Genomic DNA, 112,956 nt, shown 5'->3' on the forward strand with positions numbered 1-112,956 from the left:
GCCGCTGTGGCCAAGCTGCGCGCCAGCGTCGTCACGATCGAGAATGGCCGCACCGTCACCTATCCGTTCGACGTCACGCTGGCACGGGGTCTGTACAAGGCGCTGTTCGATCCGTTTGCGGCGGAAATGACGGGCGTGACCGGCCTGATCTTCGAACCCGACGGCGCGATGCTGCAACTGCCGCCTAACCTGCTCGTCACCGAGCAGAAGGGCGTGGACGATTATGAGCGGCGGGCGGCCAGGCCCGATAGCGATCCGTTCGATTATCGGGGCATTGCGTGGCTGGGCAAAGGGATCGACATCACCACCGCCGTCTCGCCACGCTCCTTCGCGGATGTGCGGAATGCCGCCCCGGCCAAGGCGACGAGAACCTATCTCGGATTCGGCCAGAATGCGCCGCCCTCCGCCCAGCAAAGCTATGCGCGGCTGGCGGGCACCCAGCCCGGCGCCGATTGCCTGTGGCCGCTTTCGGCCTGGACCCACCCCATCTCCGCCGCCGAACTGCGCATCGCCGATCGTGCGATCGGCGCCGGCCGGGGCGAAGTCGTCACCGGGGCGGCCTTCACCGATACCGGGCTGGAGGCACGCACCGATCTGGCCGATTATCGCGTGATCCATTTCGCCACGCACGGGCTGGTGACGGCGCCCAATGCGCGCTGTCCGGCGCGGCCGGCCCTGCTGACCTCCTTCGGTGGAGAAGGATCGGACGGCCTGCTGAGCTTCCGCGAGATATTCGATCTGCGGCTCGATGCCGATCTGATCGTGCTTTCCGCCTGCGACACGGCCGGCGCCGCGACAGAGGAAGCCACGCGCGATGCCGGCGTTGCCACCGGCGGCAATTTCGCCCTCGACGGCCTCGTCCGCGCATTCGTGGGGGCGGGCGCGCGCTCCGTCGTCGCCAGCCACTGGCCGATCCCCGACGATTACGGCGCCACCACGAACCTCATCACCGCGCTGTTCACGGCGAGGCCCGGCACCTCGATCGCAGCGGCGATCCGCGCGGGGCAGAACAGGCTGATGGCATCGGCCGAGACATCGCACCCCTTCTACTGGGCGGCCTTCGCCATCGTGGGTGATGGGGAAAAGCCGCTGACCCCGGCCCCCTCCCCCACGCGCCCGTGACGTCTTACGCGATCGGCCTGCCCCGCGCGGGAAATTCATCAACGAGGAAATCGAGCATTGCGCGCACCCTTGCCGGCATCCGCACGCCGGCGAAGCGATGCGAGACGGAGAGCGACAGGGGCTCGATCGGCACGTCCGGCAGCACGACCCTGAGCGCGCCGGCCACTATATCGCGGCGCACCTGGATGGTGGGCATCAGGCCGATGCCGAGCCCGCCCGCCACCGCACGATAGACAGCCTCGCTGCTGTTGGCGCGGAACGGGCCGTCGACGCGCAACTGCTCCCCGCCGACACCCCACCGGCTGCGGCTCGGCCCATAGCCATAGGCGATGCAGTCATGCGCATGGAGATCGGCGACGCAGGCGGGCGTGCCGCGAACGGCGAGGTAGGCCGGCGCCGCGACGAGGATGCGTTCCATCACTCCCAGCGGCCGGACATGATCCGCCTCCGGCGCCGGCTCCCCCACGCGCAGCGCGAGATCCAGCCCGGCGGCGGCAATATCTTCCTGCCAGTCCGCCACCGCGAATTCCACGCGCAGATCGGGATGCCGCGCGCGCAACGAGGTCAGCCGATCGGCATAGTGGAAGCCGAGCGCGGTGGTCACGCCCACCCGCACGACACCGCGCACCATCACTTCGCCGCCGAGATCCGCCTCCGCATGATCGATCTCCTCGATCACGGTGCGGGCATGTTCCAGCAGCCTTTCCCCTTCGCGGGTGAGCGCCAGCCGCCGCGTCGAACGATGGAGCAGGCGTGTGCCGAAATGCGCCTCCAGTTGATCGATGCGCCGCGCTATCGTCGTATGGCTGGCATGGCTTTCCACCGCGACGGTCGAGAAATTGAGCCGTTCACCCACGCGCACGAAACTGCGCAGATTGAGAAGCAGATCGCTCACTTGCACACTTTACGCACAACTGATCCCCACACAATCTCTATTGTCTGATTAATCGCACTGATGAATCGGGTGTCGCAGCCGGCCCGAGAGACCGACCCCAAGGAGACGAGCATGTCTGACCGTATCGCTCACCCCGGCCTGCGCAGCCGGATCACCTCCGCCGAAGAGGCCGCGAGCCTGATCCAGAATGGCATGACGGTGGGCATGAGCGGCTTCACCGGCGCGGGCTATCCAAAGGCCGTGCCCACCGCGCTCGCCGCCCGGATCCAGGCCGAACATGCCGAGGGCCGGCCGATGCGCGTGAAGATCTGGACGGGTGCCTCCACCGGCCCCGAGCTGGACGGCGCGCTCGCCAGCGCGGACGGCATCGAACTGCGCCTGCCCTACAATAGCGATCCCATCGCCCGCGAACGCATCAACCGCGGCGAGATGGATTATCTGGACATGCACCTGAGCCAGGTCGCGCCGATGGCGTGGCAGGGCTTCCTCGGCAAGCTCGACATCGCCGTGATCGAGGTGACCGCCATCCTGCCCGACGGGTCGCTCGTCCCCTCCTCGTCCGTGGGCAACAACAAGACCTGGCTGGATCGCGCCGACGCGGTGATCCTCGAGGTGAACAGCTGGCAGAATCCCGCGCTCGAAGGGATGCACGACATCTATTACGGTACGGCGCTGCCGCCGCATCGCGTGCCGATCCCCCTCATCCGCCCCGACGACCGGATCGGCCAGCCGACATTGCTGTGTGATCCGGACAAGATCGTCGCCATCGTCGAGACGGATTCGCCGGATCGCAACGCCCCGTTCACGCCGCCCGATGCGAGCGCCCAGGCCATTGCGGGGCATCTGCTGGAATTTCTCGGACATGAAGTGAAGATGCGCCGCCTTCCAGCGAAGCTGTTGCCGCTCCAGTCGGGCGTCGGCAATATCGCGAATGCCGTGCTCACCGGCCTGATCGACGGGCCGTTCCACGATCTGACCGCCTATACCGAAGTGATCCAGGACGGCATGCTGGATCTTCTCGACAGCGGCCGCCTGCGCATGGCCTCCGCCACCGCCTTCTCGCTCAGCCCCGATGCGGCGCACCGCCTGAATGCGGATATGGCGCGCTATCGCGATCGGCTGATCCTGCGCCCCCAGGAAATCAGCAACCATCCCGAACTGATCCGGCGCCTGGGCTGCATCGCCATGAACGGGCTGATCGAGGCGGACATTTACGGCAACGTCAATTCCACCTGCGTGATGGGATCGCGCATCCAGAACGGGATCGGCGGATCGGGCGATTTTGCGCGCAACGCCTACGTCTCCATCTTCATGACACCTTCCACCGCGAAGGGCGGGAAGATTTCCGCGATCGTGCCGCAGGCGTCCCACGTCGATCACATCATGCAGGACGTTGCCGTTCTGGTGACCGAACAGGGCCTGGCTGATCTGCGCGGGCTGAGCCCCCGCCATCGCGCCCGTCTCGTCATCGATCGCTGTGCCCATCCCGATTATCGAGATGCGCTGGACGATTATTACGATCGCGCGCTGAAGGGCTCGTTCGGCAAGCACGCGCCATCGCTCCCCGGCGAGTCCCTGTCGTGGCACCAGCGGTTCATCGAAACCGGATCGATGCGCCCATAGCCCCGCAGGAACCGCGCGACGGAGCGCGCATTCCGAAATCGGATCGCTTGCCCGCGTGGAAATTCGGGATCGGGGCCGGCGCTCCGCAGCGCCTTTGGCGTCCGCAGAGCGCACATTGACCGCAATGCATCCTCTCGGCGGCCGGAGCGCTCTGATACATCGTCCCGCGGCCAAAAAAAAGGCCGACCACGATGGGCCGGCCTGAAGTCTAGGAGAGGATGCCTGAAAGGCACGTTCCTGTTAGCAGCAATGCCGACGGTGGCCAATTCGTTTTTTGCATCGCAACAACAGATTTTCACAATCGCATAGGTCGAAAGTATCAGCCGGGGCGATGGCAGGCCATGCCCTACGCCGCAGCGCAGCAATGATCGGCGGTGCGCCGAGGCACGCTTATCATGGCAAATCCGGGAGCCGGCGGAAGCGATCGTGAGGACCGATCCGTGTTTCGCATCGCCGCCCCATGGCCCTGACATCCCCCCGCAGAATCGCGAATCGCGCGCCCGAATCGATCCGGATCGAACGGATGCGAATGCGGCCGGCAAAGGCGTTCATGGCAGCCAGCCCGCCGGAAGATGATCTGCATCCAATGATTGCTGGGGATATTCATGTGGTTGCATGCCTCCCCCCGCGCGTTACGACACGCACCTCGCCGACCTGCAGGAGCCGTGATTTTGGAAGCCGTTTCGATCGTCCTCGTCCTCCTGCTCGCCGTCGTCGTCAGCGGCGCGATTTCGAGGGTGTTGCCGATCTCCCTGCCCACACCGCTCGTCCAGATCGTGCTGGGGGCGATGATCGGCCTTTCGACATCCTATCGCGTGGAGCTGGATCCCGAGCTTTTCCTGCTCCTGTTCCTGCCTCCGCTCCTGTTTCTGGACGGCTGGAGGATCCCCAAGGACGAGATGCTGAAGGACGTGCCGACCGTCGTCGAGCTGGCGCTGGGGCTGGTGCTGATGACGGTGATCGGCATGGGCTTCTTCATCCACTGGATGATCCCGGCCATGCCGCTGACCGTGGCCTTCGCGCTCGCCGCGGTCGTATCGCCGACCGATCCGATCGCCGTATCGGCCATCGCCGCGCGCGTACCGATCCCGAAGCGGATGATGCACATCCTCGAAGGGGAATCGCTGCTCAACGATGCCTCGGGTCTCGTCTGCCTGCGCTTCGCCGTCGCGGCTTCTCTCACTGGCACCTTTTCGGCCGGCGCGGCGGCGCTCAACTTCCTCTGGGTGGCGGGGGCCGGCCTGCTGCTGGGCGTCGGCGTCACGCTTGCCGTCACGGGCGCGAAGGCCCGGTTCAACCGGCGCTGGGGCGAGGATCCCGGCTCGCAGATCCTGGTCAGCCTGCTGATCCCGTTCGGCGCCTATCTGCTGGCCGAACATCTCCACGCCTCCGGTATTCTCGCCGCCGTGGGCGCCGGCGTGACCATGACCTTCGCCGAAATATCGCGGCAGACCCTCGCCGCCACGCGGATGCGCCGCAATTCGGTGTGGGATACGATCCAGTTCGCGCTGAACGGCATCATCTTCGTGCTGCTGGGCGAGCAATTGCCCGCCATCCTCGCCGGCGCCAAGCGCACGGTGATGATCGCGGGCCATGCGACGCCGTGGTGGCTCGCGGTCTATATCCTCGCGATCGTGGCCGGCCTCGCCTTTCTCAGGTTTGCGTGGGTGTGGGCTTCCCTGCGCCTGACCATCCTGCGCAAGAAGAATCGCGGCGATTCCCCGCAGACGCCCGACTGGCGCCTGGTCGCCGCCATGTCCTTCGCAGGCGTGCGCGGGGCGATCACCCTCGCCGGCGTGCTCACCCTGCCGCTGGCGCTGGCGGACGGCACCCCCTACCCCGCCCGCGATCTCGCCATTTTCCTGGCGGCGGGCGTCATCATCGTATCGCTGATCCTCGCGAGCGTTGCCCTGCCGATCCTGCTCAAGGGCCTTACCATGCCGCCCGAACCTTCCAGGCAGGCCGAGGAGGATGCCGCGCGTGTCGCGGCGGCCGAGGCCGCGATCCGCGCGATCGAGCGCCGCCAGCACGCGCTGGCCGAGGATCAGGGCGAGGCGGACCGCTATGCGACGGCCGGCGCGCACGTGATGGATCTTTATCGCGAGCGGATCGAAAGCCGCAGCCAGGGCCTTTCCGATCTCAAGCGGGAAGAGGAAAAGCTGGTCCGCGATTTCCGCCTGGCCGGCGTGAAGGCGGAGCAGGCCGCGATCCTCGAACTCGCCCGCGCAAGGCGGATCGGCAGCGAAACCGTGCGCAAGCTGACGCGCGAACTCGATCTTTCCGAAGCGCGGCTCCGGGGCTGAGGGGCTCCGGGGCTCGTCGGGAGCAGCGGGCCGCCCACCGGATCTCCGCCCCACCCGCAGGCTGGCGGCGCCGTCATGCCTCCCCGGAATGGGCTGGCGTAAGCGAACGGATCCGTTCTACCCCCGGCACGCCCATGTTCCGCCGCCCATGATGGATCCGCATCCGATATGAACCGCAAGATCCCCGCCCCGTCCGATTTCGTCGTCGACGCGGACGATATCAGGAGCGCGGCCGATATCCTGCGGGGCCACGCTATCCTTACCCCGCTGCTCGAATATCCCGTCCTCAACGAACGGATGGGCGGCCGCGTCCTCATCAAGTTCGAAGGCGCGCAGATCACGGGGTCGTTCAAGTTTCGCGGCGCCTATAATCGTCTCGCCCGGATACCAGCCGAGGCGAAGGCGGCCGGCGTCGTCGCCTGGTCTTCGGGCAATCATGCGCAGGGTGTGGCGGCGGCGGCACGCCTGCTCGGCCTCGCGGCGACCATCGTGATGCCGTCCGACGCGCCGGCCATCAAAATGGCGAACACGCGGGCGCTGGGCGCCGAGATCATCGCCTATGATCGGTTTACGGAATCGCGCGAAAAGATTGCGACCGCGCTGGCCATCGCGCGCGGCGCCACCCTCGTCCCGTCATTCGACGATCCCTTCATCATCGCTGGCCAAGGGACGGCCGGCCTCGAGATACTCGATCAGGCGCGCGCCCTCGGCACCGGCGTCGATCGGATCGCGGTGTGCTGCGGCGGTGGCGGGCTTGTTGCCGGCATCGCGACAGCGGTGAAGTCGGCTTCGCCCGAGACCGAAATCTATTCGGTGGAGCCCGCCGCCTTCGACGATACCGCCCGATCGCTCGCCAGCGGCCACCGCGAGACGGTTTCCCCCGATGCGCGATCGATCTGCGATGCGCTGCTGACGCCCACTCCCGGCGAACTGACCTTTCCGATCAACCGGGCACTCCTGTCCGGCGGCCTCAGCGTGACGGACGATGAAGTGCGCGCGACGATGCGCTTCGCGTTCGAGGATCTGAAGCTGGTGATGGAGCCGGGCGGCGCGGTCGCGCTGGCCGCCCTGCTGCACAAAAAGCTGCCGCGGACGGACGGCGTGACGGCCGTCATTGTCTCCGGCGCCAATGTCGATCCCGGTTTCTATGCGAGCATACTGACGGAGGTCGGTTAGACCGAAGCGCGCACCATCCGAGCACCGAAGCCGCCTGCCCGAAGAATCGATCCTGTCCCAGCGGGATCGAAATCCGTCTGGCGAAGCTGAACGCAAAAACAGCCAGCATCCCGATGGCTCGGGGCGGCCAATCATGCCAATTATGAGGGGGGCAGTGGAGCCGTGGCCAACGTGCCAATCCTTCACCGCCAGCTTCTCATTGGCTGGACGAGCGGTGTAGACGAAGACAGGATCGCCGTTCGCTTCGTCCCCAACCATCCCAGACATGCCTCCGGCCAAAAGCCGCTCTGTCTCAATCAGCTTGGCAGGAATGCGCCGCTTAGCCTCGCCACGATCCTTCGTCCGCAACGATATCATGAACTCCGCGCGGCTATCGAAAGAAGCCCGCAGACCCGCAGGGATCGTCCGACGAAAATAGTAAACCGAGCCGCGCTTGGCGAGGTAGGTGCACATAAGGCGATCCCTGCTACGGCTGTAGCAGACGCTCGTTTAAGCACCGATTCTCTGGAATTTTCCCTTCTAACTCAACACGTTAGAAAGGTGGTGGAGCCGTGGGGGATCGAACCCCAGACCTTCGCAATGCCATCGCGACGCTCTCCCAGCTGAGCTACGGCCCCGTGCCCTTGGCCCTTCAGGAGGACCGTGACGAACCCGCCGGATGGGTGCCGGCGGCGGTGTGGAGCGCTCCCTAGGGGGAAGCGCCGCGTGCCGCAAGACTGATTTTTCATCGATCCTGCGGCACACCAAAAAATTACTGGTCCTCGTCCTCGGAGCCCGTGTCGACGCCGATATCGTCGTCTCCGCCCAGATCGACATCGTCGTCCGCGTTCGGCTCCTCTTCCTCGTCGACGTCCAGGCTTTCGACCAGATCGTCCGAATTCTCCGACTTGGCCTGGCTCGGCTTCGGCGCGTCGAACGGCAGCGGCTGCTTCGACTTGAGAATCAGATCAGGCTCGAAATTGGTGCCGCACTCGACGCACACGACGGGATCGTCCTTGCCGAGATCGTAGAAGCGGGTGCCGCACTTCGGACAGGTGCGCTTGGCGCCCCACTCAGGTTTGACCACGTTCTTCATGCTCCGGTTTTCTGTGGAACGGTCGGCGGCGACGAAAGCCCGGCCGACCGGATCGGCGGGCGCCTTGCCATGACGGAAGGCCGCTGTCAAAGCGCGGCCCTCATGTCCACCCTCACATCCCAGGCGAACGCCCGGCCGGCAAGGTTCGGGGCATCGGGTCCGTTGCGCGGGCGCGTCCGCGTGCCGGGTGACAAATCGATCAGCCACCGATCGTTGATCCTGTCCGCGCTGGCGGTGGGGGAAAGCCGTGTCGAAGGCCTGCTGGAGGGCGAGGACGTGCTCGCCACCGCCGCCGCCCTCCGCGCGATGGGGGCCGGCATCACGCGCGGGGCGGATCATGCCTGGCATATCCGGGGCGTGGGCGTCGGCGGCCTCCTCCAGCCGCGCTCCGCGCTCGACATGGGCAATTCGGGCACATCCGCCCGCCTGCTCATGGGCCTCGTCGCCAGCCACTCCATCACCTGCGCCTTCACAGGCGATCTTTCGCTTTCGACGCGTCCGATGGAACGCGTGATCCTGCCCCTCTCCCTCATGGGTGCGGAATTCACCGCGTCTCCCGGTGGCCGGCTGCCCCTGATGATACGCGGCCTCTGCCCGGCCGTACCGATCGACTATCGCCTGCCAGTGGCATCGGCGCAGGTGAAATCGGCGATCCTGCTCGCCGGCCTCAACACACCCGGCATCACCCGCGTGATCGAACCCGTCGCGACGCGCGACCATAGCGAGCGCATGCTGCGCGGCTTCGGCGCGGATCTGACCGTCGAGGAAACGGGCGGTGAGCGTATCATCGCGATCCGGGGCGAGGCCGAACTGACGCCACAACATATCGTGGTGCCCGGAGATCCCTCGTCCGCCGCCTTCCCGATCGTCGCGGCGCTGCTCGTGCCGGGATCGGACATCATCGTCGAGAATGTCGGCCTCAATCCCACGCGCGCGGGCCTGATCGAAATATTGCGGGCGATGGGCGGCGACATCACGCTGATCGATCCACGCGAGGTGGGCGGAGAGCCGGTGGCGGATATCCGCGTGCGGAGCTCCGCCCTGAATGGCATCGATGTGCCCCTCGAAATCGCGCCCGCCATGATCGATGAATTCCCGATCCTGTTCGTGGCGGCCGCTCTGGCGCGGGGACGCACCGTGACGCGCGGACTGGAGGAGCTTCGCTTGAAGGAGAGCGATCGGATTTCGACGATGGCCGAGGGGCTTCGCGCGATCGGCGCCCGCATCGAGGAAACGGCGGACGGCCTGATCGTCGAGGGCACCGGTGGCGAAAGGCTGGCCGGCGGCGCGACCGTCGCCACCCGCCTCGATCATCGGATCGCGATGAGCTTCGCCGTGGCGGGCCTGGTGACCGAGGCGGACGTGACGATCGACGACATGGCGCCTGTCGATACGAGCTTTCCGGGCTTCGTTGATGTGATGCGCATGCTGGGAGTGGACGCATGAATCCCGTTCTTGCCGATGTGATCGGCCTTGCCGGCAGCGCGCTGATGGTGGTGGCCTACGCTTATAGCAACATGGCCAGAAAGGTGGATTTCCTGCTCTTCAACCTGCTCAATCTCGTGGGCTCGCTGCTGCTCATCGTTTCGCTCCTGGTCCATTTCAATCTCGCCTCGATGCTGCTTGAAATCGTGTGGAGCATCATCGCGGCGCTGGGGCTGGCAAAGGTGTGGGTCCAGAGGAGCAAGGCGGGAGCAAAGTCATGATCATCGCCGTCGATGGGCCGGCCGCTTCCGGCAAGGGCACGATCGCCAAGGCGCTCGCCCGCCATTTCGGCCTGCCCCATCTCGATACGGGCCTGCTCTATCGGGCGGTCGGCATCGGGGTGCTGCGCGCGGGCGGCGATCCTGCCTCCGCCGACGACGCGCTGGCGGCGTGCGCCTTCACCGATGATCGGCTGGACGATCCGAACCTGAAATCGGAGGCAGCGGCCAAGGCCGCCAGCCAGGTTTCGGCCTATCCCGCCGTTCGAGCCGCCCTGCTCGAACGGCAGAGAGCATTCGCCGCCCAGCCCGGAGGAGCCGTGCTCGACGGCCGGGACATCGGCACGGTGATCGCGCCGCACGCCGACGCCAAACTGTTCGTGACAGCCAGCGCCGAAGTCCGGGCCGAACGGCGCCATCGCGAGCTTTCGGGCCTCGGCCTGAACGTTCATCTGGATGCCGTGCTGCACGACATACGCGCCCGCGACGAACGCGATTCGGCGCGATCGGCCGCACCGCTGCGGATGGCGGACGACGCTGCCTTGCTCGACACCTCCGATTTGGGTATAGAACAAGCCGTCCAGCGGGCGCTCGCGCTCGTGGAGGCCCGGATCAGGTCAGCGGCGAACGACTGATGCCCTGATGGCGCGCGGCGCGGGATCCCTGACAAAGGGGGCCGGCCGACGCGCCTTTTCGCTATTGGCGCCATGCTGCCGGCGAAGGACCGAATGGTCGACGCGAACCGGATGCACGAAGGATGTCGCTGCGGGCATGAGGCCCCGGCGGCGGATCGGCTGAAGACCTCCGGAGACAACCGGACGGCCGGAACGAATAAACCGAGGAATAGAACTGCTTATGGCCACTGTGGCATTTCCCACCCGCGACGATTTCGCGGCGCTCCTGAACGACACGCTCGGCGGCGAATCCACTGGATTCGAAGGCCGCGTCGTGAAGGGCACCGTCACCGCCATCGAGAATGACGTTGCCGTCATCGATGTCGGCCTCAAGTCCGAAGGCCGCGTGCCGCTGCGCGAATTCGCGCCCGCGCCCGGCGTGAAGGCCGAGCTGAAGGTGGGCGACGAGGTCGAGGTCTATGTCGACCGCGTGGAGAACAGCCATGGCGAAGCGATGCTCAGCCGCGACCGCGCCCGCCGCGAAGCCGCCTGGGACAAGCTGGAAGGCGAATTCGCCGCCGGCAACCGCGTCGACGGCGTGATCTTCGGCCGCGTGAAGGGTGGCTTCACCGTCGATCTCAACGGCGCCGTGGCCTTCCTGCCCGGCTCGCAGGTCGATATCCGCCCGGTCCGCGACGTGACCCCGCTGATGGACATCCCGCAGCCCTTCCAGGTGCTGAAGATGGATCGCCGCCGCGGCAACATCGTCGTCTCGCGCCGCGCCGTCCTCGAAGAGACCCGCGCCGAGCAGCGCACCGGCCTCATCCAGAGTCTGGCCGAGGGCCAGGTGGTCGATGGCGTCGTCAAGAACATCACCGATTACGGTGCGTTCGTGGATCTGGGTGGCATCGACGGCCTGCTGCATGTCACCGACATCAGCTACAAGCGCGTCAATCATCCGTCCGAAGTCATCAACATCGGTGACACGGTCCGCGTCCAGATCGTCCGCATCAACCGCGATACGCAGCGCATCAGCCTCGGCATGAAGCAGCTCGAGAGCGATCCGTGGGAAGGCGCCGGCGCCAAGTATCCGGTCGGCGCGAAGTTCTCGGGCCGCGTCACGAACATCACCGAATATGGTGCGTTCGTCGAGCTGGAGAGCGGCATCGAGGGCCTCGTCCACGTCTCCGAAATGAGCTGGACGAAGAAGAACGTCCATCCGGGCAAGATCGTCTCCACCTCGCAGGAGGTTGAGGTCGTGATCCTCGAGGTCGATGAAGAGAAGCGTCGCATCTCGCTCGGCCTGAAGCAGGCCCAGAACAATCCGTGGGATTCGTTCGCGGAGCGTCACCCGATCGGCTCGACCGTCGAGGGCGAAGTCAAGAACGCGACCGAGTTCGGCCTGTTCATCGGCCTCGATGGCGACATCGACGGCATGGTCCACATGTCGGACATCGCCTGGGGCGTCACCGGCGAGGAAGCCCTCGCGATGCACCACAAGGGCGAGACGATCCAGGCGCAGGTTCTGGACATCGATCCCGAGAAGGAGCGCATCTCGCTCGGCATCAAGCAGCTGGAGCGCGGTGGCGTTTCGGGTGGCGCGTCGGCCGGCGGCTCGGGCGTCAACAAGAACCAGATCGTCACCGTCACGGTGCTCGCGGTCAATGACGGCGGCCTCGACGTGCAGGTGGGCGACGATGGGGCGCACGGCTTCATCAAGCGCAGCGACCTGGGCCGCGATCGCGACGAGCAGCGTCCGGAGCGTTACCAGCCCGGCCAGAAGTTCGATGCGATGGTGACCGGCTTCGATCGTTCGAAGAAGCCGACCTTCTCGATCAAGGCGATGCAGCTTGCGGAAGAGAAGCAGGCCGTGCAGCAATATGGCTCGTCCGACTCGGGTGCGTCGCTCGGCGACATTCTGGGCGCTGCCCTGAAGGCCCGCGACGAGGCGTGATCAACGTGCGTGGAGGGCGGTTCATGCCGCCCTCCACTCATGGCTGTTGATCTATTACAGGAAGTCTGCGTAAGTCCGTTACGGACGTGGATCGATCCGTGGGGGGTCGCAATCCCAGCGCCCCGCGAACGAGAAAGGGGACGCTCGCGTGATCAGGTCTGAGCTTGTTGCGGCTCTCAGTCGGGATCATCCCGATCTCGCCGCGAGCGAGGTCGAACGGATAGTCACCTGCATTTTCGACGCCATCACGTCTCGCCTCGCGGCGGGCGGGCGCGTCGAACTGCGAGGCTTCGGCACCTTCACCACCCGTGCCCGCGATGCCCGCACGGGTCGCAATCCCCGCACCGGTGAGCCGGTCGCCGTCGATGCGAAGCGTGTTCCCTATTTCAAGCCGGGCAAGGAAATGCGCGCCCGCCTGAACATCAAGGACGATTGACGCAGGCATCGCTTGCGGCCTTTGCGTCCGCATGACGTGGACGTGGCGGAATCGGTAGACGCTGCCGACTTAAAATCGGTTTCCTTCGGGAGTGCGGGTTCAAGTCCCGCCGTCCGCACCAATATTGCCGGGAAGCGGCGCTCACCCGGATGGCACCGCAGCCTGTCTGTCGGGTTCCGTTGCGGCCCTGCATTGCGGATCGTACGCCTCGCCCGTCCTGTGAATCGGCTCTTCCGGATCGGATGCGAAGGGCGCCACGCGCCCGCTTCACGCCCGTGTGACGACATCGCTGGCAGAGCCCGCGGCACCGCGAGGCGCGATACCGGCCTCCGATCCGCCAGACGCAACCCGCTTCTAGCGATCGACCGGCCGCTTCCGGCGCGGCGGCGGAGTCCGGCGTTTTCGTGCCTCGATCTCGCGCAGACGGGCACGTTCCGCGCTCGTCGGCTCGGGCGGCTTCATCATCATCTGCCAGTCGCCGCCCTTGAGCTTGAGCATGGGCTCCCCGCAGCCGCGGCAGACACTCTTCCAGCCTGCCTCGGTCTTCTTCGCCTTGCTCTTCGAGCGGATGTGATAGCCGAACCGGCACAATATCGTCTGTAGGAAGGACATCGCCCCCGACTTCCTCTCATCGTCCGATTTGGCAAGCCCGTTTCATACCGGCCTGCGCCTCCCCATATAAACGGTGCGGGAACATGCGTCAGGCCCACGCGCTGATACCGCAGGAGGAGATGACGAGTGCCCGGAACGACGACCCGCCGTTACCATCCGATCGCCGATGGCCTCCCCGGCCTGGGCCGCGACCCCGCATCCGTGCGCAAGCGGATCGAAACGATGGAGGCGCTGCTGGAGCGGATGTTCGTGATCCCCGGCCTCAACCGTCAGGTCGGGCTGGATGTGGTGCTGGACATCATTCCCGTCGCGGGCAGCGCCATCGCGGCATTGCTGGGCGGCTGGATGGTGTGGGAGGCGCGCAACCTTGGCATGTCGCGCTGGCAGATCGCCCGGATGATGGGCAATGTCGGCTTCGATTTCCTGCTGGGCGCCATCCCCTGGATCGGCGCAGTCCCCGATCTCTTCTTCCGCTCCAACAGCCGCAACCTGAAGATCATCCGCAAGCATCTCGATCGCCACCACCCCTCCACGGTGACGATCGATCACTGAACGGATTGCTCCCGGGATCCCGTTCGGGAACGCGCCGGCCCGGCATAGCTCCGGGCGCGGCTCTCACTCGTCGAAATAATAGCCGCCGGGCACGCCCTTCTTGCTGAGCACGAACTGCCACACCTGGATGAAGCGCCCGCGGAAGCCCGCCGCGCAGGACAAGAGGTAGAAGGTCCACATCCGATAGAAGCGCTCGTCATATTCGTGCGCGATCTCGGGCCAGCTGCGGACGAAATTCTCGTGCCACGCCATCAGCGTGGGATCGTAATTGACTCCGATATTCTGGAGATGCTCGATCGTGAGCAGATCCTCCATCGGCTTCGTCATCTGCGCCACCGACGGCACGTAACAGCCCGGGAAGATATATTTGTCGAGCCACGGATTGAAATAGTTCGAATTGTTGAAGCCGATCGTGTGGAGCAGCATCAGCCCGTCATCCTTCAGCGAACGGGCCATCGTCTTCATGAAGACGTCGAAATATTTCTGGCCGACATGCTCGAACATGCCGATCGAGACGATCCGGTCATACTGCTCGTCCAGATCGCGATAATCCTGATATTTCAGCTCGATCGGCAGCCCGGCGCAGCGTTCGCGGCCCAGCTCGATCTGGTCCTTCGACACGCTGATGCCGGTGACGTGCACGCCATATTTCTCGGCCGCATATTTGGCGAAGCTGCCCCAGCCGCAGCCCACGTCCAGCACGCGCATGCCCGGTTCCAGCTTCATCTTCCGGCAGACGAGATCCAGCTTGGCTTCCTGCGCCTCATCCAGATTGCTCGCATTCTTCCAATAGGCACAGGTATAGACCATGCGCTTGTCGAGCATCCGCTGATACAGCGAAAGGCCGATGTCATAATGCTTCTCGCCAATCTCGTAGGCGCGCTTGGCCGATCCTTCGGGTATGATCTTCGCCTGGATGGCGGTCGTCAGGAAACGCAGGCTCTTCGTCTGCTGGGTAATGGCGTGGCGCGACTGGAAGAAGCGGAGGAACATCTCGTCGAGCGCGTCGCACTCCCACCAGCCATCCATGTAGGATTCGCCGATGCCCATCCGGCCATCCTTCAGGAAGCGCTGGTAGAAGGCATCATTCTTCACCCGGATGTCATGCGGGCGATCACCGTCGATCCTGATATCGGCAGCGGCTAATATGTCGGCCACGGCGTCTCGATAGCGGCTCATCCATCATCTCCCATTCGCGATCCGGGCGTCTCCGCGACGCCGCCGGAAGCCTCGTCCATCGGTTGGTGACCGGAACGTTAGCGAAACCTTCCTTACGGAACGTAAATGGTTGATGGATTACTTGCCATATCTTCCGGCGCACGCCGCCCCGTCAGGGCGGTGCAACGGCGGGAAAGGGCTATTCATTGCCCCCAATGAAGTGACCGAGCCCGCCCAGAAGCGAGCTTTCGCCCCGATTCTGCCCGCCCGTGCCGCCTGCCGCCGCCAGCATCCGCCCGGCCAGCCGCGAGAAGGGCAGCGACTGGATCCAGACCTTGCCCGGCCCCCTGAGCCTCGCGAAAAACGCCCCCTCCCCGCCGAAGAACATCGAGCGCACGCCGCGCACCATCTCCAGATCGAAATCGACGCCCGCCGTGTAGGCGGCGAGACAACCCGTATCGACATGCACCACTTCGCCCGCGCGCAGTTCGCGCTCGACGAGCGTGCCGCCCATCTGGACGAACACCCAGCCATCCCCCTCCAGCTTCTGCATGATGAAGCCTTCGCCGCCGAACAGCCCGGTCATGATCCGGCGCTGGAACTGGACGCCGATGGAAACACCGCGCGCCGCCGCCAGGAAGCTGTCCTTCTGGCAGATCAATGTGCCGCCGACATCGGAAAGCTTGATCGGCAGGATCGCGCCCGGCGTGGGCGAGGCGAAGGCGACGCGCGCCTTGCCCCGGCCATGATGGGTGAAGACGGTGGTGAACAGGCTCTCCCCCGTCACCAGACGCTTTCCGGCGCCCAGCAGCTTGTCCATGAAGCCGCCGCCCTGCCCGCCGCTGCCATCGCCGAACACCGTCGTCATCTCGATATCGGCATCCTTCCACACGAAGGCGCCGGCCTCGGCCACCGCGCTTTCGCCCGGATCCAGTTCGATCTCCACGAACTGGAGTTCCTGCCCCTTGATCTCGAAATCGATATCGTCGGACACGCTGGCGCTGCGATGGTGGGACCAGGGGCTGGGACCGGGCATGCGACGTCTCCTCTTACCAAAGCCGGCCGAATCTACCCAAGGTGTATGATATCGGCAATACAGGTAGTTTCCGCCCGGACCGGATCGGGCGAAAGAAGCCGCTTCACGCGGCTTTCTTCGCCGCGATCCAGTCGTCGATCTTCTTTTCCAGCACCGTCAGCGGGAGCGCACCCGTCATCAGCACCTGGGCATGGAATTCGCGCGGATCGAATTTCGCGCCCAGCTCGGCCATCGCCCTGGCCTTGAGTCGGGAAATGGTGAGCTGGCCCATCTTGTAGGCCAGCGCCTGCCCCGGAATGGCGATGTAGCGCTCCACTTCGGCGGTGGCGTCGGTCACCGCCTCCGGCGAATTGTCGAGCATATATTTGATCGAACGATCGCGATCCCAGCCATAGGCATGGATGCCGCTGTCGACGACGAGGCGCATGGCGCGCAGCATCTCGTCATTCAGGCCGCCCAGCCGCTGCCACGGATCGCTTTCCATGCCCAGTTGCTTCCAGAGCGTCTCGGCATAGAGCGCCCAGCCCTCCACGAAGGCGGTATTGCCGCCATAGCGCATGAAATTGGGGAGCGCGGCATTCTCCTGCGCCAGGCTGATCTGGAAATGATGGCCCGGCTCCGCCTCGTGCAGGAACAATGTTTCCATCTCCCACATGTAGCGGGAGGGCAGATCATAGCCGTTATAGAAGAACACGCCGGGGCGCGTGCCATCGGCCGTGCCGCGCATATATTCGCCGCCGGCCGCATTCTTCTCCTTGAAGGCCGGTGTCGGCCGGATATCGAGCGGCGCCCTGGGCAGGATGGAGAATTGCTCGCCGATCCGGGATTCCACGCGCGTGCGGATCGCGAAGAAGCCCTGCCGCAACTGATCCACGCTGGATGGCTGGAAGCGCTTGTCCGTGCGCATATAGGTGAACAGTTCGGCCAGATCGCCCTGAAAACCAGCCGACTTCGCCGCCACCGCCATCTCGCCCCGGATGCGCGCCACTTCGGCAAGGCCGATGCGATGCACCTCCGCCGCCGTGAGCGGCAGGGTCGTGCTGCGCTGGATCAGGTAGGAATAGACCTTCTCGCCGCCCTTCATCGCGGAAAGGCCCACGCCTTCGCGTGCCGCGGGCAGATAGGCATCGCGCAGGAAATCGCGCAGACGAACGAGCGCCGGCAGCATGGAATCGCGGATCAGCGCGATCTGCTGCGCCTTCAGTCGCGCCTGATCCGCGGCCGGGATCGTTTCCGGCATATCGGCATAGGGCTCGGCATAGATGGAGCCTTCCACGCCCTTGCCGATCTGGAGATCGAGTTGCTCGATCATGTTGCGCGTCGTGAGCTTCGACTGGACGATGCCCAGCTTCATGCCCTGCCGGAAGCGGCCGATGATCCGATCGATCGCGCCCGCAAACTCGCGATTGCGCCTCAGATTATTCTCGTAATCCGCCAGCGTCCGGAATGGCGCCGCCCCCTGCCCCGAGGCCAGCTCGGCATAGCTCAGGTGAAAGCCCTGAAAATGGTTGATCGGGCGAACCGCGAAGGAAAGCTGCAGATCACGATCATGGCAGAGGCGCAGATCCAGCACCGTATCCGCCTCGAACACATCATAGGCGATGCGATTGATCGCGCTCAGCGCCTTGCGATCGATCGCGTGGAGATCCTTCGCATCCTTCTCGCTGGCCGCGCATTCGGCCGCCTGGTGCGCATCGGTGAACAGATCGCCGATGCTGCCCGCATAGCGCACATCGCCACGATAGAGGGCGGACAGGGGATTGCGGCGCAGGCTCGCCTCGTCGCTGTCCGCGAACAGGGCCGTGAGCTTGGCATCCTCGGCGCCATCGGCGGGCTTCTGGGCAAGGGTGGGCGTGGCGGCGAGCAACGCCGTGGAAAGCAGAACAGCCAGTGCGCGCAAAATCGTCTCCGGTCGGCAAATCATGGCGACCGATCGGGCCGCGATGACAGACCCTCGCATCTTAGCGCGGCGAGAGAAAGGGGCGCCGGCGCGCCGAAAGCCACACGAAAGTCGCGCCCCCTACGGGCGGGCGCGCGGCGCGCGGGCTTGCTCCCGCAGATGCGCGCGACGGCAACAGTTTCCGGACGGGGCGATGGGCGGCATAGCACCCGACTCCATTGGGAGGGGCGGACAGGCCAAGGCCACATCAAATCCTACATTGCAAAGGACGAGCCGCACGGCCGCTCTCGCCCCAATCGCGGTCATCCTCTTGGATCACCCCGGCATCAGGCCGGGCCGGCGCTGCCCGAACAGACGATCCGCCCTCTTCCCGGCCAAAGCCCGCTTGCCCCCCGCCGTTCCGCGCGCCATAGGCCGCGCGACACGAGCGGCCCTTTGGCCGAACAGAGGCGAGCCCATGAAGACGCGCATCTATGTGACCCTGAAGAACGGCGTGCTCGATCCGCAGGGCAAAGCCATCCATCACGCGCTCGACGGGCTCGGCTTTTCGGGCGTCGAAGAGGTGCGGCAGGGCAAGCTGATCGAGCTGGATCACGATGCCAATGTCAGCGATGCGGATCTCGATGCGATGTGCCGCAAGCTGCTCGCCAATACCGTGATCGAGAATTATCGCATCGAGCGGGGTTAAGCCCATGAAATCCGCCGTTCTCGTCTTTCCGGGCTCCAATTGCGATCGCGATCTCGCGGTGGCGATCCGCGAGGTGACCGGCTCCGATCCCGTCATGCTCTGGCATCGCGAAACCGGGCTGCCCGATGGCGTGGACCTCATCGCCGTGCCGGGAGGCTTCTCCTATGGCGATTATCTGCGCTCCGGCGCGATGGCGGCGCGATCGCCGGTGATGCGCGCCGTGGCCGAGGCGGCGGCGCGCGGCGTGCCCGTGCTGGGCGTGTGCAACGGCTTTCAGGTGCTGACCGAGGCGGGGCTGCTGCCCGGCGCGCTGATGCGCAATGCGGGCCTCGCCTTCGTCTGCCGCACGGTTTCGCTGGAAGTGGGCAACAGCCAGTCGCTCTTCACCAGCCGTTATGATGCGGGCGAGGAAATCGGCCTGCCGGTGGCGCATCATGACGGCAATTATGCCGCCGACGAGGAGACGCTGGACCGGCTGGAAGGCGAAGGCCGCGTCGCCTTCCGCTATGGCGAGCCGGTCAACGGTTCGGCGCGGAGCATCGCGGGGATCGTCAATGCCGGCGGCAACGTGCTGGGCCTGATGCCGCACCCGGAGCGCGCGATCGAGGCCGCGCATGGCAATACAGACGGCCGGCGGCTGTTCGAGGGGCTGCTCGAGGCGGTCGCTTGAGCGGCACGCTCGAAAGGCTGGAAGCGACGATCGCCGCCCGGCGCGGCGCGGACCCGGCCTCGTCCTATGTGGCGAACCTGTTCGCCAAGGGCCGGCCGAAGATCGCCCGCAAGCTGGGCGAGGAGGCGGTGGAGACGATCGTGGCCGCGCTGGCCGAGGATCGTGGCGAGCTGATCGGCGAGGCGGCTGACACCCTTTTTCACCTGATGGTGCTGCTGGCGGATGCCGGCGTGCCGCTGTCCGAGGTGCTGGCCGAACTGGACCGGCGCGAGGGCGTTTCGGGCATAGCGGAAAAGGCCGCGCGCGGCTGATCCGGGGGGCCGGCCGTCTCGCTTGCGCAACGCCATATCGGAGAGACTGACATGCCCATCGATCCCTCGCTCCCCTATGACGATGCCAACGTCTTCGCGCGGATCCTGCGCGGAGAGATTCCGGCAAAGGCCGTCTATGAGGACGGCTATGCCTTCGCCTTCCACGACATCAATCCGCAGGCCCCCCTTCATCTGCTGGTGATTCCCAAGGGACGCTATGTTTCGTGGGACGATTTCTCGACGAAGGCCTCGGATGCGGAAATCGCCGGCTTCGTGCGCGCGGTCGGGCATGTCGCGCGTGCGGCGGGGCTGGCCGAAAGCGGCTACCGGCTGCTCGCCAACATGGGACAGCACGGGCATCAGGAGGTGCCGCACCTGCACGTCCACATCTTCGGCGGCCGCCAGTTTCACGAAATGGTGCCGGCCGCACACTGATCGCCGCCGAAACGGATTTCCCTACGCCAGCGACGCTTCTTGCCGGAAAGCGAGGCGGATCGGCCGAATCACCGAAACATCGCTAAACGGTTGCGCGTTTCGGTTTTGCGGCTAGTCTCGGCTCAGGCGCCCGCCAACGATCGCGGGCTTAAGGGGAAATTTGCATGATCTTCGGACGCGTCAAACCGCTGGATGCCATTTTGGCGACAGCCCAGAAAAAGTCCCTGACGCGTTCGCTCGGCCCCTTCCAGTTGACCATGCTCGGCATCGGCGCGGTGATCGGCACCGGCATTTTCGTGCTGACGGCCGAGGCCGCGCAGAAGGCCGGACCGGGCATGATGCTGTCCTTCGTCATCGCGGGCTTCGTCTGCGCGGTGGCGGCGCTCTGCTATGCCGAAATGGCGGCGATGGTGCCCGTATCGGGCTCCGCCTACACCTATAGCTATGCCGTGATGGGCGAGCTGGTGGCGTGGATGGTCGGCTGGGCGCTGATCCTCGAATATGCGATCGCGGCCGGCGCCGTTTCCGTGGGCTGGTCGGGCTATTTCATCGGCTGGCTCAATACGAGCTTCAACATCACGATACCGCATGCCCTGGTGCGCGGCCCCTTCGACGGGGGCAGCATCAACCTGCCGGCGATGCTGATCGCGTCGGTCATCACCGCGCTGCTCGTGAAGGGCACCAAGGAGAGCGCCACCGTCAATGCCGTGCTGGTGGCGGTGAAGATCCTTGCCCTCTCCTTCTTCGTGATCCTGACCATCCCGGTCATCAAGACCGGCCAGTTCACGCCCTTCGCGCCGCTCGGCTTCGCAGGCATTTCCGGCGCCGCCGCCTCGATCTTCTTCGCCTATGTGGGCTTCGATGCCGTTTCCACGGCGGCCGAGGAGACCAAGAATCCGCAGCGCAACATGCCGATCGGCCTGATCGGCAGCCTCGGCATCTGCACCATCTTCTACATGCTGGTGGCATCGGGCGTGATCGGCACGGTGGGCGCGCAGCCCGTTTTTGGCCCCAATCACGAAGTGCTTTCGCCCGGCACGCCGGCGCTTTCGGCCGCCTGCGGCGCGATTCAAGAACAGGCGGTGGTCTGTTCCAAGGAGGCTTTGGCCTGGACGCTCAAGCAGGTGGGCTGGCCGTTCGTGGGCTGGCTGGTGGGCGCCGCCGCGATCATCGCGCTGCCCTCCGTCATCCTGATGATGATGTTCGGCCAGACCCGCATCTTCTTCGTGATGAGCCGCGATGGCCTGCTGCCGGAATTCTTCTCGAAGATTCATCCGCGCTTCCACACGCCGCACGTCATCACGATGCTGACCGGGGTGTTCGTCACGCTGTTCGCCGCCTTCTTTCCGGTCGGCCTGCTGGCGGACGTGTCCAATTCCGGCACGCTCTTCGCCTTCGCGGCGGTATCGATCGCGGTGATGGTGCTGCGCAAGACCGATCCGACGCGCCACCGCCCCTTCCGCACGCCCGCCATCATGGTGACGGCGCCCGTTTCCATCATCGGCTGCATCTATCTGTTCTTCAGCCTCTCCAAGGAAACGATCCTGCTCTTCTTCGGCTGGGCCGCGGTCGGCCTGGTCGTCTATTTCCTCTACAGCCGCAGCCGTTCCAATCTCGGCCGGGGCATCATCGATGTGGCCGAGGACGAGGCCTATGAGGGCCTGAACCCGCCGGTGCCCGGCACGCACTGAGGCCTGCCCGACACGCCATCAGGGGGCGGTCCCGCAAGGGGCCGCCCCTTTCTTTTTCGTCCCCTCTGGCGTGGCGACGGGCCGCGAAGGACGATTCCGGACGCGCGCCGAGACGTGCGTGGAGGCAAGCAAAATCATCGTCTTGCCGCAGGACTCACTCCTATCATCGGCTGATTCCATGGTCTCGCCCGGCGCATTCATGTGGCGGACAGGTCATTCTGAACACCCATGGTCGGCCGGGGCAGATGAGAGGAGTCGCTTCCATGCGAGTTATTTCCAAAAAGCCAGGTGTTCGATTGCTTGTGACCGCGCTGACCTTGTCGGCATCGGCAAGCCTGGCTGCACAACAGCAGGAGAACGCGCCCGATCCCAACATCATCGTGAAAGCGAAGACGGCGGGACCGGAGATCAAGGGCGTGATCGTCGCCCGCAACGGCGACAGACTGAAGGTGCAGGCGCCGGACGGCACCACCACCATCATCGCCGTGAATGACGAGACGCGCATCAAGGCCGGTGGCGGCCTGTTCAGCGGCAGCACCAAGCTGGCATCGGAGCAACTGCTCAACGGCCTGCCGATCACGGTGAAAACGTTGCAGCCCAATGAGGGCGAGACGGACGGCGCGCTCGTCGCCAGCCAGATCAACCTGCGCAACAGCGATTTCCGTACCGCGACGATGATCCGCAACGGCACGGATCAGCGCTTCGCCGAGCAGACGGCGGCGACCGAGGCGCTGCGCGGCCACATGGGCGATATCGACAAATATAATGTGAAGAGCACGACGAACGTGCACTTCGCCACCGGCCGATCGGAACTGTCTTCCGAGGACAAGACCAATCTCTGCGCCACCGCCACATCCGCCCAGGCGACGGAGAATGCGCTGATGCTCGTCGTGGGTTATACGGATTCGACCGGCAGCGACGATCTCAATCAGGAGTTGAGCGAGAAGCGCGCCGCGCGGGTCATCAACTATCTGCAGCAGAATTGCGGATGGAAGCCCTATCGCATGCTGACGCCGACGGGGATGGCCAAGGCAGATCCGGCCGCCAGCAATGAAACGGACGAGGGCAAGGCCCAGAATCGCCGCGTGGCGGTGAACATCCTGGTCAGCAAGAGCCTGGACGGTCTGTAAGCTTCACGGGACGGCGCCCATCCGGGGCGCGCCGCACCCCTTCGCATCGGTCACTCCGCGCCCCCTGCAAAGGCGGAGGCGCGGGGTGGCCCGCCTCGGGCTCAGCCGAGTTTTTCGGCGATGAGCTTGTCGAGCGCCACTTCGGGGCGCGCGCCCCAGTGGGAAATGACTTCGGCGGCCGCGATCGCGCCCATGCGAAGGCTCTCCTCCAGCCCCTTGCCATTCACGTAACCGACGAGGAAACCCGCCGAGAAGAGATCGCCCGCGCCGGTCGTGTCGACGATCTTCGCGATCGGCTCGGCCGGCACGCTGGCCCGCTCGCCCCCCGAAAGCGCGATCGCGCCATCCGGGCCGCGCGTCGTGACCAGCAGTTCCACCTTGGCGGCGGTGAAGGCGACGGCCTCCTCGAAATCCTCCGTGCCGGCCAGCGCCAGCACTTCCTCTTCATTGGCAAAGAGGATGTCGATGTCGCCCGCATCCAGCAAGGCGAGGAAATCGGCCCGGTGATTGTGGATGCAGAACACGGCCGACACGCCCAGCGCCACCTTGCGCCCGGCCGTGCGGGCCATGCGGATCGCGCGCTTCATCGCCTCGCGCGGCTCGGCCGGATCCCACAGATAGCCTTCGAGCAGCAGCACCTTGGCGCTGGCGATCTCCGCCTCCACGATCGCATCCTGCGGCAGATACTGGGCGGCGCCCAGATAGGTGTTCATCGTGCGCTGGCCATCCTCGGACACGAGGATCAGGCAGCGCGCCGTCGGCGCTTCCAGCGTGCGGGCGGGCGTGACGAAATCCACGCCCTGCGCGCGGATATCGTGGGTGAAGACCTCGCCCAACTGATCGGTGGCGACCTGGCCGATGAAGGCGCATCTGGCGCCCAGCGAGGCCGCGCCCGCCAGCGTGTTCGCCGCAGAGCCGCCACTGATCTCGCGTCCGGCCCCCATCGCATCGTAGAGAGTCTTCGCCTGATCGGCGTTCAGCAACTGCATCGCACCCTTGCTCATGCCATGGCGGGCGAGGAAGGCGTCATCGGCCGAGGCCAGAACGTCGACGATGGCATTGCCGATGGCCACGATATCGATGGTGGGTTCGCTCACTGAGATCTCCGTAAACACATCGATCCGGCCTAGAGCCTGATCGTGCGAAGGGGAAGCGCACACTCGGGACGGCGCCCCTACGGCGCGCTCCGGCGGCAACGACTTGCCCCGAAGCCGCCGCGCGGCGAGAGAGAGGAGATGCAGCGCCCGTTTCTCGCACCGCCCCTCCTGCTCGCCTTGGCGCTCGCCGCCTGCGGGCCGACGACCCCGCCCGTCTCGACACCGGCGCCCCCGCCCTCCCCTTCGGCCGCGCCCGCCGCGGGCCTGACCCGTGTGATGGGGCAGAATGCGCCGACGCTGATCGCGCTGCTGGGGCCGCCCGCACTCGATCTGCGCGAGGGCAGCGCGCGCAAGCTGCAATTCCGCTCGCCCGCCTGCGTACTGGATACCTATCTCTATCCGCCCGCCGCCGGCGGGGATCCCAAGGTGACGTGGATCGACACGCGCACGCCCGGCGGCGCGGATTTCGACCGCGCCTCCTGCATCGCCTCGCTCGCCCGGCCGAGCGAGCCTCTCAAGCCTGCTCGTACAGCTCCAGCGGCAGGCCGTCCGGGTCGGAAAAGAAGGTGAAGCGCCGATCCGTATAGGGATCGATCCGGATCGGCTCCAGCGCGATGCCATGGCCTTCCAGCCGGGCGACCTCCGCATCGATATCCGCCACGACGAACGCCAGATGGCGCAGGCCGCATGCTTCCGGCCGGCTCACGCGGGGCGGCGGCGACGGGAAGGAGAAAAGCTCAATCTGGGCATTGCCCGCATCGAGATCGCATTTCCAAGAATCCCGCTCCTTGCGATAAGCCTCCGCCAGCACGGGAAAGCCGAGTATCCCGGAGTAGAAATGCTTCGAGCGATCATAATCGGAACAGATGATCGCGATGTGATGAATGGCACGCATGCGCCCTTCCTAGAGCGGGCCACGCCCCGGTTGAAGCGCCAGCATGGTTCTGCAGGCGCGGAACACTAGGCCAGCGCCCGCCATTCGCCGATCACGTCGGCATCCTCTTCCCGATCCATCCGCCAGATCGCGGCGCATGCGCGCGGCCGATCCAGCCTGGCCAGCGCCCAGATCGCCGCGCCGCGCACCACCGGCGCCTCATCGTCCAGCAGGCGCTCCACGATCGAAGACAAAGCGGGATCGCCGCTATTGCCCGCCGCGATCAGCGCGTTGCGCACCATGCGCGCACGCCCGATCCGCTTGATCGGGGAGCCCGCAAACACCTGCCGGAAGGCGGCGTCGTCCAGCGCGAGCAGATCAGCGAGGTCCGGCGCCTGCAATTCGGCGCGGCCGCGAAAGGCGAGATGGGCATGCGCCGTCGCGGCGAACTTGTTCCACGGACAGACGGCAAGGCAATCATCGCAGCCATAGACATGATTGCCGATCGAATCCCGAAATTCTTTTGGAATCGGCCCCTTATGCTCGATCGTTAAGTAAGAGATGCAACGTCGCGCATCCAGCCTGTAGGGTGCGGGAAAGGCCTGGGTCGGGCATATGCTCTGGCAGGCATCGCAGGATCCGCAGCGATCCTCGGCCGGGGGATCGGGCGCCAGCTCCAGATCGGTGAGGATCGCGCCCAGCAGCAGCCAGCTGCCATGCTCGCGGCTCACCACATTGGTGTGCTTGCCCTGCCAGCCGAGCCCCGCGAGCATGGCGAGCGGCTTTTCCATCACCGGCGCCGTATCCACGAACACCTTGAGTTGGAGCGCCTCGCCCTGCGCCACCAGCCAGCGGGCGAGCGCCTTCAGCGCCTTCTTGACGATGTCATGATAATCCTGGCCCTGCGCATAGACCGAGATGCGGCCCATGCCGCGCTCTTCCGCCAGCAGCATCGGATCGGCGGGCGGCGCATAGCTCATGCCCAGCATGATCGCGGATCTGGCCTCGGGCCACAGTGCCGCCGGATGCGCGCGCTGATCGGCCCGATCCGCCATCCAGCCCATCTCGCCATGCGCCCCCTCGCCCAACCAGACATGGAGCCGCCCACCCGCGAGCCATTCCGCCGGCACGCGCGCAATGCCGCACTGGACGAAACCCAGGCGGGCGGCCTCCTCCTTCAGGCGGCTTTCGAGGCTGTCGACATGGGACATGGGGCCGCCTTTAGCATTTTCGCAGGCCCGTCATCCCGATCTTTCCCGGCATGATCGGCAGGAGCGTGCCGGATCAGGCGGGGAAAGGAACGGGACGGGCGGGATACGGCGCTGGCGCGACGGGGCGAAGTGGAGCTATGAGCCGCCGCCCATGCCCGATCCCGCCATCAGCGCCATCGCCCTCGCCAAAACATTTGGCGGCGTGGCGGCCGTACGCGGCGTGAACCTGTCTGTGCCGGCCGGCAGCATCTACGGCATTCTCGGCCCCAATGGCGCCGGCAAGACGACGACGCTGCGCATGCTGCTGGGCATCATCGATCCGGATGGCGGCGAGCGGCGCATTCTGGGTGCGAAGGATCCGCTCTCGGTGGCGCCGCAGGTGGGCTATCTGCCCGAGGAACGCGGCCTCTATCCGGGGATGACGGCGCGCGAGGCGATCGCCTTCATGGGCGCGCTCAGGGGCTTGCCTCTGGCCGAGGGGCGGCGACGCGCGATCGCGCTGCTGGCAGAGCATGGCCTGCCCGCCGATCGCCCGATCCGCACGCTCTCCAAGGGCATGGCGCAGCTGGTGCAGCTGCTGGGCACGATCGTCCATCATCCGCGCCTGATCGTGCTGGACGAGCCCTTTTCCGGGCTCGACGCGATCAACCAGCAAAGGCTGGAGGGGCTGATACGAGCGCAGGCGGCGGGCGGCGCGACCATCCTTTTTTCCACCCACGTCATCGCCCATGCCGAGCGGCTGTGCGAGCGGATCGCGATCATCGCCGGCGGCGAGGTGCGCTTCGAGGGCGAGATCGCCGCGGCGCGGGCGCGGCTGCCGTCGCGGGTCCGCCTCGCCACGAAGATGATGGACGGGCCGTGGCGCGCGGCGCTTCCGGCCGATGCCGCCTTTCGGGACGGGGCGTGGTCGTTCCAGCTTCCCCAGGACGGGATCGAGCCGCTGCTGGCCGCGCTGATCGACGCCAAAGCGGGCATAGAGACACTCGCCATCGAACCGCCGAGCCTGCACGACGCCTTCGTGGCGATCGTCGGCGCGGAGCCCGAGCCGGAGCCGGCCGCATGAGCCGCCTACTGCGCTCCGCCTGGGTGATTGCGCGCCGGGATTATGTGGCAACAGTCTGGTCCAAAACATTCATATTGTTTCTGATCGGGCCGCTTCTGCCCCTGCTTCTCGGTGGTGGCTATGGCGCGATCATGGCCAGCCAGTCGCGGCCGCCGGCCGGCCGGTCCGTCCAGCTCATCATGGCACGCGCCGATGCCGAGGCACTGATCGCGGCACGCGCGGCGCTGGCGGATCGCCTGGGCGACGGCGCCCTGCCCCGGCTCCAGCGCGCGGGCGAGCGGGGCGATCAGCCGGTACTGACCGGCACGCTGGACACCCCTACCCTTTCCGCGCCGGCAAGCGCCCTGCCCCGCCTGTCCGGGCGGATCGGCCTGATCGTGGATCAGGCGCGCGCGGCGCGGGCGCTGGGCAAGGCGCTGCCCCCGCCAGTGCGGATCGTCACGCGCGCGGACGAGGGGCGCGAGGATGGCCATGGCGGCAGCCGCCGCGACGATGGCCGCATCGATCTCGCGCGCGGATCGCAGTTCGTGCTCTTCTTCCTCACGATGCTGCTCGCGGGCATGATGATCTCCAATCTGGTCGAGGAGAAATCCTCCAAGGTGATCGAGCTGCTGGCCGCCGCCGTGCCGATCGACGCCATCTTCCTCGGCAAGTTGATCGGCATGCTCGGCGTCTCCCTCACCGGCGTCGCGATCTGGACGAGCGCGGGCGTGATCGCGGCGGGCTTCCTGCCGCCACAATGGGCGCTCGCTCCGCCCGCCGTCGGCTGGCCGGCCTTCCTGCTGCTGGGCATTCTCTATTTCGCGACCGTCTATCTGCTGATCGGCGCGCTCTATCTGGGCGTCGGCGCGCAGGCAGGCAGCGTGCGCGAGGTGCAGACCCTCTCCATGCCGCTCACGATGGGGCAGTTGCTCGTCTTCGGCCTCGCCTCGGCCGCCGTGCCCGAGCCTTTCGGCGCCGTGGGATGGCTCGCCGCGATCATCCCCTGGACGTCTCCCTTCGCGATGATGTCGCGCGCGGCGCAGTTTCCCGCGCTCTGGCCCCACGCTCTGGCGCTGCTGTGGCAGCTCGCCGCGCTGGCGCTGATGATTCGGATCGGCGCGCGGATGTTTCGCCGCAACGTCCTTAAATCCGGCCGGGGCGCGATCGCGAAACCTTGAGCCCGCTTCCAACGTAATTACCTGAAGGAGCGAGGAGAGAAGGAATGCGGGTGACGCGGCGAGAGGCGATCGGAGCGATGGGCATGGCTTCTGCCGTGGCCCTGCTGTGGACGTCGCGCGGCGGCGCCGTGGAGACGAAATATGCCGTCACCCTCTCCGATGCCGAATGGCGGAAGAAATTGTCGCCGCCCGCTTATGCCGTGCTGCGCCAAGCCAGCACAGAGCGCCCTTTTTCCTCGCCGCTGAACGAGGAGCATCGCGCGGGCATCTTCGCCTGCGGAGGCTGCGCGCTGCCGCTTTTCTCGTCGCGCACCAAATATGACAGCCATACCGGCTGGCCCAGTTTCTATGCGCCGCTGCCCGGCGCGGTTCGGACGAAGACCGATTTCGAGATCGGCGTGCCGCGCACCGAGGTGCATTGCCGGCGCTGCGGCGGCCATCTCGGCCACGTTTTCGACGACGGGCCACAGCCGACGGGCAAGCGCTATTGCATGAACGGCGTGGCGATGACCTTCACGGCCGGACGGGCTTGAGGGCTGTTTCGGTCATCCGGGCTCCATCCGGGATGGCGCTGCCGGCGCGCGCGGCGGTGGGTGTGTCGCGCATCCCACAGTGGGACGTTCCGGAGCGCCCGGGCCAGATCATGCTGGCAATCGTCACACATACGGCCCACATTCCATTCCGACTCGTGCCTTAAAGGACCAGATGAGCCGCAAGCCAGTCCCCGCCCGCGCAGGCGACAGTGCCCGCCTGGAAATCACCTTCGAACGCCCACAATTGCTGGGCCGCCTTTTCGGCGAATATGACAAGAATCTCATAGCGATAGAGCACAGGCTGGGTGTCTATATCTCGGCGCGCGGCAACAAGCTGCAGATCGAGGGAGAGGCCGAACAGGCGGGCCGCGCGCGGGATGTTTTGTCCGGCCTCTACAATCGCATCGTGCGCGGCGAGGATGTCGATGCCGGCATGGTGGATGCGGTGATCCAGATGTCTTCCGAACCCACGTTGGACGGCATCATCCGCAACGACGTATCGGCCCCGCCGCAGGTGATGATCCGCACGCGCAAGAAGACGATCGTGCCGCGATCGCCCACCCAGGCGCGCTACATGGAGGCGCTGGGATCGGCCGATCTGATCTTCGCGCTCGGCCCGGCGGGAACCGGCAAGACCTATGTCGCCGTCGCGCAGGCGGTGCAGCAGCTGATCCAGGGATCGGTGCAGCGCATCATCCTGTCGCGCCCGGCGGTGGAAGCCGGCGAGCGGCTTGGCTTCCTGCCCGGCGACATGAAGGAGAAGGTGGATCCCTATCTCCGCCCGCTTTACGACGCGCTTTACGATATGCTGCCCGCCGAACAGGTGGAGCGCCGCATCGCGAGCGGAGAGATCGAGATCGCGCCGATCGCCTTTATGCGCGGCCGCACGCTTTCCGACGCGTTCGTGATCCTCGACGAGGCGCAGAACACCACGCCCGCGCAGATGAAGATGTTCCTCACCCGCTTCGGCCAGAACAGCCGGATGGTGGTGTGCGGCGATCCCCGCCAGATCGATCTGCCCGATATCGGCAAATCCGGCCTCGCGGACGCGGTGAACCGGTTGGAGGGCATAGGCGAGATCGCGACGATCCGCTTCGGCGCGGCGGACGTGGTGCGCCACCCGATCGTGGGCAAGATCGTGCAGGCCTATGAGGGGCCGGACGACGCCTGATCGGACTGGCATCACAACTCCGGCTCAGGTGCGGGAAGGTCGTTCGTCGCGCGATCCGGGCTTTTGCGAAACGGGCGGCCGGCCATGGCGGCGGCCCATCGCGCGGTCTCGCCCGCCGGTTATCGTTTGGATGATCCTTCCTCAGCCGTTACGAGGCGACGCATGATCCATGTAGAAACCGCCGTAGAGGAACCGTGGCCCGAAGCGGACTGGGAGGCGCTGGCCTCACGCGCCGTCGCCGCGGCGCTCGCGACGAGCCCCTATGCCGGCATCGCCCGGGCGCGGTACACCGCCGAGGTTTCGGTGCTCTTCACCTCCGATGAGGAGGTGCGCACGCTCAATCGCGAATATCGCCAGAAAGACAAGCCGACCAACGTCCTCTCCTTCCCGATGGTGCAGGCCGACATGATCGAGGGTCTGACCAACAGCGACGATGGCGAGGTGCTGCTGGGCGATATCGTGCTGGCTTATGGCGTGACGGCGGCTGAGGCGGCGGAGAAGCATGCCTCGATCGCGGATCATGCGACCCATCTGATTGTCCACGGGCTGCTCCATTTGCTAGGCTATGACCATGAGCAGGGAGAGGCCGAGGCCGATCACATGGAGGAACTGGAGCGCGCGGCGCTCGCCACGCTCGGGATCGCGGATCCCTATGTGGTGCGGGAGGCCTGAGAGCGACCATGGCTGAGGCGAATGACGGCGGCCGATTGTGGGCGGGCCTGCGCGGCCTGCTCTTCGGCAACGAGGCCGAGCCGACGCTTCGCGACCAGATTGCGGAAGCGATCGAGGAGCATGAGGAACAGGATCATGGCGCGCCGGCCAAGGGAGACCTTTCGGTCGCGGAGCGCCAGATGCTGCGCAACCTGCTGGATTTCGGGGATCGCACCGCCGGGGACGTAGGCGTCACGCGCGGCGACATCATAGCGGTTCCGGATACCACGCCCTTCGCCGAACTGGTGCAGGTGTTCGCTGAAGCCGGGCACAGCCGCCTCCCCATTTTCCAAGACGATCTGGATCATGTGATCGGCATGATCCACGTCAAGGACGTGTTCGCCATCCTCGCCAACGGGCAGGAGCCGCCCGAAACGCTGGCGGGCCTGATCCGCCAGCCGCGCTACGTGCCCGAATCGATGGGCGTGCTGGATCTGCTGGCCGAAATGCGGGCGACGCGCACCCATCTCGCGATCGTGCTGGATGAATATTCGGGCACGGAAGGGCTCGTCACGATCGAGGATATCGTCGAGGAAATCGTCGGCCAGATCGAGGACGAGCATGACGAGACGCCGATGGCGATGCTCGTGCCGCTCGACGATGGCGCATGGGATGCGGACGCCCGTACCGAACTGGAAGAGGTGGCCGAAGCCGTGGATCCGCGCCTCGCCGATATCGAGGAGGATGTGGATACGCTCGGCGGCCTCGCCTCGGTGCTCGCCGGCCATGTGCCGCAGCAGGGCGAGACAGTGACGCATCCCAGCGGGTGGAAGCTGGAGGTGATCGCCGCCGATCCCCGCCGGGTGGAGCGATTGCGCCTGCACCCGCCGGTGGAGCCGGCCTGAGCCGCCCGCCCCTTTTCGCCATCCGGCCACCTTTCGCTTTCTGGAACGTTACGCCGCCATGCTGAAGCGCATCCTCATCCTCGTCGGCCTGCTGATCGTCGCATCGGCGGCGGGCCTCTATTTCACCGTGCGCAACCAGCGCGCCCGGCTCGACATCACGGCGGGACAGGGCACGAAACCCAAGCTGGATTCGATCCATACCGGGCTGGTGCCGCTCGTCCATGTCGCGAAGGCCGTGGGCTGGAAGCCGGGCGAGATGCCGACGCCCGCGCCGGGCCTGAAGGTGCAGCCCTTCGCGACCGGGCTGGATCATCCGCGCTGGCTGCTCGCTTTGCCCAATGGCGATGTTCTGGTGGCCGAAACCAACGCGCCACCCAAGCCCGAGGACAATAAGGGCATCAAGGCCAAGGTGCAGGGCCTCGTCATGGCGCGCGCGGGCGCGGGCACGAAGAGCGCCAACCGCATCACCCTGCTGCGCGACAAGGATGGCGACGGGATCGCGGAGAGCCGCTCGGTGCTGCTCTCCGGGCTCAATTCGCCCTTCGGCATGGCGCTGGTCGGCCCCATGCTCTACATCGCCAATGCCGATGCGATCGTGAGCGTGCCCTTCACGCCCGGCCAGACCAGGATCGATGCGAAGCCCGTGAAGCTGATTGATCTGCCGGGCGGCCCGATCAACCATCACTGGACCAAGAACATCATCGCCAGCCCCGACGGCAAATTGCTGTACGTGACGGTGGGATCGAATTCCAACGTGGGCGAACGCGGCATGGCCGTGGAGAAGGAGCGCGCCGCGATCCTGGAGGTGGATCTCCAGACGAAAGAACATCGCATCTACGCCTATGGCCTGCGCAACCCCAATGGCATGGCCTGGGAGCCCACCCGCAAGGTGCTGTGGACGGTCGTTAACGAGCGAGACGAACTGGGCTCCGATATCGTCCCCGATTATCTCACCGAGGTGCAGTTCGGCGGCTTCTACGGCTGGCCCTGGTATTATTGGGGCGGCCTGCCCGATACCCGGCCCAAGGAAGAGGACGATCAGGACCTCCAGCAATATGTGATCCGGCCGGATTATGCGCTGGGGCCGCACACAGCCTCCCTGGGGCTCGCTTTCTCCGAAGGCGCCAGGCTCGGCCCCCATTTCGCGAGCGGCGCCTTCATCGGCCAGCACGGATCGTGGAACCGCAAGCCTTTCTCCGGCTACAAGGTGATCTTCGTGCGTTTCCGGAACGGACGCCCCGTGGGCCTGCCGATCGACGTGCTGTCGGGCTTTCTCGACAAGAACGAGCAGGCGCGCGGGCGACCGGTGGGCGTGGTCGTCGATCGCACCGGCGGGCTGCTGGTTGCCGACGATGTCGGCAACGCCGTGTGGCGGGTGAGCGCGAAATGACGCCGCTCACGATCGACGTGCCGCACCGGCTGGGCCGCGCCGGCGCGCGCGATCGGATGAAGGCGCGCGTGGGCGATCTGGCCGGCCACATTCCCGGCGGCTTCGCGGAGGTGCAGTCCGCCTGGCCGGGCGAGAATGAGATGATCCTGAACATCAAGGCGATGGGCCAGGAAATCGCCGCCAGCCTGGAGGTGGAGGAGGCCTATGTGCGCGTCCATCTGATGCTGCCGGCGATGCTGGGCTTCTTTTCGGGCGCGATCGAGGCGGCCGTGAAGGAAGGCGGCACACGGATGCTGGAGGACAAGAGCGGATCGGCCTGAGCCGGCTCCGCCCTCTCGTATCATTTCCCTCCCCTTGCCGCTGACGACGATCAGAATTCCCGGTCGTCATCCTCGCCGGGCGTCAGGCTGGCGACATAATCGCGGCATCCGCCCGCGGCCGGCCCTTCCAGCCTGCGACATTCCCGCGCATCCTCGACATCCCTGTCCGAAGCCCAGGCATAGCCTTCGCCATAGGCGCGATCAGCCTCCGCAATGGCTATCTCGCGCTCCGTGGCCTCGTCGGTGACGGCATCGTCCCAGCGATCCGGGCGGGCATAGGTGGCGGGCTCGGCCGGCGGCGCATCCATCAAGGACCGGACGGGAGCGACCGGCGCCGCCGCCGACATCTCCAGAGCGGGCCGATCGCGGACGCCCGCCGGCGGCGTATAGGCAGCGCTCGTCCAGTTCGCCTTGGTGTGTGTGGGTGGCAGCAGCAGGATCACGCTGCCGGCAAACAATGCCGCGCCGATCGCGCCCTGCAAGGCCCAGCTTCTCTCCATGCCGGATAAAACGCGCGAAGCAGGCGCTGGTGCCCTCGTCTTATCCGAAGCGACCGGTCAGATAATCGCGGGTCTGGGTCGAGCGGGGCTTGGAGAAGAGCGCGTCGGTGGGGCCGAATTCCACCATCCGGCCGAGATACATGAAGCCGGTATGATCGGAGATGCGGCTGGCCTGCTGTAGATTGTGCGTCACCATCACGATCGTGAGATCGCGCTTCAGCTCGAACAGGGTCTGTTCCAGCTTGGCGGTGGAGATGGGATCGAGCGCCGAAGCCGGCTCGTCGAGCAGCAGGACCTGCGGGCTCACGGCGAGGCCCCGGGCGACGCACAGGCGCTGCTGCTGCCCCCCAGAAAGGCCAAGGCCGGAGCCGGCAAGCTGATCCTTCACCTCATCCCACAGCGCCGCCCGCCGCAGGGCATGCTCGACGATCACATCCATGTCCGCCTTGCTCTTGCGCTCATGGAGGCGGACCCCGAAGGCCACATTGTCGTAGATCGACATCGGGAAGGGCGTGGGCTTCTGGAACACCATGCCGATCCGCGCGCGCAGCGCCGCGAGATCGGTGGAGGCCAGCACATCCACGCCATCCAGCCGGATCGAGCCCTCAGCACGCTGGCCCGGATAGAGGGCATAGATCCGGTTGAGCGCGCGCAGCAGCGTGGATTTGCCGCAGCCGGAAGGGCCGATCAGCGCGGTGATCCGGTTGCGTTCGACAGCAAGATCGACGCCGAACAGCACCTGCGTCTGCCCGTAATAGAAATCCAGGCCGCGCGCCTCCAGCACCACGGTGGCGGGATCCGGCTCCGTAACGGGCCGGTCGGCGGGCTTCATCTGATCGGGCATCGGCGTCATCGTCACGACAGGTGGCTCTCCCGGGCCAGGATACGGCCCACGATATTCACCGCGAGCACCGCCACCGCGATCAGCAGCGCGCCAGCCCAGGCCAGCGATTGCCACTCGTCATAGGCGGACAGAGCGAATTGAAAGATGGTGGTCGGCAGGCTCGCCATCGGCTGTGCCGGATCGGCATTGTAGAATTGATTGCCAAGCGAGGTGAACAGCAGCGGCGCCGTCTCCCCGCTGATCCGCGCAAAGCCGAGCAGGCCGCCCGTGAGCAGGCCGGTGCGCGCCGCGCGCCATACGATGCGGCGGATCACGAGCGCCCGGCCCGCGCCCAGCGCCATCCCCGCCTCGCGCAGGGCGGCCGGTTGCAGCAGCAGGATATCCTCGGTCGTCCGCACCACGATCGGCGTCGCCACGAAAGCCAGCGCCACCGCGCCGGCATAGCCCGAAAAGCCCCGAAAGGGCGCCACCAGCAGCTCATAGACGAGCAGGCCGACGAGGATGGAGGGCGCGGAGAGCAGCACGTCGTTCAGGAAGCGGACGATCGCGGCCGTGCGCGTGCCGGCCGCATATTCGGCAAGCCACGTCCCCGCGAGAATGCCGACGACCAGCGCCGCAACCATCCCCATGCCACACATGATGAGCGATCCGACGATCGCGTTGCGCAGCCCGCCGGTGGATCCCGGCGCGGGCTGATCGGCCGTGAACAGCGCCATGCCGATGCCGCCCAGCCCCTTGCTGACGAGCGTCCACAGGATCGCGATCAGCAGGGCCAGCGCGATCGCCGTCGCCAGGCCACACAGCGCCACGAAGATCGCGTTGGCGAGCTTGCGTTCGGCCGCGCGCGTCCGCATCAGCGCTCTCCCGTCCGCAACAGCATCCGCGCCAGCGCGAGCACCCCGAACGTCATCAGGAACAGGATCAGGCCGAGCGCCACGAGCGAGGCTTCGTGCAGCGCGCCGGTCGCCTCGGTGAATTCGTTGGCGATGGTGGAGGCGATCGTCGATCCGCCATCGAACAGCGAACGCGGCATGGCATGCGCATTGCCGATGATGAAGGTGACGGCCATCGTCTCGCCCAGCGCGCGGCCGAGCCCCAGCATGATGACGCCGATCATGCTGCGCCTCACCGAGGGAATGGTGATCGATCGCACCACTTCCAGCGGCGTGCAGCCGAGCCCATAGGCCGCCTCGCGCACCTGCGGGGGCACGGTGAGGAAAAGCTCCCGGAAGACGGCCGCCATATAAGGCAGGATCATCACGGCCAGCACCAGCGAGGCGGTGAAGATGTTCGCGCCATTGGGCGTGCCGGAGAAGAAGGCGTCGGCCCAGCTGCCCGGCTCGGTGGAAAGCGCGATCGGCAGCTGGATATGTTCGGCGAACCAGGGGGCCAGCACGAACAGGCCCCACATGCCATAAACGATCGAGGGGATGCCGGCGAGCAGTTCGATCGCGACGGCGACCGGCGGCGCCAGCGTGGCCGGGCAGAATTCGACCAGGAAGATGGCGACGCCCAGCGCCAGCGGCAGCGCGAAGGCAAGCGCGATCGAGGCGGTCAGCAGCGTGCCCACGATCGGCCCGGCCGCGCCATAAATCTCCGTCACCGGATTCCAGGTGGCGCTGAAGAGGAAGCCGAGGCCGAAGCTGCGGAAGGCCGGCCAGCCGCCGATGACGAGGCTCACCACCATGCCCGCCAGCGCGGACATCAGCAAGGTCGCGGCGGCGGCGCAGGCGAAACGAAACAGCGCCTCGCCCGCCCCCTGCCGCTCGATCGGGCCGCCCGTGGAAAGGCTCGCCATCAGCGCACGCCCCCCGCAGATGCGCCGCCCGTCAGGCCGAGCCATCGCCATTGCCGGATCAGGAGGGTTTCCACCTTCGCGGGAATGGGCACGAAATCCAGCGCGGCGGCCATCGCATCGCCACGGGAAAAGGCCCAGGCGAAGAAGCCCAGCGCCTCGCGCACCTCCTGCCCGTCGGCAGGATGGCGCGGCACCAGGATGAAGGTGGCACCCGCGATCGGCCATGCATCCGGCGCTGGTTCATCCAGCAGCAGCACATGATTGCCGGGGCTGCGCAGCCAGTTGGCGCTGGCGGCGGCGGCAGCGAAGGCCGGCGCGCCCGGCATCACGAAGCGGCCGGCGCGATTGCGCAGCGCCACCACCGTCGATCCGTTCTGCTTGGCATAGGCATATTCGACATAACCGATCGAGCCCTTCGTCTGCTTCACGAAGGCCGAAACGCCGTCATTGCCCTTTCCGCCCAGCCCCGTCGGCCACGCGACTGCATCGCTTGCCCCCACCTGCGCCGCCCAATCGGCACTGCGACGAGCGAGATAGGAGGTGAAGAGAAAGGTCGTGCCCGATCCATCCGACCGGTGAACCACCGTGATCGGCAGATTGGGCAGGCGCATGCCGGGGTTCAGCCCGGCGATCGGGGGGGCATTCCAGCGGCGGACGCGGCCCAGATAGATATCGGCCAGCACTTCCGCGCTCAGCCGTATCTGGCCCGATCGGGCCCCCGGCAGATTCACGATCGGCGCGATCCCGCCCACCAGCGTCGGAAACTGATAGAGGCCCGCCGCCGCCAGATCGCGCGGGCGCAGCGGCTTGTCCGAAGCACCGAAGGCAACGGTGCCGGCCTTAACCTGTTTGATGCCGCCACCCGATCCGATCGCCTGATAATTGACGCTCACCCCCGTCCGCGCGCGATAGGCCTCGGCCCATTTCGCATAGGCCGGCGCGGGAAAGGTCGCGCCGGCGCCCGCCACCGTGATCGCCTGCGCCGCGCCGGACGCCGTTGCGATCAACAGCAGCAGGGCAAGCAAGCACAGGCGCGTCGGCAGCATTGCGTCCCCAGAGTGTCTTCGGCAGCGGCTGCGGCCGGGGCGATGGTGGTATCGGCCCCCGGCGACCGCTCTGGGTCGCTTCTATGACAATTATGTGACAACGCCAGCCTGTCCACCGCATTGTCGCACAAGCAGGCCGCTCCTCAGCGGGGCTGGCGCTCCAGATAGAGATAATCGGACGAGAAGCCGGCGAGGCGGCGCAGCGCCGCGAGATCGCCGATCGAAACCGTCGCCGCGCGGAAATCGACGATGCCATTCTCGCGCAGGTGGCGCAGCGTGCGATTCACATGAACGGGCGTAAGCGCGGTGGCATCGGCAATGTCGATCTGCGTGAGCGGCAGCGCGAAGCCGTGCGCATCCGCGAGGCCGACCACCTCGAGCCGCATCTGCAATTCGCACAGGAGATGCGCGATCCGCCCCACGGCCGTGCGCCCCAGCGATGCGATCCATTCCCGGTGGATCGCGGCATCCACCATCGTGGAAAACCACAGCAGGCGCGCAAGATGGGGATGCTCGCTCGTCATTTCGCGCAGCAGCGGGTGCGGCGCCTCGGCCAGCCTCGCCGGAGACAAAGTGACGACCTCATGATCGAGCGACTTCAGCAGCAGACCATGAAGATCGAGGAAGTCGCCCGGCACATGAATGGCCAAAATCTGCCGCCGGCCATTGGGAAGCTCGGTCTGGCGGGCGACGAATCCCTCCACCAAGAGTTGGCTCTTTTCGAGATGCTCGTGCGGCCGCGCGACCGTGGCGCGATTGGGATAATCGCGGCATTCGGTGATGACGGCGGCCAAAGCGGCGATTTCCGTATCCGAGATCGTATCGGAGCGTCGCAGCCTGTCGATGAGCGGGCCGATGGGCGCGAAACGTGGGTCGCTGGTCACAGCGGAAGGATCGACAAAAGGTGGCCCCCGACGGCGGAATTACCCTGCCCGTCTAGCGCGCGCGGCCCCCTCCAAACAAGCCCCCCGCGCGGAATTCATTCCGTAAAGCCAACGACTTGCTCTATGTTAAGCGCTTTCTAGCGGAGGTTCCTGGCCCGCTCGATCGCCGCCAGCTTCTGCTCCACATCCGATCGCCACGGGGCAGCCGCCGGCGCCCGGGAAAGCAGGCCGCGCCAGCTCTGCTCCGCGCCATCCAGATCGCCCGACTGGGCCAGCGCCAGCCCCAGAAAATAGGCCGGCGCCGGGCTGTCCGGCGCAAGCTGGGAGGCGTGCTGGAAAGCGTAGCGCGCAGGAGGCGTCACCATGCCATCCGCATATTGGGATATGGCATTTCCGAGCCCGATCCAGAGCATCACGCTCTTGGGGCGATGCTCGATCGCGGCGCGCAATATGCCCACCGCATAGGCCGGATCGCCGCTGCGGATCAGGCCATCCGACGCATCCAGCGCCTGCGCGTCGACACCCACCTGCTCCAGCCAGCGGCCGCGTTCCTCGGCGAAGAGATTGGGCGGCGCGGCGCGATTGTCGCGCGGGCCGGTCGGGCGGCCGGGAAGCAACGGACTGCCCTGCCAGGCATAGCCGGCGAGCGCGACGAGCAGCGCCGCCGCGATCAGCTCGCCCACGGTGCGGGCGGGCCGGATCGCGATCCACAGGCCACCGACCAGCAGGAGGGCCAGCGCCGCGAGGATGATCCACCCGTTCATCGCCGCCGCCGCTTCAGGCTGCCCAGCGCGATCACGCCGCCGATGGCGAGCAGGATGAGCGGCGCGACCCACAGGATCGCCGTGTCCGCGCCAAGCTCGGGCTTGTACGATACCCAATTGCCGTAGCGCCGGATCAGCCAGGCGCGCACCTCCTCCGGCTGTTCGCCCGCCTGGATGCGCTGGCGGACGAGGCTGCGCATATCGGCGGCGAGATCGGCATTGCTGTCCGCAATCGACTGGCCCTGGCAGACGAGGCAGCGCAGCGTTTCCATCAGCGCCTTGGCCTTCGCCTCCTGCGCGGGATCGGGAAGCTGCTCGTTGGCGAGCGGCGCCGAAGGCATGGTGCTGGCGGCAAGGACGGGCGCGGGCACGGACGACAGCGGAACGAGCGACAGGGCGGCGAGCGCCACGCCCGGCCACGGAGCGCGCGCACGCGCGATCGAACGGACGCCCCTCACCGTGCCTCCTCCAGCGCCGCCTGCACGTCCGCCATGTCTTGCGGCATGATCGGGCCGATCTTCTGGAGGCGGATCACGCCCTTGCCATCCACCACGAACGTCTCCGGCACGCCGGAGGAGCCGAGCGCGATCTGCACCTTGCTGGTCACATCGCTGCCGATGCGGGCATAGGGATTGCCATAGCGGGCGAGGAAGCCCGCCACGTCATCCGGACGATCGCGGATGGCGATGCCGACGATCGGCACATTGTTTTTCGCGAGCAATTCCAGCTGCGGCGCTTCGGCCGCGCACGGCACGCACCAGCTGGCGAAGATGTTGACGAGATGGGGCGTGCCCGTCGCGAGATCCGCGCTGGAAAGCCCCTGCACGCCCGGCGTGGCGGCCGGCAGCGCGAAGGCGGGCAAGGGCGCGCCGATCATCTTCGAGGTGATCGTGGGATCGTCCGGCTTGCGCAGCCCGATGATGAAGATGGTGGCGAGCAGGATGAAGCCCACCAGCGGCACCCACAGCAGCCAGGGGCGGCGCCTGGCGCCATCGGGCGCGTTCATGCCAGAGCCTCCCGGTTCTTCGCCGAACGCCGCTCGCGCAGCAGGCGGCCGACAAGGGCCAGCGCGCCACCCAGCGCCACGAGGCCGCCGCCCGCCCAGATGAGCGTGACGAAAGGCTTCCACCACAGGCGCAGCTGCCAGCGCCCATCCTCGGCCTGAGCACCCAGCACCGTATAGAGCTGGCCGTTCCAGGCCGTGAGGATCGCGCTCTCGCTCGTCTCGGTCGGCGGCGCCCAATAATAGCGTGCCTGCGGGCGCAGCATCACCTTGCCGCCCCCGCGCGATGCCTCCAGCACCGCTTCCATCGATGTCCAGTTGGCGCCGAAGCCGGGCGTGACACTGGTGAGCGTGACACGCCACGGGCCGACGGCCACCTTGTCCCCCACCGAGGCCGCCACCAGCCGCTCGGCCGTGAAGGCGCTGTCGCAGGCCATGCCCGCCAGCGCCACGCCGATGCCGAGATGCGCGATCACCATGCCCCAGGTGAAAAGCGGGGTGCGGCGCAGATTGCGCCCGATCAGCGGCTCGATCGAGCCCAGCACGATCCCGAACGAGAGGCCGAGCCCCAGCAGCGGCAGGATGCCGATGGCGGGAGCCGCGATCTTCGTGGCGACCAGCGCGACAAGGACGAGCGCGGCGGCCGGGGCGAGCCGGCGCAGCAGCGGCTTCATATCCTCGCGTCGCCACCGCATCAGCGGCCCCGCGACCATCACCACGCCGAGGATCAGCGCCAGCGGCCCCGCCGCGCTGTTGAAATAGGGCGGCCCCACCGAGAGCTTCTCACCCGTCACGCCTTCCAGAATCAGCGGATAGAGCGTGCCGACCAGCACGATGCCCAGGATCACCGACAGGAGCAGATTGTTGAGCACGAGGCTGCCCTCGCGGCTGAGCGCATCGAAGCGCGAGCCTTCCCGCACGGTGCCGACGCGCAGCGCGAACAGGATCAGCGCGCCGCCGATATAAAGCGCGAGCAGGCCCAGCAGGAAGCTCCCCCGGCGCGGATCGACCGCGAAGGCATGCACGCTGGTGAGGATGCCAGACCGGACGAGGAAGGTGCCCACCATGCTCATCGAGAAGGCGACGACTCCCAGCATCACCGTCCAGGCGCGCAGCCCGTCGCGCGTGGCCAGCACCGTCACCGAATGCAGCAGGGCCGTCGCCGCCAGCCACGGCATGAGCGAGGCATTCTCCACCGGATCCCAGAACCACCAGCCGCCCCAGCCCAGCTCATAATAGGCCCAGTAGCTGCCGGCGGTGATGCCGATGGTGAGGAAGATCCACGCGCCGAGCACCCAGGGCCGCATCGCGCGCGCGAAGGCGGGGCCGACATCGCGCGTGACGAGTGCGCCGATCGCGAAGGAGAAGGCCACCGAAAGCCCGACATAGCCGATGTAGAGCGTCGGCGGATGGAAGGCGAGGCCCGGATCCTGCAGCAGCGGATTGAGCCCCTGCCCCTCCACCGCCGGCGGCGAGAGGCGCGCGAAGGGATTCGAGGCGAAAAGCAGGAAGGCATAGAAGCCGAGGCCGATCGCCGCCTGCCCGCCCAGCGTGGCGATCAGGGTGCGCTCGTTCAGCCGCCGCTCCAGCAGCGCAACCGCGCCGCCCGCCACCGACAGGATCGAAACCCACATCAGCATCGAACCTTCGTGATTCCCCCAGGAGGCGGCGAAGCGATAGAGGAAGGGCTTCTCGCTATGATCGTTCTGCGCCACGAGCAGCACCGAAAGATCGACCCGTACGAACAGCAGGATCAGAAGCGCGAAGGCGATGCAGGTGAGCAGCCCCTGCGCCACCGCGACGGGGCGGATGGCGCGGCCGATCTGCCCTGCCTCCGCACCCCCGCCGTCCGCATCCGCGCCGAGCGGCGATCGGAGGAAGAGGATCACCAGCACCAGTTGCAGCGCGCAGAGCGCCGCGCCCAGCCACAGCGCCGCGAGGCCGGCTTCGGCGATCACTGCGCCTTGGCCTTCCCGTCGGCTTCCAGGCTGCCGCTCTTGTGCATCGCGCCCGCCACCTGCGGCGGCATGTAGCGCTCGTCATGCTTGGCGAGGATCTGGTCCGCCACGAACTGGCCGGAGGAATCGAAGCGCCCATCGGCGACCACGCCCGATCCTTCCTTGAACAGGGCCGGCACGATGCCGGAAAAGCGCACCGGCACGGTCGCGGCGCCATCGGTGACGAGGAAGCGGATCGTGACGCCATCGGGCAGCCGGCTGATCGATCCCTTCGTGACCATGCCCCCCAGCCGCACGGCACGGCCGGGTGCCACATGATCGCGCGCCGCATCGCTCGGCGTGTAGAAATAGGCGGCCTGATCCTTGAGCGCGGACATGGCGAGCAGGGCCGCGCCGATCAGCGCCGCCACCGCGAGCAGGGCCAGCGTCAGACGCTGGTGCTTGGCCTTCATCCCGCTTGCCATCACCGATCCCGCAGCCGCTCCGCGCGGGCCTCGGCGCGGCGCAGCGCTGTCCAGGCCCAGCCGACCAGGCCGAGCGTGGCGACGATCGCCACCGCATAGGCGGCGATCACGAAGGGCCAGCCCCCGATCATCGAACCATCCTCATGCCGTCGCGAGCCTCTTCATCCGTGCCTCGACCTTGGCATCCGCCAGCAGCGCCCGCATCCGCATCAGCACGATCGCGCCGAACAGCAGGGTGAAGCCCAGCGCCGAAAGCGGCAGCGGCCACAGCAGGCTACGATCGATCGACGTGCCCGACAGGCCGATGCTCTGCCCCTGATGCAGCGTGCGCCACCACAGGACGGAATAATGGATCACCGGCAGGTTCACCGCGCCGACGATGCCGTAAATCGCGGTGATGCGCTGGCCACCGGGGCTGCGCCCCGCCGCATTGGCGAGCGCGACATAGCCGATATAGAGAAAGAACAGGACGAGCATCGACGTGAGCCGTCCATCCCATTCCCACCATGTGCCCCAGGTGGGCCGCCCCCAGATCGATCCGGTGGCGAGGCAGACGGCGGCATAGACCGCGCCCGGCACGGCCATCGCGCGCGCCGCGACCGAACTTAGCGGATGGCGCCAGACGAGCTGGGCGAAGCTGGCCGCCGCGATGCCGGACCATCCCGCCATGCCGAGCCAGGCGGCGGGAACATGGATGTACATGATCCGCACCGTCTGCCCCTGCAGATAATCGGAAGGCGTGATGACGAGCCCGCCGACGAGCGCGACCGCGATCAGCAGCGCCCCGCTCCAGCCGAACCAGGCGGTCAGCGGGCGGGCGATGGCGAGGAAGCGCGCGGGATTGGCGAAGCGATGCATCAAGCGTCCGAAGAGGGCTGAGTGCCGGATAGTATAAGCGCCGCCCGGAGGAAAGCTGCCTAAAGTCTGGTTCGACAGGGCCGAACCGGCGGCCCTACGGCTATCCGCGCCCCGTAATGTGGCACCGGCCCGTCCCATCGCTTGCGGAAGCGGGCGCCAGCGGCCAAGCGCTCGATCATGTCCGCCGCCGCTCTTCCCCCCGATCGCCCGTTGCTGGGGATGGGATTGCGAATCGTCAGCGCGACCTGCTTCGCCTTCATGGCCGCATTGCTGAAGGGGGCGAGCGGGCGCGGTGCCGATACGGTGGAAATGATGTTCTACAGGAGCATCGGCGCGTTGCCGATCGTCTTCCTCTGGACGCTGGCCGGGCCAGGCCTGGATCATCTGGCCACGCGCCGGCCGATCGCGCATCTCACCCGATCGATCATCGGCACGATTTCGATGTTCTGCACCTTCGGTGCGCTCTCGCTGCTCCCGCTCGGCGAGGCGACCACGATCACCTATACCGCGCCGATCTTCGCCACCCTGTTTTCGGCCGCCCTGCTGCACGAAAGGATCGGCCCGCATCGTTGGGTGGCGGTGGCGATCGGCTTTGCCGGGATGATGCTGGTGGTGCGGCCGGGCGGCGCCGGCTTCGCCCCGCTGGGCGTCGCGCTGGCGATCGCGGCGGCACTCGCCACATCGGCGGTGATGATCACGCTGCGCCAGATCGGCAAGACGGAGCATACGGCGGCGATCGTCTTCTGGTTCACCACGTTCGGCGCCGTCGTGGGCGGCGCGCTGCTGCCGATCTTCGGCCACATCCATGATCCGATCACCTATGCGCTGCTGATCGGCGGTGGCCTGTGCGGCGGGGCGGCCCAGATCAGCATGACGAGTTCGCTGCGCTACGCGCCCGTCTCCAGCGTCGTGCCGTTCGATTATCTCCAGATCCTCTGGGCGACCTTGATCGGATGGATGATCTTCGCATCCCCGCCCACGGGAAGCGCGCTGTGCGGCGCGGCGCTGATCGCTGCCAGCGGAATCTACACCGCCTATCGCGAGCATCGTAAGGGGCAGGAACCGAAGCAGGCGCTGGCGACGGCTGAAGGCTGAAAGGCCCGCATGGCCGATCCCGTCCACGGCTCTTCCCCGCGATGGATCCAGCGCCCGCAGCGCCATGGGGGACGAAGCGATTCCTTGTGGAGATCATGGCCGGCTGGCGGGCTTGCCCCGATCCGCAGCGGCACCCGAAACGCCGATCGGCAACTGGAAATGCTGGGGCGATCGACGGGGATTGAACCCGCAACCTCCGGTACCACAAACCGGCGCTCTAACCAATTGAGCTACGATCGCCGCACATGCCCGTCGGCGGCGACGCCCTTACGGTCGACTGGGGCGCCCGGTCAAGCCGCGCCGATCGCGCGATCTTCCGCTTCCGCCACTTCCGCCTTCCTGTGGCCCTGCGGCACCACTGCCCACGCCCGCCCGGATCGCATGCTTCTTCGGCAGACAATATGGCGGCCAGCACGCTCGCAGGCAGTGCGAATCCGGATGGAGAGAGATCCTCGGCACGCCCGCTTCGCGAGCCGGCACGGGCCGCCGGCCCTGCCTAGAGCGTGGCGGCGATGGCGCGGGCCGCGGCGTCGGGATCCACCGCCTTGGTGATCGGGCGTCCCACCACGATGATCGAGGCACCCGAATCGATCGCGGCGCGCGGCGTGATGACGCGCTTCTGATCGCCCACCTCGCCGCCGGCCGGCCGCACGCCGGGCACGACGAAGAAGCCGTGCTTCCAGCGCGCCCGCGCGGCCGCCACCTCATCGCCGGAGCAGACGATGCCATCCAGCCCCGCCTCCGCCGCCAGATCGGCAAGGCGCGCGACCTGCGAGGATGGTTCCGAGGCAACGCCGATCGAGCCCAGATCGGCGGCATCGAGGCTCGTCAGCACCGTGACGCCCACCACCTTCGTGCCCGGCGGTGCGGCGGCCTTGGCATCCTCCATCATCGCGCGACCGCCCGATGCGTGGATCGTCAGTATGGCCGGCGAAAGATGGTGGAGCGCCTGCACGGCACTGGCGACCGTATTCGGAATGTCGTGCAGCTTCAGATCGAGGAAGATGGGCAGGCCCAGCGCCGCCACCTCGCGCACGCCGGCGGCGCCGTTCGCCACGAAGAATTCCAGCCCGAGCTTGAGCCCGCCGACATGATTGCGCACCCGCCCGGCAATCGCCAGCGCACGGCCGAGATCGGGCGTATCGAGCGCGACATAGATGCGGCTGCCCATCAGAAGGGCTCCGCGGGCGCGGCGATATCCTGCGGCAAAGGCGATGCGGGCGGGGTGGCGGCGAGGCGCGTCTGTTCGGTCATGCGGCGCTGATAGCGCCAGCGCTGCACATGATGCCAGATGTAGAGCGGCACGAAACCGAGCAAAAAGGCGATGAGCAGCAGCACGGGCAATTTGGCGTCGGCCTTCAGCCCGCCGAAGAGATCCAGCGTCACCGACGTCCAGTTGTGAATCGAAAAGACCACGACGACGACAGTGATCGCGATCCAGAAGAGCGTTCTCAGGAAGCCCATGCAGCCACCCTATCGCGCTTCGACGCGGATGGCGACCCCGGAACGATCATAGCGCAGCATAAGGTTGCAAGCCTGCGCTCCGGCCGATATGTTCTTGCTTCGTTCAATGTTCGCCAGGAGCCGGCCTTGGCCAAACCGCATCGCCGTTACGTCTGCCAGGCCTGCGGATCGGCCACGTCGCGCTGGCAGGGGCAATGCGTCGATTGCGGCGAATGGAACAGCCTGGTGGAGGAAGCCGGCGGCGGCGTGGTGACTCCGTTCGCCGCCAAGCATGATCTTCGCTCCGGCGGGCGGACGATCGCGCTTTCGGGGCTGGATGCGGACGTGGCGCTGCCCGCGCGCCTTTCGCTGGGCATGGCGGAGCTGGATCGCGCGCTGGGTGGCGGCCTGGTGGCGGGATCCGCGACGCTGATCGGCGGCGATCCGGGCGTGGGCAAATCCACCCTGCTGCTGCAGGCCGCAGCAAAGCTGGCCGCGGGTGGCGCGCGCGTGGCCTATGTCTCGGGCGAGGAGGCTGCCGATCAGGTGCGCCTGCGCGCCCGACGCATGGGGCTGGGCCACGCCCCCGTGCAGCTGGGATCGGCCACCTCCGTGCGCGATATCCTCACCACGCTGGATGCGGGCGCGCCGCCCGCCCTGCTCGTGATCGATTCGATCCAGACGATGCACTCGGATCTGATCGAGGGCGCGCCGGGCACTGTCGGGCAGGTGCGCGCCTCCGCGCAGGAACTGATCCGCTACGCGAAGGAGCGTGGCACGGCGCTGATCCTGGTGGGGCACGTCACCAAGGATGGCGCGATCGCCGGGCCGCGCGTGCTGGAGCATATGGTGGATACGGTGCTGGCCTTCGAAGGCGAGCGCAGCCACCAATATCGCATCCTGCGCGCCGTGAAGAACCGCTTCGGCGGCACGGACGAGATCGGCGTCTTCGCCATGGCCGAGAAAGGCCTGGAAGAGGTTTCCAATCCATCTGCCCTGTTCCTTACCGAACGGGGGGACGGCATTGCCGGCGCGACCGTCTTTCCCGCGATGGAGGGCACCCGGCCCGTGCTGGTGGAGATACAGGCGCTCGTGGTGCGGCTGGCCAGCGGGGCAACGCCGCGTCGCGCGGTGGTGGGCTGGGATTCGGGCCGGCTGGCGATGATTCTCGCCGTGCTGGAGGCGCGCTGCGGGCTCAGCTTCTCGACGGCGGAAGTCTATCTGAACGTGGCGGGTGGCTATCGCATCCAGGATCCGGCCGCCGATCTGGCAGTGGCGGCGGCGCTCGTCTCGGCCCTGTCGGAACGCCCCATCGCGGCGGACGCGGTGGCATTTGGCGAGATCGCGCTCTCCGGCGAGGTGCGGCCGGTGGGCCATGCCGCGCTGCGCCTGAAGGAGGCCGCCAAGCTGGGATTCGGCCGCGCGCTGGCCCCCGCCTCCACCAAGACGGACGGCAAGGGCATGCGGCTTTCAGGTTTCGCCACACTGGGCGCGCTGGTGGATAACGTGCTGGGGCGGTAGCGCCCTCTGCGCTCCCCGCGCGCGCAGGGAACCGAGGCGATGAACGCGATACGCTAATCCGGGCGCTCCGGCCCCCGCGTGCGCGGGGGCGCGGCCCCCCGCCCTCAGATGCGCACGGGCACCGGCGTTTCGCCCGTATAATCGTAGAAGCCGCGTTTGGTCTTGCGACCGAGCCAGCCGGCCTCCACCAGCTTCATCAGGATCGGCGCGGGGCGATATTTGGGGTCGCCGAAATCGGCCTGAAACACGCGCAATATCTCCAGCACCGTATCCAGCCCGATCAGATCGGCGAGCGTGAGCGGCCCCATCGGATGGCCCGCGCCCAGCTTCATCCCGGCATCGATATCGGGAATGGAGGCGAGCCCCTCCCCCGCCGCGAAGCACGCTTCGTTGATCAGCGGCAGCAGGATACGATTGACGACGAATCCGGGCCGGTCGGCAGCGACGATCGTCGTCTTGCCGACGGCGCGGCCGAACGCCTCGGCCACCTCCACCGCGCGATCACCGGTGCCAAGGCCCCGAATCAGTTCCAGCAGGGCCATGAGCGGCACGGGATTGAAGAAGTGCATGCCGATGAAGCGGGCCGGATCGGGCGCCGCCTGCGCCAGCCGCGTGATCGAAATGGACGAAGTATTGCTGGCGAGGATCGCGTCCTGCCCCAGCACCCTGCCGATATTTTCGAAGATGGCGCGCTTCACGGCCTCCCGCTCGGTTGCCGCCTCGATCACGATATCGGCCTCGGCCATCGCGTCCAGCGCCCCGATCGGCTCGATCAGGCGCGCCGCCTCATCGCGCGCCGCCGCCGTGATCTTGTCCTTTTCCACCAGCCGATCGAGCTGGCGGACGATGCCAGCCTTGCCCCTGGCGGCGACCTCCTCCGAAACGTCGGACAGGAGCACGCGGATGCCGCCCTGCGCCGAAACCTGGGCGATGCCCGCCCCCATCTGCCCCGCACCGACAATGCCGACGATCTTCATGGATACCCGATTCCCTTAGCTTATGTGCGCCGAATCGACGCAATTTAACGACAAAAGCAAAGGAAATCCGGTATTTTTGCAGATTTCAGATGCTTCTAGCATAATGTTAACGGACTCGAACTAGGGTGGAACGCAGGGAGCCGAAGAGCCAGGCATCCCCCGGAGATCCTGCCCATGAAGCCGTTTCGGCCGGTCATCCCGACCGATCTCGGATACGTCCGCCTGGACCGATCGATGACGATCATTCCGAATGCCGGCCGTCCCCGCACCCCGTCCCTGCCGGACACGAACCTCCCGTGGTTCCTGCTGCTCCTCGCAGCCGCTTTCCTGATCCGTATGCCGGTGTTCGGCGATCCTGCCTACAAGCTGGACGAGCAATTCTACCTGCTGGCCGGCGATCGCATGCTGCACGGCATGCTACCCTATGTGGATCTGTGGGACAGAAAGCCTGTCGGCCTCTTCCTGATCTATGCCGGCGCGCGGACCCTCGGCGGGGCGGGGTTCGTCCAGTATCAGATGCTGGCGACCCTGTTTGCGGCGGGCACCGCGATGTGCATCTTCGCGCTCGCCCGTCGCTTCGCAGGGGTGGGCGGCGCCACGATGGGCGGCCTGCTCTATCTGCTGTGGATCGAGATAGCCGACGGCGGCGGCGGCCAATCCCCGATCTTCTACAATCTGCCGATGGCGGGCGCGGCCGCCCTGCTGATCGCGCCCGCCGCGGCGCGGCCGCGCTGGCGCGCCTTCGCCGCCATGCTGCTGGCCGGTATCGCCATCCAGATCAAATATACATGCGTGTTCGAGGGTCTTTTCTTCGGCCTCGTCGCGACATGGCAGGCCTGGCAGCGCAATCGCCGTGCCGCGCTGATCGAGGTGCCCTTGCTGGCGCTCACGGCGCTGGCCCCTACCTTCGCCGCGATCGGCGCCTATGCGGCGCTGGGCCATCTCCAGGATTTCTGGTTCGCCAATTTCACCTCCATCTTCATGCGCGGCAAGACGCCCGCCGGGGATATTTATCGCCGCATCGGCTATCATGCGCTGCGCCTGACGATGCTCACCCTCTGCACCGGCCTGTCCTTCGCATGGCTGCGCCGCACCGAAAATACGGCGGAGGCGCGGCGCTGGATGGGCCTGATGGCCGGCTGGTGCATCGCCGCGCTGATCGGCTTCCTCTCGCTGGGCGTGCTCTTCGCCCATTATGTGCTGCCCGTATTCGTGCCCTTTTCGGCGGCGGCGGCACCGATCTGGCGCCGTCCGCGCGTCGGCCCCACCCTGCTCGCCATCGCGGCACTGCTGCCCGCCGCCACATTGCACTGGCCGAATTTCGCGAAGACCAGCCATTCGCAGCAGCAGATGGCGGCACTGACGGCGCTGGTGCCGGCCGGCGTTTCCACCGGCTGCATGCAGATGTTCGATGGGCCGCCGATCCTCTATCACATCACGCATGCCTGCATGCTCAGCCGCTACGTCTTTCCCGATCATCTGAGCGCCGCCAACGAGGATGGCGCGATCGGCGTGGATACGGTGGCCGAACTGAAGCGCGTGCTGGCGCTGCGGCCACTCGTCATCACCACGGGCGATACGGATTCGCGGCCGCCGAACCTGCGCACCACCGCCGTGCTGCGCGAGGCGCTGGCCCGCGATTATCGCCGGGCGGGCCATGCGCCGATCGGGGATCAATTCATTTCGGTCTGGGTGCGGCGATAGCGGCCAAGCCTTTCACCGGCTTTGCTAGCACCTCATTAACCATCCCCGTCTAGGGCAGGCCGGGGGGTGCCGCGCCGCGCGCATCCCGCCGGAGATATCGTGCATGAAGCCGTTCCGACCGGTGATCCCGTCGGCAGATCTGGCCGGGGCGCCGCGCGAAAGCGCGATGGCGCCCGCGCGCGCGCGGCGATGGCTCGTGGCGATCCTGGGCTTCGGCCTCGCGCTTCGGCTGGCATTGGTGGCCGGCGCCGGCATCTATCATCCGGACGAGCTGTTCCAGTATCTCGAGCAGGCGCATCGCCTCGTCTTCGGGCTTGGCCTCGTGCCGTGGGAATATCGCTATGGCATGCGCGGCTGGCTGCTGCCCGTGCTGCTTTCCGGGCCGATGGCGCTGGGCGGGATGATGGCACCCGCCACCTCGCTCTACATCCTGCTGCCGCGTGCCTGCGCGGCTCTGCTGTCGATGACGATCGTCTGGTCGGCGTGGCGGCTTGGCCGGCGCATCTCGCCCGCCGGGGGGCTCATCGCGGCCGGCATCGCCGCCGGATGGGCCGAATTCGTCTATTTCGCACCGCACATCCTGAGCGAGACGATCAGCATCGCCCTGATCCTTCCCGCCGCCGCGCTGCTGACGGAATCGGAACGATCGACTCGCCTCTCCCTGATCGCCGGATTCCTGCTCGGCATCGCGATCCTGTTGCGGATGCAGCATCTGCCGGCCGCCGCCACGCTGGCGCTGTTCGCGCTGCGGCATCGCCCGCGGGACTGGATGCCGCTGATAGGCGGCGGCGCGATCGCGATCGCGATCGGCGGCGCCGTGGATATCGCCCACGGGCAGGCACCGTTCGGCTGGGCGATCGAATATGTGCGCCAGAATATCCTTCTGGACCGCGCCGCCACCTATGGCACCGAGCCGGCCTGGGCCTATGCGCGGGCGATCGGCGTCGCTTTCTGCTGGTGGCTCGCGCCGCTGCTGATGCTGGCGATCGTCGGCGCGACGCGCGCACCCGCGCTGCTGGCGATGGCGCTCGTCAACCTCGCGGTGCATGCGGCGATCGGCCACAAGGAATATCGGTTCATCCTGTTGACCACCGCGACGCTGACGCTGCTCGCCGCGCTGGGCACGGCGATGCTCGTCGAGCGGGCGATCGCACGACGCGCGGGCCTCGCCCGATCGCTGCCCTGGGCGGCGATCGGCATCTGGGCGATCGCATCCGCCTCGCTCGCCGCGAGCGGGCGGCCCGGCCTCTATGCCATGGATGCGGGGAAGGATGGCCCGAACGCCTTCGCCATGGCGCGCGCGGATCCGCTCTTGTGCGGGCTCGCGACGCAGGGCCTGCATTTCAGCCGGGGCGGCGGCTATGCCTATCTGCACCGCGCGACCCCGTTGTTCATTTATGATTCCGGCGAGGCGGCGGCGCTTGCGCGGGACGCGAGCGGCTTCAACCGCCTGATCGCGCCCGCATCCACGCCCGCCCCCGTCGGCTTCCGGCAGGGCAGCTGCCTGCCCGCGCGGGGAAGCGCGCAACCTCTCTGCCTCTTCCTGCGATCGGGCGGCTGCCGCGCGATCCGGACGGCGAACGAAGCCAATCGCATGCTCGTGCGGACCGACCAGTGAAGCACAGTGCCCTGATGCCGGCCGCCTCCCGCACGACTGCGGACCGAGCGACATTCCTGTGCCTGCTGCTGTTGCTCGCTTTCGCCTTCGTGCTGCGCGCGCCTTCCTTCGGCGATCCCGCCTACAAGATTGACGAGCAATTCTATCTCCTCGTTGGCGATCGCATGCTGCGCGGCGCGATCCCCTATGTGGATATATGGGACAGGAAGCCCATCGGCCTGTTCCTGATCTATGCCGGCGCCCGGCTGCTGGGCGGGTCAGGCTTAGTCCAGTATCAATGGCTGGCCACCTTTTGCGCGGCAGGCACAGCCATGTGCCTCTTCGCGCTGTGCCGCCGGATCACGGGCATCGCCGCCGCCACCACGGCCGGCATCCTCTATCTGCTGTGGATCGGCATCGCAGAGGGCGGCGGCGGGCAATCCCCGGTCTTCTACAATCTGCCCATGGCCGGCGCGGCCGCCCTGCTGATCGCCCCGCCCCCGGCGGCCGGGCGCGCGCGCCTGCGCGGTTTCGCGGCGATGCTGCTCGTGGGCATCGCCATCCAGATCAAATATTCCGCGCTGTTCGAGGGCTTCTTCTTCGGCCTTGTCGCGGCGTGGCAATCCTGGCGGCGCGATCGCCGCGCGGCGCTGATCGAGGTGCCGCTTCTGGCGCTCACGGCGCTTGCGCCCACGATCGCGGCGATCGGCGCCTATGCGGCGATGGGGCATCTCCGGCCATTCTGGTTCGCGAATTTCACCTCGATCTTCCTGCGGGGCGAGACGCCGAGCGACGATCTGCATCATCGCGCGGTAACTGGTCTGCTCCGCCTGGTGCCGCTCGCCGTCTGCGCCGTCGCCTCCGCGTGGCATATGCTGCGCAGCGACGGTGCAGGCGGCGAGCGGCGCGAGGCGCAGGCGTGGCTGGCCTTCATGGGCGCGTGGTGCGCCGTCGCGGTCTTCGGCTTCTTTGCACTCGGCCTGCTCTATTCCCACTATCTGTTGCCGGTATTCGTACCCTTCTCCGCCGCCGCCGTGCCGATCGTGCGCCGCTGGCCGACGGGACCGGTGCTCGTCGGCTTCGCGCTGCTTCTGCCGGCGTGCCTTTCGGGGTGGCCGGAAACGGCGGCAACCGCGCGATCAAAGCGCCAGATCGCGAACCTCGCGGCCTTCGTTCCCGCAAATGTCACCACCGGCTGCATGCACATGTTCGATGGCCCGACCGCGCTCTACTCCGTGACCCGCGCCTGCACCGTCACCCCCTACATCTTCCCCGATCATCTGAGCGCGGAGAATGAGGATGGCGCAATCGGCGTGGACACGGTGGCGGAAACCCGGCGCGTGCTGACCGCGCGGCCGCTGGCGATCACGATCGGGGATACGGATGTGCGGCGGCCCAACAAAAAGACCTTCGCGATCATGCGCGAAGGTCTTGCCCGCTCCTATCGGTGGGCGGGCCATGCCTGGATCGACGAGCGGTTCGTATCGGTTTACGTCCGCCGCTGAAGCGGCTCAGTCCCCGATCTTGTCGAGCTTGGCCTGAAGTGCCGCCATCTGCTCCTTCAGCGCGGCCAGCTCATCCTTGGCCTCGGCGGGCTCGGCCGGTTTGGCGGCGGGGGCCACCTTGCCGCCGGCGCCGCGCACCTTGAACGCCTCGGCAGCCGCTTCCATCATATCCATGTTGCGCTTGGCGAGATCCGCGAACGGGCCGCCGGCGAACGCGCCCTGCATCGCCTGGCGGAACTGGGCCTGATTGCTGCGGAACGCCTCCATCGAGGCTTCCAGATATTGCGGCACCATCGCCTGCATCGAATCGCCGTAGAGCGAGATCAGCTCGCGCAGGAAGCCCACCGGCAGCATCGTCTGCCCGCGATTTTCCTCTTCCATGATGATCTGGGTGAGGATGTTGTGGGTGATATCCTCTTCGGTCTTGGCATCGACCACCTTGAACTCGCGGCCGTCGCGCGTCATCTGCGCGAGGAAGTCGAGCGTGATGTAGCTCGAGCTTTCCGTATTATAGAGCCGGCGATTCGCATATTTCTTGATGACGACCGGACCCGAAGTGTTCGATGATTTCGCCATGGCCCGCCCGTCTCCAATCTTTGCAGCATCCCTAGCACCTTCGCTCGCCGCGCCGCAACACAGGCCGCGCCCTTTGCCTCTGTTTTTACAAATGCTGCGCGACGAAGCCGGCGATGATCCTGCGCGGATTGCTGCGGTGTTGCGGGGGGTGCGGGCCTATCAGCAGGCACCGCGCGGCCGGCCCATGCGGCAGGCGCGAAGAATCGCGCGGCGCGGACGCGCTTCGCTGCGCGATTTCGGGGGCGATGGCACGCCGATCGTCTTCGTGCCTTCGCTGATCAACGGATCCGAAATCCTGGATCTGGATCGCGATCGATCGCTGATGCGCTGGCTGCGCGATCAGGGCATGCGCGTGATGCTGGTGGATTGGGGCATTCCGGGCGCGGCGGAACGCGATCTGGGCCTTGCAGGGCATGTCGAGAAACTGCTGCTCCCCTTGCTTTCGCGACTGCCCGAGCCGCCGATCCTGGCCGGCTATTGCCTGGGCGGCACGCTGGCGGCGGCGGCGGCGCAAGCCATGCCGGCGCGCGGCCTCGCCATGATCGCTGCGCCCTGGCGTTTCTCCGGCTTCCCGCCCGGATCGCGCCTGCGCCTGGCCGAATTGTGGGAGAGCGCGCGCGAACCGGCCGGCCAGACGGGACTGCTGCCGATGGAGATCATGCAAGCGGCCTTCTGGAAGCTCGATCCGGCCCGCACGCTCGCCAAATTCGAATCGATCGGGCGCAGGGCCGCGGATCGCCGGGCACTGACGAGCTTCGCCAGGGTGGAGGACTGGGCCAATGCCGGCCCGCCGATGACCTTCGCCGCCGCGCGGGATCTGATGGAAGGCTTCTTCCTCAAGGATCTGCCCGGCACGGGCGGCTGGCGGGTGGCGGGCCGCCCGATCGATCTTTCCTCCCTTCCCTGCCCGGTGCTGGAGGTCGTCTCCACCACGGATCGTATCGTACCCCACCGATCGGCCGCGGGAATCGGCGATCGGCTGACGCTGAATCTCGGCCATGTCGGCATGATCGTGAGCGGGCGGGCGAAGGCATTGTTATGGCAGCCATTGCGCGAATGGCTTTCGCAGACCCCGCACGTTTGCTAGCGGTTTCGGACCACTCATAATGACGGATCCACACGTGGCAGACATCGTCATCACCGGCGCCAAGAGGACGCCTGTCGGCAGCTTTAACGGCGCTTTCGCCAACATCACCGCCCATGAACTGGGGCAGACCGCGATCAAGGCCGCGCTGGAGCAGGCCGGCGTGGCCCCAGGCGACGTGAACGAGGTCGTGCTCGGCCAGATCCTTGCCGCCGGCGAAGGCCAGGGGCCGGCCCGGCAGGCGGCGATCGGCGCCGGCATTCCGGTGGAGGCGACCGCTTATTCGATCAACCAGATCTGCGGATCGGGCCTGCGCGCCGTGGCGATCGCGGCGCAGGGGATCGCGGCGGGCGATGCCGACATCATCGTTGCCGGCGGACAGGAAAGCATGTCGCTCGCGCCGCATGCGCAGCATCTGCGCGGCGGCGTGAAGCTTGGCCCGGTCAGCTTCGTCGATACGATGATGGTCGATGCGCTGACCGATGCCTTCCACAAATATCCGATGGGCATGACCGCCGAAAATCTGGCGGAGCGCTATCAGATCACGCGCGAGGCGCAGGACGCCTTCGCCGTCTCCAGCCAGAACAAGGCCGAGAAGGCCCGCGCCGCTGGCCGCTTCGCGGACGAGATCGTGCCCGTCACGGTCAAGAGCCGCAAGGGCGAGGTCGTGGTGGCGGACGACGAATATATCCGCGCCGGCGCCACGATCGAATCGATGGCCGGCCTGCGCCCCGCCTTCAAGAAGGATGGCAGCGTGACCGCCGGCAACGCATCCGGCATCAATGACGGCGCGGCCGCCGTGGTGCTGATGACGGCGGAGGAAGCCGCAAAGCGCGGCGCCCCCGTGCTCGGCCGCATCGCATCCTGGGCCACGGCCGGCGTGGATCCGGCTTATATGGGCATCGGCCCCGTGCCGGCTTCCAGAAAGGCGCTGGAGAAGGCGGGCTGGACGCTGGACGAGGTGGACCTGATCGAGGCCAACGAAGCCTTCGCCGCGCAGGCTCTGGCCGTCGGCCAGGAACTGGGCTGGGATCCCGCCAAGGTGAATGTGAATGGCGGCGCGATCGCGATCGGCCATCCCGTGGGCGCCAGTGGCGCGCGCGTGCTGACCACCCTGCTCTACGAGATGCAGAAGCGCGATGCGAAGAAGGGCCTTGTCACGCTCTGCATCGGCGGCGGCATGGGCATCGCCATGTGCATCGCGCGCGACTGAGACATGAAGAAAACGCCGCGCCATCCCGCGCGGCAGAGCGAATCGGGGCGGGCCTTCGGGTCCGCCCCTTTTCGTTTCTGGCCCGGCCAAACGGGGCGAACGCCGCCGAATCGATACGTGAACGGATATCGCCTTCCCCCTCCTTCCGAACCCCAATACGGCCGGACGAGAGCGGAGACGTGCGCCTCGCTTTCAGGTGGGATCGACGTTGAGGCTCCCGGCAGCCTTTCCGGCACCGGCCACGCCGGCCGGCCCGTTCGGGCGGGGTCGAAACGGCGCCTCGAGAGACATAGCCGTCAGCGCCCGTCTTTCGCCACGGGGCTTCGACGCGCTCAATCGCTTTTCAGGATCGCGACGAGATGCAATGCGCGTGCCTTGCCGACGAACCGCGATCAGGCGGATTGCCGACCGCCATGGGGGCGCCCCCTGCTCTCCTTGTCCGCATGATCGATCGCGGCGCCCGGATCGGGATGCGGGCTCTGCGAGGGCTTGCCGGCGCGCGCGTCGCGATTGACGCCCTCGATATCGGAATGGGGCGGCGTCTTGGGCGGATTCGCCATATCTCGTCTCCTCTCGAAGGAAGAACGAGCCAAGCCCCGCGAGGCTCCATCGGGGCCGATGGTCGGCCGCGAAGTATCTGGAAAGATGGAAAAAGGCGTGGTGGGCGCAGCAGGGATTGAACCTGCGACCCCACCCGTGTGAAGGGTGTGCTCTACCGCTGAGCTATGCGCCCCGAAAAGCCGGAGGGCCACGCCAGGAGGGGGCGATTAGAGGCTCGCCGCGCGCCTGTCCAGCCCGGATTGCAGCGAGAGAAATCCCGCCCCGAACGAGGCCACTCTCGTCCGATGCGACAGGCGCGCCCGCCCGCATCGGCACCCTGACGATCGGGCGGGCCGTCGCCCGCCCGATCCGGGATCAGTTGACGAGCTCCTTGAGAACCTTGCCCGCGCGAAACTTGGGCTGGCTCGTCGATGCGATATCCATTGGCTCGCCCGTGCGCGGATTGCGGCCGGTGGAAGGCTTGCGGTGCGTTACCGAAAACGTCCCGAATCCGACGAGTCGGACTTCGCTTCCGCCTACAAGGGTCTGCCCGATCTTGTGGAGGACTGCCTCCACGACCCTTCCGGTATCACCCCTGTTGAAACCGGTCTCTTCAGCGACAGCAACGATAAGTTCCTGCTTGTTCATCCTCTACCCCCAATGTTTTTTGGTCGGTGGAGGGAATAAACGCCCAGTGGCCCGCGCCTGTCAAAAGAAAAAGACGGGTATCCTTCAAAAAATTGCGTCAATGCCGAGCAAAACTGCTCCCGTGATCCGACGCCGGCACGGCGGCGGGAGGTTCCGTCGCCAGTTCATCCGCCTCGGTCCACTCGATCGGAACAATCGGACGGGCCAGCGCGCGCGCCAGCACCTCATCGACATGACTAACCGGGACGATCTCAAGATTCTCGCGAATATTCGAAGGAATATCCGCAAGATCCTTCTCATTCTCCTGCGGGATCAACACGGTGGCGATCCCACCGCGCAGTGCGGCAAGCAGCTTCTCCTTGAGACCACCGATCGGAAGCACGCGACCACGCAGCGTAACCTCGCCGGTCATCGCCACGTCGCGGCGCACCGGGATGCCCGTGAGCGTCGAAACGAGCGTCGTCACCATGCCGATGCCGGCGGATGGGCCATCCTTCGGCACCGCGCCTTCGGGAAGGTGGATATGCACGTCCTTCCGGGTGAAGATCGAAGGCTTGATGCCATAGATCGGCGCGCGCGCCTTCACGAACGACCATGCGGCCTGGACGCTCTCGTTCATCACCTCGCCCAGCTTGCCGGTCGTCTTGACCAGCCCCTTGCCGGGCACGGTGACGGCCTCGATCGTCAGCAGTTCGCCGCCCACCTCGGTCCAGGCGAGGCCGGTGACAGCGCCGATCTGGTCCTCCTCCTCCGAAACACCGAAGCGATGCTTCCGCACGCCCGAGAAATCACCCAGATTCTCGGCCGTCACGACAACCTTGGTCTCCTTGCCCTCCAGGATACGGCGCAGCGCCTTGCGCGCGACCTTGGCGATCTCGCGCTCCAGCGTGCGGACGCCGGCTTCCCGCGTGTAATAGCGGATCAGATCGCGAAGCCCCTCGTCCGTCAGCTCGAATTCCCCGGCCTTCAGGCCGTGTGCCTCGATCTGCTTGGGCAGGAGATGCGCCTTGGCGATCTCCAGCTTCTCATCCTCGGTATAACCTTCCAGCCGGATGATCTCCATGCGATCCAGCAGCGGCTGGGGCAGGTTCAGCAAATTGGCCGTCGTCACGAACATCACATCCGAAAGATCGATGTCGATCTCCAGGTAATGATCCTGGAACTTGCCGTTCTGCTCCGGATCCAGCACCTCCAGCAGCGCGGACGCGGGATCGCCCCGGAAATCCTGGCCCAGCTTGTCGATTTCATCCAGCAGGAACAGCGGGTTGGAGGTGCCGGCCTTCTTCAGGTTCGACACGATCTTGCCCGGCAGCGAGCCGATATAGGTGCGGCGATGGCCGCGAATCTCGGCCTCGTCGCGCACGCCGCCCAGGGACTGGCGCACGAATTCGCGCCCCGTCGCCTTCGCGATCGAGCGTCCCAGCGATGTCTTGCCCACGCCCGGCGGCCCGACCAGGCACAGGATCGGCCCCTTCAGCTTGTTGGTGCGCGCCTGCACCGCAAGATATTCGACGATTCGGTCCTTGACCTTCTCCAGCCCGTGATGATCGGCATCCAGCACCGCCTGCGCCGCCGGAATATCCTTCTTCACCTTGCTCTTCTTGCCCCAGGGCAGGCCCAGGAGCACATCGAGATAATTGCGGACGACCGTCGCCTCGGCGCTCATCGGCGCCATCGTGCGCAGCTTCTTCAGTTCGGCGGTCGCCTTGGAGCGCGCCTCCTTCGAAAGCTTGGTATTCGCGATCTTCTGGGTGAGTTCGGCGATCTCGTCGCCGCCCTCGTCGCCCTCGCTGGTGCCCAGTTCGCGCTGGATCGCCTTGAGCTGCTCGTTCAGATAATATTCGCGCTGGCTCTTCTCCATCTGCCGCTTCACGCGGCTGCGGATCTTCTTTTCCACCTGGAGCACGCCCAGTTCGCCTTCCATGAAGGCGAAGGCCATTTCCAGGCGCCGCGCGGGGCTCGCTTCCATCAGCATCGCCTGCTTTTCGGCAACCTTGACCGCAATATTGCCGGCCACCGCATCGGCCAGCCGGCCCGGCTCCTCGATATCGGCGAACTGGCCGGGCAGATCGTCGCTGATCTTCTTGTTGAGCTTGGCATAGCGCTCGAACTGCTCGACGACCGAGCGCACGAGGCCCTTCGTCTCGTTATCGTCGCTCTGCTCCGCCTCGGCGACCGGGCCGATATCGGCGATCAGGTGGCCGCCCTCGGTGCGCAGATCGGAAAGGCGGCCGCGCCGCTGCCCTTCCACCAACACGCGCACCGTGCCGTCCGGCAGCTTCAGCAACTGGAGCACCGTGGCGACGACGCCGATCTCGTAGAGCGCGCTCGCATCCGGATCATCGTTGGCCGGATCCAGCTGGGCGACGAGGAAGATGGATTTGTCCGCCGCCATCGCGCTTTCCAGCGCGGCGACCGATTTGTCGCGCCCGACGAAGAGGGGCACGATCATCTGCGGGAAGACGACGATGTCGCGAAGCGGCAGGACGGGGAAGGTTTCGACCATGAAGACTCCGATGCCGCGCGAACACAGGCGGCCTTGAATCGGGATATGGGGCGCGATCGGGTGGGGATCAATCCGGCCTTTTGTTGCTGATGTGACATCTCGGACGAGAAAAAGGCGCTAGCTGCATCGCATGATTCGCACGCTTCGCCTCGCCACGCCGGCCTTCGCCAGCCTGATCGCCCTCTCCAGCGCACTGGCGCAGACGCCGCAACAGGCGCCCGAACGCGCGCCCGCCCCCGGCGCCGGCCCGATGGACGACGAGGAGACGATCCTCGTGACCGGGCAGAAGCCCGAAGGCTCCGTGGTCGGCGACATTCCGGCCGAACAGATCCTGAACCCGGCGGACGTGCGCGCCTATGGCGTCAATTCGATCTCCGACCTGCTGGATCAGCTCAGCCCGCAGACGGGCAGCAACCAGGGGCGCGGCGGCGGCGCGCCGGCCGTGCTGCTGAATGGCAAGCGCATCTCCAGCTTCGCCGAGATACGCGACATTCCGACCGAAGCGATCCTGCGCGTGGAGGTGATGCCCGAAGAGGTCGCGCTCAAATATGGCTTCGCTTCCGACCAGAAGGTCGTGAATTTCGTGCTGCGCCGCCGCTTCGATGCCAAGACGGTGGTGGCGGACGGCAGCACCTCCACCGAGGGTGGCGGCGAAAGCGGCACGCTGGAAGGCGGCAAGATCCGGATACGGGGCGACAATCGCTTCAACCTGAACGTGCGCATGCAGGCGAGCGCGCGCCTGCTGGAGAGCGATCGCGACCTGATCTCCACCGCCGCCGGCACGCCCTATTCACAGGCGGGCAATGTCGTGGCGGCGGGCAGCGGCCAGATCGATCCGGCGCTGAGCGCCTTGGTGGGCACGCCGGTGACGATCGCGGGCGTGCCGGCATCGGCCGCCACCGCCGCCCCCACGCTCAACGCCTTCGCCGCAACGGCGAACGCCCAGACCAGCACCGACGTATCGCCCTATCGCACGCTGCGGCCGGAGACGGAGACGCTCACCGTCAACTCCGTCTATTCGCGTGCCTTCGGCGGCATTTCGGCCACGGCCAACGGCATGCTCACCGTCACGCGCAGCAAGGCGCTGAACGGCCTGCCTTCCACCTCGCTTTCGCTGCCGGCGGGCAATCCCTATTCGCCCTTCGCCTCGACGGTGGTGGTGGATCGCTATCTGGGCACGGATCCGCTCTCGCAACGGACGAACGGCTGGACCGGCCATTTCGGCGCCGGCGCCAATGGCCAGTTCTCGCAGGCCTGGCGCTGGACGGCGACCGGCAATTACGATCATGGCGACAGCAAGACGCGCACGGAGACCGGCCTCGACACCACGGCGATCCAGTCCCGCCTGACGGCCAATGACGCGAGCCTCAATCCCTATGGCGATCTCGATCCCTTCGTGGGCGGCCTGCTGGTCAACCGCGCCCGATCGATCACCAACAGCGGCGATTTCCAGATCATCTCGCGCGGCAACGTCGCCAAGCTGCCGGCAGGCCATATCGGCACCACGATCAAGGCGGGCGGCACCTTCCAGGCGATCGACGCCAGCTCGCTGCGGCTGGGCGTTTCCCAATCCAACTCGCTCTCGCGCACGGGCGGCAACGGATCGGTGAGCATCGATCTGCCGATCGCCAGCCGCAAGGCGGGCGTGCTCACGCCGCTGGGCAACCTGACCGCCAACATGAATCTGGCGGTCAACCAGCTCAGCGATTTCGGCACGCTGCGCACCTGGGGCGCCGGCTTCAACTGGACGCCGCGCACGCCGATCACCTTCATCTTCTCCGTCACCGACGATGAAGGCGCGCCCACCGTATCGCAGCTGGGCAGCCCCGTGGTGGTGACGCCGGCCGCGCGTGTGTTCGATTATCGGCTGGGACAGTCGGTGGATGTGGCCGCGATCACCGGCGGCAATCCCAACCTGCTGGCCGACAATCGCCACGTCACGAAGATCGGCGCGACATGGAAGCCGCTGCCCAAGGCGGACCTTTCCATCACCGCCAATTATGTGAAGAGCCGCATCCGCGATGCGATCAACTCCCTGCCGGAGCCGACCGCCGCGATCGAAGCCGCCTTCCCCGATCGCTTCATCCGCGATGCCGATGGCGATCTTGTTCGCGTCGACACCCGCCCGGTGAATTTCAGCCGCGAGGATACGGAAAGCCTGCGCTGGGGCTTCAATCTCTCGATCGCGCTCAAGCCCTCTCAGGCGCAGATGGCGGCCTTCCGCAAGCTGGCGGCCGAACGCGGCTTTCCCTTCCCGGGCGGCCCCGGCGGGGCGGGCGGGCCGCCTCCCGAAGGAGGCCCACCGCCCGAGGGCGCGCCGCAGGCGCAGAACGATCGCTCCGCCACCACCAATAGCGGGCAAAGCTCCAGCTCGGCCGAGCGCGGCGTGGGGGGCGGCGGAGGCGGTGCCGGCGGCGGGGGGGGCTTCGGCGGCGGGCCGGGCGGACCGGGCGGCGGCCGTGGACCGGGCGGCCCCGGTGGTTTCGGCGGCCCGCGCGGCGGCGGCCAGGCCGGCGGGCGCCTGCAATTCGCGCTCTATCACACCTGGCATTTCCAGGATGAGGTGCTCATCCGTCCGGGCCTGCCCGTGCTCGATCGTCTTGCCGGCGATGCCACCGGATCCGGGGGCGGACAGCCGCGCCACGAACTGGAAGGCCAGTTCGGCTATTCCAATGCGGGGCTCGGCATGCGCCTCTCGGCCAACTGGCAGAGCGCGACCACGGCCAAGGCCGCCGCGAGCAGCGCGATCGGCGACCTTCGCTTCTCCGATCTCACCACCTTCGATCTGCGCGTCTTCGCCGATCTGGGCCAGATGCCGCGATTCCTGGGCAAGGGCTGGGCGCGCAACCTGCGCCTGACCTTCAGCGTGACCAACATCTTCAACGAGCGGCAGACGGTGCGCGATATGAACGGGGATACGCCGGTGCGCTATCAGCCCGCTTATCTCGATCCGCTCGGCCGATCGGTGCGGATCGGCATTCGCAAGCTCTTCGCCCCCACGCCACCGCGCGGCCCCTTCCAGCCGGGCCAGCAACGGCAGCCGCGATAGGTATCGCACAATCCCGTCACCCCGATCGGCCGATCCGGGGGGACGGGACTGGCGAAAAGGTCCGGTATCGGCCTTGTTATCGTGCCGCCGCGCGCCGATGTTGCAGCGCAATGCAAATCCATCAGCCTGATACTGCGCGCGCGGTTCACCCCGCGCTCGTCCACTTCGCGCTCGCGGTCGGCGGATTCGCGATCGGCACGACCGAATTCGCGACGATGAGCCTGCTTCCCTATTTCGCGCGCGATCTGGGCATCGATGCGCCGACGGCGGGCAATGTCATCAGCGCCTATGCGCTGGGCGTGGTGGTCGGCGCGCCAACGATCGCAGTGCTGGCCGCAAAAATGTCGCGCCGCACCCTGCTGATCGTGCTGATGCTGTTCTTCGGCATCGCCAACGGCCTTTCCGGTATCGCGCCAACCTATCACTGGATGCTGCTTTTCCGCTTCCTGAGCGGCCTGCCCCACGGCGCCTATTTCGGCATCGCGGCGCTGCTGGCGGCCTCGCTGGTGCCGGCCAACCGGCGTACGGCGGCGGTGGGCCGGGTGATGCTGGGCCTCACGATCGCGACGATCGTGGGCGTGCCCTTCGCCAACATATTGGGCCAGGTGATCGGCTGGCGCTGGGGCTTCGCGCTCGTCGCGATCCTCGCGCTGACGACCGCCATGCTCGTCGCGCTCTACGCGCCCGCCCACAAGGCCGAAGCCGACGCGAGCCCTCTGCGCGAACTGGGCGCACTGCGCCGGCCGCAGGTGTGGCTGACGCTGGGCACCGGCGCTGTCGGCTTCGGCGGCCTCTTCGCCGTCTATACCTACCTCGCCGATACGATGCTGGCGGTGACGAAGGTATCGCCCGCGATGATCCCGGTCGCGCTCATCCTGTTTGGCGCGGGCATGACGGCGGGCACGATGGTGGTGCCGCGTTTCGCCGATCGCAGCCTGATGCCCACGGCGGCCGCCTTGCTGCTCTGGTCCGCCGTGATGCTGCTCCTGTGGCCGCTCGCGGCACCGCACCTGCCGACATTGCTCGTCTCGGTCTTCGCGATCGGCTTTGGCGGCGCCTATGGCGTGGTGCTGCAGACGCGGCTGATGGATGTGGCGGGCGATGCGCAGGCCCTCGCCGCCTCGCTCCATCATTCGGCCTTCAACACCGCCAACGCGATCGGCCCCATTCTGGGCGGCATGGCGATCCGCGCGGGCTATGGCTGGACCTCCACCGGCTATGTCGGCTGCGCGCTCGCGCTGGGCGGCCTCGCCATCTGGTGTTTCGCCTGGTGGCTTTCGAACCAGCGCGTGGCGGCAACGGCCGGCGCCTGAAACACCGACCTCACCGCGGGCGCGGTCGAGGCATCCGGCGGTGGCGACGCACCGGATCGCGCCGCCATGCTCGCGACGACGCGATCCGGGCTCTCACTCCACCGTGACGCTCTTGGCCAGGTTGCGCGGCTGATCCACGTCCGTGCCCTTGGCGACGGCGACATGATAAGCGAGCAGCTGGATCGGCACCGCATAGACGAGCGGCGCGATCAGCGGATGGACCTTGGGCATCGTGATCGTGGCCACGCATCCCTCGCCCGCCGCCTGCACGCCATCATAATCCGAGATCAGCACCACCTTGCCGCCGCGCGCCTGAACCTCCTGCATGTTGGAGACGGTCTTTTCGAACAGCGGCCCCGAAGGCGCGATCACGATGATCGGCACGCTATCGTCCACCAGCGCGATCGGCCCGTGCTTCATCTCGCCGGCGGCATAGCCTTCGGCGTGGATATAGCTGATTTCCTTGAGCTTCAGCGCGCCTTCCAGCGCCAGCGGATAATCCGGCCCGCGCCCCAGATACAGCACGTCGCGCGCGGCCGCGATCACGCCCGCCATCTCCTGGATCGCCTCGTCATAAGCCAGCGCGCCGTTGAGCGAGGCCGGCGCCTCGGACAGGTGGCGGACGATGCCGCGCTCCTCGGCCGGGGAAAGCCGCCCCTTCGCCTTGGCGAGATTGGCCGCCAGCGCCGCCAGCACCGCGAGCTGGCAGGTGAAGGCCTTGGTGGAAGCGACGCCGATTTCCGGCCCGGCATGGGTTGGCAGCAGCAGATCCGCCTCGCGCGCCATTGTGGAAGTCGGCACGTTCACGACGACCGCGATCTTCTGCCCCTCGGCGCGGGCATGGCGCAGCGCCGCCAGCGTATCCGCCGTCTCGCCCGACTGGCTGATGAAGAGCGCCAGCCCGCCTTCTTCCAGCACGGGTTCGCGATAGCGGAACTCGCTCGCCACATCGATGTCGACGGGCACGCGCGCGAATTGCTCGAACCAGTATTTGGCGACGAGGCCGGCATAATAGCTCGTCCCGCAGGCAACGATCGTCACGCGGCGGATCGCGCCCAGATCGAAATCCTCGACCGGCACCGGCGCCAGCTCGCCATCCAGCCGGCGCAGATAGGTGCGCAGCGTCTGCGCGACGACGATCGGCTGCTCGTAAATCTCCTTCAGCATGAAGTGGCGATGATTGCCCTTGGAGATGGCGATGTCCGTCGCGCCGGAAACGACGATCGGCCGCTCGACCGGCTGGTCGTCCCTGTCGAACACCTGCGCACCATCACGCGTGATGACGACCCAGTCGCCCTCCTCCAGATAGGAGATGCGCTGCGTGAGCGGCGCCAGCGCCAGCGCATCGGAGCCGAGATAGGTCTCGTCCTCGCCATAACCGACGACGAGCGGCGAGCCGAGGCGCGCGCCGATCAGCAGATCGGGATGCTCGCGAAACAGGATCGCCAGCGCGAAGGCGCCGTGCAGTCGCTTGAGCACCTGTGCCACGGCGGAGGCGGGCGCGTCCCCCGCCTCGATCCGTTCGGACACGAGATGGGCGACCACCTCCGTATCGGTCTGCGAAGTGAAGGTGCGGCCGCGCGCCTGCAATTCATCGCGCAGCGCCTTGAAATTCTCGATGATGCCGTTGTGGACGACGGCGACTTCGCCCGTGGCATGGGGGTGCGCATTATCCTCGGTCGGCGCGCCATGCGTGGCCCAGCGCGTATGGGCGATGCCGGTCTTTCCGGGCATGGGCTGCGCGGCGAGCACGCCCGCGAGATTATCGAGCTTGCCGGGGGCGCGGCGGCGATCGATCAGGCCATCATGATCGGTGGCGATGCCGGCCGAGTCATAGCCGCGATATTCGAGCCGCCGCAGCCCTTCGAGCAGGCGCCCGCAGACATCTTCCTTGCCGACGATCCCGATGATTCCGCACATTCGATTCCGAGCCCCAAAAGGTGATGCGACGGCGCAAAGCGCGCGTGCGGTTTACACGAAGCTGAACGGCGCGCGAGCCGTGATCCGAGCGTTAACGCTCCGCGCTTCGCGTTCGGATCATTATGTGGCATAAGGGTTCGTCGCGGGCTGCGGGATGCGCTCGCTCTCCCACGCTTGCAGCGTCTGTTGACGCACCCAATTCAGGACGATCATGCCTTTTTCTTCTCTTCCGGCGCTTCTGGGCGAGGCGCTCGCCGCGCGTGGCTATGAAGCCCCCACCCCCGTTCAGGCCGCTGTTCTAGAGCCTGAGGCGCTCGGCCGCGACCTCATCGTTTCCGCCCAGACCGGTTCCGGCAAGACGGTGGCCTTCGGCCTCGCCTTCGCCGAGCAACTGCTGATCGATGGCCAGCTTCCCCCGCCGCAGACGCCGCTCGCCCTCGTCATCGCGCCGACGCGCGAACTGGCCTTGCAGGTGAGCCGCGAACTGATGTGGCTCTATGGCGCGGCCCGCGCGCGGGTGGCCACCTGCGTCGGCGGCATGGACGCCTCCAAGGAGCGCCGCACGCTGAGCCACGGCGCGCATATCGTGGTCGGCACGCCGGGCCGCCTGCGCGATCATGTGGAGCGCGGCGCGCTCGATCTTTCCGCGCTGCGCGTCGCCGTGCTCGACGAGGCGGACGAGATGCTCGACATGGGCTTCCGCGAGGATCTGGAGGAAATTCTCGACGCGACGCCGCCCGAGCGCCGCACGTTGCTGTTCTCCGCGACGATGGCCAAGCCCATCGTCCAGCTCGCCAAGCGCTATCAGAAGGATGCGCTGCGCATCACCACGGTGGGCGAGGATCGCGGCCATGGCGACATCACCTATCAGGCGGTGACGGTCGCGCCCTCCGATATCGAACATGCCGTGATCAACCTGCTGCGCTTCCATGAGGCGGAGACGGCGATCCTGTTCTGCGCCACGCGTGACAATGTGCGCCATCTTCACGCCACGCTCGTCGAGCGCGGCTTCTCCGCCGTGGCGCTTTCGGGCGAGCATAGCCAGTCCGAGCGCAATCATGCGCTGCAGGCGCTGCGCGATCGCCGCGCCCGCGTCTGCGTCGCAACCGACGTCGCCGCGCGCGGCATCGATCTGCCCTCGCTCAGCCTCGTCATCCATGTCGAGCTTCCCCGCGATGCCGAGACGCTCCAGCATCGCTCGGGCCGCACCGGCCGCGCGGGCAAGAAGGGTACGGCCGTGCTGATCGTGCCCTATCCGCGCCGTCGCCGCGTGGAGCAGGTGCTGAAGGGCGCTCGCATCAATGCGGAGTGGATCTCGGCGCCCACGCCGGAGGATATCCGCAAGAATGATCGCGAACGGCTGATTACGGCGATGCTGGAGCCCGTGGAATTCGACGAGGAGGATCGCGCGCTCGCCGAACGCCTGATGGCCGAGAAATCGCCCGAGGATATCGCCGCGCTCGTCGTGCGCGCGCACCGCGCCGCTATGCCGCAGCCCGAGGAACTGACCGAGAATACGCCGGAGGCGCGCCGCGCGGCGCAGGCGGATCGCCATCGCCCCGGCTTCGACGATACGGTGTGGTTCCGCATGGATGTGGGCCGGCGCCAGAATGCCGATCCGCGCTGGATCCTCCCGCTGCTGTGCCGGCGCGGGCACATCACGAAGAATGAGGTGGGCGCGATCCGGATCCTGCCGGGCGAGACCTGGTTTCAGGTGCCGAGCGCGATTTCCGGCAAGTTCGCCGCCGCGCTCGCCCGCACCGCCGATCCGCGCGGTGAGGATGAAAGCGGCATCCGGATCGAACGCGCGCCGGGCGAGCCGCCGGCGATGGGCCGACGCCCCCATGGTGCCCCCGGCGGTCAGGGCGGCCCCCGCGCCTCTCATGGCCGCCCTCCGCGGCCGGGCCACCGGGGTCAGCGACCGGCCTGATCGCTCCGGCCAGGGGGCACCGGCCGATTCGGTCATGCCCCAGCCGCGCCGGCGATGCCCTCCCGTCCCACTCCAGCCGATAAGCCCCGAAGATTCCCCGAAAATCCGCAGCGCTCGCGACCAGCCTTTGGTCGAACTCCTTTTTTATTAATTTATAAGGGTTTGACTGGAGATACTCACAGGCGGATACGGTGCGCCGCATTGTATTGCGGACGGCTGTGCCGAACCCGGCCGGGGGTGTTTTCCCGGGCGGCCAGCAGAAGGCGGAGTACGGTATCGTGGGTGGGGCCAATGCACGCCGGTTGAAAGGCCCGGACGGCCCATCGTCCGATACGCCATCTTCGGCAGCAAGCTCGCCTCACGAACTCGTCGCGGAGCTCTGCGCGGCGCTGGCCGGCTGGCCACAGGTGCCGATGGACGGCCGCGTCAATCGTGCTCGCCCCGCCCCCTTCCTGAACCTGAACGCCGTGCTCAGTCAGGCGCGGATCGGCATCCTGCACCGCGATCTGGATTTGCGCGTGCTGATGGTGAACGATCATTATTGCGAGCTGGTCGGTCGCTCCGTCGAGGATCTCGACGGGTTGCCGGCGGAAGAATTCACGCACCCGGAGGATCGCGCGCACAGCGCCGCCCTCTTTCGCGAGCGGATCGCCAACGGCGAGCCCTACCGCGTCGAGAAGCGCTATATCCGGCCGGATGGCTCGGCCATCTGGTGCTCCGTCGATGTCTCCTTCCTGCGCGATGAACTGGGCCAGACGGTCTCCACCATCTCCGTCGCGCGCGACATCACCGTCCGCCGCGCGGCAGAACTGGAGTTGCGCGAGAGCGAGGAGCATTATCGCTATACGGTGGAACTCGCCCCGCAGATCACGTGGACCGCGACGCCCACGGGCATGATCGAGGAAGTCAGCCCGCGCTGGGCCACAACGACCGGGGCCGATCCCGCCGATGCGCTCGGCTTCGGCTGGCTCGATCGGGTTCACCCCGATGACGTGCGCCCGACAATCACCCAATGGGAGAGCGCGCTCGTCTCGGGCGATCCGGCGGACGTGGAATATCGCCTGCGGACGGCGGATGGCGATCGCTGGTTTCGGGCCAGGGCGACAGCACGGCGGAACGAAAGTGGCGCCATCATCCGCTGGTATGGCACGCTGGAGGACATTCACGATCGCCGGGTGGCGGAAAACGCGCTGCGCGAAAGCGAGGAACGCTTCCGCCTAGCAGCGGAGGCTTCCGGCCTTGGCGTGTGGGATTATGATGCGGTGCGCGGCCGCCGCGAATGGTCACGCGAGCTGAAGCAGATGCTGGGCCTGCCCGAGGCGGCAGCCGCCGAATTGCGGACGGCGCTGGACCTCATCGTTCCCGAAGACCGCCACATGCTGGTGGATCTGATCCAGGCGGTGGAGGTGGGCGACGGCACCCATCGTTTCGATACGACGATCCGCATCCATCGCGCCGATACGGGAGCCCTTCGGTGGATGCGCACCAACGGCTGGCGCATCCAGGCACCATCCGGCCGGCTCGACCGCATCCTCGTGACGGTGCGTGACGTGACGGAAGAGCGCACGGTGGAGGAGCGCATCCGCTGGACGGCGACGCACGATGCGCTGACCGGCCTGCCCAACCGCGCCTCCTTCACCGATCAGCTTGAGATGGCGATCGGCATCGCCCACGCCACGGATGCGAGCCTCTCCCTGGCGCTGTTCGACGTCGATCATCTCAAGACGACGAACGATACGATCGGCCATGATGCGGGCGATCACCTGCTGTGCACCTTCGCCGATCGCCTGCGCGAAACGCTACCGGAGGGATCGATCCTCGGCCGGCTTGGTGGGGACGAATTCGCGGCGCTCATCCATTCATCGGATGAAGAAACGATTGTAGAAGGCATTGGCAGTGCATTGAAATCACTGCACGAACCCTTCTCATTCGATAGCCACACGCTGGATTGCGCAGCAACAGCCGGCGCATCGATCTTTCCCCAGCATGGCGGCACGGCGACCGATCTGCTCAAATCGGCGGACATGGCGCTGTATGCCGGCAAGGCGGCCTCGCGCGGCGCCCTCTCCGTCTTCCGCTCGGAGATGCGCGCCGATGTCCAGCGACGCTCGTCGATGCTCGGGCTTGCCCGCGTCGTCGCGCGCGAGAACCGGATCATTCCCTTCTATCAGCCCAAGATCTCGCTGACGGACGGACGCATCACCGGATTCGAGGCCCTGCTGCGCTGGCGGCACGATCTGAAGGGCATTCAGCCCCCTTCCACCATCGCCGCCGCCTTCGAGGATTTCGACATCGCGATCCAGATGGGCGAGCGGATGCTGGAAAATATCCTGCGCGACATGCGAAGCTGGCTGGATCGCGGCATCGATTTCGGCCGCATCGCCTTCAATCTCTCGCCGGCCGAGGTGCGTCACGAAAATCTGGTGCCCCGGATCATGGACAAGCTGGCCCATGCCGGCATACCGCCCGAACGCTTCGAGCTGGAGGTGACCGAGACGGTCTTTCTCGGCCGCAGCGCGCATGACGTGGCCAGCACGCTGGAAGCCTTCCACCGCAAGGGGGTCCGCATCGCGCTGGACGATTTCGGCACCGGCTTCGCCTCGCTCACGCATCTCCAGGCCTTCCCCGTCGACGTCATCAAGATCGATCGCAGCTTCATATCGAATCTGAGCGAAGGATCGGGCGATGCCGCGATCGTGGATGCCGTGCTCGGCCTGGGCCGGCGGCTGGGCATGGAGGTGGTGGCCGAAGGCGTGGAGACGCAGGCGCAGGCCGATTATCTGCTGCGGCAGGGCTGCGATCAGGGCCAGGGCTATCTGTTCGGGCGCCCCATGCCGATGGAGGAGGCCGAGGCGATGCTGCGCAGCTGCCCGATCAGCGCGCCGATCGCCAGATCGATATCCCATAGGTCTGCACCGAACTGAACCGTTCGGGCTCCGCCGGGATCGTCCGCACCCGATCGAGCCAGCCGCTGGCCGCCAGCACATCATCGAACACCGGATTGGCATAGACGATCCGCAGCGGGCGGCCGGGAGGTGCCGCTTCCCGCGCCGCACGGATGTTGGCGATCACCTGCGCCAGGATCTGCGCGCTCAGCGCGTGGAAGAAATAGAGCAGGCTGGTATCGCCCAGCGGATGATCGAGCGCATTGGCCTCGACGATGCGGATATCGCGATCGAGCAGCCGGCTGCGCCTGCGATTGGCCTCCGCAGCGCGCGCCAGTTCCGGCACCAGTTCCACGCCCACCGCCCGACCCGCCCCGGCATGGGCGGCGGCGAACAGCGCGCGCCCCAGCCCGCAGCCAAGATCGGTGAAGACATCCTCCGGGGACAATTCGGCCGCCGCCAGCCCCGCGAAGATCTGCGCATAGGACAGGGGCTGATAATGGGAGGCCCAGTCCGCCGTGCCCCATTCGCCCGATCCGCCATGATAGCCGAACGTCTTCACGCCCAGCCGCCGATCCCACCATTCATCGCGCGGCTGCGTGAGCCGGGCCTTCAGTTCATGGCCGCGCAGCACGCTCATTTCGCGCGCTCGGCGCGCTTCTTCTCGCGGAAGCGCGCGGCCCAGCCGGGCCGGTCCTCCTGCGATCCGCGCGCCACCGCCAGCGCATCGGCGGCCACATCCCGCGTCACCACCGATCCCGCCGCCACGATCGCACCCGCGCCGATCGCCACGGGTGCCACCAGCGCGCTGTTCGATCCGATGAAGGCCCCCTCCCCGATCCGCGTGGTATATTTGCCGAAGCCGTCATAATTGCAGGTGATCGTGCCGGCGCCGATATTGCTGCCCGCGCCGATATCCGCATCGCCCAGATAGGTGAGGTGATTGGCCTTCGCCCCCTTGCCGAGCCGCGCCTTCTTCAGCTCCACGAAATTGCCGACATGCGCCTCCTCGCCCACCTCGGCACCGGGGCGCAGGCGCGCATAGGGGCCGATGATCGCGCCGCGCGCCACGCTCGCCCCCTCGATATGGCTGAAGGCATGGATGGTCACGCCATCCGCGATCGTGGCGCCCGGGCCGAACACCACGTTCGGCGCGATCGTCACGTCGCGGCCCACGATCGTATCCCAGGCGAGCCACACCGTTTCGGGCGCGATCAGGGTGGCGCCGTCCGCCATCACGCGATCACGCGCGCGGCGCTGCCAGATCGCCTCGACGGAGGCGAGCTCCGCCCGGCTGTTCACGCCCGCCACCTCATCTGCCTCCGCCTCGATCACGGCCGAGGCGCGGCCGTCGGCGGCCGCGAGCATGACGATATCGGGCAGATAATATTCGCCCGCCGCATTGGCATTGCCCACGCGGGCGAGAAGCGGCCAGAGATCGGCGGCGCGCGCCGCCATCAGTCCGCTGTTGCACAGGGTTTCGGCGCGTTCCCCGGGGCTTGCGTCCTTATGTTCCACCATCTTCACGATATGATCGCCTTGGGCGATGATGCGGCCGTAGCTGAGCGTATCGGCGGGGCGGAAGCCGAGCACGACGATCGCCGGCCGATCGGGCGCGTTGAGCCGATCGATCATGCGGGCCATGGTTTCGGCCGAAACGAGCGGCACATCGCCATAGAGGATCAGAACGTCACCCGCGAAGCCGGCGAGCGCGCCCTGCGCCTGTAGCACGGCATGCGCGGTGCCGAGCTGTTCGGCCTGCACTGCCACGGCCAGTCCCAGCGGCGCGGCAAAGCCTTCCACCTGCTCCCGCCCGGCGCCCGCGACGATCACCGTGCGTTCCGCACCGAGGCTCGCCACCTTGTCCGTCAGGTGGCCCAGCATCGGCTTGCCCGCAATCGGGTGCAGCACCTTGTGGAGATCGGATTTCATGCGCGTGCCCTTGCCTGCGGCGAGGACGATGGCAGCGAGCGGCGGGCGCTTTTCGGTCATGGCCGGCTCCTCTGCCATGTTCCGCTTGCGCGCGCCACTCGGGCCGCTAGTCGACGGGCATGATCGCTTTTCCCTTCGATGTCGTCGCCTTCGATCTGGATGGCACACTGGCCGATACCGCCCCGGATCTGACCGCCGCGCTCAATCACACGCTGGAGAGGCTGGGCTTTCCAATCGTGCCGGCCGAAGATGTGCGCCACATGGTGGGCCATGGCGCGAAGGCCCTGCTGCGCAAGGGGCTGATCGCGGCGGGCGTGGAGGATGAGGCGCTGGTGGAGCGCGGTTTCCCCATCTTCCTGGAACATTATGAGGCGCATATCGCGGATGAAAGCTTCGCCTTTCCGGGCTGCGAGGCGACGCTGGACAGGCTGGCCGCGCGCGGCGTGGCGCTCGCCATCTGCACCAACAAGCTGGAAAGCCTGGCCCGGCGCTTCGTGAAGGAGATTGGTTGGGATCGTCGCTTCGCTGTCATAATCGGCGGCGATACGGTGGGGGTGAGCAAGCCCGATCCCGCCCCCCTTCTCGCCGCGATCGCGCGTGCCGGCGGCGGGCGCGCCGCCTTCGTGGGTGACAGCATCACCGATACGACGACCGCCCTTGCCGCCGCCATACCCTGCGTCGCGCTCTCCTTCGGTTTTCATGACCGCCCACCCACGGAGCTGGGTGCGGATGTGCTGATCGATCATTATGACGAGCTGATCCCCGCGCTGGAGCGCCTGGGAGGCTGATGGCACGCTGGCCGGAACTGCTGGGAGGTCGCCGCCCCGCGCGGGACGAGCCCGCGGATTCGGCGCCCGAAACGGACCGCGCCGCGGACGCGGCCGCGCTGCTGGATGGCTTTCCGGAGCCGCTGCTGCTGCTGGACGGCATCATCGTGACCGCCGCCAATGCCGCCGCGCGCAGGCTTTTCGGCGCCTATGTGGATGGCGAGGACGTGCGGCTCGCGCTGCGCCATCCCCAGGCCAGCGCGCTGCTGGCGGGCACGCGCGAAGGGCCGGTGGCGATCGGCGGGCTCGGCAATCCGGACCGGCGCTGGGAAATGGCGGTCAGCGCGCTGGCGGACGGCCGCCGGCTCGTCCGCCTCGAGGATCGCAGTTCAGCCCAGGCGGCCGAACGGATGCGCACGGATTTCGTCGCCAATGCCAGCCACGAGCTGCGCACGCCGCTGGCCGCGCTGATCGGCTTCATCGAAACGCTGGAGGATGCGAACGGGCCGGACGACGCACCGATCCGCGCCCGCTTCCTGGGCATCATGGGGGCCGAGGCACGCCGGATGCAGCGGCTGATCGACGATCTGATGTCGCTTTCCCGGATCGAGGCGGATCGTTTCGTGGTGCCGCGCGAGACGATCGATCTCGTCGCCCTCACCCGCGTCGCCTGCGCCGAGATCGAGGGCGGCGGCAAATCCGGAGGCCGCGTCCTCTGCTCGATCGAGGCGCCAGTCGCGAACGTCCATGGCGATCGCGCCCAGTTGCTCCAGCTGCTTCACAACGTGATCGGCAACGCGCTGAAATATGGCCGGCCGGAAAGCCCGGTCGCCGTTTCCATCGGCACGGCGGATCACAATGCGATCCTGATCGTGCGCGATGAGGGAGAGGGCATTCCCGCCGAGCTGATCCCGCGCCTCACCGAACGATTCTACCGCGTCGATCCCGGCCGCAGCCGCGCGCTGGGCGGCACCGGGCTGGGCCTGGCGATCGTCAAGCATGTGGTGGAGCGGCATCGCGGAAGGCTGGATATCGTCAGCATCGTCGGCGCCGGCACCACCGTCACTGTCACATTGCCGCTCGCCACACTCTCCTGAACCCGCCGATTTCGTGTAACATCACTGTCTTGAAGCGCAGCTACGCGCAGCGAGGCGGAATATGGCAATGGCGACCGGACATATCCTGAAATCCTTCGACGAGGATCTTGCGGAGCTTCGCGCGCTCGTCGCCCAGATGGGCGGCCTGGCCGAGGAAGCGATCGACGGGGCCATAGCGGCGCTCGCCAATCGCGATGCCGAGGCAGCCGCCGCGATCGTGGAAGGCGATCGGGAACTGGATCGGCTGGAGGCCGAACTGGAACGCCAGGTCGTCCGCCTGATCGCCCTGCGCGCGCCTCTGGCGGACGATCTGCGCGAGATTCTCGCCGCGCTGAAGATTGCCGGCGTGATCGAGCGGATCGGCGATTATGCCAAGAATATCGCCAAGCGCGTGCCGCTGCTGCTCGACAGCCGGGGGATCGAGCCGCTCTCCATCCTGCCCGCCATGGCGCGCGCCACGGCGGAGATGGTGCATGATGCGCTGGATGCCTTCGCCGCGCGCGATGCCGAAGCCGCCACCAAGGTCTGCGCGCAGGATCGCATCGTCGATGATTTCTACAACAGCCTGTTCCGCGCCCTGCTCACCTACATGATGGAAAACCCGCACACGATCTCGGCGTCGACGCATTTGCTGTTCGTCGCCAAGAATCTCGAACGGATCGGCGATCACGCCACCAATATCGCCGAGATGGTCCATTTCGCCGCCACGGGCGAGCAGATCGCCGAGCGCGGGCGCGGCGCGGACCATCTCGCACCGGAAATCGCCTGAAGGGAAAGCGATGACGACAGGTCACATTCTGCTGGTCGAGGACGATGCGGCGCTCGCCGAGCTGATCGCCTGGCATCTGGAGCGCGACGGCTATTCCGTCGAGCGCACGGGCGACGGCGAGGAGGCGATGCTGCTCGCCGCCGAGCGCACGCCCGATCTCGTCCTGCTCGACTGGATGATCGAGAATGTTTCCGGCATCGAGGTCTGCCGCCGGCTGCGCCGCGCGCGTGAAACGGCGCGCGTGCCGATCATCATGCTCACGGCACGCGGCGAGGAGGAGGATCGCATCCGCGGTCTCCAGACCGGCGCCGACGATTATGTGACCAAGCCCTTCTCCCCGCGCGAGCTGGTCGCACGCGTGAGCGCGGTGCTCCGCCGCACGCGACCGGCCCTGGCCGGGGAACGACTGGAATATCGCGGGATCGAAATGGATCTCGCCAGCCACCGCGTGCGCCGCGACGGATCGACCGTGCCGCTGGGGCCGACCGAATTCCGCCTGCTCCGCCACTTCCTCGAGCATCCGGGCCGCGTCTTTTCGCGCGAACGGCTTCTGGATAGCGTGTGGGGCCGCGAGAGCGATATCGAGCCGCGCACCGTGGACGTCCATATCCGCCGCCTGCGCAAGGCGATCAACGTGGGCGACCTGCCCGACATGATCCGCACGGTGCGCTCGGCGGGCTATGCGCTGGATGCGGAGGGCGTGGCCTGACGGGCCAGCCCCCGGGCTTCATTCAAGGATAGGGCGAACGAGGCAGCCGCTTACAGCCAGGCGCGGCTCTTCGCCATACCCGCCTCGAACGCATCGATATCGTTCGCGGCCGCCAGGGTCAGGCCGATCTCGTCCAGCCCCTTCATCAGGCAATCGCGGCGGAACGGATCCATCGCGAATTCGAACCGATCCTGAAAGGGCGTCGTCACCGTCTGCGTATCCAGATCGACGACGATCCGGTCGGTGGCCGCCACCTCCATCAGCCGATCGATCGCATCCTGCGGCAGCACGATCGTGGCGATGCCGTTCTTGAAGGCATTGCCCGAGAAGATATCGGAAAAGCTAGGCGCCAGCACCGCCTTGATGCCGAGATCGCCCAGCGCCCAGGCGGCATGCTCGCGGCTGGAGCCGCAGCCGAAATTATCGCCAGCGATCAGGATCGGGGCACCCGCATATTCGGGATCGTCGAAGACGTTTCCGGCTTCTGCCCGGATCGTCTCGAACGCGCCCCTGCCGAGGCCGGAGCGCGTGATCGTCTTCAGATAATGGGCGGGAATGATGACGTCCGTGTCGACATTCTTCCGGCCAAGCGGATAGGCGCGGCCCTCGATCTCGGTCAGCTTCTGCACGTCATCATCCTTCCGTATTCCGGCGAAGGCCGGAATCCAGAGCTGCCAGCGGTGCGCGTGGAGCCCGGCTCCCCGGCCTTCACCGGGAGAGGCCCCGAAAGTCAATGCACAAAGCGCGCCACCACATCGCGATAGGAGCGGCTCACCTTCACCCGCGCGCCCGAATCCAGCACCAGGAAGCATTCGCCGTTCGTGTGCGGCTTTACCTGCTTCACCAGATCGAGGTTCACGATCGTCGAACGGTGGATACGCTGGAAGCGGCGCGGATCGAGGCGGCGCTCCAGATCCTTCATCGTTTCGCGCAGGATCAGCGTGTTGTCGCCGGTGTGGATGCACATGTAATCGCCGGCCGCGTCGATCCGCTCGATCGTATCGACATCGACGCGGAAGATCTGGCCGCGATCCTTGATGTTGATGAGCTTTTCGTAGCGGCTGGAGGCGGGCTGCTCGGCGCTGTCAGGCAGGGCCTCATGCGCTTCCGGCGCATGTTCGGCGATCACTTCCTTCAGCTGCACTACCTCCTCGGCGGCGCGCTTTTCGGCCAGGCGCTGGCGCACCCGCTCCATCGTATCGGCCAGGCGATCCGTATCGACGGGCTTCATCAGATAATCGACCGCGCCCGCCTCGAAGCCCTTCAGCGCATGATCGGAATAGGCCGTCACGAACACGAAGAGCGGCGGCTCCACCTCCGCCAGGCCGGACACCACGGAGAAACCGTCAAAGCCCGGCATCTGGATATCGAGGAAGACCAGATCGGGTTTCTGCGTCTTGATCGCGCGGATCGCTTCCCGGCCATTGGTGCAGGTCTCGACGATCTCCACGTCTTCGTGCGGCTCGAGGCGGAGCTGGAGCCCCTGGATTGCCAGCGATTCGTCGTCGACCAGGATCGTGCGGATGGTCATGCGTCGGAAGTCCTCAATCAAGCGGCCTGGTAGGGGATTTCAATGGCGACGGCGAAGCCACCTTCCCCGGCCTGAATGTCGAAACGATGGTCTGCCCCATAGGCCTGGGTGAGCCTGTCCCTGATATTCGCCAAACCGACGCCGGTGGATACGGTTGCCCGTGCCATGGCCTCGGTAAGGTTCGATCCTGGACCCGTGTCGCTGACTTCAATGTGAACGCGGTTGCCGATCCGCTTGGCCGAAACGGTGATGTCCGCCCCCTCCTCCTTGGGCGTCACGGCATATTTTACGGCATTTTCCACCAGCGGCTGAAGCAGCAATGACGGCATTCGCGCATCCGCCACGGCCGGATCGACATCGAAATTCGTGCGCAGCCGATCCTCGAAGCGCATCTTTTCGATCTCGAGATACAGTTTCAGCGTGGCCATCTCCTGCGCCACGCTCATCGCGCCTTCGGGCTCGCTCACCAGCGTGTAGCGCAGGAAGGAAGACAGGCGCGACAGCATCGCATTGGCGCGATCGGTCTGCTTCAGCAGCACCAGCGTGGAGATCGAATTGAGAGTGTTGAACAGGAAGTGCGGATTGAGCTGATAGCGCAGCATGGCGAGCTGGGCGGAGCTGGCCTGCGCCTCCAGCCTCAACAATTGCTCCCGCTGATCTTCCGCCACCAGATAGAAATTGATGCCGTAATAGAGGGCGGACCAGGCCGAAAGCACCGAGAAATCCAGGAGGATCGCCGACAGGAACTGGATACCCTCCGGCATCGGCCCCACGCGATAGAAGGTCGCATGCGCCCAGGTCTCGATCGAGGAGAATGCGGCCGACGCCAGCAGCAGGATCATGATCGAGACCGGCCAGGTGATCGTCGCCGAGAGACGGAACAGCCGGCGATAGGCGGCCGACATCAGCAGGGTGAGCGAATAGCCCGTCGCGGTGGTGAGCGCGGTGGGCACCACGAACAGCCAGCCCATCGCATTGGCGATGCCGCCCAGCGCGCGCAGGATGAAATAGCCCGACCAGCCGACCGTCTGGAGAGTCCAGAAGGCCCTGTTCTTGTCATCGAAGAGGGGGCGCGAGCGGAGCAGCGGGAGCGGCATCGGCATGCAAGCTAGCCCAAGGCGGCGCATATCGCCACCCGTTGCCGCCCTTACCGCCTCTTGCCTGCTGAACGCGGGCTAAACATCCAATTTTCGGACGGTTCATCCGAATCGCGCTAGAAGGCGTTTCAACGGATGGGATCCGTCGATCGGATTTGGAGATCTGGGATGCGCAAGTTTCTTACCACGGCCGCGACCGCCCTCGCCTTGGCCGGCACGCTCGTCGCCGCTGCCGCTCCTGCGGATGCGCAGCGCTATCGGGGCGGCTATCGCGGCCATTATTACGGGCATCGCGGCGGCGGCAGCGGTGCCGCCGTCGCGGCCGGGATCATCGGCCTGGGCGTGGGTGCGGCCATCGCCTCGTCGAACCGCGGCTATTATGATCGGGGCTATTATGGCCGCGCTTATGCGCCGGGCTATTATTATGCGCCGCCCGCTTACGATTATTATTATGCGCCGCCGCCTCCCCCGCCGCCGGCTTATTATTACGGCTACGGCCGCTACGGCTGGTAAGCGACGGATAGCGGATAACGGGCGGCGAGGCATTCGCCGCCCGTTTTTCGTGGACGATCCGATCTTTTTGCGATCGTGCCGCTTGACGCCATCGGGCCGCCCCGATAAGCGCCCCGCTCCGCTCGCACGGCCCCTTCGTCTAGCGGTCTAGGACGTCGCCCTCTCACGGCGAAAACACGGGTTCGAGTCCCGTAGGGGTCACCAGTCAAGCGATTTATCGCGTTCATTTTGCGTGATAATTTGAGAAATCACGAAATCCGATACCACAGGCGTTCCCACATTTTCTGTGGGCACTGATGGCATGATTCGGAACATAACGGGACATTTGCGAGGTGGCCACAAAATGTCTCCACAATTCGATCGCTCAACTCGCGATGGAACTCGTTCATTCCCTAATCATTAGCGGTCTTTTTCGTCAGGGTTCGGTCAGATTCGCTCCCTAGCCGGGAAGGATGCAAAGACGAACCTACCTGCTTGTCGCTGCCTCTGCCGCCGGATTGATCCTGATCGCCCTGTGGTACGTCGCGGGCCGAACCGGGACGGAAGGCGCCTCGCCCAAAGCACCCCCCTCCCCACGTGCGGGATCGGGAACGCCGAACATTCTTTCGGTCGATGCAAGTCACGCTGGACAGATTGGCATCCACCTCGCGCCGGTCACCTTGGCGGACCGGGTTCCCATCGCGACGATCCCCGCGATCATCCAGCCCCCGGCCAACGCGCGCGTCGCGGTCGCGGCGACTTTCCCTGGGGTCGTGGCAACAACGCTCGTGGTGGAGGGCGAGACCGTCCGGCAGGGTCAACCGCTTGCCATCGTCTCCAGCCGCGACATGTTTACCTTGGGGGCCGATCTCACCCGCGCCAACGCGCGCCTCGGCGTGGCAAGGTCGAATGCCGCCCGCCTCTCACAGCTTAGTCGCGAAGGCATCATCGCGGGCGCGCGTGCCGACGAGGCCAACGCAATGACCGTCGAGGTTCAAGCCGATGCCTCGGAAAAATCACGCATCCTGAAGAGGGTCAACGGCAACGGGCAGCGCGGCACCTACACGCTGACCGCGCCGATCGCCGGACGCGTCACCTCCGCCGCCATCCAGGCTGGAACTGCGGTGGACGGCACGACCGCACCCTATGTCATCGACGCGGCCGGTCGCTACGAGGTGGTCGGCCAGTTGCCCGAACGTCTGATCGGCTCGGTGCATCCGGGCATGATCGTCCAGATCGCCCCCGATATCCGCGGTCCCGTCATCGCTGTGGGATCGACCATCGATCCGGCGACTCGTTCGGCGAGCCTGAAGGCTGAAATCCCTGCCGGGCCGGATATCGTTTCAGGGCGGACGACGAGTCTGACGATTTTCGACTCCGCACCACCGGGCGCGGTGATTGTGCCGGAGGCGGCCGTGACGGTCGTGAACGGCAAGGATGTCGTGTTCGTGGCGGTGCGAGGTGGCTTTGCGATCCGCGAAGTCACGCACGGTGCGGCGGCCGGAAACCAGGTGGTGATCCTGTCGGGGCTAAAGCCCGGTGAGCAAGTCGTCGCCACCGGAACGAGCGCGCTGAAGGCGCTCGCCCTCTCGCGCTAGGAGCACGCCATGTTGCGTTCACTGGTCGCGACAGCCCTGTCCTGGCGGCTGCTCATTATCGCCCTTGCATTGGCGGTCGCGGGACTCGGCGTCTGGGCGTTCATCAACCTGCCCGTCGACGCCTATCCCAATATCGCCCAGGCGCAGGTGAAGATCATCCTCAAGGCGCCGGGCATGACGCCGGAGGAGGTGGAAAGTCGCGTTATCACGCCGATCGAGATGGAGATGCTCGGCATTCCCAATCAGGCGATCCTCCGATCGAGCGCGAAATACGCCATCGCCGACATCACGATCGATTTCGCCGAAGGGACCGATATCTATTGGGCGCGTCAGCAGGTCGCCGAACGGCTGTCCGGCGTGATGGCGGACCTGCCTGCGTCGGTGAGCGGAGGGCTGGCCCCGATCTCGACTCCGCTGTCCGATGTGTACATGTTCACCATCGAAGGTCCGCTGTCGCTTCAGCAGAAGCGGGAATTGCTCGACTGGACCATCCGTCCGGCCCTCCGCACGGTTCCCGGTGTCGCGGATGTCAACGCGCTCGGCGGCTATGTCCGCACTTTCGAGGTCAGGCCGGATCCGGTCGCGCTTGCCGGCGCGCAGCTTTCCATCGCGGACCTGCGCACAGCGATCGAAAGCGGCAACCGCAATGACGGGGCCGGCCGCCTGAAATCGGGCGAAGAGGCGCTGATCGTCCGGGCCGTGGGCGCGATCCGCACTGTCGATGATCTGCGGTCGCTGGTCATCGTCAGCCGGAACGGCCGGATCGTCCGGCTGGGCGACGTCGCGACCGTCGCAACCGGCAGCCTTACGCGCTATGGCGCGGTCAGCAAGAACGGGCAGGCCGAGGCGGTGGAGGGCCTGGTGATCGCCCTGCGCGGCGCCGATGCCCGGCAGGTGGTTGAGGGCGTACGGGCGCGGCTCGCCGAGGTCACGAAGGCACTCCCGGCGGGCACGCGTATCGATGTCTTTTACGACCGTTCGGATCTGATCGAGCGAGCCGTCGGCACGGTCGAGGAGGCGTTGATCGAGGCGACCATATTGGTCGTCGTCCTCCTCATCCTGTTCCTCGGCGACTGGCGCGCGGCTGCCATCGTCGCCGTCACGTTGCCGATGGCCGCGCTCATCACCTTCCTGTTCATGCGCGGCATGGGCCTGTCGGCCAACCTGATGAGCCTCGGCGGGCTGGCAATTGCGATCGGCATGCTGGTCGATGGCGCGGTGGTCGTGGTGGAGAACATCGTCGACCGGCTGGGGCGCCCCGGCGAGGAAGGCCGCCCACGCCTGAACCTCGTTTTCCAGGCGGCGAGCGAGGTGGTCGTGCCGGTATCGGCCGGCATCGCGATCATCGCGCTCGTATTCCTGCCGCTGCTGTCTTTGCAGGGATTGGAGGGGAAGCTGTTCGCGCCCGTGGCGCTTACCATCATCTTCGCGCTCGCCGGATCGCTGCTGCTCGCGCTGACGCTGGTTCCGGTGCTGTCTTCCTTCGGCCTCAGGAGCGGGCATCACGGCGAGCCATGGGTGATGCGCCAGCTGGCGCCACGCTATCGCCGCCTGCTGGACGCCGCATTCGCCCACAAGGCGCTGGTCTACGGCCTTTCCGTCGCTGGCCTCGTGATCGCAGGGATGGCCTACGGCGCCGTCGGCAAGGCGTTCATGCCGACCATGGATGAAGGCTCGGTGATCGTCCAGCTCACCAAATTGCCGTCGATCAATCTGGACCAGTCGATCCAGGGCGATATGGCCGCCGAACGCGTGCTGCGAACCGTACCGGAGGTCCAGGACGTCATCGCTCGTGTCGGCGCGGACGAGATCGGCCTGGACCCGATGGGCCCCAACGAAACCGACAGCTTCGTGCGGCTGAAGCCGCAATCGGAATGGCGCGGCGACAAGGCCTTCGTGGTCGGCGAGATCCGCAAGGCCATGGCCGGATTACCGGGAATTACGCCAAGCTATACCCAGCCTATCGAGATGCGCGTTTCGGAAATGCTGACGGGCGCGCGCGGCGATCTTGCGGTCAAGATCTTCGGCCCGGATCTGGGGACGCTCGCCTCCCTTGCCGGGCAGGTGCAGCATGCCCTGTCAGGCGTTCGCGGCGCGTCCGAAGTGCTGACGGTCGCGAACGACAGCGTCGACTATCTCCAGCTCGACATCGACCGTGCGGCGGCAGGCCGTTACGGCATGCCTATCGATCAGATGCAGGATGCCTTGCGTGCCCAGGCGGAGGGCGTGCGCGCCGGGATTGTTGCCGAGGGTCAGAAGCGCGTGCCGATCATGATCCGCGGCGACGAGAGTCTGCGCTCCGATCCGGCGCGCTTCGCCGATCTGCAATTGCGCACGCCGGACGGCATCCTCGCCCGGGTGAGCGACATGGCGCAGGTCCGGCGCACCGAAGGCCCGGTCAAGCTCGATCACGAGAACGGTTCGCGCTTCGCGCTGGTGCAGGCCTTCGTCTCCGGCCGCGATCTGGTCGGCTATGTGGACGAGGCCAAGGCGGCGGTCGCCGCGAAGGTGAAGCTCCCATCGGGATATCGCATCGTCTGGGGCGGGCAGTTCGAAAACCAGCAGCGGGCCTCGGCGCGGCTGATGCTGGTGATTCCGGTGGCGCTGCTGCTGATCTTCTTCGTGCTGCTTGCCACCCTGCGTTCGCTTCGGGCGTCTGCTCTCATCCTCGTCAACATACCCTTTGCGATGGTGGGGGGAATCGTTTCGCTCTGGGGTTCGGGCGAATATCTCTCTGTCCCGGCATCGGTGGGGTTCATCGCCCTGCTCGGCATCGCCGTCCTCAACGGCCTCGTGCTGGTATCCTATTTTCGCCAGCTGCGCGCCGAAGGGCACCGCATGGCGGACGCCGTGCGCCTGGGCGCCGAGCGGCGGCTTCGGCCGGTGCTGATGACCGCGAGCATCACCGCCTTCGGCCTGGTGCCCTTGCTGTTCGCCAGCGGCCCCGGCTCGGAAATCCAGCGACCGCTCGCGATCGTCGTGATCGGCGGGCTGGTTACATCCACCCTGTTGACGCTCATCCTGCTGCCGATCCTGTTCGCGCGGTTTGGCGAGGGCGCCGAGGAAATCGCCAATGGCTGACGTCCTGCTGACTTTCCACTGCGCCTTGCCGGACACCGAGATCGTCACGGATACCCTTCGTGCATGCTCTCAGACGCCTGTCCATATTTCCGAAAAGACCGTGCGAGGCTGGGACTATGCCGATGCCAGCACGGCGGAACAGGTATCCGGCCTGCTGCGCCGTCACGCGGTCGAGCTTATCGTCGATGAAAAGTCGCTGACCGATCTGGTCGATGCCGTCTCGGCGGCCAAGCGGGAACTGCCGGTGCGCTGGCACGCCGTCCCGGTCCTGACGCACGGGAGAGCCGCATGACACCTCGCGCCCTTGCTGTCGCCCTCCTGAGCAGCTGCATTCCCGGCACAATATGGGCGCAAACGATAGACCTGCCGCCTGCCGAACAGGTCAACCAGGCACTCGACAGGCATCCGACTGTCGAGGCCGCTGCTGAACGGGTTGCGGCAGCCCGCGCGCATAGCGGAATGCTCGCGAGAGGTCCGCATGAAGTGACGTTATCGGGTAGCTATGTCCGCCGCAATGTCGATGGGTTCGGTGGCCGTGACGAGTTCGACGCGACCATCACCCGGGCGTTCCGCCTGCCCGGCAAAGCCTCCCTCGACCGTGAGGCCGGCGCGCTCGAAATCGAAGTCGCCGAAAACCGGATGGAGGACGCCCGCCACCAGACCGCGCTCATCCTTTCGGGTCTCTGGTATGACTGGCTGACCGCCGGCAGCCAGTATCGAAACGACGGAGATGCGGTGGGCGGCCTCGAGCGGGCATTGGTTGCGCTTCGTCGCCGCGTGGCGCTGCGCGATGCGGCCGAACTCGATCTTGACCAGGCGTCGGCGGCACTCGCCCAGGCCAAGGCACAGGCAGCGGCGTCGCTGGCGGCGAGGGAACAGGCCAGAGTCACGCTGGCAGCCACCTTTCCCGACCTGCCGCTTCCGATGGAACCGCCCGATCTCGCCATTCCCGGCCCTGCACCGCAGGGCCTTGAGAGGATGCGGGATCTGGTGGTCCAGCGCAGCCACGAAATCCGTGCAGCTGATCGGGAGGCGCAGCGCCTGGGCGTCGTCTCTCAGCGGGTGCGTGCCGACCGGATCGCCGATCCATCGTTTGGTATCCGCGTGTTCAGCGAGCAAGGCGGGTTGGAGAAAGGCGCCGGTGTCGTGGCGTCGATACCGTTTGGCGGCGGTTATCGACGGGGTGCGGCAGACCAGGCGGCTGCGGAAGCGAGCGCCGCCCGGCTCGAACTGGCCAATATCCAGCGCAATATCGCCGCGATTGCCGATACCGACCTGTCCAATGCGCGGACCCGCCTCGAAGCCTGGCGAAGCGCCGAGGATTCTGCGCGGAGCAGCCTCGATGCTGTTCGCCGGACCGAACGCGGCTATCAGCTCGGGCAGATCGACCTCGCCGATCTGCTCTATGCCCGGCGCCAGGCCAACGATGCGCGTCGCTATGAAATCGACGCGCGGTCGCAAGCGGATCGCGCGCTCCTCAAGCTTCAGATCGATTCCCACAGCATCTGGGCACCGGACGAGGAAAAGGAAAATAAGGAATGAGCGATACGGTGCAGGAGCAGGCCATGACCGACGAGAAATTACGCTATGACCCTCTCACGATCGCCTTCCATTGGGTGACGGCATTGCTTGTCGTCACGCTCTTTGCACTAGCTGAATCCTGGGGCTTCTTTCCGCGCGGCACCCGTCATAACCTTGAGGCACTACACATTTCGCTGGGCATCCTCCTGGCGGCCGTCCTGATCCTGCGGATCGTCTGGCGCGTCAGCCGTGGCCGTCGCCTCCCGGCAGTGGAATCGCAGATACCTTATTGGGCAGCAAAGGGCGCGCACCATCTGCTTTATGCCCTGCTGATTGGCCAGATCGTGCTGGGCTTCCTGTTCCGCTGGGCGCAAGGCGAAACCTTCACCTTTTTCGGGCTGTTCGCTGTTCCCTCGGCATTCCCGCCCGACAAGGCTTTCGCCGGGACGATCGGCGAGGCCCATGACCTTGTTGGCTGGGCGATCATCCTGCTGGCCGGCCTTCATGCTGCGGCGGCCCTGTTTCATCATTATGGACTGCGCGACAACACACTCAGGCGCATGCTGCCACATTGATTTCATTCGCAGGCGATCGCGCGGCGATGCGCGGTTTCTGCCGATCCTGCCAGCGATCGTTTCTCGGCCGACTCTTCGTCGAGTTATTCGGAGCGATGTCGAGCATGCAGCGCATCAATCTCTGCCTGACGCGCCTGCAGATAGAGGGCGCGCGACGTCGTATAGGCATGGGCCGGATCCTCGTGCAGCCTTTGCAGGCGATCGTCGAATTCAGCGCGCCGGTCGATGAGCCGGATCGCGGTTGTCGGGACAGAATAGGCCAGCCTGTTGAAGGGGCGCCCCACACTCAAGGGCAAAGTGAGTCGGTCAACGACATCGCCAAACAGGTCGCGCGCGCTCGATGGACCAATCAGCGGTAGATAGAGGAACGGCCCAGATCTTACACCATAAAAGCCAAGCGTATCGGCAAAACCATTGGGGCGATGCGGAAGATTGAACCTGTGGGTTTTCGCCACATCGAACAGGCCCGCCACGCCGATCACCGAGTTGATCGTGAAGCGCCCGAACGTCTCCGCCGCTTTGCCGGGATGATGTTGCAGCAGATAGTTGGCGAACACGACCGGCTCATTGAGATTGGTGAGAATATTGCGTAGTCCGCTGCGGACCGGCCTGGGCAATCCATGCCTGTAAGCAAGCGCGACAGACCGGAAAACGGCCTTATCGACCGTATAGGTCATTTCAAATGACTTGATGTTGACCGATTGCAGGGGATCGCCGGGGGTTTCGCGGCGGATGGCCGTCACGACGATGCTGTTCTGCCCCTCACCTTGATCACCCTGCAAGGGCGATGTCGCTTCCAGCTCTGTCGTAGGGGGCGTGGATGTCTGGCCCGCCGGTTTCGGCATTATGCTGTCCGTTAGCGTCTCGGTCGGGCTTGTCTGTTGCGCAGGGCCTGTCTGCACATTGTCCGGTGAAGAGGCCAATGACGGAGATTGCAGCAACAGGCAGGCAAGCACCACTGCGGTCATTTTTTTGCCTCGGGCTTGGCTGCCAGCGGCTTGCCTTGCCAGGTGCCGGTAAGGGTATTCAGGAACGCAACGATATCGTTGATATCCTGATCTGGCAGGGTGCCTTTCGGGGTCTGGAAACGCACCATGAGCCTGACTGCCTCGGGCAGTGTCTTCGCGCTGCCATCGTGCATGTAAGGCCCGGTCAGGGCGATATTGCGCAGGTTCGGCACCTTGAAGCGAGCGCGGTCCTGGGCGGCGTGTGTGACCGTATATCTGCCGAGATCGGCATCGGTCGGCTTGCCGTCACGCGCCGCGACATAATCGCCGTTCAGCCCCATGATCTCCATGCCTTGGCCGCCCAGCGATTGGCCGACATGGCACGAAGCGCAGCCATTCTCCTTGAACAGCGCATAACCGCGCTTCTCGCTTGCGTTGATCGCCCGGGCATCGCCTTGCAGATAGCGGTCGAAGCGGCTTCCAGGTGTGGAGAGCGTTACTTCAAACGCGGCAATCGCGTCGGTAATGCGATGCTCGTCGATTGGCCCCGGGCCGTAGATTTTGAGGAATACCGCACCATAGCCGGGCTGCGCGTTCAGCTTCGCGGCAACTCCGCTCCATGTGTGCGAGCCCATTTCCAGCGGGTTCATCACCGGGCCAGCAGCCTGCGCCGCCAGGGTCGGTGCCCGGCCGTTCCAGAACTGTACCTTGTTGAACAGCGCATTGAAGACGGTGGGCACATTGATCGGCCCCTTTTGCCCACGGATGCCGGTGGCCGTCACTAGACCGTCCGCGCCGCCTTTGCCGAGCCCGTGGCAGCTCGCGCAACTCACGCTATTATCACCCGACAACAGCGTATCGAAGAACAGTCGCTGCCCCAGCTCAACTTTCCCGGCATCGCCGGGTGATACCTCCATGATTGGCTGAACCGGCTCCACCGCGAATTGCGGGGCAACGTTGGCAGACGCATAATATCTGCGCCTTGTCGCCGCCACCCAGGTCAACAGGGCATTCCTGCCTGCATCACCAAGCCTCGCCCGCCAATGCATCAACGTGTAAGGCGACGGCGGCATCCGGCCCTGCCGTGTCACCCATTCGATGCGCGCCAGATCCTCTTCGGGCGGTGGCGTGCCGTCCTGCAGTGCCTTCAGCACGGCCTCGATGCGAAAATGCCGCAGGCCCTGCACCAGATCCCGCTGCATCAACTGATGGGCGCCTGGTACATCGGCATAAAATGGCAGCGCCGCGCCCTGCGTATGGCAATAATCGCAGCGGGCCTTGGACAGTGCCTGGAACGCGGCCAATGCGACCGGCTCACGATTGGTCGGCGAGGATGAGGGCAAGGTCGGCGCCGTCACGCGGTCATAGTGCGCCAGATAGCCGACAGTCCCGCCAAAAATGGCAACGAGCGCTCCGGCGCCGATGAACAGAATCTTTCGACTGGGCATATCTCCCGGCTAGGCACTGAGTCTGACGGAAGCCTGACGGAGGGGCAACGACGGGTGTGTTCAGACCCCAGGGAATTGCAACACGAGTTCGCGTCGCCCTGGGTCACTTGCCAACTGGCCTCCATGCGCGGCCATGATCCGGTCGACGATAGCCAGCCCAAGGCCCGCACCATCCTTGCTCGCATGGTCGGCGCGCCGGTGCCGGCGCACGAGATCGCGCAGGCGCTCCCGATCGAGACCCGGGCCTTCGTCCCTGACGCCCATCGCTGCTCCGGGACCAACGAAGACCTGGACCGTGCCGCCAATTGGCGTCACGCGGACAGCGTTTTCGATGAGGTTGCGCAGCGCCGCCGCAATCGCTTCCGTGCGTGCCCGGATGACAGGCACCTCGCCATCGACGTCAAGCGCGATCATCTTGCCCTCGGCAAGGATCGTCGGTGCGACCTGGCTGACGACATCGCGCGCCAACTCGACAAGTCCAATCGGTTCCGGCGCCACCTGCGCGGAGGCCGCGGCGTCGATCTGGGCCAGAAGCATCAACTGATCGATCAGGCGCCGCATTGCCGCGACATCGCCTTTCAGCCGCTGGGCATGAGGATGATCGATCTGGTCGAGTTCAAGCGACAGCAGCGCCAGAGGCGTGCGCAATTCATGCGCGACATCGGCTGCGAAAGCTTCCTGCCGCTTCGCCGCCTCGTCGAGACGTTCCAGAAGATCGTTCACCGCCCCGGTAAAGGGCAGCGCCTCTTGGGGCATTTGCGAGGTATCGATGCGGAACCCGCGTTCATGCCCCTTGACGGCTTCAATGCTCGCGGCCGCGTCCTCCAGCGGAACAAAGGCCTGCCTGATGACCCGAAGGCCGAGGACGGTGACCGGCACCATGAGCACCACCACCGGCAGCGCCACATGTTCCAGCGACTCCAGGATGGCGCGTCGCAGGGCGGCGCTCGCCTCGAGATGGCTGAAGGTCAGCCGATAGAAAAAGACCACCGCCGCGAGCAGTAGAAGCGTGCCGACCAGCCCGACCTTACCCAGGCCGCGAATGAGCCTGCGCGATACCGAATTCCTGCGCATCATGCGGCGGTGTCCTTGAGAATATAGCCGACACCCCGGATCGTCTGGAGCACGCCGCGCATCCGGGCATCCTCGAGCTTCCGCCGCAAGCGCGAGATCGCGGCTTCCACCGCATTGGGGGTCACCTGCTCATGGAAATTGTAGAGCGCATTCTCGATCACCTCCCGGCGGACCACGGCCCCGGCACGGCGCATCAGCAGTTCCAGCAGATCGGCCTCCCTGCGCGACAGATCGATTTCGTGATCGCCGACATGCGCCGTTCTGCGCGCCGTGTCGAAACGAAGCGGGCCGACCTCGACCACCGTCTGTGCCCTCAGACCCGGTCGCCGCAGCAAAGCGCGAAGCCGGGCAGCCAGTTCCTCCACCTCGACCGGCTTGACGACATAATCGTCCGCCCCGGCATCAAGCCCCAGGACCCGGTCCTCCAGTGCGCCCCGCGCGGTCTGGACAATCGCGGGTGGCATATTGCGAGAGCGACGGGCCGCGGCGAGCCATGCGACCCCGTCACCATCGGGCAAGCCCAGATCGAGGATGATCGCGTCATAGATGGCGCTCGCCATGGCATCGTCCGCAGCCGACAGACGAAGGGCAATATCGCAGGAAAAACCGCGGCGATGAAGGCCATCGACCATGAGTCGGGCCAAGCGCTCATTATCCTCAATAACGAGAATGCGCATCTATGCGATATTCCCTCTCCGACCGAAACAAGCCGAGCATTGTTCAGGCGACAGTACCGAACAGGCGCCCGATACCTGCCGTCACGGCCAGCGCCAAAGCTCCCCAGAAGCCGACGCGAAGGACAGAGCGTGTCAGCGGCGCGCCGCCGGCCCGCGCACCAAGCGCGCCGAGGATTGCGAGACAAAGAAGCGTGGCCGCGATTATCAGCGGGATCAATCCATGGCGAGACGAGACCGAAACGAGTGCGAGGGGCAGAAGAGCGCCTGCGCTGAACGTGATGGCTGACGTGAAAGCCGCTTGAAGCGGTCGGGCCGCCACGATCTCAGACATGCCAAGTTCGTCACGCGCATGGGCGTCAAGCGCGTCATGGGCCATCAATTGATCCGCGACTTGCAGGGCCAGACTATCGCTCAGCCCGCGCCGGACATAGATGTCTGCCAATTCCCGGCGCTCCAACTGGGGGTGTTCGGCCAGTTCCTTCCGCTCCTTCGCCAGATCGGCCTTTTCTGTCTCGGATTGCGAACTGACCGAGACATATTCCCCAGCCGCCATCGACATGGCCCCCGCCACCAGGGCCGCTCCGCCGGCGACAAGGATGCCATGCCTGTCGGCGCCTGACGCCGCGACCCCAACGAGGAGGCTTGCGGTGGATACGATACCATCGTTAGCGCCGAGCACTGCTGCTCGCAGCCAGCCGATCCGGGAAACGGCATGGCGCTCAGGGTGGGATCGCAATCTGGTCATATTCTCTTCTCGTATGCTGGGAGGGACTATCCATCAAAATTACCTGACCGGAGCCTGACGGACGTTCGCGAGGATCGCGACCCATGTTCGGCGCATTAGCCGACCGGGGCCTGCGTGGTTTGAAGCGGGTGATCGCCGATGATCACAAGGGCTTGCACGCCGCTGCCGTCAAGGTGTCCCGTTTTTTGGCACGCAACACGCTGTTGCCCACCAGCGGAGACCTGTGGTGATCAAAAACATTTCGAATGCGATGGCGCACCAGCGGTAGGAGCAGGTGACTGACGACCTGCGCGAGAAGTTCCATAGGTAGCTCGACACGATGGAAGGAGCACGCAAGGATGTACTCGCGTATGGGGCCTTCTCCAAGAACGACTAGGCGCAGATCGTGTCCACCAATCCGTCGAAAGGCACGAACAGGGAAATCAAGCGACGGGCCGACTTGCTCAGCATCATTGCTCTAAGGGCCTCTGCGGCGGCCATGCAGCGAAGCCACTTCTCCGGCAGAGAAATCATCTAAAGGCGGCACAGTCGAGATTATGGTATCCCCACCCTGACCACGCATTGGACCGGAGCCTTGACCTTGGCGGCGGCCTTCTGACAGGCGGCGAATGCGTCGCGGTTCTCGCGGGCCATATCGGCGGCGTTGACGATGGCCTGCCACGCTTCGGGATTGTCGGCACGCATGAGCCGGATACCGGCATCCCATGCGGTGGCGTCACCCAGCGCCCGACGCGCCGTGCCCTCCGGCCAATGCCAGCTTCGCGGGCCGATGCTCGCCGCCCAGCCCGGATAGACCAGCCACAGGAGCGATACCGCCAGCGCCGTGCTGATGCCGCTATAGAGCATATGGAGGCGCTGCTGCTGCTTGGTGCGGATAGCGCCGATCACGCGCATCTGGTCGGCATAGGCTTGGCGATGGAGTTCCTGCGCCTGCCCGATGGTCTCCCTGTCCCCCTCACGGGCAGCCTTCGCCGCTGCTGTGATACGCTCGGCCATGCTCTCCGGCGTCAATTGCATGGCGGGCGCGTCGGCAAACCTCTTCATCTGTGGCGCAAGCGCCGCGAGGTGCCCGCCGATCTTGGCAAGGGTCGGGCTATAGTCGGGTATCTCGATGCTCTGCTTCTCGATGGCGATATGTTCGAGCGCGCGGGTCATCATCGCCATGCGCCCGTCCAGTCGCTCCTCCATCCCGGCCACACGCTGCGACAAGGCCGCGAACGCCTCGGCGGCGGTATCGGGCCGGGTGTCGGGTTCGGGGTCATTGAGCAGCGATTGTTCTTCGTCGTCCATGTCGTCGTCTCCTTGGGGATTAGCGGCTCATGCCGCGGCCATGATCGAAGGGGATGGAGGATGCGAGGTCGTGGGAGATGCTCCGGCCCATCTGCTGGCCGATCTCCAGTCCGAGTTCGCGGCTGCGCAGTCCCAGCACCGATTCAAGCTGGGCGTCGCGCTCAAGGCTCTTCGCCATGTCGGCCATGTGCTGGGCGGTACTCTTCGCGCCCCGGAAATCGCCGTCGCGTACAAGCTCCTGATGTTGACGCTGCAATTGCTGCCAGCCCTCCACAAACCGATCTGCGCGGCTGTAGGGATCGATGCGGATTTCCGTCTCAAGCTGCATGGCGCGCATGGCGGCCTGGCCGCGCCCCTCGGCGGCCTCGCGGACAAGCTCCGGACTGCTCCTGAACGCGCTGTCGAGGTCGGATGCCCCTTCGGGCCGCACCGCGTTCAGCGCGTCCCTTGCTTGGGTAAGCGCCTCCCGCTGATGCGGCATGGCGTCCAAGCCCTGCGCGCGGGTCTGCCAGATCGCGTCCACCGCCTTGGCGTAACGCTCCACCGCCCCGCGCATGCCGCCCGCGCGGAGTGGCTGCGGGTCATGGTCACGCTGCTGCTGGCGGGCAGGATCATTTTCCGACGTGGTTACGAACCGGCCAAGGTCGAGGCCATCGAACATGCTGCGCCGGGGTTCGGGCGAGGCCGATGGCGCGCGATCTTGCCCCGGCAGCGAGAGGCGCAAGCCATCGAAGATCCCGCGCGCCTTCTCGACCACGGGGCGCATGATCTCCGCGACGCGCTCGCCGAAGGTGATCCCGCGCCGCTCGGCAAATTCCTTGGCCGGATCGGCCTTCGCATAGTCGGTCGCCATGTCCTTGCCGCGCTCGCGCGAAAGCGTGTGGACAAGCCGCGACTGATCGCGAAAATCATCCTTGCCATAGTGAAGCTGCACGTCGTCCCGATGGCGCGACAGGGCGACGTAGGCCCCATGCCGATCCATCCCCGGCGTCGCCAGCACATGCGCCCTGTCCACGGTCATGCCCTGCGCCTTGTGGATCGTGGCCGCATAGCCATGATCGAGGTCGCGATAGTCCTTCACGTCGAACGCGATGGAACGCCCGTCATCGGTGCGGACGGACATGTGGCCGTCGCTTACCTTCTCGATCGTGCCCAGCGTGCCGTTCTTCACCTCAAGGCTGCGCTCGTTGCGCAGGAACATGATGCGGTCGCCTGACGCGAATAGCCGGTCGCCGCGCTCGGTCTTCACCCGAACATCATCGCCCAGCTCGCCCGTCGCCCGCATCGCCTCGCGGGCCGCCTCGTTGAGGTCGCGCACCTCGGCATTGGTATGGGTGAGGATGATGCGGCTGGCGTCGGGGCTGGCCTGCCGATCGCGGTCCCAGCGTTCGACAAGATCGGCGCGCGCCTGTTCGCGCGTCTCGGCGGCATGGACCATGCCCTTGTCGGCATAGGCGGCAATGGCCTCGCCGGTCCTGCCGGTGGCGAGATGGCGCGTGACGTCCTGCTGCCAGTCTTCGTGCTGGCGGCGAACCTGTGTGATCTCGACGCCGCCATGCCGCTCATGCAGCGCACGGAATGCCGCGCCCGCCTCGATCGACTGCAATTGCTGCGGATCGCCCACCAGCACGACCTTCGCGCCAGCCTCGGCGGCATGGGACAGAACGCGCTCCATCTGGCGCGTGCCGACCATGCCCGCCTCATCGATCACCAGCACGTCGCGGAACGTGAGCATGTCGCGCCCGTTGGCCCAGCCATGTTCCATACTGGCGATGGTGCGCGACGCAATGCCGGAGCCGTTTTCCAGACCCTCGGCGGCAATGCCCGCCAACGCCGCGCCGCGCACGTTCAGGCCGGAAGACTCCCACGCCTCGCGCGCCACGCCCAGCATCGCGCTTTTGCCGGTCCCGGCATAGCCCACGACGATGCTCAAGCCCTGCCGGTCGGTCACATGGTCGAACGCCGCGCGCTGCTCGCCCGACAGGCCCAATCCGCGCGCCGCCGCTGCGCGAAGCGCCTCTTCCCGGTCGTCCTCCGAAACACGATGCCGCTCGCGCTCGGCGATCATCTCGGCCGCGCGCTGCAACCGTTGCTCGGCCTCGATCATGTCGCGGCTGGTAAAGCGATCATCGCCGCGCCCGTCCTTACCCAGCGCGATCAGGTCGGGCGAGCCGCGCACCGCGCTCATCGCCCGGTCATATTGGTCCTTCCCGTCGCTATGCCGATGCACGAACATGGCAAGGTCGCGCGTGGTGAACGTCGCCTGCTGGTGCGTGATCGCATCGAGCGCGATGCCGGGATCGGCGATGATGCGTTCGCCATTCTCCCGCGCGATCTCGCGGTGCATCTCGGCGCGGTCGGCTTCTAGCCCCCGCGCGTCCATGCGCTGCGCGGGACCACCGATCTTGCTTTGCGGCTCAAGGTCGATGCCCTGATCGGCAAGACTGCGATGATCGATGCGCGCGTCTATGTCGAGTTCGGCAAGGCGATGATTGACGTGATCGGCCCAGCGCTCGCGCCATTGCTCGACATTGCCATGCTCGTTCCATTGGCGGACCTTTGCCCCGAACCCGTCCGGCCCAACCTCGCGCAAGGTGAGCATGACATGGGCATGGGGTTTCTCCATGCCGCTGGCGTCTATGTCGCGATGCACGTTGAGGTCCGCGATCATGCCGCGATCCACGAACTCGGCCTGCACAAAATCCCGCGCCAGTTCGATGCCCTCGGCCTTGCTCATCTCGCGCGGGATGGCGAACTCGACTTCGCGGGCTAGCTGCGCATCCTTGCGCTTCTCGGTCGCTTCGACCTCGTTCCAGAGGGTTTCGCGGTCGGATAGGCGTTCGGGCGCACCCTCCGGCAGCATGATTTCGCTATGCTCGACGCCCGCGCGGGCGCGGAAATCATGGTCCCGGTCAAGGCGCTCGTCGTGCAGGCGTTCGCCCGCACGATAGGCGGCGGCGGCGACGCTGCTGCGCCCGCTGGCGCGGCCGATGACCTGAACGGAGAAATGGTATATCGCCATAGCGACATCCATTTACTACTGCGAAGCGCACGTCGGAACGACGTATAAGCGCGCCCTCCTCGAATAAAATCCGAGCAGGGACTAGGCGGTGTCATCACGTCCCGGCGACTCTACAGCATTACGAAAAGCAATACTCTAGAATCACTCCATCCGCAAAGAATGGAGACTGCAATGCGTAAACCGCGCGACTTTGATACGGAGCTAAAGGCGCTGGCCGACAAGGCGAAGGCGCTTAAGGAACGCCGCGTGCGCCAGCTTGGCGAACTCGTCGCGGCAACCGGCGCCGATGCGCTTGACGCCGATCTGCTGGCGGGTGTGTTGCTCGGTGCCGTCGCCAACAACGATGCAACCGTAAAGGAGGGCTGGCGCAAGGCAGGCACGGCCTTCTTTCGCAGCAAGCAACGCAAGTCTGCGCCGCGATCTGACCAACAGCCGGAAGGCGCTCTACCGCTCGAAGGCGGCGCGGCATCGCGTTGAGGCACGTAAGGCGCGAACCGACACGCGGGAATGGGTGATGAAACGGCGAGAGCGAACGCGGCATCTGATCGAATTGGGCGGCCTGATCGTCAAGGCCGGGCTGGTCGATCTGACCGACGACGACCGCGCCACGCTCTACGGCGCGTTCCTCGCCATCGCGGGGAAGCTGCAAGGCGAGGAAGGAGCGAACACTCTTGCGCTATGGCAGCGTAAAGGCAAGCGCGCATTCGAGGCGGAAGCGGAGACGGAAATCAATGCCGAACCTAGCAGGCGATCACGTCCAGATAGCCACCGTTCTCCGCCGCGATCGACTGCATGATTTCGTCTCGCGTGACGATCGGTATGCCGCGAACGCGGGCGGTCGCCATCAGAAAGCAATCGCCGGGGTCTCTATGCCCGGTGTCGGTCACGATGTTGGCGGCTTCGCACGAAATCCGCTGCTGGATCGGAATGATCCGCGCTGACGTGACGCGCACCGCCTCACGGAACCAGCGGTCGGGCGGGTCGTCGCCCAAATGCGGACGGCCTGCTACGCGGTTCTTCCTGGTCGCGACCGCAAGTTCCCATGCTGTGATCGGTGACACAAACAGCGTTCCGGCTTCCTGGTTCTCGCCGATCGCGACCAGGGCTTGCTCAAGCAAATCTTCCTCGCCGCTCACGAGCCAATAGAGCGCGTGCGTGTCGAGCAGGATTCCCGGCAAGGGGTCAGTGCTTTGCGTGGGCGGGTTCGAGCTTGCGCGTTTTCGCGCCCTTCATGGCCTGCGAGGCAATGGGCTTGGTAAGATCGACGCCCTTCTTGAGCGTCAAATGCCCTTTGAGCGCGCCGACGCCGCGCACGACAACAGACCGCCCGGACTTGGAATCGCGGACGATCTTTTCGGTCGGTGCTGCGTGTGCCTTGGTCATGGAGCCAATATAGCGAGCAAACGGCAACCTTCCAAGGCCATCATGTGCCATGCCCTATGACGGCCGTTTGCCGGAACGGACAAGATTGTGCTCTGTGCGACTGTATTGGCGCATTTACGACTGATTTCGCGCTTTTGCTACTAAGTTGGCGATGGGCGGCACTGTAGTGCCCCCCCTCTTGCGCGGCGGAATGAACTGATACAGCATGGTTTCGTGGCAATGGCGGGCCACCTGAAAGGAAGGCTCCGCCGTGTCGTGCGAATCGGAATCACGCCAAGTTCATCGGGTCGTATTGATTGCCAGAAAGTCGCATGATGGCGTGGCTTATTTGTCACGATCGGCAAATAAACGTACAAGTATAGACCACCTATTACCGCCGGTCGCCGCCGTCCACCGCCATACGCCACCGTTTGCCGTAGTTCGCCGCCGTTTCCCACCGTTGCCTACACTTAGACCGCCGTGAGCTGTATCTTCGTCATATCTCGGTCGGGTGGCTCTTGCGCCGCGAATCCCGGCCACCAATTCTGTTCGTAGGGGGTTTGTGCCAACGCCATAAACGGAAATTAAGCTATGCCTAACAGTGAAAGGATTATCCGCCTCAAGACGGTTCTGCAACGCACCGGCCTTTCCCGCTCCACCCTCTATCGCAAGATCGCGGACGGGACATTTCCCCGCCAAGTGTCAATCAGCATCCACGGCGCTGGCTGGCATGAGTCCGCCGTCCAACGCTGGATCGCCAATCCCGCCGCCTATCGCGCCAACGGTGCCGAAAGGGTCGCCCATGACCGCGCCCCTACCTCCTGATCCGATCTGCGTTCGCGTTAATGACGCGGCGCGCATGATCGGCGTCGGCCGGACCAAGCTCTACGAGCTGATCGCGGCCGGTGAAGTCGAGACGGTGAAGTTCGGCAAATCCACCCGCATCACCACGGCCAGTCTGCATGACCTCATCAGGCGGCAGCGCGGAGCGGGATAGGCTCGGACGCCGTGGCGGCGGCGTCCTTCCCCTTGCGGTCCAGATACTCGGCCCAACGCGCCATCAGGTTCCGGCGCTTCTCAAAGAAATCGGTGCGGCGATAGGCCGCTTCCACCTTGTTGGGCAGCTTGTGCGCTAGCGCCTTGTCGGCGACCTCCTTAGGGAAGCGCGTCCGCTCCGACGACCAGTCGGTGAAGGCGGAACGGAAGCCGTGAACGGTCACACCCTTGATGCCGTCATCGCGGAGCAGCTTGGTCATGGTCATGTCACTGATCGGCTTTTTGCCATCGTTGCTGAACACAAGGCCGGTGTCGCTGGTGCGTTCCTTCCACCGCTTGCGAAGCAATGCGACGGCGGGCGCGGACAGTGGCACGACATGGGTTTCGCCTGCCTTCATGCGCTCGCCCGGAATGGTCCAGATAGCTTTGTCCAGGTCGAACTCGGTCCAGACGGCAAAGCGCGTCTCGTTCGACCGCACGGCGTTGTAGATCGTGAAGCGCAAGGCATCGCGGCCGGTCGTGGGCGATGCCGCCGCCAGCTTCTGCATAAGCGCGGGAACGTCCGCATAGGGCATGGCTTCCAGATGCCCGCCCTTGTCCACCTGACGCGGAAGCCCCTTGCGGACGGAGCGCAACGATACCTCATCGGCAAGCCATCCCTTGATATGGGCGAAGTCCAGCACCGCGCCGATGCGTTGCAGGATGCGCCGCGCCGTGTCGGGGATGGTGAGCCAGATGGGGGACAGCACCTCGACCACGGCGGCGCTGTCCACCTGATCCACCGGCCGCGTTCCGACCATCGGAAAGACGTGGTTCTCAAGGCTGGAAATCCAGTTGGCATGACGGCGGTTCTTCCAGCCCTCTTTCAACGCCTCGTAGCAGTCGCGCGCGGCTGTCTCGAAGCTCGGCATGACCTTGCGCGCCTTGCGCCGCTCGGCCACCGGGTCGGCTCCCTCGCGCACCTGACGGCGCAGCGCCGCCGCTGCGTCCCGCGCTTCGGCCAACGATACGTCCAGCGCCGACCCCAGCCCATAGTCGCGCCGCTTGCCATGCCGCTGCATCCTTAGCAGCCATGTCCGCGCGCCGCTCGGTTTCACCAACAGGCAAAGCCCCCGGCCATCGACATGGCGACCGGGCTTCGCGTTCTTCACCTTCAATGCTGTAAGTGCCATCGGTTCGGTTCCCTGTTTGGGCATTGCGGGCGTTCCCACATTTTCAGCGGGCAAGCGTTCCCACAATCGTTCCCACATTTTGAGCCAAATTCAGGCAAACCGGAGCGACCGACCGCGAACACCTTACAAGAGAAATCATTGATTTTACAGTGTAGTTAGAGACGTCCCGGCATTGCCTGAGACAAAAGTTCTACACTCGTAGGGGTCACCAGCACTTATTTCGATTACTTGGGCGACTTCACAGCCTTGCCGTTCCCCATGCTTGCGGAACGTGTTCCCATGAGCCTTTTGATCTGACCGGCAATTACGCGGTCGGCGGCGCCTTTCGCGACCATCAACACCCTCGGCTGTTTGGCGTAATAGCGGAACGTCTCGGATGTCTTTCCGGTGATCGCGCCGCCCTCCGTGTCGGACGGCCCAAGCTCGGTCAGTGCAGCAGCACGCATTCTTCCCGAGCCCGTGAAGAGTATGGAGCAATTGCCCCTCGTCATCGACGAAACTCAGGTCATGCATGATCCGCCGGACGCTCGCTTGGAGTCTGCCGGTGTCCGCAAGTGGCTTGCCAGCGCGATCGTAGAGAAACGTGACAGCCTTGCGCGGTAGCTTCTTAATCTCGGCCAGCCAGAGCGGGGGCCGCGAGGAGGACAGCTTCGACCCCGCTTCGCCGGTGCGCATCGCCCGCGCAAGGTGCTGAAAGGCGGATCACATCTGTGCGCGGAAAGTTATTGCCGGCGTTATCGCTCCGCCGCCTGCCACCCCGAACCGATCGACACTTCGATCAGCCATGTCGGCTTCCGCTGCATCATCCTTGCGCCGGACGACATGGATGATCGCTCGTCAATCTTATATGAAACTTGTTTTCATCTGTGAGATTGCCTAGTCAGTAGCCTGGGCAGAAAAACTGCCTCGGCGAGAGGAGACGATGGCAGGTCCGCGGCAGACCACATCCGGCATGCTCAGCATCGCGGCGCTTGCCGTGGGACTGGCATTGACCGGCCCGGCCCATGCGGCCCGCACGGGCGGCTCCGTCGTCCGCGCCGCGCCGGGCGACGACCTTGCCCGCGCGATCGAACGGGCGGAGCGCTCCGGCGCAGCGGCCGTCGAACTCGCCACCGGCACGTATTATCTGACGGCGCCCCTGGCATTACCGTCCGGGCGGCCGGGGCGCCCGCTTGTGCTTCGCGCCGCGCCAGGCGCTCGGCCGGTATTGAGCGGCGGGCGCGTTCTGACCAGTCTGGCGTGGGAACCCTGGCATGACGGAATCGTGCGCGCCCGGATCAGCGGTCCGGCCTTCGATCGGCTGAGGATCGGCGAGACCGCACTGGTGCGCGCCCGCTACCCCAACCGGCGCGCCGATGGCGGTCTGTTTGGCGGGACGGCCGCCGACAGCACCTCACCCGAGCGGGTTGCTCGCTGGCACGATCCGGCGGGCGGCGTGATCCACGGGCTGCATCCCAGCCGCTGGGGCAGCATCGATCAGGCGATACGCGGCAAGCAGACGGACGGCACGCTCGATCTTGCGCGCCCCACCGGCATGAACAGGATCGAAAAACCCGATCCGGCCCGGCGCTACGTGGAGAATATCCTCGAAGAACTGGATGATCCCGGCGAATGGTATGCGGATTTCCGCGCGGGCTGGCTCTACCTGAAGCCGGCCGCAGGGATCGATCCCGCCAAGGCAACGTTCGTCGCCTCGGCGCTCGAAACCGTGATCGTGATCGAGGGCACGGCCGCGAAGCCGGCGCACGACATCGCACTGGAGAGCCTCGCGATCCGCGACACGCGGACTACCTTCGCGAAGACCACCGAGCCCCTGCTCCGCTCCGACTGGACGTTCCATCGCGGCGGCGCGATCCTGATCGAGAACGCGCAGGGCGTGACAATCGCTGACAATGATCTCCATGATCTGGGCGGCAACGCCGTGGTCGTCAGCGGCCATGCCCGTGGCATCTCGATCCGGGGCAATCACATCCGGGACATCGGGGCTTCCGCGATCGCCTTCGTCGGCCGGCCGGAGGCGGTGCGCTCGCCCCTGTTCGAATATCATCAGAGCCAGCCGCTCGCGGCGATCGATCGCACGCCCGGCCCCAGAAGCGACGCCTATCCCGCCGACAGCGACGCGACCGACAATCTCATCCACGATATCGGCCGGATCGAGAAACAGTCCGCTGGCGTCGAAATCGCGATGGCGGCGCGGATCGCCGTCATCCACAACAGCATCTATCGGGTGCCCCGCGCGGGCATCAATATCGGCGACGGCACGTGGGGCGGCCACCGCCTGATCGACAATGATGTTTTCGCGACCGTGCTGGAGACGGGCGACCACGGCGCCTTCAACGCCTGGGGCCGGGATCGCTACTGGGATCCGAAGCGGGCCGAGATGAACGCCCGCGTCGCCGCCGAACCTGCGCTCCCCGGCCTCGACGCGATCGAGCCGATCCTGATCTTCCACAACCGCTTCCAGTGCGACCATGGCTGGGATATCGATCTCGACGACGGCGCCTCCAATTATGTGATCGAAAACAACGTGCTGCTTTCGGGCGGGCTGAAGCTGCGCGAGGGTTTCCACCGGATCGCGCGCAACAACATCATCCTCAACAGCGGCCTGCGCCCCCACGTCTGGTTCGCCGACAGCGGCGACGTGGTCGAGCATAACATCTTCATGACCGGCCACGGCCCGATCAACATGAGATTCTGGGGCGCGCGGATCGACGACAATCTGTTTCCGGACGAAACCGCGCTGAAGCGGGCGCAGGCGCTGAGCGTCGATGCCCATTCGCGTGCCGGCGATCCCGGCTTCGTCGATCCGGCCCATGGCGATTATCGGGTAAAGCCGGGATCACCCGCCCTCTCCATCGGCTTCAGCCCCTTCCCCACCGACGACTTCGGCGTCACCAGCCCCCGCCTCCGGGCACTGGCGGAGCATCCCGCGCCGCCACGCCTGATGGCGGCCACGGACGTGGCGCCCGGCCAGACGATCGAGTTACTCGGGATGACGGTGAAGACGGTGGAAACGCTCGACGAGCAATCGGCGGCCGGCCTGCCCGATCGCGATGCGCTGCTGATCACCGCGATCGCCCCCGGCTCGCCCGCCGCCGCATCCGGGCTTGTCGCCGGCGATGCCATCCTCGCCATCGCGGCCGCCAACGGCAATGATCGCCAGCCGACCGCCTCGCTCGCCGACCTGATGGCCGGATATCGCGGCCTGCGCTGGCGCGGTCAGGCGATCCTCACGATCTTTCACGACCAGGCGAAAGCCGAACGAACGGTGATGCTACCATGACCAGACTGCCTGCCCTGCTCCTCACGCTCGCCGGGCTTTCGTTGCCCACCCTCGCCATCGCCCAGACCGCCACGGACCGCCGCAGCACGGAAGCGCAGGAGCAGACCGGGATCGGGGGCGCGGCCGCCCAGGATGCCGACGCCACCACCCGCGCCCACGCCGGCTGGTGGGCCGAGGCGGGGAAGACCCGCGACCAGCGCCTCGCTTGGTGGCGCGATGCCCGCTTCGGCGCCTTCATCCACTGGGGGCCTTATTCGGTGCTCGGCGGCGAATGGCACGGGCAGCCCAACCCCGGCTATTCCGAGCATATCATGCGCGTGGCGAGGATCCCCCGCACCGTCTATCGCGATCAGGTCGCCGCGAAATTTCACCCCGACGCCTTCGACGCCAAAGGCTGGGTCCGCCTGATGAAGCAGGCGGGAATGCGCTACATCATCATCACGGCCAAGCATCATGACGGCTTCGCGCTCTGGCCATCAGAGGCCAGCAGCTACAATATCCGGGACGTATCCCATTTCCCGCGCGATCCGCTGGGCGAACTCGTCACCGCCGCCCGCGCGGAGGGGCTGAAGATCGGCTTCTATTATTCCCACGCCTTCGACTGGGAAGATCCCGACGCGCCGGGCAACGACTGGGACTATGACAATCCCGGCGGCGACCGGAAGCTGCACGGCGGCGCCGACTGGTGGAATGCCTATCCAGAATTCCTCGCCCGGACCCAGCACTATGTCGATACCAAGGCGATCCCGCAGCTGAAGGAGCTGATCGCCCGCTATCACCCCGATATCCTGTGGTTCGATACGCCGGGCAAGTTGCCCTTCTTCCAGCAGGCGGAGATCGTAGAGGCCGTGCGCCGCGCGGATCCCGATGTCGTCATCAACGGGCGCGCGGCGCGCAGCGCGGCGGCCAATCTCGGCGATTATCAGAACACCGCCGATCGCCCCGCCGAAGTGCGCCCGACCCCCGGTGACTGGGAAGCGATCCCCACCACTAACGAAAGCTATGGCTTCAACGCGCTGGACCGCAGCCACAAGAGCCCCGCCCACTTCATCCAATTGCTGGCGAAGACGGCAGCGAAGGGGGGCAACATCCTGCTCAACCTCGGTCCGAAAGGCGACGGCACGCTGGATGCGCCCGATGTGGCGATCCTCGAAGGGATCGCCACATGGATGAAGACGAATGGGGAGAGCATTCGCGGCACGACCCGCACCCCGCTCGATCGCCAGCCGTGGGGAGACAGCACGCGCAAGGGCGACCGGCTGTATCTCCACATATTCCGTTGGCCGCACGACGGGGGGCTGATCGTATCGGGGCTGCAAAGCGATGTCGCGACCGCCTATCTTCTGGGCGATCCCGCGCGGAAGGCCTTCCCGATCGAGCGGGTCAGTCGCGACGAAGTGCGCCTGCGCCTGCCGGCCGCAGCGCCGAACGCGATCGACAGCGTCATCGTGCTGGAAAGCAAGGGGGCGCTTCGCGCGGTGGCCGATCGTGTGATCGATCTCGCTTTTGGCCGGAACCAGCTTCTCGCCTTCGATGCGCAAGCGATCGGCAAGGGATTCACCTATGGCGATGGCAAGACCGGCCGTTATTATGTCGACGGCCTGGAGACGCCGGGCAACCGCCTGACATGGCCCGTTCGCCTGCGGGGCACGGCGCCCGGCAACATCACCCTGCGCTACGCAACGACGGCGCCGACAGGCGGCCGCTTCGTCCTCTCGGCCGGCGGCAAGAGCTTTTTCGCGCAGATCCGCCCGACCGCATCGCCGACCACGATGGCCAGCGCCGATTTCGGCCCGGTGCCGATCGGCCGCGCCACCGCGCCCCTTTCCCTGACGATCGAAGGGGCAGCCCCCGGCTCGGTCCACATATTCGAATTGCTCGCCGATCGATGACGCCAGCCCGCGGCACGCATACCCTTGTTCCCCCTGTCGCCCGCGCTATCCATACGCGGGATAAGGAGCATCGATTTGGCACGCGCGCCCAAGACTGAAGACGAGAGAGAGGAACCCCGCTACCGGGCGCCCGCGCTGGAGAAGGGGCTCGACGTGCTCGAGGCGATCACCCGTTCCGGCCACCCGATGACGCTCGGGATGATCACCCAGCATCTCGGCCGCTCCACCGGCGAACTTTTCCGCATGATCCAGGTGCTGGAATATCGCGGTTTCATCGAGCTGGCGCCGAACGGGACCGGCTATGTCCCCACGACCAAATTGTTCTCGCTCGGCATGGAGCAGGCGCCGATCAAGAGCCTGCTCGAGGTTGCGCTGCCGATCATGCGCCGAGTCGCCGACGAGGCCGAGCAGAGCTGCCACCTCGCGCTCCGGGCCGGCGGCGAGATTGTCATCGCGGCGCGAATGGAGGCCGCCGGCCTGATCGGCTTTTCGGTGCGGCTCGGCTATCGGCGCCCCATCCCCACGTCCGGCTCCGGCGCGGTGCTCTATGCCTTCCAGCCATCCGCCGTCCGCGAGCGGTGGGAGAAGGATTTCGGGGGGATTACCGAGGCCGATCTCGCCCGCTTTCGCCGCCGCGCCGACAAGGTGGCGCGCCAGGGCTATGATCAGCATCCGAGCGACGTGGTCTCCGGCATCGTCGATCTTTCCGCCCCCGTCGTGCGCGGGGACGTGGCCGCGGCGGCCCTGACCATGCCCTTCGTCCAGAAACTGTCGATGGCGATCGACGCCGACGGCGCTCTGGGAATCATACGCAGAGCCGCCGCCGACATCTCTTCGGAACTGGCGCTGGGAGATTTCCGGATCTGATCAGCCCGCGGCAGGCCGGGTTCTCCCGGACTCCTGATACTGCCTCAGCAGCGCGCTCAACCGCTCGACGATCTCCGGCTTCCTGTCCCACAGGTTATTGGTTTCGCCCGGATCGCTGCCGAGATCGTAAAGCTGCCCCTTGGGGCCGTCCGGCGTGGGCTCCAGCTTTCGGGGCAGCGTGAAGCCGCCCGAGCCGAGCGCCATCTCCAGCTTCCAGTTGCCCTCGCGGATCACGAACGTGCCATCGAGCGAATGCTCGACGATCGTCGTGCGGACCGGTTTGGTGTTCGTCCCCGCCATCACGCCCGAAAGATCAAAGCTGTCCTCAGCCGCATCATCAGGCAGGGGGAGATCGAGGATGCTCGCGACCGTCGCCATGAAATCGGTGAGCGAGGCGATCTCCGCGCTGGTCGACCCCGGCTGGATATGCCCCGGCCATTTGACGAGGAAGGGGATCCGGTGCCCCGCCTCCCACACGTCCGCCTTGCGCCCGCGCCACCGGGCGTTCGCGCGGTGGGGATAGCGCGCGATATCCTCCTCATTCCAGTCGGCGCCGTTATCGCTGGTGAAGACGACGATCGTATCGTCGGCGAGGCCATGATCCTCCAGCGCGGTGATCACCTGACCGACCATCGCATCCGTTTCATACGCATAGTCGCCATAGGTGCCTGCGCGCGATTTTCCCTTGTAGGCTTCCGTCGGAACCCAGGGCGTGTGCGGCGAAGGCAACGGGAAATAGAGAAAGAAGGGCTGATCGGGCTTGCGCGCCCGCGCCGCGATGATGTCGGTTGCCTTTCTGGTCAGCGTGGGCACGACCTGCGCGAAATCGAAGCCCGGCATCATCGGCCCCGCCCGCCAGAAGACGCCCCTTTCCTTCTGCTTGGCGCCCGGCGTTTCATCGGTCGGCTGGGCGACAGCGCGATCATTCTCGAAATAGAGATAAGGCGGCATATCCAGCGAGGCCGGGATGCCGAAGTAATAATCGAAGCCATGATCCGTCGGCGCGGGGTTGAGCGGCTTGGAATAATCGGTCTTTTCGCTATGGCCGAGCCCGAGATGCCATTTGCCGACGCCCGCCGTGTAATATCCGGCCTTGCGCAACATGCCCGCGACGGTGAGCCGCCGATCCTCGATCAACGACGGATCATAGCCATTCAGCACCCCATGTTTCAGGCGGGAGCGCCACGCATAGCGCCCCGTGAGGATCGAATAGCGGCTGGGCGTGCAGACGGCCGACGACGAATGCATATCGGTGAAGCGCATCCCGCCCTGCGCCAGCCGATCGAGGTTCGGCGTCGGCACCGCGCTATCCGGGTTGTATGCCCCGATATCGCCCCATCCCATATCATCGGCGAGGATGAAGATGATGTTGGGGCGCTTGGCCCCTTTCCTGGCGCCCAGCGCCCGGGTGCTGACCATCGCGGTAATCCCGCCGGCCAGCGCGGCCGTCACGAAAGCGCGGCGTCCTACTTCAGGCATGATGGTCTCCTTCCGTCGCGCTCACATCACCCAACCGCCGTCGACGCAGTGCGCCTGGCCGGTCGTGAAGCCGGATTCGCCCGACGCGAGATACAGAGCGAGTGCCGCGATCTCCTCGGGCTTGCCGACGCGGCCCATCGGCTGACGGGCGACGAATGCCGCCCACGCCCCGTCATAATCCCCCGTCTCGCGCAGCCGATCATGGAGCGATGGCGTATCGACGGTTCCCGGACAGATCGCGTTGCAGCGTATGCCCCGGGCGACGAAATCCGCCGCGACCGCTTTGGTGAGGCCGATCACAGCCGCCTTCGTCACGCAATATGCGAAGCGGTTCGGCACGCCCTTGATCGAGCTTGCCACCGACGACATGTTGACGATCGAGCCGTCCCCCCTGGCCAGCATCCCCGGCAGCGCGGCGCTGATCGTCCGGTACATGGCTGTGACATTGAGATCAGTGGCGAAGGCCAGTTCGTCCGCGCTCGTTTCCAATATGGTACCCGACGATACGACGCCCGCGCAGTTGAACAGCACATCGAGCGGCCCGGCGGCCCCGATCACGTCCGCCACCATCGCATCGTTGCGCACGTCGAGCCGGGCCGTGCGGCAGCCATCCAGCCCGGCGAGAGCATCTTCCCGCACATCGGTTGCCCAGACGGTCGCCCCTTCGCGCGCATAGAGCAGCGCGGTCGCACGGCCGATCCCCTGCCCCGCGGCCGTGATCAGCGCCGTCTTGCCCGCCAGTCTTCCACTCATGTTTCGATCCTTCCTGAGAGTGAGTTGGCGGCTATGCTCAGGCCGTAGAGACGGGCCGCATTGCCGCCGAGAATGGCGCGGCGATCATGCTCGACGAGGCCGGCGAGCAGTTCGTCGGTGATCGCAGCCCACTGCGCATAATCCGCGGCAAGCGTCAGCACCGGCCAGTCGCTGCCCCAAAGCATACGCGCCGGCGTGAACGCCTCGACCAGCGTGGCGAACACCGGATACAGCGCCGCCGCATCGGCCCCGGCCGGCGCTTCGGTCAGCAGGCCCGAGAGCTTCACATGCACGTTGCGACGTGTCGCGACGCCACGGATCGCCCCTGCCCATTCAGCGAGATCACCGGCCGCAATCGCCGGCTTGGCGGCATGATCGATGACGATGGTGAGACCAGGATGCGCATCGGAGGTCGCGGCGATGGCCCCGATCTGGTGCGGCAGGATCACCGCATCGAGCACGAAATCATAGGTCGCCATCGCCCGCAGCGCGGGCTGGACATCCGCGCGCAGAATCCAGCCCGGATCAGGGAGATCGTGCAACATGGGCCTCAACCCCACGAGCTTGCGCCGCCGTGCGAGCGCCGCAATCCGATCGGGCGCACCGGGCGCCGAAAGATCTATCCACCCCACCACGCCGGCGACCCAATCGTGCGCGGCCGCGATGCCGAGCAGATACTCGGTCTCCGCCTCGGTCGGTGCCGCCTGGACGAGGATGCCGCAGGATATTCCCGCCGCTTCCATCTCGGGCCGCAGATCCTGCGGCAGAAAATCGCGGTGGATCGGCCCCAGATCGGGGGTAAGCCAGCCATAATCCCCGCGCGCCAGCGTCCAGAGATGCTGATGGGCATCGACGCGCACGATCATCCCGCCCCCGGCACCGGCGCACCCGCCCGCAGCAAGCCGCGTTCGCGCAGCATCCCCCAGAATTCGACGGGGATCGCGCGCCGATACAAGTCCATCGTCTGATCGACGCGGGCGGAACTGCCCAGGCCGAGGATCACGCTGGCCACCGCCGGATGGGCGAGCGGAAACTGGAGCGCCGCCGCGGCGAGCGGTATCCCGAAAATCTCGCACACATCCTCGATCGCGCTCACCCGCGCGAGCACATCCGGAGGGGGGGCTCCATAATCATAATGAAGCGGGCCAGGGCGCCGCGTGCCCGTGGCGAGAATGCCCGAATTATAGGCGCCGCCGATCACGATCGACGTATCCTCGGCAAGGCAGCGCGGGAGGAAGCTTTCGAGCGCCGTCTGCTCCAGCAGGGTGTAGCGGCCCGCCAGCAGCACGAGATCCAGATGCGCATGATCCATCGCATCCAGGCAGACCTGCCACTCGTTGACGCCCAGCCCGAACGCCTTGATGGCGCCACCGTCCCTCAGTTCCTCCAGCGCCCTGAAACCGCCGCCCCGCGTCAACTGCGCGAACAGCCGATCATGATCGGCACCATGCGTCACCCGGCCGATATCGTGGATGTAGAGGATGTCGACATGCGCGAGGCCCAGTCGCTGGAGGCTATCCTCCCACGAGCGCAGAATGCCGTCGCGGCTATAATCGAATTCGCGCTCGAACGGCATCGGCGAGACGAAGCCCTGCCGCTCCTCGGCGCGGCCCTCCAGATCACGACGCGGGCGCAGCAGGCGGCCGACCTTGGTGGAAACGATCGCGTCTCCGTGCCCCCGCACGAAATCACCCACGCGACGTTCGCTCAGCCCATGGCCGTAATGGGGCGCGGTATCGATATAGGTCATTCCCGCCGCGTACCCGGCCGCCAACGCCTGCCCCGCCTCGGCATCGCTGACCGGCCGATAGAGATTGCCGAGCGTCGCCGCGCCGAAGCCAAGTTCGGGGAGCGACAGGCCCGTCCCCGAAACCTCACGGACCGGGATCATTGCGACTGCTCCCCGAGCGCAAAGATCTGCGACATTTCCAGCCATTTTTCGCTGTCAGGCCGTATCGGCTGCTGAAAGGCGTCCATCTCCTTTTCCCAGCGCGCCACCGTATCGGCCAACCCCGGATCTCCGGCACGGGGAAAATCGTCCGCGACCTCCGCGACCATCACCAGCCGGTCGGCTACCCGCCATATCTGCATATCCAGGAAGCCTCGATCGCGGATATCCCGCACCACATCCGGCCAGACCGCGCCAGGAGCATGCCGGGCTTCATAGGCGGCTATCAGAGCCGCCTCATCCTTGAGATCCAGCGCGAAAACCCGCCGCGTCATGCCCTGTGCTCCTCTTTCGAGAGAAACATCGCAAAGGCGAGCACCACCCCGAAGCAGACGGCCGGGATGATCATCATGCGGTGCACATCGCCCAGCATATCCGACATCAGGCCCATGGCTGGCGGGATCAGCGCGCCCCCGATGATCGCCATGATCAGGAAGGAAGCACCGCTTTCGGTTTCCTCCCCCAGTCCGGCCAGCCCGAGCGCGAAGATCGTCGGGAACATGATCGACATGAAAAAGCTGGTCAGCCAGAGGGCCCCGACCGCCGCGACGCCCGGAATGATCGCTGCGACAAGACAGAGGGCCACGTTCGCCACCGCATAGGCAGCGAGCAAGCACGTCGGCTCGATACGCTGCAAAATCACAGCGCCAAGAAAGCGGCCGATCATCAGCATGCCGAGACTGCCCGAGAGCAGGAACGCCACCGTCCGTTCGGGCAGGGCCGGCGCCTGCGCCTTCGCGAAATCGATGAAGAAGCTCCACACGCCGACCTGCGCGCCGACATAGAAGAACAGCGCCACGACGGCCCACACCAGACGGCGATGGCGGAGAACATGGAGGAAGGAGCGCCGTTCTGCACGCTCCGCCAGTGGCCGTTCGATCTTGGGAAAACGCGTCATCGCGATCGCGACGAGCAGCAGGCAGACAGCGCATCCTATCACCAGATAAGGGCCCTGCACGGCGGCAGCCTCACTCGCCCGCCATGCGGCCAGATCGGCCGGCGACATGGCGGCCCTTGTGGCGTCGCCATGCTCGACCCCCGAGAAGATGAACGCTCCCCCGATGATCGGCCCCAGAATCGCCCCCACCCCGTAGAAGCCCTGAGCGAGATTGAGCCGTGCCGAAGCGGTTTCCGGTGCCCCCAGGATCGAGACATACGGGTTCGCCGCCGTCTCCAGGAAGGCGAGGCCGAACGCAATCACGTAGAGCGCCGCCAGGAACAGGCCGAAGCGCTGCACCTCGGCCGCCGGATAGAACAGGAACGCGCCCGCCGCGTAGAGCAGCAGCCCCAGCAGCATCACCGCTTTGTATCCCAGCTGCCGGATCAATAGGCCGGCCGGCAGCGCCGCGCAGAAATAGCCCACGTAGAAGGCCAACTGGATCAGGCTCGATTCCGTGCGGGTGAGTGCCAGCGCCTTCTGGAACTGGCGGATCAGCACATCATTCAGCGCGGCCGCCAGCGCCCATGAAAAGAACAGGGTCGTGACGAGCCCGAACGCAAGCAGATAACGCCGCTCGACAATCGGCGGGGCGCCGGCCTCAGGATTGCGGATCATCGTTGCCATTCCCGCCTCTCTCTCCTCGCCATCGTGCGTGGCTCGCTTCTTTTCCGCCGATTCTGGCCGGCTGGAACCAATCTGACCGCCTAGTTGGCCGGCGTCACGTACAGCGTGCGCGGCTTGAACAATTCGCTCCCGGCTTTCTGGGGCGATACGGCGATCGTGTAGATTCCCGCCGCCGGAAAATGGAGGATGCCGACCGGCTGGATCGGCAGGAATGCCGGCGCCCGCCGCTCGATCACGCCGCTTCGCACCACCCCGAAAGGCAGCTTCTGATCGCCGGATATGACCCAGCCTTCCTTGCCGGCCTGCTCCGCCGTCGCTGAATATTCCAAGTCCACGTGATAGTCGCCAGCCGCATCGACCTGCACTTTCCAAGTGATCGCCTTGGCCGGATCATCGAGACCGGTAACCGTATAATATTTGCGCAGATCTCCCATGTAGAGCTGGGTCCGGACGAGCTGCAGCTGGGGGCCCTGCCCGACGATGTCGGCATCGGCGACTTCCAGGATCTGGCGGCCGTAAGCAGTGGATAGTCCGATCGGCCCCATATGGGCATCGGCCAACGGCGCCTGCGTTTCCACCACGACCACAGCGTCGACCGTGTCCGGCCGCTTGATCGGCAGCGTGATGGCAAGTCCGGCGTCCTTCGCGATCGTCAGCGTCTCCCCCCCGTCAAGCATCGAAGCCCGTGTCACGTCACCGACGAAGCCCGGTATGCGGAGGATGCCATCACGCGGCCACGCAAGGACATGGAGGTACAGCTTGTTGGCGCGCTGCGTGGCGACGCCCCACGGCATTTGCGGCAGGGGCGAGCGGGTCGTGCCATAGACGCTTTCGCCATTCACCTTCAGCCAGGCACCGACACCGAGCAGCTTCTTCTCGGCATCGGCGGGAATATGTCCCTTCCCGTCGGGGCCGGTATTGATCATGAAGTTGCTGCCGCGGCTGGCCGAACTGACCAGCAGGGTGATCAACGTGTCCGTCGACTTGTAGTCATTGTCGATCGACGAATATCCCCAACTGCGATTGTGGGTGAAGATCACCTCCGAATTGCCCTGCGCCCTCCGCGCCGGCGTCACTTCGGAATCGCCGGGCGAGGCATAGTCGCCAAGGCCGTTGCCGATGCGGCTGTTGAGCAGGCATTCGGGCTGCAGCTTCTTGACCAGCGCGCGCAACCGTTCCGAATATTCGCGCGGCATCGTGCCCGGCGTGTCGAACCAGATCTCCCGCACCGGGCCGTAATTGGTCAGCAATTCGGTGACCTGGGGCACTACCTTTCGATCAAAATATTCGCGGAAATCCGCCTTCTTCGGATCGTATTCCCAATCGTTTCCGGCACCGTTCGGCTCGGTCCAGTCTTGGAACTGGGAATAATAGAAGCCAAGGCCGATGCCTTCCGCCTTGGCGGCCTCCGCCAGCTCTTTCAGCGGATCGCGATGGAAAGGCGTACCATCGACGATATTCCGCTTGGAGACCTTGGACTTGAACATCGCGAAGCCATCATGATGCTTCGCAGTAATGACGATGTAACGGATGCCGGCATCCTTCACCATCCGCACCCAGCGACGCGCATCGAAATCGACCGGATTGAAGCGCCCGGCGAGCTCGAGATATTCGGCGGTCGGCGTCCGGCTGTTGTGCATCAGCCATTCGGACGCGCCGTACCAGCGCTTGCCGCGGATCACGCCCGCCGCTTCTGCATAAACGCCCCAATGGACGAACAGGGCGAAGCGATCTTGATTGAAGCGCTCCATCGCCTTGGCGGTGACGGGATCGAGCTGCCGCGCCGCGGTATAGGGCTTGACCGGGTTGAGGACCCCCTCGGCGACGGCGGGGCCCACGCCCAACGCGCCCTTCGGCGGCGCAGTCTGGGCTTCCGTCGCCGTGGCCATCGCCGAGGCTGCAACCGTGACCACCAACGCACTCATCCATCGCCGCATGCTACTCTCCCGTCATTGGCGAATCCCTGCAGCAGCAATCCGCATCTTTCATATGTGATATTGACTTTGTCTGGTGAAATTCTACCGTGTCGTCAAGAACAAAGAGGGCGGAGATGATGGCGACAGGATATTTGAAGCTGGGAATGCTGGCGCTGATGGGGGCATCATCCGCGCTGGCTGCAGCGCCGACGACGACCGTGCCGGCCTGGATCGCCTCGACGACATTCGCCCCGGCGAAGCCACGTGC

General features: G+C 66.1%; 108 protein-coding genes, 5 tRNA genes and 2 pseudogenes (2 of these 115 running past the window's edge). 58 read left to right on the plus strand and 57 right to left on the minus strand.

The annotated features are described in order from the left end of the window. Positions 1 to 1,122, plus strand: the 3' portion of a protein-coding gene (locus tag DI605_RS13200) for a CHAT domain-containing protein (protein WP_293974589.1). 1,965 nt of this gene lie to the left of the window's left edge; the window shows 1,122 of its 3,087 coding nt (coding positions 1,966–3,087); its start codon lies beyond the left edge, outside the window; the stop codon is at positions 1,120 to 1,122. A 4-nt stretch (positions 1,123 to 1,126) separates the two neighbouring features. On the opposite strand, the gene DI605_RS13205 is transcribed toward DI605_RS13200, so the two are convergent. Further along, a complete protein-coding gene (locus DI605_RS13205; RefSeq protein ID WP_293974592.1) occupies positions 1,127 to 2,017 on the minus strand; it encodes a LysR family transcriptional regulator in 891 nt (296 codons plus the stop codon). Between the two features lie 111 nt (positions 2,018 to 2,128). Between DI605_RS13205 and DI605_RS13210 the strand changes: the two genes are divergently transcribed. The 3 genes from DI605_RS13210 to DI605_RS13220 all read left to right on the plus strand — a co-directional run bounded on the left by DI605_RS13210 (position 2,129) and on the right by DI605_RS13220 (position 7,119). Continuing rightward, positions 2,129 to 3,640 (plus strand): acetyl-CoA hydrolase/transferase family protein, encoded by a 1,512-nt coding sequence (locus tag DI605_RS13210; RefSeq protein ID WP_293974595.1) that lies wholly within the window; start codon positions 2,129 to 2,131, stop codon positions 3,638 to 3,640. 671 nt (positions 3,641 to 4,311) lie between these two features. Beyond that, a complete protein-coding gene (locus tag DI605_RS13215) occupies positions 4,312 to 5,943 on the plus strand; it encodes a Na+/H+ antiporter (RefSeq protein ID WP_293974910.1) in 1,632 nt (543 codons plus the stop codon). 168 nt (positions 5,944 to 6,111) lie between these two features. After that, entirely contained in the window at positions 6,112 to 7,119 is a 1,008-nt protein-coding gene (locus tag DI605_RS13220; RefSeq protein ID WP_293974598.1) for a threonine/serine dehydratase, read from the plus strand. A gap of 294 nt (positions 7,120 to 7,413) precedes the next feature. On the opposite strand, the pseudogene DI605_RS21500 reads toward DI605_RS13220, so the two are convergent. The 3 genes and pseudogenes from DI605_RS21500 to DI605_RS13230 all read right to left on the minus strand — a co-directional run. Next, positions 7,414 to 7,572 (minus strand): annotated as a pseudogene (locus DI605_RS21500) (DUF6538 domain-containing protein); the annotation flags it as partial. 88 nt (positions 7,573 to 7,660) lie between these two features. After that, a tRNA-Ala gene (locus tag DI605_RS13225) sits at positions 7,661 to 7,736 on the minus strand. A 134-nt stretch (positions 7,737 to 7,870) separates the two neighbouring features. Further along, the gene (locus tag DI605_RS13230; protein ID WP_293974912.1) at positions 7,871 to 8,185 is read right to left on the minus strand and encodes a TIGR02300 family protein; all 315 of its coding nucleotides are present in this window, start codon (positions 8,183 to 8,185) and stop codon (positions 7,871 to 7,873) included. A gap of 111 nt (positions 8,186 to 8,296) precedes the next feature. On the opposite strand from DI605_RS13230, the gene aroA reads away from it, so the two are divergent. The 6 genes from aroA (at position 8,297) to DI605_RS13260 (ending at position 13,022) form a co-directional block, all read left to right on the plus strand. Continuing rightward, positions 8,297 to 9,640 (plus strand): 3-phosphoshikimate 1-carboxyvinyltransferase, encoded by a 1,344-nt coding sequence (aroA, locus tag DI605_RS13235; RefSeq protein ID WP_293974601.1) that lies wholly within the window; start codon positions 8,297 to 8,299, stop codon positions 9,638 to 9,640. Further along, positions 9,637 to 9,900 (plus strand): hypothetical protein, encoded by a 264-nt coding sequence (locus DI605_RS13240; RefSeq protein WP_293974604.1) that lies wholly within the window; start codon positions 9,637 to 9,639, stop codon positions 9,898 to 9,900. Before aroA ends, DI605_RS13240 begins: the two co-directional genes overlap by 4 nt. Continuing rightward, positions 9,897 to 10,532: a (d)CMP kinase gene (cmk, locus tag DI605_RS13245; protein ID WP_293974607.1), complete on the plus strand. Its 636-nt coding sequence runs from the start codon at positions 9,897 to 9,899 to the stop codon at positions 10,530 to 10,532. The genes DI605_RS13240 and cmk overlap by 4 nt, the downstream gene beginning before the upstream one ends. Before the next feature lie 220 nt (positions 10,533 to 10,752). Beyond that, entirely contained in the window at positions 10,753 to 12,465 is a 1,713-nt protein-coding gene (gene rpsA, locus DI605_RS13250) for a 30S ribosomal protein S1 (protein WP_293974610.1), read from the plus strand. Positions 12,466 to 12,613: 148 nt separating this feature from the next. Further along, positions 12,614 to 12,901, plus strand: a complete 288-nt coding sequence (locus tag DI605_RS13255) for an integration host factor subunit beta (RefSeq protein WP_293974613.1) — start codon at positions 12,614 to 12,616, stop codon at positions 12,899 to 12,901. A 36-nt stretch (positions 12,902 to 12,937) separates the two neighbouring features. Continuing rightward, positions 12,938 to 13,022: transfer RNA gene (locus DI605_RS13260), tRNA-Leu, on the plus strand. 233 nt (positions 13,023 to 13,255) lie between these two features. Here DI605_RS13260 and DI605_RS13265 read toward each other — a convergent pair. Then, positions 13,256 to 13,513 (minus strand): hypothetical protein, encoded by a 258-nt coding sequence (locus DI605_RS13265; RefSeq protein ID WP_293974616.1) that lies wholly within the window; start codon positions 13,511 to 13,513, stop codon positions 13,256 to 13,258. Positions 13,514 to 13,639: 126 nt separating this feature from the next. Here DI605_RS13265 and DI605_RS13270 point away from each other — a divergent pair, with 126 nt between their 5' ends. Continuing rightward, positions 13,640 to 14,065, plus strand: a complete 426-nt coding sequence (locus tag DI605_RS13270; protein ID WP_293974619.1) for a DUF4112 domain-containing protein — start codon at positions 13,640 to 13,642, stop codon at positions 14,063 to 14,065. A gap of 63 nt (positions 14,066 to 14,128) precedes the next feature. Here the strand turns inward: DI605_RS13270 and cfa are convergent, their stop codons facing one another. From cfa to DI605_RS13285, 3 genes are all read right to left on the minus strand, one after another. Then, positions 14,129 to 15,244 carry a cyclopropane fatty acyl phospholipid synthase gene (cfa, locus tag DI605_RS13275; RefSeq protein ID WP_293974622.1) on the minus strand — a complete coding sequence of 372 codons (1,116 nt, stop codon included), beginning with the start codon at positions 15,242 to 15,244 and terminating at the stop codon, positions 14,129 to 14,131. Between the two features lie 178 nt (positions 15,245 to 15,422). Beyond that, positions 15,423 to 16,259, minus strand: coding sequence for a TIGR00266 family protein (locus DI605_RS13280; protein WP_293974625.1), 837 nt, complete (start codon positions 16,257 to 16,259; stop codon positions 15,423 to 15,425). Positions 16,260 to 16,362: 103 nt separating this feature from the next. Beyond that, positions 16,363 to 18,159 carry a DUF885 family protein gene (locus DI605_RS13285; protein ID WP_367120052.1) on the minus strand — a complete coding sequence of 599 codons (1,797 nt, stop codon included), beginning with the start codon at positions 18,157 to 18,159 and terminating at the stop codon, positions 16,363 to 16,365. 457 nt (positions 18,160 to 18,616) lie between these two features. Between DI605_RS13285 and purS the strand changes: the two genes are divergently transcribed. From purS to DI605_RS13315, 6 genes are all read left to right on the plus strand, one after another. Continuing rightward, positions 18,617 to 18,847, plus strand: coding sequence for a phosphoribosylformylglycinamidine synthase subunit PurS (purS, locus tag DI605_RS13290; RefSeq protein ID WP_293974630.1), 231 nt, complete (start codon positions 18,617 to 18,619; stop codon positions 18,845 to 18,847). A 4-nt stretch (positions 18,848 to 18,851) separates the two neighbouring features. Continuing rightward, positions 18,852 to 19,517: a phosphoribosylformylglycinamidine synthase subunit PurQ gene (gene purQ, locus DI605_RS13295; RefSeq protein WP_293974633.1), complete on the plus strand. Its 666-nt coding sequence runs from the start codon at positions 18,852 to 18,854 to the stop codon at positions 19,515 to 19,517. Continuing rightward, positions 19,514 to 19,828: a phosphoribosyl-ATP diphosphatase gene (locus tag DI605_RS13300; protein ID WP_293974636.1), complete on the plus strand. Its 315-nt coding sequence runs from the start codon at positions 19,514 to 19,516 to the stop codon at positions 19,826 to 19,828. The genes purQ and DI605_RS13300 overlap by 4 nt, the downstream gene beginning before the upstream one ends. Positions 19,829 to 19,879: 51 nt before the next feature. Beyond that, positions 19,880 to 20,263: a histidine triad nucleotide-binding protein gene (locus DI605_RS13305; protein ID WP_293974639.1), complete on the plus strand. Its 384-nt coding sequence runs from the start codon at positions 19,880 to 19,882 to the stop codon at positions 20,261 to 20,263. A gap of 164 nt (positions 20,264 to 20,427) precedes the next feature. Beyond that, the gene (locus tag DI605_RS13310; RefSeq protein ID WP_293974642.1) at positions 20,428 to 21,954 is read left to right on the plus strand and encodes an amino acid permease; all 1,527 of its coding nucleotides are present in this window, start codon (positions 20,428 to 20,430) and stop codon (positions 21,952 to 21,954) included. A 263-nt stretch (positions 21,955 to 22,217) separates the two neighbouring features. Then, the gene (locus tag DI605_RS13315; protein ID WP_293974645.1) at positions 22,218 to 23,084 is read left to right on the plus strand and encodes an OmpA family protein; all 867 of its coding nucleotides are present in this window, start codon (positions 22,218 to 22,220) and stop codon (positions 23,082 to 23,084) included. Positions 23,085 to 23,185: 101 nt separating this feature from the next. On the opposite strand, the gene DI605_RS13320 is transcribed toward DI605_RS13315, so the two are convergent. Further along, the gene (locus tag DI605_RS13320) at positions 23,186 to 24,181 is read right to left on the minus strand and encodes an adenosine kinase (RefSeq protein WP_293974648.1); all 996 of its coding nucleotides are present in this window, start codon (positions 24,179 to 24,181) and stop codon (positions 23,186 to 23,188) included. A 138-nt stretch (positions 24,182 to 24,319) separates the two neighbouring features. Here DI605_RS13320 and DI605_RS13325 point away from each other — a divergent pair, with 138 nt between their 5' ends. Continuing rightward, positions 24,320 to 24,751, plus strand: a complete 432-nt coding sequence (locus DI605_RS13325; protein ID WP_293974651.1) for a hypothetical protein — start codon at positions 24,320 to 24,322, stop codon at positions 24,749 to 24,751. Here the strand turns inward: DI605_RS13325 and DI605_RS13330 are convergent. Further along, a complete protein-coding gene (locus tag DI605_RS13330) occupies positions 24,696 to 25,076 on the minus strand; it encodes a VOC family protein (RefSeq protein ID WP_293974654.1) in 381 nt (126 codons plus the stop codon). The genes DI605_RS13325 and DI605_RS13330 overlap by 56 nt on opposite strands. Positions 25,077 to 25,141: 65 nt before the next feature. Further along, positions 25,142 to 26,266: a tRNA epoxyqueuosine(34) reductase QueG gene (queG, locus tag DI605_RS13335; protein ID WP_293974657.1), complete on the minus strand. Its 1,125-nt coding sequence runs from the start codon at positions 26,264 to 26,266 to the stop codon at positions 25,142 to 25,144. 151 nt (positions 26,267 to 26,417) lie between these two features. On the opposite strand from queG, the gene DI605_RS13340 reads away from it, so the two are divergent. The 8 genes from DI605_RS13340 to DI605_RS13375 all read left to right on the plus strand — a co-directional run bounded on the left by DI605_RS13340 (position 26,418) and on the right by DI605_RS13375 (position 33,459). Continuing rightward, positions 26,418 to 27,329: an ABC transporter ATP-binding protein gene (locus DI605_RS13340; RefSeq protein ID WP_293974660.1), complete on the plus strand. Its 912-nt coding sequence runs from the start codon at positions 26,418 to 26,420 to the stop codon at positions 27,327 to 27,329. Then, positions 27,326 to 28,489, plus strand: coding sequence for an ABC transporter permease (locus DI605_RS13345; RefSeq protein ID WP_293974662.1), 1,164 nt, complete (start codon positions 27,326 to 27,328; stop codon positions 28,487 to 28,489). Before DI605_RS13340 ends, DI605_RS13345 begins: the two co-directional genes overlap by 4 nt. Positions 28,490 to 28,572: 83 nt before the next feature. Next, complete coding sequence (gene msrB / locus DI605_RS13350; protein WP_293974914.1) at positions 28,573 to 29,022, plus strand: peptide-methionine (R)-S-oxide reductase MsrB; 450 nt, start codon at positions 28,573 to 28,575, stop codon at positions 29,020 to 29,022. Between the two features lie 172 nt (positions 29,023 to 29,194). Then, complete coding sequence (locus DI605_RS13355; RefSeq protein WP_293974665.1) at positions 29,195 to 30,193, plus strand: PhoH family protein; 999 nt, start codon at positions 29,195 to 29,197, stop codon at positions 30,191 to 30,193. 162 nt (positions 30,194 to 30,355) lie between these two features. Continuing rightward, positions 30,356 to 30,865, plus strand: coding sequence for an rRNA maturation RNase YbeY (gene ybeY, locus DI605_RS13360; protein ID WP_293974668.1), 510 nt, complete (start codon positions 30,356 to 30,358; stop codon positions 30,863 to 30,865). A gap of 8 nt (positions 30,866 to 30,873) precedes the next feature. Beyond that, positions 30,874 to 31,749, plus strand: a complete 876-nt coding sequence (locus DI605_RS13365) for a hemolysin family protein (protein ID WP_293974671.1) — start codon at positions 30,874 to 30,876, stop codon at positions 31,747 to 31,749. Between the two features lie 58 nt (positions 31,750 to 31,807). Next, positions 31,808 to 33,139 (plus strand): sorbosone dehydrogenase family protein, encoded by a 1,332-nt coding sequence (locus tag DI605_RS13370; protein WP_293974674.1) that lies wholly within the window; start codon positions 31,808 to 31,810, stop codon positions 33,137 to 33,139. After that, positions 33,136 to 33,459 carry a polyhydroxyalkanoic acid system family protein gene (locus DI605_RS13375; RefSeq protein ID WP_293974677.1) on the plus strand — a complete coding sequence of 108 codons (324 nt, stop codon included), beginning with the start codon at positions 33,136 to 33,138 and terminating at the stop codon, positions 33,457 to 33,459. Before DI605_RS13370 ends, DI605_RS13375 begins: the two co-directional genes overlap by 4 nt. Before the next feature lie 50 nt (positions 33,460 to 33,509). On the opposite strand, the gene DI605_RS13380 is transcribed toward DI605_RS13375, so the two are convergent. From DI605_RS13380 to ccmC, 13 genes are all read right to left on the minus strand, one after another. Further along, the gene (locus tag DI605_RS13380) at positions 33,510 to 33,959 is read right to left on the minus strand and encodes a hypothetical protein (RefSeq protein WP_293974680.1); all 450 of its coding nucleotides are present in this window, start codon (positions 33,957 to 33,959) and stop codon (positions 33,510 to 33,512) included. Between the two features lie 40 nt (positions 33,960 to 33,999). Next, positions 34,000 to 34,791, minus strand: a complete 792-nt coding sequence (gene pstB / locus DI605_RS13385; RefSeq protein WP_293974916.1) for a phosphate ABC transporter ATP-binding protein PstB — start codon at positions 34,789 to 34,791, stop codon at positions 34,000 to 34,002. Between the two features lie 23 nt (positions 34,792 to 34,814). Beyond that, positions 34,815 to 35,657: a phosphate ABC transporter permease PstA gene (pstA, locus tag DI605_RS13390; protein WP_293974683.1), complete on the minus strand. Its 843-nt coding sequence runs from the start codon at positions 35,655 to 35,657 to the stop codon at positions 34,815 to 34,817. Beyond that, positions 35,657 to 36,601, minus strand: a complete 945-nt coding sequence (gene pstC / locus DI605_RS13395) for a phosphate ABC transporter permease subunit PstC (protein ID WP_293974686.1) — start codon at positions 36,599 to 36,601, stop codon at positions 35,657 to 35,659. The genes pstA and pstC overlap by 1 nt, the downstream gene beginning before the upstream one ends. Beyond that, entirely contained in the window at positions 36,601 to 37,647 is a 1,047-nt protein-coding gene (pstS, locus tag DI605_RS13400) for a phosphate ABC transporter substrate-binding protein PstS (RefSeq protein WP_293974689.1), read from the minus strand. The genes pstC and pstS overlap by 1 nt, the downstream gene beginning before the upstream one ends. 143 nt (positions 37,648 to 37,790) lie before the next feature. Next, positions 37,791 to 38,531, minus strand: a complete 741-nt coding sequence (locus DI605_RS13405) for a Crp/Fnr family transcriptional regulator (protein ID WP_293974692.1) — start codon at positions 38,529 to 38,531, stop codon at positions 37,791 to 37,793. A 137-nt stretch (positions 38,532 to 38,668) separates the two neighbouring features. After that, complete coding sequence (locus DI605_RS13410) at positions 38,669 to 39,295, minus strand: cytochrome C biogenesis protein (protein WP_293974694.1); 627 nt, start codon at positions 39,293 to 39,295, stop codon at positions 38,669 to 38,671. Further along, entirely contained in the window at positions 39,292 to 39,636 is a 345-nt protein-coding gene (locus DI605_RS13415; RefSeq protein ID WP_293974918.1) for a cytochrome c-type biogenesis protein, read from the minus strand. Before DI605_RS13415 ends, DI605_RS13410 begins: the two co-directional genes overlap by 4 nt. Before the next feature lie 113 nt (positions 39,637 to 39,749). Then, positions 39,750 to 40,301, minus strand: coding sequence for a DsbE family thiol:disulfide interchange protein (locus DI605_RS13420; protein WP_293974697.1), 552 nt, complete (start codon positions 40,299 to 40,301; stop codon positions 39,750 to 39,752). Next, on the minus strand, positions 40,298 to 42,256 hold the full coding sequence (locus DI605_RS13425; protein WP_293974700.1) for a heme lyase CcmF/NrfE family subunit: 1,959 nt from the start codon (positions 42,254 to 42,256) through the stop codon (positions 40,298 to 40,300). Before DI605_RS13425 ends, DI605_RS13420 begins: the two co-directional genes overlap by 4 nt. Further along, a complete protein-coding gene (gene ccmE, locus DI605_RS13430; protein ID WP_293974920.1) occupies positions 42,253 to 42,708 on the minus strand; it encodes a cytochrome c maturation protein CcmE in 456 nt (151 codons plus the stop codon). The genes DI605_RS13425 and ccmE overlap by 4 nt, the downstream gene beginning before the upstream one ends. A gap of 11 nt (positions 42,709 to 42,719) precedes the next feature. After that, positions 42,720 to 42,851, minus strand: a complete 132-nt coding sequence (gene ccmD, locus DI605_RS13435; protein ID WP_367120053.1) for a heme exporter protein CcmD — start codon at positions 42,849 to 42,851, stop codon at positions 42,720 to 42,722. Between the two features lie 10 nt (positions 42,852 to 42,861). Continuing rightward, the gene (ccmC, locus tag DI605_RS13440) at positions 42,862 to 43,578 is read right to left on the minus strand and encodes a heme ABC transporter permease CcmC (RefSeq protein ID WP_293974703.1); all 717 of its coding nucleotides are present in this window, start codon (positions 43,576 to 43,578) and stop codon (positions 42,862 to 42,864) included. Between the two features lie 177 nt (positions 43,579 to 43,755). On the opposite strand from ccmC, the gene DI605_RS13445 reads away from it, so the two are divergent. Then, positions 43,756 to 44,673, plus strand: a complete 918-nt coding sequence (locus DI605_RS13445; protein ID WP_293974705.1) for a DMT family transporter — start codon at positions 43,756 to 43,758, stop codon at positions 44,671 to 44,673. A gap of 163 nt (positions 44,674 to 44,836) precedes the next feature. Here DI605_RS13445 and DI605_RS13450 read toward each other — a convergent pair. The 3 genes from DI605_RS13450 to DI605_RS13460 all read right to left on the minus strand — a co-directional run bounded on the left by DI605_RS13450 (position 44,837) and on the right by DI605_RS13460 (position 46,137). Next, positions 44,837 to 44,913: transfer RNA gene (locus tag DI605_RS13450), tRNA-His, on the minus strand. Between the two features lie 256 nt (positions 44,914 to 45,169). Next, on the minus strand, positions 45,170 to 45,844 hold the full coding sequence (gene pyrF, locus DI605_RS13455; RefSeq protein WP_293974708.1) for an orotidine-5'-phosphate decarboxylase: 675 nt from the start codon (positions 45,842 to 45,844) through the stop codon (positions 45,170 to 45,172). Continuing rightward, entirely contained in the window at positions 45,844 to 46,137 is a 294-nt protein-coding gene (locus DI605_RS13460; protein WP_293974711.1) for a hypothetical protein, read from the minus strand. Before DI605_RS13460 ends, pyrF begins: the two co-directional genes overlap by 1 nt. A gap of 126 nt (positions 46,138 to 46,263) precedes the next feature. On the opposite strand from DI605_RS13460, the gene radA reads away from it, so the two are divergent. Continuing rightward, positions 46,264 to 47,637, plus strand: coding sequence for a DNA repair protein RadA (radA, locus tag DI605_RS13465; RefSeq protein ID WP_293974714.1), 1,374 nt, complete (start codon positions 46,264 to 46,266; stop codon positions 47,635 to 47,637). 104 nt (positions 47,638 to 47,741) lie between these two features. On the opposite strand, the gene DI605_RS13470 is transcribed toward radA, so the two are convergent. Beyond that, a complete protein-coding gene (locus tag DI605_RS13470) occupies positions 47,742 to 48,614 on the minus strand; it encodes a 3-hydroxyacyl-CoA dehydrogenase NAD-binding domain-containing protein (RefSeq protein ID WP_293974717.1) in 873 nt (290 codons plus the stop codon). A gap of 234 nt (positions 48,615 to 48,848) precedes the next feature. Here DI605_RS13470 and DI605_RS13475 point away from each other — a divergent pair, with 234 nt between their 5' ends. From DI605_RS13475 to DI605_RS13485, 3 genes are all read left to right on the plus strand, one after another. Continuing rightward, the gene (locus DI605_RS13475) at positions 48,849 to 50,318 is read left to right on the plus strand and encodes a hypothetical protein (RefSeq protein ID WP_293974720.1); all 1,470 of its coding nucleotides are present in this window, start codon (positions 48,849 to 48,851) and stop codon (positions 50,316 to 50,318) included. Positions 50,319 to 50,421: 103 nt separating this feature from the next. Then, positions 50,422 to 51,936, plus strand: coding sequence for a hypothetical protein (locus DI605_RS13480; RefSeq protein ID WP_293974723.1), 1,515 nt, complete (start codon positions 50,422 to 50,424; stop codon positions 51,934 to 51,936). Beyond that, on the plus strand, positions 51,933 to 53,420 hold the full coding sequence (locus DI605_RS13485) for a hypothetical protein (RefSeq protein ID WP_293974726.1): 1,488 nt from the start codon (positions 51,933 to 51,935) through the stop codon (positions 53,418 to 53,420). The genes DI605_RS13480 and DI605_RS13485 overlap by 4 nt, the downstream gene beginning before the upstream one ends. A 6-nt stretch (positions 53,421 to 53,426) precedes the next feature. Here DI605_RS13485 and phaR read toward each other — a convergent pair whose 3' ends face one another. Continuing rightward, the gene (phaR, locus tag DI605_RS13490) at positions 53,427 to 53,996 is read right to left on the minus strand and encodes a polyhydroxyalkanoate synthesis repressor PhaR (RefSeq protein ID WP_293974729.1); all 570 of its coding nucleotides are present in this window, start codon (positions 53,994 to 53,996) and stop codon (positions 53,427 to 53,429) included. 136 nt (positions 53,997 to 54,132) lie between these two features. Here phaR and DI605_RS13495 point away from each other — a divergent pair, with 136 nt between their 5' ends. Both DI605_RS13495 and DI605_RS13500 read left to right on the plus strand, forming a co-directional pair. After that, entirely contained in the window at positions 54,133 to 55,083 is a 951-nt protein-coding gene (locus DI605_RS13495) for an alpha/beta fold hydrolase (RefSeq protein WP_367120054.1), read from the plus strand. A gap of 34 nt (positions 55,084 to 55,117) precedes the next feature. After that, positions 55,118 to 56,293 (plus strand): acetyl-CoA C-acetyltransferase, encoded by a 1,176-nt coding sequence (locus DI605_RS13500; protein ID WP_293974735.1) that lies wholly within the window; start codon positions 55,118 to 55,120, stop codon positions 56,291 to 56,293. A gap of 392 nt (positions 56,294 to 56,685) precedes the next feature. Here DI605_RS13500 and DI605_RS13505 read toward each other — a convergent pair whose 3' ends face one another. The 4 genes from DI605_RS13505 to lon all read right to left on the minus strand — a co-directional run bounded on the left by DI605_RS13505 (position 56,686) and on the right by lon (position 59,987). Then, the gene (locus DI605_RS13505) at positions 56,686 to 56,853 is read right to left on the minus strand and encodes a hypothetical protein (protein ID WP_293974738.1); all 168 of its coding nucleotides are present in this window, start codon (positions 56,851 to 56,853) and stop codon (positions 56,686 to 56,688) included. 98 nt (positions 56,854 to 56,951) lie between these two features. Continuing rightward, a tRNA-Val gene (locus DI605_RS13510) sits at positions 56,952 to 57,026 on the minus strand. A gap of 182 nt (positions 57,027 to 57,208) precedes the next feature. Beyond that, on the minus strand, positions 57,209 to 57,481 hold the full coding sequence (locus tag DI605_RS13515) for an HU family DNA-binding protein (protein WP_293974741.1): 273 nt from the start codon (positions 57,479 to 57,481) through the stop codon (positions 57,209 to 57,211). A gap of 97 nt (positions 57,482 to 57,578) precedes the next feature. Continuing rightward, on the minus strand, positions 57,579 to 59,987 hold the full coding sequence (gene lon / locus DI605_RS13520) for an endopeptidase La (RefSeq protein ID WP_293974744.1): 2,409 nt from the start codon (positions 59,985 to 59,987) through the stop codon (positions 57,579 to 57,581). Between the two features lie 130 nt (positions 59,988 to 60,117). Here lon and DI605_RS13525 point away from each other — a divergent pair, with 130 nt between their 5' ends. Together DI605_RS13525 and DI605_RS13530 are read left to right on the plus strand one after the other, a co-directional pair. Further along, positions 60,118 to 63,036, plus strand: a complete 2,919-nt coding sequence (locus tag DI605_RS13525) for a TonB-dependent receptor (protein WP_293974747.1) — start codon at positions 60,118 to 60,120, stop codon at positions 63,034 to 63,036. A gap of 110 nt (positions 63,037 to 63,146) precedes the next feature. Further along, a complete protein-coding gene (locus tag DI605_RS13530) occupies positions 63,147 to 64,349 on the plus strand; it encodes an MFS transporter (RefSeq protein WP_293974750.1) in 1,203 nt (400 codons plus the stop codon). Between the two features lie 93 nt (positions 64,350 to 64,442). Here the strand turns inward: DI605_RS13530 and glmS are convergent, their stop codons facing one another. Beyond that, a complete protein-coding gene (gene glmS, locus DI605_RS13535) occupies positions 64,443 to 66,269 on the minus strand; it encodes a glutamine--fructose-6-phosphate transaminase (isomerizing) (protein ID WP_293974753.1) in 1,827 nt (608 codons plus the stop codon). A gap of 211 nt (positions 66,270 to 66,480) precedes the next feature. Between glmS and DI605_RS13540 the strand changes: the two genes are divergently transcribed. Next, positions 66,481 to 68,199, plus strand: a complete 1,719-nt coding sequence (locus tag DI605_RS13540) for a DEAD/DEAH box helicase (protein ID WP_293974756.1) — start codon at positions 66,481 to 66,483, stop codon at positions 68,197 to 68,199. A gap of 191 nt (positions 68,200 to 68,390) precedes the next feature. Beyond that, on the plus strand, positions 68,391 to 71,123 hold the full coding sequence (locus tag DI605_RS13545; RefSeq protein WP_293974759.1) for an EAL domain-containing protein: 2,733 nt from the start codon (positions 68,391 to 68,393) through the stop codon (positions 71,121 to 71,123). Here DI605_RS13545 and DI605_RS13550 read toward each other — a convergent pair. Continuing rightward, positions 71,074 to 71,724, minus strand: coding sequence for a methyltransferase domain-containing protein (locus tag DI605_RS13550; RefSeq protein WP_293974762.1), 651 nt, complete (start codon positions 71,722 to 71,724; stop codon positions 71,074 to 71,076). The genes DI605_RS13545 and DI605_RS13550 overlap by 50 nt on opposite strands. Beyond that, positions 71,721 to 73,076 (minus strand): bifunctional UDP-N-acetylglucosamine diphosphorylase/glucosamine-1-phosphate N-acetyltransferase GlmU, encoded by a 1,356-nt coding sequence (gene glmU, locus DI605_RS13555; RefSeq protein WP_293974765.1) that lies wholly within the window; start codon positions 73,074 to 73,076, stop codon positions 71,721 to 71,723. Before glmU ends, DI605_RS13550 begins: the two co-directional genes overlap by 4 nt. A 59-nt stretch (positions 73,077 to 73,135) precedes the next feature. Between glmU and gph the strand changes: the two genes are divergently transcribed. From gph to phoB, 4 genes are all read left to right on the plus strand, one after another. After that, positions 73,136 to 73,804 carry a phosphoglycolate phosphatase gene (gene gph, locus DI605_RS13560; protein WP_293974768.1) on the plus strand — a complete coding sequence of 223 codons (669 nt, stop codon included), beginning with the start codon at positions 73,136 to 73,138 and terminating at the stop codon, positions 73,802 to 73,804. Next, positions 73,804 to 74,880: an ATP-binding protein gene (locus tag DI605_RS13565; protein ID WP_293974771.1), complete on the plus strand. Its 1,077-nt coding sequence runs from the start codon at positions 73,804 to 73,806 to the stop codon at positions 74,878 to 74,880. Before gph ends, DI605_RS13565 begins: the two co-directional genes overlap by 1 nt. Before the next feature lie 67 nt (positions 74,881 to 74,947). Further along, entirely contained in the window at positions 74,948 to 75,649 is a 702-nt protein-coding gene (gene phoU / locus DI605_RS13570) for a phosphate signaling complex protein PhoU (RefSeq protein ID WP_293974774.1), read from the plus strand. A 10-nt stretch (positions 75,650 to 75,659) separates the two neighbouring features. Beyond that, positions 75,660 to 76,358, plus strand: coding sequence for a phosphate regulon transcriptional regulator PhoB (phoB, locus tag DI605_RS13575; protein ID WP_171745235.1), 699 nt, complete (start codon positions 75,660 to 75,662; stop codon positions 76,356 to 76,358). 50 nt (positions 76,359 to 76,408) lie between these two features. Here the strand turns inward: phoB and leuD are convergent, their stop codons facing one another. The 3 genes from leuD to DI605_RS13590 form a co-directional block, all read right to left on the minus strand. Then, positions 76,409 to 76,987: a 3-isopropylmalate dehydratase small subunit gene (gene leuD / locus DI605_RS13580; RefSeq protein WP_293974778.1), complete on the minus strand. Its 579-nt coding sequence runs from the start codon at positions 76,985 to 76,987 to the stop codon at positions 76,409 to 76,411. A gap of 101 nt (positions 76,988 to 77,088) precedes the next feature. Then, complete coding sequence (locus DI605_RS13585) at positions 77,089 to 77,889, minus strand: LytTR family DNA-binding domain-containing protein (protein ID WP_293974781.1); 801 nt, start codon at positions 77,887 to 77,889, stop codon at positions 77,089 to 77,091. A 17-nt stretch (positions 77,890 to 77,906) separates the two neighbouring features. Then, on the minus strand, positions 77,907 to 78,986 hold the full coding sequence (locus DI605_RS13590; protein ID WP_293974924.1) for a sensor histidine kinase: 1,080 nt from the start codon (positions 78,984 to 78,986) through the stop codon (positions 77,907 to 77,909). A gap of 168 nt (positions 78,987 to 79,154) precedes the next feature. Here DI605_RS13590 and DI605_RS13595 point away from each other — a divergent pair, with 168 nt between their 5' ends. The 7 genes from DI605_RS13595 to DI605_RS13625 all read left to right on the plus strand — a co-directional run bounded on the left by DI605_RS13595 (position 79,155) and on the right by DI605_RS13625 (position 86,253). Continuing rightward, the gene (locus DI605_RS13595; protein ID WP_293974783.1) at positions 79,155 to 79,499 is read left to right on the plus strand and encodes a hypothetical protein; all 345 of its coding nucleotides are present in this window, start codon (positions 79,155 to 79,157) and stop codon (positions 79,497 to 79,499) included. Positions 79,500 to 79,627: 128 nt separating this feature from the next. Beyond that, positions 79,628 to 79,703: transfer RNA gene (locus DI605_RS13600), tRNA-Glu, on the plus strand. Between the two features lie 248 nt (positions 79,704 to 79,951). Next, a complete protein-coding gene (locus DI605_RS13605) occupies positions 79,952 to 81,076 on the plus strand; it encodes an efflux RND transporter periplasmic adaptor subunit (protein ID WP_275503999.1) in 1,125 nt (374 codons plus the stop codon). 9 nt (positions 81,077 to 81,085) lie between these two features. Then, positions 81,086 to 84,157, plus strand: a complete 3,072-nt coding sequence (locus DI605_RS13610; protein ID WP_275504000.1) for a CusA/CzcA family heavy metal efflux RND transporter — start codon at positions 81,086 to 81,088, stop codon at positions 84,155 to 84,157. Continuing rightward, complete coding sequence (locus DI605_RS13615) at positions 84,150 to 84,449, plus strand: DUF3240 family protein (protein ID WP_275504001.1); 300 nt, start codon at positions 84,150 to 84,152, stop codon at positions 84,447 to 84,449. The genes DI605_RS13610 and DI605_RS13615 overlap by 8 nt, the downstream gene beginning before the upstream one ends. After that, complete coding sequence (locus tag DI605_RS13620; RefSeq protein ID WP_275504002.1) at positions 84,446 to 85,699, plus strand: TolC family protein; 1,254 nt, start codon at positions 84,446 to 84,448, stop codon at positions 85,697 to 85,699. The genes DI605_RS13615 and DI605_RS13620 overlap by 4 nt, the downstream gene beginning before the upstream one ends. Next, the gene (locus DI605_RS13625) at positions 85,696 to 86,253 is read left to right on the plus strand and encodes a cytochrome b (RefSeq protein WP_275504003.1); all 558 of its coding nucleotides are present in this window, start codon (positions 85,696 to 85,698) and stop codon (positions 86,251 to 86,253) included. The genes DI605_RS13620 and DI605_RS13625 overlap by 4 nt, the downstream gene beginning before the upstream one ends. Positions 86,254 to 86,336: 83 nt before the next feature. Here DI605_RS13625 and DI605_RS13630 read toward each other — a convergent pair whose 3' ends face one another. From DI605_RS13630 to DI605_RS13650, 5 genes are read right to left on the minus strand one after another with little or no spacing between them, the layout of a single operon-like run. After that, positions 86,337 to 87,221, minus strand: coding sequence for a VacJ family lipoprotein (locus DI605_RS13630; protein ID WP_275504004.1), 885 nt, complete (start codon positions 87,219 to 87,221; stop codon positions 86,337 to 86,339). Further along, the gene (locus DI605_RS13635) at positions 87,218 to 88,648 is read right to left on the minus strand and encodes a cytochrome-c peroxidase (protein ID WP_275504005.1); all 1,431 of its coding nucleotides are present in this window, start codon (positions 88,646 to 88,648) and stop codon (positions 87,218 to 87,220) included. Before DI605_RS13635 ends, DI605_RS13630 begins: the two co-directional genes overlap by 4 nt. A gap of 60 nt (positions 88,649 to 88,708) precedes the next feature. Beyond that, positions 88,709 to 89,725 (minus strand): ATP-binding protein, encoded by a 1,017-nt coding sequence (locus DI605_RS13640; RefSeq protein WP_275504006.1) that lies wholly within the window; start codon positions 89,723 to 89,725, stop codon positions 88,709 to 88,711. After that, positions 89,722 to 90,399, minus strand: coding sequence for a response regulator transcription factor (locus DI605_RS13645; RefSeq protein WP_275504007.1), 678 nt, complete (start codon positions 90,397 to 90,399; stop codon positions 89,722 to 89,724). Before DI605_RS13645 ends, DI605_RS13640 begins: the two co-directional genes overlap by 4 nt. A 43-nt stretch (positions 90,400 to 90,442) precedes the next feature. Continuing rightward, the gene (locus DI605_RS13650; protein ID WP_275504008.1) at positions 90,443 to 91,144 is read right to left on the minus strand and encodes a VIT family protein; all 702 of its coding nucleotides are present in this window, start codon (positions 91,142 to 91,144) and stop codon (positions 90,443 to 90,445) included. A gap of 83 nt (positions 91,145 to 91,227) precedes the next feature. On the opposite strand from DI605_RS13650, the gene DI605_RS13655 reads away from it, so the two are divergent. Further along, positions 91,228 to 91,374: a hypothetical protein gene (locus tag DI605_RS13655; RefSeq protein ID WP_275504009.1), complete on the plus strand. Its 147-nt coding sequence runs from the start codon at positions 91,228 to 91,230 to the stop codon at positions 91,372 to 91,374. 304 nt (positions 91,375 to 91,678) lie between these two features. Here the strand turns inward: DI605_RS13655 and DI605_RS13660 are convergent, their stop codons facing one another. Continuing rightward, the gene (locus DI605_RS13660) at positions 91,679 to 92,434 is read right to left on the minus strand and encodes a DUF6118 family protein (RefSeq protein WP_275504010.1); all 756 of its coding nucleotides are present in this window, start codon (positions 92,432 to 92,434) and stop codon (positions 91,679 to 91,681) included. A gap of 19 nt (positions 92,435 to 92,453) precedes the next feature. Further along, positions 92,454 to 95,456 (minus strand): Ti-type conjugative transfer relaxase TraA, encoded by a 3,003-nt coding sequence (gene traA, locus DI605_RS13665; RefSeq protein WP_275504011.1) that lies wholly within the window; start codon positions 95,454 to 95,456, stop codon positions 92,454 to 92,456. A gap of 171 nt (positions 95,457 to 95,627) precedes the next feature. Between traA and DI605_RS13670 the strand changes: the two genes are divergently transcribed. Both DI605_RS13670 and DI605_RS13675 read left to right on the plus strand, forming a co-directional pair. Continuing rightward, positions 95,628 to 95,933, plus strand: a complete 306-nt coding sequence (locus DI605_RS13670) for a conjugal transfer protein TraD (protein WP_275504012.1) — start codon at positions 95,628 to 95,630, stop codon at positions 95,931 to 95,933. Positions 95,934 to 95,970: 37 nt separating this feature from the next. Continuing rightward, positions 95,971 to 96,252: a conjugal transfer protein TraD gene (locus DI605_RS13675; RefSeq protein ID WP_275504013.1), complete on the plus strand. Its 282-nt coding sequence runs from the start codon at positions 95,971 to 95,973 to the stop codon at positions 96,250 to 96,252. On the opposite strand, the gene DI605_RS13680 is transcribed toward DI605_RS13675, so the two are convergent. Beyond that, positions 96,197 to 96,634 carry a type II toxin-antitoxin system VapC family toxin gene (locus DI605_RS13680; protein ID WP_275504014.1) on the minus strand — a complete coding sequence of 146 codons (438 nt, stop codon included), beginning with the start codon at positions 96,632 to 96,634 and terminating at the stop codon, positions 96,197 to 96,199. The genes DI605_RS13675 and DI605_RS13680 overlap by 56 nt on opposite strands. A gap of 4 nt (positions 96,635 to 96,638) precedes the next feature. Next, complete coding sequence (locus DI605_RS13685; RefSeq protein ID WP_146163433.1) at positions 96,639 to 96,839, minus strand: hypothetical protein; 201 nt, start codon at positions 96,837 to 96,839, stop codon at positions 96,639 to 96,641. A gap of 570 nt (positions 96,840 to 97,409) precedes the next feature. Here DI605_RS13685 and DI605_RS13690 point away from each other — a divergent pair. Beyond that, on the plus strand, positions 97,410 to 97,643 hold the full coding sequence (locus tag DI605_RS13690) for an AlpA family transcriptional regulator (protein ID WP_275504017.1): 234 nt from the start codon (positions 97,410 to 97,412) through the stop codon (positions 97,641 to 97,643). Beyond that, positions 97,621 to 97,815, plus strand: a complete 195-nt coding sequence (locus DI605_RS13695; protein WP_275504018.1) for a helix-turn-helix domain-containing protein — start codon at positions 97,621 to 97,623, stop codon at positions 97,813 to 97,815. The genes DI605_RS13690 and DI605_RS13695 overlap by 23 nt, the downstream gene beginning before the upstream one ends. Here DI605_RS13695 and DI605_RS13700 read toward each other — a convergent pair. Continuing rightward, positions 97,790 to 98,986: a site-specific integrase gene (locus DI605_RS13700; RefSeq protein WP_293974832.1), complete on the minus strand. Its 1,197-nt coding sequence runs from the start codon at positions 98,984 to 98,986 to the stop codon at positions 97,790 to 97,792. The two genes, DI605_RS13695 and DI605_RS13700, sit on opposite strands and share 26 nt — an antisense overlap. Before the next feature lie 224 nt (positions 98,987 to 99,210). Next, entirely contained in the window at positions 99,211 to 99,432 is a 222-nt protein-coding gene (locus DI605_RS13705) for a hypothetical protein (protein ID WP_293974835.1), read from the minus strand. Between the two features lie 232 nt (positions 99,433 to 99,664). On the opposite strand from DI605_RS13705, the pseudogene DI605_RS13710 reads away from it, so the two are divergent. From DI605_RS13710 to DI605_RS13725, 4 genes and pseudogenes are all read left to right on the plus strand, one after another. Beyond that, positions 99,665 to 99,856: pseudogene (locus DI605_RS13710) on the plus strand (SUMF1/EgtB/PvdO family nonheme iron enzyme); the annotation flags it as partial. Positions 99,857 to 99,908: 52 nt separating this feature from the next. Beyond that, complete coding sequence (locus DI605_RS13715) at positions 99,909 to 102,269, plus strand: PDZ domain-containing protein (RefSeq protein ID WP_293974838.1); 2,361 nt, start codon at positions 99,909 to 99,911, stop codon at positions 102,267 to 102,269. Continuing rightward, on the plus strand, positions 102,266 to 104,161 hold the full coding sequence (locus DI605_RS13720; protein WP_293974841.1) for an alpha-L-fucosidase: 1,896 nt from the start codon (positions 102,266 to 102,268) through the stop codon (positions 104,159 to 104,161). The genes DI605_RS13715 and DI605_RS13720 overlap by 4 nt, the downstream gene beginning before the upstream one ends. A 75-nt stretch (positions 104,162 to 104,236) precedes the next feature. Continuing rightward, positions 104,237 to 105,028 carry a helix-turn-helix domain-containing protein gene (locus tag DI605_RS13725; protein ID WP_293974844.1) on the plus strand — a complete coding sequence of 264 codons (792 nt, stop codon included), beginning with the start codon at positions 104,237 to 104,239 and terminating at the stop codon, positions 105,026 to 105,028. On the opposite strand, the gene DI605_RS13730 is transcribed toward DI605_RS13725, so the two are convergent. The 7 genes from DI605_RS13730 to DI605_RS13760 all read right to left on the minus strand — a co-directional run bounded on the left by DI605_RS13730 (position 105,029) and on the right by DI605_RS13760 (position 112,685). After that, the gene (locus DI605_RS13730; RefSeq protein WP_293974847.1) at positions 105,029 to 106,507 is read right to left on the minus strand and encodes an arylsulfatase; all 1,479 of its coding nucleotides are present in this window, start codon (positions 106,505 to 106,507) and stop codon (positions 105,029 to 105,031) included. It abuts the gene before it with no gap. A gap of 21 nt (positions 106,508 to 106,528) precedes the next feature. Next, positions 106,529 to 107,260: an SDR family oxidoreductase gene (locus tag DI605_RS13735; protein WP_293974850.1), complete on the minus strand. Its 732-nt coding sequence runs from the start codon at positions 107,258 to 107,260 to the stop codon at positions 106,529 to 106,531. Further along, positions 107,257 to 108,126 (minus strand): amidohydrolase, encoded by an 870-nt coding sequence (locus DI605_RS13740; protein ID WP_293974853.1) that lies wholly within the window; start codon positions 108,124 to 108,126, stop codon positions 107,257 to 107,259. The genes DI605_RS13735 and DI605_RS13740 overlap by 4 nt, the downstream gene beginning before the upstream one ends. Next, the gene (locus DI605_RS13745) at positions 108,123 to 109,151 is read right to left on the minus strand and encodes an aldo/keto reductase (protein WP_293974856.1); all 1,029 of its coding nucleotides are present in this window, start codon (positions 109,149 to 109,151) and stop codon (positions 108,123 to 108,125) included. Before DI605_RS13745 ends, DI605_RS13740 begins: the two co-directional genes overlap by 4 nt. Next, positions 109,148 to 109,483 carry an L-rhamnose mutarotase gene (locus DI605_RS13750; RefSeq protein WP_293974859.1) on the minus strand — a complete coding sequence of 112 codons (336 nt, stop codon included), beginning with the start codon at positions 109,481 to 109,483 and terminating at the stop codon, positions 109,148 to 109,150. Before DI605_RS13750 ends, DI605_RS13745 begins: the two co-directional genes overlap by 4 nt. Beyond that, positions 109,480 to 110,772 (minus strand): L-fucose:H+ symporter permease, encoded by a 1,293-nt coding sequence (gene fucP / locus DI605_RS13755; protein WP_293974862.1) that lies wholly within the window; start codon positions 110,770 to 110,772, stop codon positions 109,480 to 109,482. Before fucP ends, DI605_RS13750 begins: the two co-directional genes overlap by 4 nt. A gap of 80 nt (positions 110,773 to 110,852) precedes the next feature. Further along, positions 110,853 to 112,685 carry an alpha-L-fucosidase gene (locus DI605_RS13760; protein ID WP_293974926.1) on the minus strand — a complete coding sequence of 611 codons (1,833 nt, stop codon included), beginning with the start codon at positions 112,683 to 112,685 and terminating at the stop codon, positions 110,853 to 110,855. Between the two features lie 140 nt (positions 112,686 to 112,825). On the opposite strand from DI605_RS13760, the gene DI605_RS13765 reads away from it, so the two are divergent. Then, a protein-coding gene (locus DI605_RS13765; RefSeq protein ID WP_293974865.1) for a GDSL-type esterase/lipase family protein crosses the window boundary here: on the plus strand, positions 112,826 to 112,956 show its 5' end (the start). It continues 1,057 nt past the right edge of the window; 131 of the gene's 1,188 nt are visible here — the first part of the coding sequence; its start codon is at positions 112,826 to 112,828; its stop codon lies off the right edge, out of view.

Origin of the sequence: Sphingomonas sp. (genome assembly GCF_003248515.1) — a bacterium.
In the GTDB taxonomy this organism is placed as follows: Bacteria; Pseudomonadota; Alphaproteobacteria; order Sphingomonadales; family Sphingomonadaceae; genus Sphingomonas_I.

Bases quoted from the DNA above. Each gene is read 5' to 3' on its own strand.
- fucP (WP_293974862.1), bottom strand. From the start codon at position 110,772: ATGGCAACGATGATCCGCAATCCTGAGGCCGGCGCCCCGCCGATTGTC.
- DI605_RS13740 (WP_293974853.1), bottom strand. From the start codon at position 108,126: ATGATCGTGCGCGTCGATGCCCATCAGCATCTCTGGACGCTGGCGCGC.
- DI605_RS13415 (WP_293974918.1), bottom strand. From the start codon at position 39,636: ATGCCTTCGGCGCCGCTCGCCAACGAGCAGCTTCCCGATCCCGCGCAG.
- pstS (WP_293974689.1), bottom strand. From the start codon at position 37,647: ATGCTGCCGACGCGCCTGTGCTTGCTTGCCCTGCTGCTGTTGATCGCA.
- DI605_RS13565 (WP_293974771.1), top strand. From the start codon at position 73,804: ATGGCACGCTGGCCGGAACTGCTGGGAGGTCGCCGCCCCGCGCGGGAC.
- DI605_RS13220 (WP_293974598.1), top strand. From the start codon at position 6,112: ATGAACCGCAAGATCCCCGCCCCGTCCGATTTCGTCGTCGACGCGGAC.
- DI605_RS13610 (WP_275504000.1), top strand. From the start codon at position 81,086: ATGTTGCGTTCACTGGTCGCGACAGCCCTGTCCTGGCGGCTGCTCATT.
- pyrF (WP_293974708.1), bottom strand. From the start codon at position 45,844: ATGGGCAGCCGCATCTATGTCGCGCTCGATACGCCCGATCTCGGCCGT.
- DI605_RS13750 (WP_293974859.1), bottom strand. From the start codon at position 109,483: ATGACGCGGCGGGTTTTCGCGCTGGATCTCAAGGATGAGGCGGCTCTG.
- DI605_RS13620 (WP_275504002.1), top strand. From the start codon at position 84,446: ATGACACCTCGCGCCCTTGCTGTCGCCCTCCTGAGCAGCTGCATTCCC.
- ccmD (WP_367120053.1), bottom strand. From the start codon at position 42,851: ATGATCGGGGGCTGGCCCTTCGTGATCGCCGCCTATGCGGTGGCGATC.
- DI605_RS13505 (WP_293974738.1), bottom strand. From the start codon at position 56,853: ATGGCGAATCCGCCCAAGACGCCGCCCCATTCCGATATCGAGGGCGTC.
- cmk (WP_293974607.1), top strand. From the start codon at position 9,897: ATGATCATCGCCGTCGATGGGCCGGCCGCTTCCGGCAAGGGCACGATC.
- DI605_RS13615 (WP_275504001.1), top strand. From the start codon at position 84,150: ATGGCTGACGTCCTGCTGACTTTCCACTGCGCCTTGCCGGACACCGAG.
- phoB (WP_171745235.1), top strand. From the start codon at position 75,660: ATGACGACAGGTCACATTCTGCTGGTCGAGGACGATGCGGCGCTCGCC.
- pstC (WP_293974686.1), bottom strand. From the start codon at position 36,601: ATGGCGAGCCTTTCCACGGGCGGCCCGATCGAGCGGCAGGGGGCGGGC.
- DI605_RS13325 (WP_293974651.1), top strand. From the start codon at position 24,320: ATGCAGCGCCCGTTTCTCGCACCGCCCCTCCTGCTCGCCTTGGCGCTC.
- pstA (WP_293974683.1), bottom strand. From the start codon at position 35,657: ATGCGGACGCGCGCGGCCGAACGCAAGCTCGCCAACGCGATCTTCGTG.
- DI605_RS13305 (WP_293974639.1), top strand. From the start codon at position 19,880: ATGCCCATCGATCCCTCGCTCCCCTATGACGATGCCAACGTCTTCGCG.
- DI605_RS13470 (WP_293974717.1), bottom strand. From the start codon at position 48,614: ATGAAGATCGTCGGCATTGTCGGTGCGGGGCAGATGGGGGCGGGCATC.
- DI605_RS13635 (WP_275504005.1), bottom strand. From the start codon at position 88,648: ATGCCCAGTCGAAAGATTCTGTTCATCGGCGCCGGAGCGCTCGTTGCC.
- rpsA (WP_293974610.1), top strand. From the start codon at position 10,753: ATGGCCACTGTGGCATTTCCCACCCGCGACGATTTCGCGGCGCTCCTG.
- gph (WP_293974768.1), top strand. From the start codon at position 73,136: ATGATCGCTTTTCCCTTCGATGTCGTCGCCTTCGATCTGGATGGCACA.
- DI605_RS13650 (WP_275504008.1), bottom strand. From the start codon at position 91,144: ATGACCAGATTGCGATCCCACCCTGAGCGCCATGCCGTTTCCCGGATC.
- ccmC (WP_293974703.1), bottom strand. From the start codon at position 43,578: ATGCATCGCTTCGCCAATCCCGCGCGCTTCCTCGCCATCGCCCGCCCG.
- DI605_RS13210 (WP_293974595.1), top strand. From the start codon at position 2,129: ATGTCTGACCGTATCGCTCACCCCGGCCTGCGCAGCCGGATCACCTCC.
- purS (WP_293974630.1), top strand. From the start codon at position 18,617: ATGAAGACGCGCATCTATGTGACCCTGAAGAACGGCGTGCTCGATCCG.
- DI605_RS13640 (WP_275504006.1), bottom strand. From the start codon at position 89,725: ATGATGCGCAGGAATTCGGTATCGCGCAGGCTCATTCGCGGCCTGGGT.
- DI605_RS13540 (WP_293974756.1), top strand. From the start codon at position 66,481: ATGCCTTTTTCTTCTCTTCCGGCGCTTCTGGGCGAGGCGCTCGCCGCG.
- DI605_RS13585 (WP_293974781.1), bottom strand. From the start codon at position 77,889: ATGACCATCCGCACGATCCTGGTCGACGACGAATCGCTGGCAATCCAG.
- purQ (WP_293974633.1), top strand. From the start codon at position 18,852: ATGAAATCCGCCGTTCTCGTCTTTCCGGGCTCCAATTGCGATCGCGAT.
- DI605_RS13625 (WP_275504003.1), top strand. From the start codon at position 85,696: ATGAGCGATACGGTGCAGGAGCAGGCCATGACCGACGAGAAATTACGC.
- DI605_RS13380 (WP_293974680.1), bottom strand. From the start codon at position 33,959: ATGGAGAGAAGCTGGGCCTTGCAGGGCGCGATCGGCGCGGCATTGTTT.
- traA (WP_275504011.1), bottom strand. From the start codon at position 95,456: ATGGCGATATACCATTTCTCCGTTCAGGTCATCGGCCGCGCCAGCGGG.
- DI605_RS13315 (WP_293974645.1), top strand. From the start codon at position 22,218: ATGCGAGTTATTTCCAAAAAGCCAGGTGTTCGATTGCTTGTGACCGCG.
- DI605_RS13240 (WP_293974604.1), top strand. From the start codon at position 9,637: ATGAATCCCGTTCTTGCCGATGTGATCGGCCTTGCCGGCAGCGCGCTG.
- DI605_RS13685 (WP_146163433.1), bottom strand. From the start codon at position 96,839: ATGACCAAGGCACACGCAGCACCGACCGAAAAGATCGTCCGCGATTCC.
- DI605_RS13530 (WP_293974750.1), top strand. From the start codon at position 63,147: ATGCAAATCCATCAGCCTGATACTGCGCGCGCGGTTCACCCCGCGCTC.
- DI605_RS13745 (WP_293974856.1), bottom strand. From the start codon at position 109,151: ATGATCCCGGTCCGTGAGGTTTCGGGGACGGGCCTGTCGCTCCCCGAA.
- DI605_RS13700 (WP_293974832.1), bottom strand. From the start codon at position 98,986: ATGGCACTTACAGCATTGAAGGTGAAGAACGCGAAGCCCGGTCGCCAT.
- DI605_RS13375 (WP_293974677.1), top strand. From the start codon at position 33,136: ATGACGCCGCTCACGATCGACGTGCCGCACCGGCTGGGCCGCGCCGGC.
- DI605_RS13720 (WP_293974841.1), top strand. From the start codon at position 102,266: ATGACCAGACTGCCTGCCCTGCTCCTCACGCTCGCCGGGCTTTCGTTG.
- DI605_RS13355 (WP_293974665.1), top strand. From the start codon at position 29,195: ATGAGCCGCAAGCCAGTCCCCGCCCGCGCAGGCGACAGTGCCCGCCTG.
- msrB (WP_293974914.1), top strand. From the start codon at position 28,573: ATGGCTTCTGCCGTGGCCCTGCTGTGGACGTCGCGCGGCGGCGCCGTG.
- DI605_RS13630 (WP_275504004.1), bottom strand. From the start codon at position 87,221: ATGACCGCAGTGGTGCTTGCCTGCCTGTTGCTGCAATCTCCGTCATTG.
- DI605_RS13410 (WP_293974694.1), bottom strand. From the start codon at position 39,295: ATGAACGGGTGGATCATCCTCGCGGCGCTGGCCCTCCTGCTGGTCGGT.
- DI605_RS13690 (WP_275504017.1), top strand. From the start codon at position 97,410: ATGCCTAACAGTGAAAGGATTATCCGCCTCAAGACGGTTCTGCAACGC.
- DI605_RS13515 (WP_293974741.1), bottom strand. From the start codon at position 57,481: ATGAACAAGCAGGAACTTATCGTTGCTGTCGCTGAAGAGACCGGTTTC.
- ybeY (WP_293974668.1), top strand. From the start codon at position 30,356: ATGATCCATGTAGAAACCGCCGTAGAGGAACCGTGGCCCGAAGCGGAC.
- DI605_RS13370 (WP_293974674.1), top strand. From the start codon at position 31,808: ATGCTGAAGCGCATCCTCATCCTCGTCGGCCTGCTGATCGTCGCATCG.
- DI605_RS13340 (WP_293974660.1), top strand. From the start codon at position 26,418: ATGCCCGATCCCGCCATCAGCGCCATCGCCCTCGCCAAAACATTTGGC.
- phoU (WP_293974774.1), top strand. From the start codon at position 74,948: ATGGCGACCGGACATATCCTGAAATCCTTCGACGAGGATCTTGCGGAG.
- DI605_RS13730 (WP_293974847.1), bottom strand. From the start codon at position 106,507: ATGCCTGAAGTAGGACGCCGCGCTTTCGTGACGGCCGCGCTGGCCGGC.
- DI605_RS13605 (WP_275503999.1), top strand. From the start codon at position 79,952: ATGCAAAGACGAACCTACCTGCTTGTCGCTGCCTCTGCCGCCGGATTG.
- DI605_RS13420 (WP_293974697.1), bottom strand. From the start codon at position 40,301: ATGAACGCGCCCGATGGCGCCAGGCGCCGCCCCTGGCTGCTGTGGGTG.
- pstB (WP_293974916.1), bottom strand. From the start codon at position 34,791: ATGAAGCCCGCCGACCGGCCCGTTACGGAGCCGGATCCCGCCACCGTG.
- DI605_RS13695 (WP_275504018.1), top strand. From the start codon at position 97,621: ATGACCGCGCCCCTACCTCCTGATCCGATCTGCGTTCGCGTTAATGAC.
- DI605_RS13475 (WP_293974720.1), top strand. From the start codon at position 48,849: ATGACGATCATTCCGAATGCCGGCCGTCCCCGCACCCCGTCCCTGCCG.
- DI605_RS13670 (WP_275504012.1), top strand. From the start codon at position 95,628: ATGCGTAAACCGCGCGACTTTGATACGGAGCTAAAGGCGCTGGCCGAC.
- DI605_RS13715 (WP_293974838.1), top strand. From the start codon at position 99,909: ATGGCAGGTCCGCGGCAGACCACATCCGGCATGCTCAGCATCGCGGCG.
- lon (WP_293974744.1), bottom strand. From the start codon at position 59,987: ATGGTCGAAACCTTCCCCGTCCTGCCGCTTCGCGACATCGTCGTCTTC.
- DI605_RS13460 (WP_293974711.1), bottom strand. From the start codon at position 46,137: ATGGGCTTCCTGAGAACGCTCTTCTGGATCGCGATCACTGTCGTCGTC.
- DI605_RS13660 (WP_275504010.1), bottom strand. From the start codon at position 92,434: ATGGACGACGAAGAACAATCGCTGCTCAATGACCCCGAACCCGACACC.
- DI605_RS13705 (WP_293974835.1), bottom strand. From the start codon at position 99,432: ATGCGTGCTGCTGCACTGACCGAGCTTGGGCCGTCCGACACGGAGGGC.
- DI605_RS13445 (WP_293974705.1), top strand. From the start codon at position 43,756: ATGTCCGCCGCCGCTCTTCCCCCCGATCGCCCGTTGCTGGGGATGGGA.
- DI605_RS13525 (WP_293974747.1), top strand. From the start codon at position 60,118: ATGATTCGCACGCTTCGCCTCGCCACGCCGGCCTTCGCCAGCCTGATC.
- DI605_RS13595 (WP_293974783.1), top strand. From the start codon at position 79,155: ATGCGCAAGTTTCTTACCACGGCCGCGACCGCCCTCGCCTTGGCCGGC.
- DI605_RS13480 (WP_293974723.1), top strand. From the start codon at position 50,422: ATGAAGCCGTTCCGACCGGTGATCCCGTCGGCAGATCTGGCCGGGGCG.
- DI605_RS13550 (WP_293974762.1), bottom strand. From the start codon at position 71,724: ATGAGCGTGCTGCGCGGCCATGAACTGAAGGCCCGGCTCACGCAGCCG.
- DI605_RS13345 (WP_293974662.1), top strand. From the start codon at position 27,326: ATGAGCCGCCTACTGCGCTCCGCCTGGGTGATTGCGCGCCGGGATTAT.
- DI605_RS13265 (WP_293974616.1), bottom strand. From the start codon at position 13,513: ATGTCCTTCCTACAGACGATATTGTGCCGGTTCGGCTATCACATCCGC.
- DI605_RS13365 (WP_293974671.1), top strand. From the start codon at position 30,874: ATGGCTGAGGCGAATGACGGCGGCCGATTGTGGGCGGGCCTGCGCGGC.
- DI605_RS13655 (WP_275504009.1), top strand. From the start codon at position 91,228: ATGTTCGGCGCATTAGCCGACCGGGGCCTGCGTGGTTTGAAGCGGGTG.
- DI605_RS13330 (WP_293974654.1), bottom strand. From the start codon at position 25,076: ATGCGTGCCATTCATCACATCGCGATCATCTGTTCCGATTATGATCGC.
- DI605_RS13590 (WP_293974924.1), bottom strand. From the start codon at position 78,986: ATGCCGCTCCCGCTGCTCCGCTCGCGCCCCCTCTTCGATGACAAGAAC.
- queG (WP_293974657.1), bottom strand. From the start codon at position 26,266: ATGTCCCATGTCGACAGCCTCGAAAGCCGCCTGAAGGAGGAGGCCGCC.
- DI605_RS13280 (WP_293974625.1), bottom strand. From the start codon at position 16,259: ATGCCCGGTCCCAGCCCCTGGTCCCACCATCGCAGCGCCAGCGTGTCC.
- DI605_RS13675 (WP_275504013.1), top strand. From the start codon at position 95,971: ATGAAACGGCGAGAGCGAACGCGGCATCTGATCGAATTGGGCGGCCTG.
- glmU (WP_293974765.1), bottom strand. From the start codon at position 73,076: ATGACCGAAAAGCGCCCGCCGCTCGCTGCCATCGTCCTCGCCGCAGGC.
- DI605_RS13735 (WP_293974850.1), bottom strand. From the start codon at position 107,260: ATGAGTGGAAGACTGGCGGGCAAGACGGCGCTGATCACGGCCGCGGGG.
- DI605_RS13310 (WP_293974642.1), top strand. From the start codon at position 20,428: ATGATCTTCGGACGCGTCAAACCGCTGGATGCCATTTTGGCGACAGCC.
- ccmE (WP_293974920.1), bottom strand. From the start codon at position 42,708: ATGAAGGCCAAGCACCAGCGTCTGACGCTGGCCCTGCTCGCGGTGGCG.
- cfa (WP_293974622.1), bottom strand. From the start codon at position 15,244: ATGAGCCGCTATCGAGACGCCGTGGCCGACATATTAGCCGCTGCCGAT.
- phaR (WP_293974729.1), bottom strand. From the start codon at position 53,996: ATGGCGAAATCATCGAACACTTCGGGTCCGGTCGTCATCAAGAAATAT.
- aroA (WP_293974601.1), top strand. From the start codon at position 8,297: ATGTCCACCCTCACATCCCAGGCGAACGCCCGGCCGGCAAGGTTCGGG.
- glmS (WP_293974753.1), bottom strand. From the start codon at position 66,269: ATGTGCGGAATCATCGGGATCGTCGGCAAGGAAGATGTCTGCGGGCGC.
- DI605_RS13645 (WP_275504007.1), bottom strand. From the start codon at position 90,399: ATGCGCATTCTCGTTATTGAGGATAATGAGCGCTTGGCCCGACTCATG.